Raw genomic sequence first — 115,343 nt, 5'->3', positions numbered from 1 at the left:
ACCGTGAGATATTTGGGAACATTATTTATAATCTTAACATTCTTTTGTTTATCAAATCCTTTAATCGTCGAGATTGTTTTTTCGATATAATCACATAATTTTAAAGGAACAACAGCAATATTAATATTACTTTGTGTTTTTACAATCTGAGTTAGATTTGTAATTGTATCGTTCAAATCGTTAGAAACAGTTCTTAAATGCTCTAACATTTCATCAACGGTTTGTTTATCAACATCAGCGTCTATAAAATCCAGAATCGACTTAATATTACCAGCCTGAGTATTTAGATTGTGCGAAACGATATGCGAAAAATTAACCAGTCGGCTATTTTGATCGCTGTATAATTTCATAGTTTTCAGAAGCTCCAACTCTTTTTCCTTCTGCAAAGAAACATCTGTATGCATACCGATTACACGTAATGGCTTACCATTTTCATCTCTCCTGATGACTTTTCCACGATCAAGAATCCACTTATAATTTCCGCTTGAAGTCATTACGCGATGGTAATTTTCGTAGTAAGGAATTTTGTTTTCAAAATGTTCCTGAATATCAGAATAGTATTTGGGCAGATCATCAGGATGAACAATCTTATCCCAGCGTTCCGGATCATCGACTACATCATTTGAATCTAATTCTAAAATTTTTAATGACAATGAAGAATAGAAAACCCTATTCGTGACCATATCCCAATCCCAAATTCCGGCAGTAGATGCATCCAGGGCAAATTGAAATCGTTCTTCGGATATACGAAGTTTTTCTTCTTTATCTTTTAGTTCTGTAATATCAGACACATGCCCGTAAAAACTAACACAACCATCTTCAGATAATTCGGTTTTCGAAGAAACCTTAAACCAGCGCAATCCCTTTTTAGGTAAAACAGCCCTAAATTCAACATGCCATGGTTTTACTTCTTTGCGGGCTTTTACTAAAGATTCAAAAAAGAAATCACGATCCTGAGCATAAATCCTCTCAAAAATTATGAGTTTAGGATCAGAGGAAAACATTTCAGCGCTAAGCTCGAAAATTTCATCAGCCGATTTACTGACAAGGGGAAAAGTATAATTATTATCGCAATCGATTACAAACTGAAAAAGTAAATCAGGCATTTCTGCAAACAACTTTTTATAAAAATTATTCACCTCTAAGCAATCCTCATTTCCATATAAATCAAAAACCATACATTACTTATTTTTATGCAGAATCAATTATTCAAAATAATATCTCAACAAAAAGAATAAAAAAAGACCAAATTCATATTTTTATATTTCCTGAATAATACAAAATATCACACAATATATTAAATATTCACTTAAAATGAGATATTTACATCAAAAATTATTTTCTTGGATGAAACGAATGCATTACTTCTTTTAAGAAACTTCTGTCTAAATGTACATAAATTTCAGTCGTAGTTATAGATTCATGACCCAACATTAATTGAATCGATCTTAGATCTGCACCATTTTCAAGTAAATGTGTTGCAAAAGAATGGCGCAGCGTATGCGGACTGATGTTTTTATGCAGATTTATTTTTACGGCAAGATCTTTTATAATCGTAAAAATCATTGCACGTGTAAGCTGATTACCTCTTCGGTTTAAAAACAAAGTATCTTCATGTCCTTTTTTAATATTGAGATGTACCCGAACTTCCTTTTGATAAATCTGTATGTATTTTTGGGTCAATTTCCCAATTGGAACAAAACGTTCTTTATTTCCTTTTCCGGTAATTTTTATAAAACCTTCATCAAAAAACAAATCAGAAATTTTGAGTGTAACCAACTCTGAAACCCGAAGTCCGCAACCGTATAAAGTCTCTAACATGGCCCGATTTCTTTCGCCTTCATTTGAGCTCAGATCAATAGCAGCAATCAGGGCATCAATTTCCTGAAGAGATAAAGTATCCGGTAATTTTCGTCCCGTTTTAGGAGTTTCGATTAATTCAAGAGGGCTGTCATTTCTATAATCCTCAAAAATCAGGTAATTAAAAAAGCTTTTTAAACCTGATATAATTCTCGCCTGCGAACGCGGATTTACCTCTTTCGCTACAGCATATATAAAATCCTGCACGGTTTCATCTGTAATTTTCAAAGGCGAAACTTCAATTTGATTTGTTTCTAAAAAAAGACACAATCTCTCAATATCAAAACTGTAATTTTCGATTGTGTTTTTAGACATTCCTCTTTCGATCCGCAAATACGATTGATAATCTTTTATATATCTGTCCCAATTCATACTTACAAAGTAAAACATTTTCAGGCATAAAAAAACCTTCCGGATTAGGGAAGGTTTTAAAATATCTAAAAAATATAGATTAGAATTTATATGCAGCAGTTAAAGCCAAAACATTGTTTGTATATCTATTGTCATAATAATAACCATCATAACGATCATGGTAATCATAAACATTAGATAAACCAATAGTATAACGAGCTCCTACAGAAAAATTATCTGTAAAATTATATCCTGCTCCTAAATTAAAGGCAACATCAACTGATTTTTCATCTTCAATATTTTTACTTGAAACTAAAAATCCAAGTTGTGGTCCAGCTTCAACACTAAATTGTTTTGTAATATAATATTTAGCAACTACAGGAACATTGATATAGTTTAAATTTACGGTATAGTCACGCTCAGCACCATACCCATCAAATTTAGCTCCTTGAGCAGAAAACAAAAGTTCTGGCTGAATATATAATTTTTTCCAAATATTGATTTCAGCAAAACCACCTAATTGAAAACCTACCAATGCATTAGCATCATCAACACCACCTATAGTCGCAATGTTAAGACCGCCTTTTACTCCAAATCTAGTTTTTTGAGCATTTGTAAACCCGAATGCCATTATTGCAATAGCACATAAAATAATCTTCTTCATTTTATTGTTTTATGGTTAAATTAATGGCCAAATATAAAACTATAGAAAGAAAAAAAGGACTTGTTTTTTAACAAATAATTTAATAGTTACATTAATTGTGTTAAAATAAAATTATTGTTAACTAATTATATTGAAAAAAGCCTCCCATATTTGGAAGGCTTTCAATTTTTATAAAACTATTTTTTTAGAATTTATAAGCTAAAGACAATGCAAGATTACTATTTTTAGCACTGTCATAATAATCATCTTCATTATCAATATCTTTATCAGAAATAGGAGATAAACCAATAGTATAACGAAGTCCAATTGAAAGATTATCAGTAAAATTATATCCTGCGCCTATGTTGAAACCAAAATCTACTGATCTTGTATAATCTTTAATATCTTCACCATCTGCTTTAGCTGATAATAAGATACCTAATTGCGGACCTGCCTCAACACTAAATTTTTCAACGATATAGTATTTTGCAAGAACCGGAATGTTCAAATAATTCAATTTAGTATCGAAATCTTCTCCAAAAGGACCATCAAATTTAGTTCCCTGAGCAGAGTATAAAAGCTCTGGTTGAATAAAGAATTTTTCAAAAACTTTGATTTCCGCAAAACCTCCAACGTGAAAACCTACCAAAGATTTAGTGTCTTCGACATCTCCTCCAACAACTGTTGAAAGGTTAAGACCTCCTTTTACTCCAAATCTTGTTGATTGTGCATTAGTAAATCCAAATGCCATAACTGCGATCGCAGATAAAATAATCTTTTTCATTTTATTTGTTTTGGTTAAATTTAATAAACAAATATAAAAATATACTTCATAAAAAATTATTTGCATTTTAACAAATAAAGTGGTAATTAGAAACTTAATCCTGTTAAAAATAAACTATAAAATTTTAATTTGTTATATATCAAACAAATACAAAAAACAAAAAAACTCTCCTAAATAGGAAAGGCTTCTTTTTTATAATGAATTCCAAAATTAGAATTTGTAATTAAAACCAAGGTTTACAGACGAAAATGTCACATCGTTAGAGATTGCTTTATAGGCAGCATACAATTCAATTTTTTGATTTTGATAACCAAATTTTGGCTGATATAAAAACCCTCCACCTTCATTGCCATTTGCCACATAAAGTGCATATCCTAAATCTATTCCCACAAACAAATCATTAGTTAGAGAATACTGAGCTGTACCGGCAACCGGAATAAAACCTGCGGGATCTCCTTTTAATTCAAAAGAGGTAAAACCATCATTATATCTGTAGGTTTTAGCTAAAAATGTAGTGTAACCTGTTGTTGCTCCTGCACTAAATTTATCAGTAACCTTCCAAAGATAGGCAACATCAACTCCAAGATTAACAGAAAATCCGTCTTTTGCATCACCTAATGGCACACCAACATGTGCTCCAACTTTAAAATTTCCTTCTTGCGCATTTGCAAATCCAAATGCCATAATTGCAACTAATGATAAAAAAATTCTTTTCATTTTTATATATTTTATTAAAATTATCATCAAATATAATATTTTACTTATAAAAAAATATTTTGCTTTACAGCGAATAAATTAGTAATAAACATTAAATGAAGTAAATTTTCAGGAAATAATTTGTAATAAAACTGAGTTATTTTATCAAATAATCCCAGATATAAAATAATCAAACATCAAAATATCCTTATTAAAAGAAAATATTTCTTTAACAAATTTGAAATAAAAATCTTATTAATTAAACTTATTTTAGAGTTATTTAAAGCTCTAACAATCTACTTAAATAGAGGGGATTAACCAATATAAACAAAAAAAGATGAGAAATTTAGTAATTATTTAAACCAAAATATAAAACAATAAAATCCTAATTCTGTAGTTTTGACTATAAATAACATTTAAAAAATACCAAATTTTAAAAAACACTTTTATGAAAAAGATAATTTTAGCAGCTGTTCTGTTCATCGCAACTTCAGCTACGATACAAGCACAATTAGTACAATTTGGAGTTAAAGCAGGGGTTAACTTTGCTAGCCAGCCTGGAGATGCATCATTAGAAGGTGTAGCATTTGATAAAGAGGGAATTACCAGCTATCACGTAGGTGTTCTTGCAGAAATAAAATTACTAGAAAAATTCGCTATTCAACCAGAGCTTTTATATTCTACTCAGGGAGCAACTTACAAATTTGCTGATGCACAGGAAGATTTCAAAAATGAATTAGCATATTTATCTATTCCTGTAATGGCTAAAATCTATATGACAAAATCATTAAGCTTAGAAGTTGGACCACAAGCTTCATTTTTATTAAGCCAGAAAAACAAAGTAGATTTCGAAGATGCTAATACTTTTGATTTTGCTATTAACGCAGGTTTAGGATTAAAAATTACAAAAAGCATATTTGTACAAGGTCGCTATAGTTTAGGATTAACAGATGTTTCTTCTAATGCCGATATTAGAAATTCAGTAGTTCAACTTTCTGCAGGATTCTTGTTCTAAAAAATATATCACATACTTTTATAAAAACCGTTCTATTAATTAGAACGGTTTTTTTATTTTTACACACATCCCAATACTTTGGTTAAATCTAAAAATGAAACCAATTACATTTAAATAAATCAAAATTATCATATGAAAATCTGCATTATCAACGGACCCAATTTGAATCTTTTAGGCAAAAGGGAACCTGAAGTTTACGGAAGTCAAACTTTTGAAGATTACTTTGAAACGTTGCAAACAAAATTCCCGGATATTGAACTTTCTTATTACCAAAGTAATATTGAAGGCGAATTGATTGGGAAAATTCAGGAATGCGGTTTTACTTATGACGGAATTATTTTGAATGCCGGAGCTTATACTCATACTTCAATAGGTTTAGGCGATGCTATAAAAGCGGTTACAACTCCAGTTATCGAGGTTCATATTTCGAATACTTACGCGCGTGAAAGCTTCAGACATCAATCCTATCTGTCCGGAAATGCAAAAGGTGTTATATTAGGTTTTGGATTAAAAAGCTATGAATTAGCGATTCAATCGTTCTTGTAAGTCTTTTTTTAACAATTTTTTAATAAGCTCATTTTTAACTTATTCTATTTTTGTTAGAGAAACTACTTTCATGAAAAACTATACTTTACTCGCCTTTTTATTTTTTTCGATTTCAAATTTTGCCCAAATAAAGGGAACTATAACCGATGAAAAAGGCAATCCATTGCCCTTTGTTTCTGTATTTGAGGAAAATACTTATAGCGGAACGACTTCTAACGAGCAGGGAAAATACCAACTTAACGTAAAAGAAATTGGTAAAAACAAAATCACTTTTCAGTATTTAGGATTCAAAACTCAAAAAATAGCAGTTTCTAATAATTCAAAAATAGTTACGCTCGATGTAAAAATGCTTGAAGAAAGCTTTGCATTAAATGAAGTTGTTATTGATCCTAAAAATAATCCTGCTGACGCGATTATTAAAAGCGCAATTGCAGAAAAAAAAGACAACTCAGATAAAACTGCCCGATTTACTGCCGATTTTTATTCGAAAGGAATGTTTAAAGTCAAGGATTTACCCAAAAAAATCCTTGGCAAAAAAGTCGATCTTGGCGAAGACATGGCATCAAATCTGGATTCTACAGGAACAGGAATTTTATATTTATCTGAAACTATTTCGAAAATTACTTTTGAAAAGCCCAATAAATTAAAAGAGAAAATTATTGCTTCTAAAATCTCCGGAAACAATAAAGGCTACAGTTATAATACAGCTTCTTTGTCGACTTATGATTTTTATGATAACACGCTGGACTTTGACGTTAAACTCATCTCTCCTATTGCTGATAATGCTTTTAGTTACTATAAATATAAACTTGAAGGCACTTTTTATGATGATAACAATCAACAGGTTTATAAAATAAAAGTGTTGCCAAAACGCGATAAAGAGCCCGTTTTCGAAGGTTATATTTATATTGTCGACGATAGTTTTGCAATTTATGCCCTTGATTTAGACATAAAAGGGTATAGAATGAAAAATGAATTTACTGAAGTAATGACTCTAAAACAAAGCTTTAGCTATAATGCACAAAATAAAATATGGACAAAAAATGCCCAAACACTTGACTTTACTGCAGGAATCTTTGGTGTAAAATTCTCAGGAAAATTCAACTATGTCTATTCAAATTATGAATTTCCTGCCTCTTTTGAAAAGAAAACCTTTGGAAATGAAATTGTGGCTTTTGAAGTTAATGCCAATAAAAAAGATGATGCTTTCTGGAATCAAATTCGCCCAATTCCTTTAACAATTGAAGAAAGTACGGATTATACTAAAAAAGACAGTCTGCAAACTATTAGAAAATCTCAAAAATATACGGATTCGATAGATGCAAAAAATAATAAGTTCAAAATTACAGACATTTTAATGGGCTATGATTATAAGAATACGTTCAAAAAATATTCTTTTGATTATAAAGGTTTATTAAATATCTCTTCTTTAAGCTTCAATACCGTGCAGGGATTTAATTTAGATTCCGGTTTCTCGTTTAAAAAATGGAATGAAGAAAAAGGAAAAAGCACTTCTGTAAGTACAACTTTTAATTATGGTTTTTCAGACGAACGTTTTCGGGTTGTTGGTGAATTCAGTCATAAATTCAACAATATAAATTATGCCACTATTGGGGTTTTAGGAGGAACAAAGGTTGCGCAGTTTAACAGCTTTGAACCTATAAGCAAACTAATAAATTCTATAAGTTCTTTATTTTTTAAAGACAATTATATGAAATTGTATAACCTGGAATTTGCGCAGGTAAATTATTCACAAGACATTCTAAATGGTGTAAAACTGATTGGAAAACTAGCTTATGAACAAAGAAAACCTCTTTTTAATACTACTGATTATTCTTTTTTTAAAAGAGATGATGTGTATTCATCTAATAATCCTGTAGCACCAAATGATTTTACTACTCCTGCATTTGATCCTCATCATTTATTTAAAGCGGCTATAAGTACACAAATTAACTTTGGCAACAAATACATTTCAAGACCTGACGGAAGATATAATTTTAAGGATGATAAATATCCAACTGTATTTTTAGCTTTTGAAAAAGCATTTGCTGCCAGTGAGAAAAAATATGAATTTGAACGCATTGGAGCTTCTGTAGTTTATGATTTATCAATAGGAAACAAAGGAATTTTGGGAATGAACTTAAGAGCAGGAAAGTTCTTTAATGCCGAGAATATTTCGTTTATTGATTACAGGCATTTTAACGGAAATCAAACACGTATAGGAACAAGTGATCGCTATCTGAATGTTTTCAATTTGATGCCATACTACGCCAATAGTACAAATGACAGTTATTTTGAAATGCATTTAGAACATAATGATACCGGATTTATAATGAATAAAATTCCGTTATTGAACCTCTTAAAATCAACTATGAATATTGGCTTTCATTCGCTGACGATTCCGGATAGAAAACCTTATACGGAGTTTACCGTAGGTTTAGACAATCTGGGCTTTGGTAAATTTAAATTATTCAGATTAGATTATGTTCATTCTTATCAAGGCGGAATTCAGCAAAATGGTGTTGTTTTGGGGTTGAAGATTTTAAATGTTCTAGATTAGGTTCAAAGACTTAAAAGGTTCAAAGGAACAAAGGTTCATGTTTTGAGACGTTCTTAGCTTAACTTCACTTGAACTGACATGATCAATAAAAAAAATCCGTTTACTCTTTTAAAAGAATAAACGGATTTAAATTTTAAAGATTCGCAATATATATAAAACCTTTACTACTTTGAACCTTTGCACCTATTTTTAGTGATAATCATCTGGTTCAATATGAATTAAAACGTTGCCTAATTGAGGTATTTTTTCTTTTAAAGTATCTTGTAATCTGTGTGACAAATCATGTCCTTCTTTTACTGAAATTTTAGCCGAAACAATAGCATGAAGATCCACATGATATTTCATACCGGCTTTACGGATGAAACATTTTTCGGTTCCTAAAATACCTTCTACGGTTAGTGATTTAATTCGAATTTCTTCGACTAAATCATCATTTAGGTTTTCATCCATTATTTCACCAAGTGCAGGTCTGAAAATTTTATAGCTGTTGTATAAGATAAAAAAAGCAGCAAAAAGCGCCGCCCAATCATCTGCTGATTCATATCCTTTTCCCATAATCAGCGCAATCGAAATCCCAATAAATGCTGCTACAGATGTAATTGCATCACTTCTATGGTGCCAGGCATCTGCCGCAAGCGAAGAACTATTTGTTTCTTTGCTGCGTTTCATCACCAAACGAAACGAGTATTCTTTCCAGACAATAATTGCCCCTAAAACATATAATGTCCAGGATTTTGGCAATCCGTGTGGGGTTTGAATATTTGCAATACTCTCGTACCCGATAATTGTTGCAGAAGTAATTAAAAAACCTACGACCAAAAAGGTAATTAAAGGTTCTGCGCGACCATGACCATAAGGATGGTTTTCATCTGGCGGTTTATTAGAATATTTGATCCCGAATAAAACCAAACAAGACGAAAATATATCCGCTGTTGATTCTATCGCATCTGCAATTAAGGCGTAAGAATTGCCAAAAAAACCTGCCAGACCTTTTATCAGGGCCAGGCAGGTATTTCCAACTATACTAAAGATAGTAGCTTTTACAGCTTTTTGTTCATCTGTCATTATAGACTATTTTTTTTACGCTCTCACGATTTTTGCTCCAATAGCTCTCAAACGCTCGTCGATACGCTCGTATCCACGGTCGATTTGTTCGATATTTTGAATTGTGCTTGTTCCTTTTGCTGAAAGCGCAGCAATCAATAATGAAATTCCGGCACGAATATCAGGAGATGACATTGTTGTTGCTTTTAGTTGAGATTCAAAATTATGTCCCATAACAACCGCTCTGTGCGGATCGCATAACATAATTTTTGCTCCCATATCGATTAATTTATCCACGAAAAACAAACGGCTTTCGAACATTTTCTGGTGAATTAAAACATCGCCTTTTGCTTGTGTTGCCACAACCAAAACAATACTTAATAAGTCAGGTGTAAAACCTGGCCATGGAGCATCTGCAATTGTCAAAATAGAGCCATCGATATCTGTTTTTACTTCATATCCATCTGTGTGAGCAGGAATATAAATATCATCACCTTGTTTTTCTATTGTGATTCCTAATTTTCTAAAAGTATTTGGGATCAAACCTAAGTTTTCCCAGCTTACATTTTTGATCGTGATTTCGCTTTTTGTCATAGCCGCAAGACCAATCCAGGAACCAATTTCGATCATATCCGGTAAAATTGTGTGCTCACAACCACCAAGGCTTTCAACACCTTCAATAGTCAATAAGTTAGATCCAACTCCTGTGATTTTTGCTCCCATAGAGTTCAACATTTTACACAATTGTTGCAAGTAAGGCTCGCAAGCTGCGTTGTAAACTGTTGTTTGTCCTTTTGCCAAAACAGCAGCCATAACAATATTTGCTGTTCCGGTTACAGATGCTTCATCAAGCAGCATATCTGTTCCTTTCAGTCCTTCGGCAGGAGTTTCTACTCCGTAAAAGTGATCTTCTCTGTTGTATCTGAATTTTGCTCCAAGGTTAATAAAACCTTCAAAGTGTGTGTCTAATCTACGACGGCCAATTTTATCTCCTCCCGGTTTAGGAATATATCCTTTTCCGAAACGTGCCAAAAGCGGCCCAACAATCATAATAGAACCACGAAGTGCTCCGCCTTCTTTTTTGAAAGCTTCGGTTTCTAAATATCCAACATTAACTTCATCAGCCTGAAACGTAATCGAACCCGGTTCATTTCGTTGAATTTTAACGCCTAAATTACCCAACAATGTGATTAATTTGTTGATGTCAATAATATCGGGAATATTATTAATTTTTACTTTATCCCCCGTTAGAAGCACGGCACATAAAATTTGTAATGCCTCATTTTTTGCTCCTTGCGGAGTGATTTCTCCTTTTAAAGGAATTCCTCCTTCGATTTTAAAAATTCCCATAGATCTCTTTTAGGTTCTGAGGTTCTGAGATTCTGAGGTTCTAAGCTAATATCTTAGTTCCTTAGCATCTTAGCTCCTTTCTTTATTTACTTTTGATTATTTTTCTGAAAAGGTTTTGGTTTCCCCGGACCTTTGTTGTTTTTGTTGCTTTGGATTTTTGGTTGTCCCGGTGGCGTAATTTTATTCGACATACGTTTGTTGGTACGCAATAAATCAGTTGTATTCAAAAGCTCTTCTGTGCTTTGTAATAAATTGATTTTTCCTCCTGATAATTCAAATAAATGTTCAAAAATCACATCATCTTTTACGGTGTCTTTGTTCCAGCTCAAGTATGACTTTTTCATGTGATTGGCAATTACCAATACCAATGCATTTTTCATTTCGCCTTCTTCCCATTTATTGGCAACATCAATCATGTATTTGATGTTGTTACCATAAAATCTGTATTTTGGGAAGTTTTGCGGATATTGCAAAACATCCGGTTTTAACTGCAATACATCTCTTGACGGAATTGGATATGGTGATTCTACATTTAATTTAAAATCAGACATAATAAAAAGCTGATCCCATAATTTATGTTGAAAATCCGGCACATCACGCAAATGCGGATTCAGACTTCCCATAACCTGAATGATATATTTCGCCGCTTTATTGCGCGTTTCATCATCTTCAATAATAGTTGCCTGATCGATCAGTTTTTGCAAATGACGACCATATTCCGGAATAAGTAAACGCTGTCTTTCAGAATTGTATTCTAAGTTAAAGACAACATCATTCGCGACTTCTTTTTTATATTTTTCGACCATAATTTATAATGAAACTATACCTTCTATAGTAGAAACTTCTTTGTATTTGCTAATAACCTGGTCAGCACTATGCATTGTAACATCTACAGAAACGCTGGTAAATTTACCCGTTTTAGATTTTGTTGTTTTAATAACCGCGCCCATACTGTCAAAAGCTTTTTCAACTCGCTCGACATTATCGTCGACCGTTGGCACAATAAATTTATACAAATATTCTGCAGGCCAAGTATTTGAGTTATCTAACTCTACCTTTAATCTTTCGTAAAATTCGGCGGTGTTTTTTTCTTTATCGTTCTCCATTTGCACATTAAAATAGAAGGCAAATATACGTTTTTGATTTCAGATTTCAGATTTTAGATTTTAGATTTTTTACATTGTAGAAAGAGTTGATTCTTTGCCACGAATTTCACTTATTTACAGTAATCATATTGACTCCTTAAAAGCATGTATTTTATTTATCTTACGTTACTTTTTAAATTAAAAACTCATAAAAATTCGTGTAATTCGTAGCGAACTTTTATATTTGAGAAACTTTGTTCCCAATATCTATCGGGATTGCAAGATCAAACAACACTATAATGAAAAAAATTATCATCTTACTTTTAACCTTTCTCACTTTTCACAATATTCAGGCTCAGGAAATCAAAACGATGACTTATTTCCAGAATGATACACTAAAACTGGATCTGGATTTGTATTTACCAAAAAAGAAAACTAACGAAAAAGTTCCGCTGATTATTTTTGCTTTTGGAGGAGGTTTTTCCGGTGGAGATCGTGCAAGCGAAAAAAGTTTTGGATTATTTATGGCACAAAACGGTTATGCAGTAGCCAGCATTTCATATAGTTTATATATGAAAGGAAAAGATTTTGGATGTAAAGGAACTTTAACAGAGAAAATAAAAGCCATACAAATTGGTGTAAGCGATATGTGGCAGGCAACTTCTTATTTAATCGAAAATGCCAATACATACAATCTCGATACTTCAAAAATATTTATTTCAGGAATTAGTGCCGGTGCCGAAATTGGTTTTCATGCTTCTTTTTGGGATTATAAACTCATGAATCTTTATAAAAACAATTTACCAAAAGACTTTAAATATGCCGGTTTTATTGGAGGATCTGGTGCAATTCAGGATATAAACCTAATTACAAAAGAAAAAGCAATTCCAATGTTATTGTCACACGGAAACAATGACGATACCGTTCCGTATAGTGCGGGTTCACATCGTTCCTGCCCAACAAATGCTTCGGGTTGGCTGATTCTTTTTGGATCCTATGCCGTTTACAATCATATGAATGATTTACATAAAGATATTGAACTGATCACATTTTGTGGCGGCGGACATGAATTCTCTGGTTACCTTTTTCATCAGGGACAGCAATATGTTCTGGATTTTGTAAATGATGTTTTGAAAGGAAAAAGATTTGAATCGCATATTATTATTCCTTCGGAAAAGAAAAGTGCGGGTAATGGAAAATATTTATTTTGCGAGTAAACAAAATCCTAAGTAAAAAATGAAAAGTATATCTTTTATAATCACTCTTATAATTCATTATCTAATTATCGTAAAACTAAAACTTTTTGATAATTTTAGTCCTGCTTGTATTATTTGCTTTGTGGGAATAATAATTGGATTGGGAATTAAATTTTTCTCCAAAAACATAAATATCAACCTAAGTCATGCAGGTTGGGGGATTTTATACGGATCTCTGACTTTCTTCATTTCAATGATCTTATTTACATGTTATATGCTCTATAATTATCCTAAATAAAAAATCATATCCTAACGTTAAACCGGACTAAAGTCCAGCCCTACAATATTTATCGAGTCTTCGACTCTTTTAGTTCTGGCGCAACGATTGATTTTATAAGCTTTGTTTTTTTTACAACTTTCTTAGTTCTGGAGGAACAATCTATTTTGTAGAGCTGGACTTTAGTCCAGTTACAGCAGTATAGCCCCAAAGTTTTAGCGAAAAACAGAAACGATATTACCCAAAATTGCGAAATCATTCGCTCAACGCAAAATAATCTTTTTAAATACAATAAGTTTAGGTAAATTTGCGCTTTATTTTAAGAAAGTGCAAAAACAAATCATAGTTCTCATTGGTGGCCCGGGAACGGGAAAATCTACTCTTATCAACGAATTAGTCGCTCGTGGCTACTGTTGTTATCCTGAAATTTCAAGACAAGTTACTCTCGAAGCACAGCAACGAGGTATTGATCAATTGTTTCTGGAACAGCCTTTATTGTTTAGCGAAATGCTGCTTGAAGGACGCATTAAACAATACGAAGACGCTCTTGAAGAACCGGATGATGTAGTTTTTATAGATCGCGGAATTCCAGATGTTGTAGCTTATATGGATTATATTGGCGATGATTATCCTGCACATTTCACAAAAGCGTGTGAAGATTTTAAATACACTAAAACTTTTATTTTACCGCCTTGGGAAGAAATTTATGAATGCGACACAGAGCGCTACGAAAATTTTGAACAGGCACTGACAATCCAGAAACACCTTGTTGATACCTATAAAAAATATGGCTACGACTTAATTGAAGTACCAAAAGATACGGTTGACAACAGAATTCTTTATATCTTAGATAAAATTTAGGCCTGTTTTAAAGTTGCAAAACTAGAAACTGATTTCTAAATTTTTTAACTTTAAAACAAGACCAATGCCAGAAGCTCAGGAAATTCTTTTAAAATACTGGAAACACAGTAGTTTCAGACCGTTGCAAATGGAGATTATTGACTCGGTTTTAGACGGCAAAGATACTTTTGCTTTGCTTCCAACCGGTGGCGGAAAATCGATTTGTTTTCAGGTTCCGGCAATGATGCAGGAAGGTATTTGTTTAGTGGTTTCGCCTTTGGTTGCTTTGATGAAGGATCAGGTGGCGAATTTACAAAAGCGAGATATTAAAGCAATTGCGCTTACGGGCGGAATTCATACTGAAGAAATTATCGATTTGCTGGATAATTGTCAATACGGAAATTACAAATTTTTATATCTTTCTCCGGAACGACTTCAGTCAGACTGGATTTTGGAACGCATTAAAAATCTTCCTATAAATTTAATTGCAATTGATGAAGCGCATTGTGTTTCGCAATGGGGACATGATTTTCGTCCGGCATATCTAAAGATTTCAGAACTTAAAAAATACTTTGTCAAGATTCCGTTTTTAGCCCTGACAGCAACGGCAACTCCAAGAGTTATTGAAGATATCAAAACAGAATTAGGACTGAAAGATCCTGTACTTTTTCAGCAATCTTTTGAAAGAAAAAATATTGCTTACATGGTTTTTGAAGTCGAAGACAAGTTCTACCGCACAGAACAAATTTTAAAAAAAAATCCACAGCCTTCTATTATATATGTACGAAATAGAAAATCGTGCCTGAATATGTCGACTCAATTACAATCTTTAGGATTCAAAGCGACCTATTATCATGGAGGACTTTCGGCTAAAGAAAAAGACAAAAACATGCAATTATGGATGTCTGAACAAGCGCAGGTTATTGTAGCCACAAATGCGTTTGGAATGGGAATCGATAAAGACAATGTAAAAACAGTTATTCATACCCAGCTTCCTGAAAACATAGAAAACTATTATCAGGAATCCGGAAGAGCAGGTCGAAATGGTGAGAAAGCATTTTCTGTTGTATTGACCAATTCATCAGACAGCATGCAGTCTGAGCAACAATTTTTAAGTATTTTACCGGATAAAAAGTTTCTGAATACCATGTATGTAAAACTTTGCAATTATTTTCAGATTGCTTACGGAGAAGGTTTAGATGATTCTTTTTCGTTTAAACTAAATCATTTTTGCCAGAAGTACGACTTCCCTACCCTAAAAACTTATAACGCTTTACAGTTTTTGAATCAGCAGGGAATCATTACAATGTCTCAGGAATTTTCAGAAAAAATTACCATGCAGTTTTTAATAGAATCAAAAGAAGTAATCAGATATATGAGCCTGAACTCTAATGACGAAGAAGTTATTCTGGCGATTCTAAGAACCTATCCCGGAATTTACGAAATGAAAACTCCTTTTAATATTTCGCTAATTGCAAAAAAATCCAATCATACCGAAGAACAGGTTTCTGCTGTTTTAGAAAAACTAAAAGAAAAAGAAATCATCGATTATAAATCAAAAAATAATGATGCCACTATATTATTTAATGAAGTTCGCGAAGATGATCTTACTATAAACCGGGTTGCAAAATATCTCGAAAAGCAGAATCAGCTTAAAAAAGAGCAGCTTTCATCTGTACTATATTATATAAAGGACAGAAAAACGTGCAAAAACAGATTGATTTTAGATTATTTTGGAGAAGAGACAACCCAAAATTGTGGCGTTTGCTCGTATTGTATTACACAAAAAGGCAAAATAACCGAAGCAGATTCAATTGCAGATAAAATTTTGCAGGTATTAAAAACAGCTGCTTTGACTTCGAGAGAAATTCAGACCCAAATAAAACTAGACACGAATGATGTAATTTTGGCACTTCAGGAATTACTTGAAAACAATTATATCACCATTCAGGCAAATAATAAATACACTTTAAAACTATAATGGAAAAATTGAGAATTATATTTATGGGAACCCCGGAATTTGCCGTTGGCATTCTGGACACCATTATTAAAAACAATTATGATGTTGTTGGCGTTATTACAGCTGCAGATAAACCGGCTGGACGCGGGCAAAAAATAAAATATTCGGCAGTAAAAGAATATGCGCTGGCAAACAATCTTACTTTATTACAACCAACAAATTTAAAAGATGAAGGTTTTCTTGCCGAACTAAAAGCCCTAAATGCCAATTTACAAATAGTTGTTGCCTTTAGAATGTTACCTAAATTAGTTTGGGAAATGCCAAGCTTAGGAACTTTTAATCTTCACGCTTCACTTTTACCAAATTATCGTGGCGCTGCACCTATTAACTGGGCTATTATTAATGGAGAAATAAAAACCGGAGTAACTACATTTTTTATTGATGACAAAATAGATACCGGGGCGATGATCTTAAATTCGGAAATTGCTATAGAACCGGAAGAAAACGCGGGACAATTGCACGACCGATTAATGCTATTAGGAAGCGAGACTGTAATTGAAACTTTGAAAGTTATTGAAACCGGAAATGTAACAACAACTATTCAGGAAGATGATGCCGAAATTAAGACGGCTTATAAACTAAACAAAGAAAATTGTAAGATCGACTGGACAAAATCAGGAAACGAAATAAATAATTTAATTAGAGGTTTAAGTCCTTATCCTGCCTCGTGGTGTTTTCTAAAAGACAAGAATGAAGAATTAAGCATCAAAATATACGAAGCAAAATTAATCACAGAAACACATTCTTATGAGGCTGGAAGTTTGATTAGCAGCAAAAAAGAAATTAAAATTGCGGTCAAAAATGGCTTCATCCAGCTAATAAGTTTACAGTTACCCGGAAAAAAGAGAATGCAGGTAGCAGAATTACTAAATGGGATAACTTTTTCTGATAGCGCAAAGGTCTATTAAGCTCAGTAAAACAGGGGTTTGTACTTCTTTTTGACTGATTATGCTCTTGCGTTATGAACAAAAAAAGCAAGTTATTAACAATTTTTGCTAAAAATAAAGAAAACACTTGCAAGGAACGGATTTCCTACTAAATTTGTGTATTAACAATTTTTTTTAACCAACAATTAATAACTAATTATTATGAACAAATCAGAATTAATCGATGCTATCGCTGCTGATGCAGGAATTACAAAAGCTGCGGCAAAATTAGCTTTAGAGTCATTTTTAGGAAACGTAGGAGCTACTTTGAAAAAAGGTGGTAGAGTTTCATTAGTAGGTTTTGGATCTTGGTCAGTATCTGCTAGAGCTGCTAGAGACGGTAGAAACCCACAAACTGGTAAAACTATCCAAATCGCTGCTAAAAATGTAGTGAAATTCAAAGCTGGAGCTGAATTAGAAGGTGCAGTGAACTAAGTAAGAAAGTTCTCTAAACTTATAATATAATTAAAACCCTCCTCATGGAGGGTTTTTTTGTGCGGTTTATCGATTTTATTTGGGTTTTTAAAAATTTTATGATTAAATTTAATAAAAATTGTAGCCGTATGATTTCAGAAAAATTAAAAAAAGGACACCTGCTTATTGCCGAGCCTTCTATAATTGGAGATTTATCTTTTAATAGATCGGTAATTTTATTAGCAGACCATAACAAAGAAGGATCAATAGGTTTCATCATTAATAAGCCTTTAAAGTATACTATTAATGACCTGATACCTGAAATTGAAGCCAGTTTCAAAATATATAACGGAGGCCCTGTTGAACAGGACAACCTTTATTTTATTCACAATATACCAGAGTTGATACCAAATAGTGTTGAGATTTCGAACGGGATTTATTGGGGAGGGGATTTTGAATCGACTAAAGACTTAATAAACGACGGATCTATTGGTAAAAACAATATTCGTTTTTTCTTAGGTTATACCGGTTGGGACGAAAATCAGCTTGAGAATGAAATGCAGGGAAACTCCTGGATCATTACTGATAATAGTTATAAGAACAAAATTATCGGAAAATCGACCACCCATTTTTGGAAAGAGCAAATTATTGAGCTCGGCGGAGATTATGTTATATGGTCGAATGCACCTGAAAATCCATATCTGAATTAATTTTCAGAAATGGATTCATTTAGTTTTTGCACTAATAAATGAGCCAGATCGCTTTTAAACTCCTTTTTTCGATACTTAGTTATCGGTTGTATCCCCGTGATTACATTTGTCAGAAATAATTCGTCAGCTTTTTGTAAATCAAATGGCGAAATTATTTCTTCAAGTACTTCTATGCCTTCAACTTTTTTAGCTAAAGCTAATATTTGTTTACGCATAATACCATTCAGGCAACCTTCAGAAATTGGTGGAGTAATCATTTTTTTACCCACAACCATAAATAAATTACCCTGTAATGCTTCTACAACATTTTTAGTATCATTTACTAAAATACAATTGGCAAGACCATTTTCGTGAGCAAAAATACTACCGGTAACATTTATCATTTTATTAGTCGTTTTAATCGACGATAATAACTGTTTGGTTACATAGAAGTCTTTATACAAATCGACTTCATATTCATTTGTATTTATAGCATAAGCTGTACTCTCAAGTGCGGTTGCATGAATTAAATAAGATACTTCATTGGTTTTTGGCAAATACAAACCTCCGTCGTTTCTAAAAACAGTGATTCGGGCTCTTGCTGATCCTGAAATACCTTTTTGATCCACTAGTTTTAAAACCTGCTCTTCAAAGAATTCCATTGTAAAGTTCATGGGAATTTCCATTCTAACGACGCGCATCGAAGCCATTAACCTAAAATAATGATCCTCAAGAAACAAGATTTTATTATTGACTATTTTTAGCGTTTCAAAAACTCCGTCTCCGTACAAAAAAGCACGATTATGAGTTAATACATTATCGTCTTGCGCTGCTATGTTTCCGTTAAAATTGATCATAAAAAAACCCTGAATTTTGTTCAGGGCAAATATAAGGTATAAAATAGAATTTTACTAAACAGATCCTATAAGATGTTTCAGGTCTGAGATCTGATTCTCCCACAATTGTTTAGCCTCTCCTACTTCTTCTTTTTCTGCGAAGTCAACTACCATTAACGACACATCTTTTGTCAATTCATCGACTAAGATATGCAGTTCGAAAAAATATTCTGTATCCTTACTACTTTCATCAACCCATTTAAACTTTACCTTTTCTCCGGTTTTTTTAGAAGCTAAACGTGCTTTTTCCTGAGAGTCATTCCAGATAAAAGTAAAAAATTCACCTCTTGAATTTACATTGTCTGCAAACCATTCTGACAAACCTGATGGTGTCGATATATATTGATATAATAATTGCGGCGAAGAATTTATGGGAAACTCGATTTCGTAACGTATTTTTGAATCCATGTGCTACTTTTAATTTTTTTGGAAATATAAGAATATATGTCCAAAAACAATGCATTTTTAAAAATATTTTTTTTTCTTCATTTTATTCTTGGAAGCTTTGATAATATTTCTATCTTTGCACCCGCAATGAGGAACACGGTTCACTTGCAATCTTGGCGAGGTAGCTCAGTTGGTTAGAGCGCAGGATTCATAACCCTGAGGTCACGGGTTCAACTCCCGTCCTCGCTACAAAAAACAAACCCCTAATCATCAATTGATTAGGGGTTTTTTATTGAGAATAATTACTCATTGTCTAAAAAATTACAGTTAAGAACTTTAAATAATTAAGTTGTAACTCTAAATAATTAAATATCTTTAATACTTATTAAAGCATCTAATAAGTATCATATTCAAAAAAGCAAAAAAGTTAACACCTTATAAATATGGATATAGTCAAATTTAAAATCACATCAAAAACGATAAAAGTAGAAGTACGAAATTCGAATAACTATGTTTTTAATTTTAATACTGCTTTAGATATCCAAAAAGAAGACAGAGATGTTTTATTAAAACTGTATAATGCATTAGATATTCTTTTTAAGAAGGAAACTCCAAGCGAAGTAAAAAACTATATTTCGCCTAATCAAACCAATATACTAGATCAGATTTCTGCTGTTGATGGTTTAGAAGAGGAGAAACTTTAAAATTTAAATTAGTTTATTGTAAACACTTTCCCTTTTATACAATACTATCCTGATAATTTTAGTTTTTGAAATAATTTCATGTCCGAAAAATTGTACTTTTGTTTAGCACACAATAAATATAAACATTTATAAAAATGTATTTTACAGATACAGAATGTGTTTTACCAAACCAGAAAATTTTAAAGAATTTTGAATATCTTTGAACTATGAGCACAGTAACAAAACAAAATCATATAGGGCGAAAAATTAGCCGTATTCGTGAACTGAAAGACATGAAGCAAGAAGCTTTGGCACAAGCTTTAGGAACATCTCAACAAGCTGTATCTGCCATAGAAAACAGTGAAACCATAGAAGAAGAAAGACTTGAAGAAGTAGCAAAAGCACTTGGCGTAACTGTAGAAGCAATTAAAAATTTCTCTGAAGAAAGTATGATTAGCTATTTTAATACTTTTAATGATAATAGCACTGCCAATGGTTTAGTTAACAATGCAAATCATTGTACTTTTAATCCATTAGATAAATTAATGGAATCTGTTGAAGAAAATAAAAAACTTTACGAACGTTTGTTGCAAGCTGAAAAAGATAAAATTGAATATTTAGAAAAATTATTGCAACAAAAATAAAACTTCAAAAATATTTATCGAAAGACAGATTCAATTCTGGTCTAATCATAAACCAAAAACACCACCTTTAAGTGGTGTTTTTTCGTTTTTATTCCTTTTTAATTTCATAATATACTTCTGAATAATCCATAATATCGGCACTAAATAAAAACTTCTTAGATAAAGACGATTTTTTAATTCTTTAATAGTATTCTAATTTATAAGTATTTAGCTATAAATATAGATTTACTTTCAAAAATAAAGAAAGAATAATCTTATATAATAAATATATTATGCTTTAATTTGCGACAAATATTATCGTAATTATCTATAAAGAAAATGAAAAAACTATTGATTATTGGAGGCGGTTTCGCCGGTTTCTGGAGTGCCTTAAGTGCTATTCGCCAAAGCCGTGAACTAAAAAAAGAAGATGAACTTGAAGTAACGCTGGTAAATATGGATGAATACTTAACCATTCGACCAAGATTGTATGAGGTTTCGCTTGAAGGTTTAAGAGTTGAATTAAACAAATATTTTAAACAACTGAACATTAAACTTATTATTGGCAAAGCAGAAATCATTGATCCAGACCAAAAAATGGTAACGGTAGCAACCGAAAGCGGTTCAAGAATTTTAAGTTATGATTATCTTATTCTGTCTTCGGGAAGCGTTTTGAAGGCTATAAATATTCCGGGAATCGAAAACACGTTTAATGTAGATACTTTTTACGGCGCTCAAAAATTAGAAAATCACCTTATACAATTAGCACATAAAAACTTTGAAGGCGAAGGTGCTACCACTTTTGTAATTGCCGGAAGTGGATTAACAGGGCTTGAAGTTGCTACGGTAATTAAAGAAAAAGCGAATAAAATATTAGCTGATTACGCAAAGAAAGCAATTGATTTTAAAGTAGTACTTATAGAAAAGTCAGGCAAAGTAGGAAATTATTATGCTCCTGAAGCGCAGGATTATGTTATAGAAACTTTAAACTCTAAGGATATAACTGTAGTTAGCGGAGTTTCTCTGGCGGCAGTAAAAAATAACGGAGCCACATTAAGCGATGGTCATTTTATAGCTGCGCAAACCGTTATCTCAACTATTGGATTGGTTGCAAGCTCTCTTTGTAGTTTTTTTAAGGGAGAGAAAGACAAACTGGGGCGTTTACATGTAAATGAATATTTGCAATTAAAAGAATATACAAACGTAATTGCAGCCGGTGATGTTGCTAATATTCCGGTAGATGATCAAGGCAACAGTTCGCTTATGGCTTGTCAGTTTTCGATGTTTCTTGGCAAATGGGCGGGTCATAATGCTGTTAACAGTTTATTTGGTCAGCCTCTAAAACCTTACCGTTATACTGATTATGTAACTTGTGTAGATTTAGGTCAGCAAGACGGCATGTTAACTTCAGGCTGGGAACGTAAACTGGTTTCGAGCGGCATTGAAGGTAAAAATATAAAGATGGAAGTTACTACAAAACTTATTTATCCTGCAGATGATGTTCTAACGGCACTTGAAGATTCTTATCCTGAGGTTCCTAATGTGGCTCAAAATGCTGTTTAATATTTAAATGATAATTTTTATAAAACCTGTTATATGCCAACTTTAGGAAAAAATGTCGAATATGCGATACATTCTCTGGTTTATTTGATCGATATCCCGGAAGACAGTACGATTACGGTACGCGATTTGGCAAATTTTCAAAATATCTCAGAAACTTATCTTGCCAAGGCTTTTACAAAATTAAAGAAAGCCGGAATAGTTCGCTCGAATATAGGTGTAAAAGGCGGTTATAAACTCGCCAGATCTGCGGTCGGGATTTCTTTTCTGGATATTGTTCTTGCTGTAGAAGGAGAAATCTCCTTTTTTGAATGCAATGACATCAGAGATAATTGTGTATTATTAGACAAAAAAAATCTTCCGTGGCAAAAAGGCAACTATTGTGCTATACACCTGGCAATGATAGAGACCGAAAATAAGATGAAGGAATCTTTGCAAGAAAAAAAACTGCAATGGGTTTATGATACTATTCGCAAACAATACGGACAGGAAATGATTGATAAAACACAAAACTGGTTTGGGTTTGATTCAAAATAATTTTTGTCGTAAAACTGAAAAAGCCCTTAAAAAATTTAAGGGCCTTTTTATTGCTTTTAGCTAATGTCGCAGCGCATTGTAGTAAATAGTTTTTTGAAACCTGCTTTTTCATATGCTTTTACTGCTGCTTCATTTTCATCATATACCTGAAGCCTTACCTCTGTAATTCCGTGAGATAAAATCCATTTTTGGAGAGCGTTAAGTAATAAACCGTTAATTCCTTTTCCTCTAAATTCCGGACTTACGAACATAAAACCCAGATATCCAAATGATTCATGCTTTTCAAACGGTTTTCCAGGTCGAATTTGCGCGTAGCCGCTTCCAATAATTTCATTATCATATTCAACAACCATAATTTCTGTTGCAGGATCTGTTATAAGTTCTTTTATATCATAATAAAATATTTCGCCCTCTTTTAATGTTGGATCAAACGGACGCTCAGCTTCAACAAGAATCTGCAAAAATTTTTCCAGAACAGGCAAATCAGCATTCGTCGCTGTTCTGATATTACTATTTTTAAGGTCTATATTCATATTTCAAATTTATTAAAAATACTTTTATTGAATAAAAAAGTATTTAAGAAAATTCGGTTTGAGTTTTTGCAAAGGCTCTTTAAATAAATTGTTTAATGAATTAGTTTTATATTAGCGAAACAAAAAGATCCTTCAATTAAATCTCTTTAAAAAGACTTATAATGACAAATCAATTCGAAGATACTATCAAGAAAGCTTACAATGCTTTTAACGAAAGAAATATTGACAATGCATTATCGACAATGCAAAAAGACGTGCAATGGTCGAAAGCCTGGGAAGGCGGTTACATAAGCGGTCATAATGAAATTAAGGAATACTGGACAAGGCAATGGACAGAAATAAATCCAAAAGTTGAACCTGTTGGTTTTACCGAAAGAGAAAATGGAAGCCTGGAAGTCAAGGTGCATCAAAACGTAAAAGATCTGCAAGGTAATTTGATGTTTGACGGAATTGTAAAACATATTTACACTTTTGACGACGGATTAATTAAAACTATGGATATTGAACTGGTAGAAAATAATTAATTTTGCATTTAATAATTCATTTGCAGCTTTATAAAGTAGAAAAGCAAATACCTCATCAGAAAAAAATAAAATCATGTCGATAAAACAAGAGTCAGAATTAATAGGAATGAAAAAAGCAAGTGAAGCTGTTGCTTACACGCTCAAAGAAATGAGAAATTTTGCCAAACCTGGTATGACGACAAAGGAATTAGATGATTATGGCGGAAAAATCCTGAATGATTTAGGCGCAAAATCAGCTCCATATCTTACTTACGGTTTTCCGGGATGGACATGCATTAGCGTAAACAATGAGTTTTGTCACGGTATTCCGTCTGATAAGAGAATACTTGAAGAAGGTGATTTAATAAACATTGATGTTTCGGCAGAACTGGATGGTTTTTGGTCTGATAACGGAGGTTCATTTGTTATTGGCGAGGATAAAAACGGACATCAGAAACTCGTAAATGCATCAAAAGATATTTTACAAAAAGCAATAGAGAATATAAAAGGTGGTGTAAAAATTTCTGAGATAGGATATCTTATAGAAACAGAAGCTGAAAAAAGAGGTTACAAAGTGATAAAAAATTTAGGTGGACATGGTATTGGCAGAAGCTTGCATGAACAACCTGATGAATTATTAAACTATAAAAACCGATTTGATCAAAGACGTTTTAAAAAAGACTCTGTTGTAGCGATTGAAACTTTTATCTCGACCTCATCATCTCTTGCTGTAGAACTTAAGGATGGCTGGACTATGGTGGGCAATAAAGGCGGACATATGGCACAACATGAACATACAATTGTGGTTACAAATGGCAAACCTATCATTTTGACGGAAATGAACGGAATCTGGAATTAAGTTAAGATCAGAAATTAAACATATTATAAAGAGGCTGTATAGCTTCTTTTTTTTTACTCCTGACATACTGCTGTCATTAGCCCATTTTACATTTGTACTATAGAATGACAAGTGTCATCTTAAAAACCTTAAAAACAAAAGTATTATGATTGGTCAATTAGCAAATTTAAACTGGATTAGTATTATCGTCGCATTTTTTGCTTATTTCTTTGTAGGCGCACTATGGTTTACATTATTATTTAAAAAACAATATGCCATATCTTTGGGGAAAGAAAATGATTTGCCATCAAAACCGGCACCCATTTTCATCATTGGCCCAGCCATTTGTTCATTGATAATTACCATTGCCAGCGCTATCTTAATTTATACTTTAGGAATTGATACTTATCAAGGAGCTATAGAATTTGCGTTAGTTATTGGGATAGGATATTTAGTTGCAAATACACTTAATATTGCCATTAATCCCAATATGCCAAACCCACTTCATTATGCTGCCATAAGCGGTTTATATCATTTAACAGGCATTTGTATTGTTTGTATCATTTTGGTTGCAATGAAATAATGACAACAAACTAAATGAACTTGTTTTGTTTATAAAAACTATTATAGATTACCAAAACAGATAAACAAAAAAAGAGACTTAAAAATAAGTCTCTTTTTTAATTTATAGTAGGATGATCGAATTCTTTTTATTGTTTAATGTGTTTTCTAAATATTCCAGTTTGTTTTTAGCTTGCAACAAATGAACCTTAGATTTGTAACCCTGACAAAAATACAACTTTTCATACAATTAATGAAATGTAATGTGAAAAATTAATACATCTAAACGCAAAATAATTATTTTCTGTTTTTTAAATCCGGAATTTTCTCTGTCAAATTCTTCCAATATCGTTTTGGCATATGCTGCATATGAAGTTTCATATTTTTTCTGGATTCAATATTTACACTTTTAAAGAAACAACGCCAAAGATTCTGATAAAACTCTTCTTGTTCATCGCATATTTCGGCTAAAAATTTAGAAGAATTAGATTCAGCATTAAATTGCAGTTCTATTGTTGAAACCTTTTGAAGATCATAATAAATACCATATTTACGTTTTGAATCATAAATTAACCAACGCTGGTCAGCATAGCGTTTTTTAAAATGGTTTTCTATAATGGGCAAAACATTACAATCCGGCTCAACAATCGCATAATACAATTTATCTTTTGTGAGTTTAAATCGCACAAAAGCTTCCATTCGATGTGCTTCTCTTCTGGTCATTCTTGTTGCTTTTCTAAGATCCCAAACTGCGCTGTTGCTAAAATCTTCTTCAATGTTTTTTGAACTTGCCAAAGCATATTTAGCAAATTGAAACATGATTTGTTCGATGTCATCCATATCAGAAAAAAATGCTTTATAGAAATCTGAGAATCCTCCTGCCGAAAGACGTTTTTTTAATCCCATTAAAACCCTATTTGCTTTTTCTACATCTGTCATTACATTATGATGTGTTGAAAAAAGCAAAGCTGCAGAGGCTTCATTTTTGGCAAAAACAACATCTTCAAATTTATATTCATAAATTTCAAATACAGCTGTAAGCCAGCCTTCATAAGTTCCGTCGTAGATTAACTGTATCATCTCAATTAAAATAAAGCAAGCTGATTAGAGAAATCATTTTTATACTTACTGTTTTGGAGATTTAAAATTTGGTCTTTGATTTGAATCGAAGTTAAATCCCGCTGCATTTGAAACGGGGTTGGAAATGCCAGAAAATATTTGGCGCGTGTGTAAGCAATTCCTAATTTTTTTAAATCGTCAGGAAAGAGTTTTTTAAATTGTCTGGCTGCAACAATCTTTTTAGCACTTAAATATCCTATTCCGGGAATGCGTTTTATAAGCTCTAAATCTGCGGTATTAATATCAACCGGAAATTGATTAAGGTTACGCAACGCCCAACCTAATTTTGGGTCGATGTCAAGATCAAGATTGGGCTGGTTGAAACCAACAATTTCATTTACATTAAATCCGTAAAACCGAACTAACCAATCTGCCTGATACAAACGGTTTTCACGTATTATAGGAACCGGAGTGCCAATAACCGGAAGTCTGCTGTCATAACTAATAGGCACATATCCGGAATAGTAAACCCGTTTCATATTCATCTTTTGATAAAAATAATCAGCCATGCCCAGAATTTCAAGATCGCTTTCTTTTGTTGCGCCAATAACCATTTGCGTACTTTGACCGGCAGGAGCAAAAACAGGAACTTTGTAATTTAACTTTTTTTCTTCCTTATGACCAACGATTTCATTTTTTAGATATTCCATTGGTTTAATCACATCAATATGATTTTTATCGGGCGCCAGCAATTTAAGACTTTGCTCTGTTGGCATTTCGACATTTACGCTTAAACGATCCGCGTACATTCCGGCTTGCTGAAGCAATTCGTCACTTGCACCCGGAATCGCTTTTAGATGGATATAACCATTAAAATTTTCTTCTAATCGCAGTTTCTTTGCAATCCTAACCAAACGCTCCATCGTATAATCCGGATTATCAAAAATACCTGAACTCAGAAATAAGCCTTCGATATAATTTCTTCTGTAAAAGCCAATGGTTAAATCTACGACTTCCTGCACTGTAAAAGCGGCGCGCTTTACATCATTACTTTTCCGGCTTACGCAATATGCGCAGTCAAAAATGCAATGATTGGTTAATAAAATTTTTAGTAATGACACACAACGTCCGTCCTCTGTATAAGCATGACAAATGCCGTATCCTTTTGCATCTCCAAGTCCTTTATCTTTATTTTCTCTCTTGCTTCCGCTTGACGAACACGAGACATCATATTTTGCAGCATCAGCCAAAATAGCCAGCTTCTCCATCACTCTTTCATGTACCATTTTGAGCTTTTTTAGTGGTTAAAAAACTAAATTTGTTTAACCCCAAAACTACTCTTTTAAGAAGCAAAAATTCTGAAATTGATTGTTCTAAATTGTATCAAATTTAAACAATGCGATTTTAACTCTTTGATTCTGTGCTTTACAATCCTATTTTTCCTTCAGCCCAATATGCCTGTGTATAGATTTTTTTGTTGGGAACTCCTTTTTCCTTTAAGGCTTTTCTAAAAGCCTGAATTGATTTTGCATTTCCCATAAGATAAAAATATCCGTGTTGCCATAAATCCCAAATTTTACTATCTAATTTATTCAGGATATCTATTGCAAATTCGGCTTTATTAGCTGACTTGGGTACTACATCAATAGAGAATCCTAATTTATCCGGAACCTGCATGGCAACCGGATCTAATTCTAAAATGCCCAGATAATTATTTTCATTCGAATCAATTTCATCTTTCAGGCTTTTAAAAACACTAATACAGGTTTCATCACCATAAAAAAACTGATATTTTTCTTCTTTTTTAAAAACCTCAAAACCTCTTGGCATTCCAACAGTTATTTGATCCTTTATTTTTAGATTTTCTACAAACTGACTTCCCGGGCCATTTTTATGAATATGAAAAATAACTTCAAATGTTCCGTCTTCACTATTCCATTTACTGGGTGTGTAATTGCGATAATTCGTATCGTCGATCCTGATAATTATGGCTTGACCAATCTTAAAATTTATATGCGGAAAATGACCTTTGAACTGTATCATTTTTACAGTTTCGCCCAGCATTTTAATATCAGTAACTTTTACTTTGCAAATTTTACTGCTAAAGGCAAGTTCCATAAAATCTCCAATAATTTTAGGCATTGAATTCATAATGTTGTATTTTAATTTTCAATACAAAATTGATATTAAAACACTCAGAAAAGGTTGCAGAAGAAATAGGGATGATTGGACTATTCGCGGAATTTTAATCGAAACGATAATGGGGTTTCGCCAGTTATTTTTTTGAATAATCTTGAAAAATAAGTATGATCTTCAAATCCTAACATAAATGCAATTTGCTTTACATCATCTTCTGTATAATACAAAAATCGTTGTGCCTCTATAATCATTGCATTTTGAAGCCAATAAGTAACTGATTTTCCTGTAGCAATATTGACACAATAATTTAAATGTGAGGTTGTGATATTTATTTTTTTAGCAAAAAACGAAGGACTTTCTAAAAAAGTAGTATCCAGAATTAATTTCCTGAAATTAGCATATATCAAAGCCGATTGATTTTTAAGCTCTGATATCGAATTATCTGATTCTGAATATATGTTTATAAAACGGTAAACCAAAGCATTAAAAAGACCATTAACAATTGCTGTTTTATTCGAAAGATCGTTTTCAAAAGAGCGATGCAGTAATAAAACGGTCTCTAAGAGATCTTTTTTTTGAAGTTTATTAATTTTGCTTACCTGATCAGAAATTTTAAGGTTCTCAAAAAAAGCAGCACAATTATTAGGAACTAAAAATGGAGCCACACTAATATAATATCCGGCAGCATCCGGCGATGCAAACTGTGGCGAATGAATCTGGAATGGCTTTATAATTACAATACTCTGAGCATTTATTTTTACGTCGATCATATCGCATTTCATAATTACTTTTCCTTTTGTCAGTACAAAAAAAATGTAAAAATCATCGCGATGTGTCCCCAATTTATCCAGGTTTTCAGGATCTTTTCCTAAAACAGATAATTCGGCAATAAAAATACCTCCAACTGCTTCTGATCTCTGGTTGTAAATGGGGATTTTCAAAATTTATTTTTTTGAGTTAGACGCAACACGTAAATTTTATAAACGATGAGGTTTTACAAACTTAGAAAATTAATCTTAAATGATTCTCAATATCAAAAATCTGTTTTTAATGCAAAAATCCCTTTAATCATAAACAGATCAAAGGGATTTTTATTTTTTTATAAAGAATTAGAGAAGCTTAAAAAGTGACAAATTTCACTCCCAGACTAAACCATCTTGAAGGCAGAGGCACTGCTCCTACTTCATAATAAGTGGTGTTAAAAATGTTTTGAGCATCAACATATACGGTTATTTTTTTAATAGACTGACTTACTCTGAAATCATTTACCCAGTAAGATGGTCCGGTAACTCTTTGACTGAATCGAGTAGCAAATAAAGCCGTGAAATTTTTATGCTGAAAATCTATTGTATTCGTAATTTGATGTTCTAAAGACGAAACTAAATACTTTGCATAAACAACCGGCATTACATCCTGAAATTTAAAATCCAGATACGAATACGCCAGATTAACATTTAACTTAGAATCGTTTGAGAAACTCACTCTATAATTGGTACGCAGATTAAAACCGTTTGTATTCAGGTTTCCGTAATTGTTACTTTGCCAGGGTTCAGTGGTTACATTTCGTGTCCAATCGATAAAATTGCTGATTTTTCTGAAAAAATAATTAGCATTGAAACTAAAATCTCTTTTGATGTATTTAAAACCTAATTCGCTCTGAAAAGCGTTTTCGGTATCAAGATTAGGATTCCCAATATTTCCCGGACGCTGGTTAAGATACAAATCAGTAAACGAAGGAATACGCTGACTTGTGCCTATGTTACCTATAATCTTAAAAGCATCTGTTATGGCATAACTGGCATCAAGTCCCGGATAAGCCTGCCATTTATAATCTGAGTTATAATTAAGGTAAGTTCCAAAATTTACATCAAGCTTTTCTATAAACGTAGTTCTGTATTGCAGATAAACCCCAAAATTTTCACGATCATGGTCTCCAATGTTAGACGAAGTAATATCCTCGCTTCGTACTTCGGCACCAAAACCTAATTCTCCGTTTTCCATTTTGTACGTCGTATTCACTTCTGCTGCAAGAGAATTGGTATAATGCTGGCTTCTCCCCGCTTTTAGATTCGAAATTCCGTAATAACGGTAATCATCATAATTATATCTGTAGCTCAATCGTGGCATTAATGTCCATTTTTCAGAAAGTTGGTGTTTCGATTGTACAGCTGCAAAAGTCGTTTGTACTACTTCGCTTGAGTTTTTATCTCCTGGAGCGGCATAAAATCCGTTAGCACCAAAACCATTCTTGATATAACCAAATGAACTTAAAATTTCATTGGCACTATTAAGCTGATAATTACCCTGATAAAATATTTTATTATTTTCGAAAGCGGTATTATATCTATATCCGTTGCTTTTATCGTGTGAAGCAAAAAGCGAATGTTGTTGTTTTTCTTTGCTTAAAACTCCTCCCGCCTGAATTCCGGTACCATAAAATGTATCTCCGGTGTTTTGCGTGTCTTTTTCGAAGTTTGAACCTGCATACGAATTGATCAAAATTCCGGATTGATCCGGTTTTTTGGTAATAATATTAATCGCTCCAGTTAAGCTATTAATCCCGTAAGTAAGCGCTGCCGGTCCGCGAATTATTTCGATTCTCTCGATTACCTCAACCGGAATAGGCAAATTAAGCATATTATGTGCCGTTTGCGAGTCAATTATTTTGGTTCCGTTCAAGAGTACAACTGTTTGTTCGAAACTTCCTCCATCTATACTTACATCAGCCTGACTCCCAAAAGGGCCTCTTTGCCTTAGATCTACACCATTTGCATATTGCAAAATTTCCTGAATAGAACGTCCGGGTAATTTTGCAATTGCCGCTTTGTCAATTACATATACATTTCTGTTTTTCTTAGCTATAGGTGTACTAAACCTATTTTCATGAATAATTACTTCATCAATATTAATCGTGTCTTTTTGCACCTGAGCTTGTAAACCAAGACTTAATAAAGTCAGTATCGCAAAATAAAGTTTTGTCATTGTTTTATTTTTTTGCAAAAGTAGTATCTTGCCGTACTACTAATGTATACCAGTTTTGTAAAAATGGATAGTCCGGTTCAAATTCCTTTTAAAAGTTTTATTCAGCTAAAACCTGAAGATACAACGGCTATTTACCTGCAAATCGTTTTTGAGTTTATCAAAGCGATACAAATAGGGTTACTTCCGGAAGGCACAAAACTTCCTGGTACCCGCATATTATGCAAATTATTAGAGGTTAATCGCAATACGCTTATCAAAGCATTTCAGGATCTGGAATTACAAGGCTGGATCGAGATTTTACCCAATAGGGGAACTTTTATCCTATCTGAAAAACAACAAAAAAACAAAGCCGAATTTTCGTCTGATGATACTATATTTCTCTCAAAAGCAAATACGGGTTTTACTTTTAAGCATTCTGCAATTCTTGAAGATCCAAAAGAAGTCAGTATTTTACCACATCAATTTAATGATGGTTTGCCTGATTTGCGACTCGTTCAGACAGATGTTCTGGCACGTTTGTATGTTTCGAAACTAAAAAACCAGAAAAGCACCAAAACCTGGGAACAAATTCAGGCTCAATCGCATTTAAATTTTAAAACCCAGTTTTCTAATTTTCTAAATGTAACAAGAGGAATTCGTATTTCAACATCAAATTTACTCACTACAAGCAGTCATGAAATTAGTTTGTACCTGGTTACAAAATTATTGATTTCACCAGGCGATAAAGTTGTTGTGGCTTCTCCGGGATATTATATTTCTAATATGACATTATCTGATAGCGGAGCACAAATAATTACAATTCCTGTTGATAAAAACGGAATAGATACAGAACATTTAAAACAAATTTGCGAACAGCATACCATCAGAATCTTATATCTTACCTCAAATTATCATTATCCCACAACAACTTCTCTAAGTGCAAAAAGACGAATGGAAGTTCTGGAACTGGCTAATCGGTATGGTTTCGTTATTATAGAAGATGATTATGATTTTGATTTTCACTACGACAATAATCCGGTATTGCCTCTTGCAGCTTTAGACTCGAACGAAAGAGTCGTATATATTGGATCGTTTGGAAGGTCCTTGCCGGCGGGTTTTGGTTATGGTTTTATCGCCGCAACAGCAGATTTCATAAAAGAACTCGAAAAACATCAAAACATTCTTGAACCCGGAATCGATGTCATCAAAGAACAAGTTTTAACAGATTGGATTAAGGAAGGCGAAGTGCATCGGCTTTCGAAAAAAAATAAAAAAATCTACAAAGAGCGCAGGGATTATTTTGTTACGCTGCTAAAAGAAAATTTAAAAGGAAAAATTAAATTTAATGTTCCGGTACGCGGTTTGGCAATTTGGGTAGAATGGCTGGATAACTTCAATTTGATAAAACTGCAAAAACAATGTGCATCAAATGGATTATTTTTACCAAAAACTATTTTATACCAAACTAAAAATCTTACGGCAACACGCTTAGGTTTTGGACATCTGGACCCAAAAGAAATGGAAAATGCAATAACAATTTTGCGCCAGTCTCTTGAGGCTATTTTATAAATCTAGGTGTTAGATATTTTTCAGGCAGAGCTGGCAGATTTTTTTATAATCTATATAATTCTTTTTTAAGTTCTATTATTATAACTTAAATTGTTAGTAAAAAACTTTGCGTCTCTGCGTCTTTGCGAGATTAAACCATAAAGCTTTCTCTCAACATCGAGAATTTGCACGCAAAGACGCAGAGACGCAAAGTTTTTTAAGTAGATTCTTTTTAAGTTAGCAACTCTTTGTGTAAGTCGCAAAAACACTTTCTTGAATCGAGACTGAAATTCGAACAAACGAAGTAAATCTGCGACTTGATTTAAAACATTTTAAAATAAAAACATAACATGGAAATAGAGCAAATTCTTGACCTGATATATCCTCTTCCGGAACTTTCAAAACTAAAACTTCAAAATTGTGCAAAAGAAGTACATTTCTCTAAAGGCCATATTTTATTACGGGCTGATAAAATTGAAACTACAATTTATTTTATTCGAAAAGGAATTGCAAGGGCGTATGCCAATCGCGATGATAATGAAGTTACTTTTTGGTTTGGAAAAGAAGGAGACACGGTTTTATCGATGAAAAGTTATGTTGCGCATCAGAAAGGTTATGAAGATATTGAACTTCTCGAAGATTGTGATTTATATGAACTAAAAGCTGAAAAGCTACAAAAACTCTTTGAAGAAGATATACACATTGCCAATTGGGGACGAAAGTTTGCCGAAAAAGAATTGGTAAAAACCGAAGAGCGCTTAATTTCAAGACAATTTCGTACTGCTACAGAACGCTATAAAGAACTTCTTACGCATTATCCGCATTTAATTCGGCGTGTTCAACTGGGACATATCGCCTCCTATTTAGGTATTTCGCAAGTAAGTCTGAGCAGAATTAGGGCTGAAATAAAATAACTTTCATTTTTTAACAAATGTAAAATTCCCTGACAATTCCTTTTCTAACCTTTGCAAAAAAAAGATATGAATTGGATTATTTTAATTATTGCCGGCTTATTTGAAGTTGGTTTTACTTTATGTTTAGGCAAAGCCAAAGAAACAACCGGAAACGAAATGTATATGTGGTATACCGGTTTTTTAATTTCACTAGTTGTTAGTATGGGACTTTTAATGAAGGCAACACAAGCTTTACCAATTGGTACAGCTTATGCGGTCTGGACAGGTATTGGCGCTGTAGGAACGGTGCTTATTGGAATTTTAATTTTTAAAGATCCGGCTAATTTTTGGCGTATCTTTTTTATCACAACTCTTATAGGATCTATTATTGGGCTTAAAGCGGTATCTCATTAATAAAGTTTTATTCTATTATTTATGAACTGATTTTTTTCAAGGTAGCTTATATCGCTTTTCAGGTTATTAAATATACATTGTTTTCAAAATCAGGTATTTCTACGTAGTGTTATAAATGTTAAAAAAGCGATTTTTGTAGGTAAATGTGAAAAACCGTAAATTATTCTCATAAAATGATTTTAAATTAGCAAGAGATTTAATCGTATTTCACAAAAACTAACTATTATACCTAATTAAACCTGAAAAGCAAAAACCATGAAAAATCTTTGGTGTTGGCGTTGTAAAATGGAAGTTCCTATGCTTGATGAAGAGGAATATAAAATAGCATCTAAACTTTATCGAAGGGGTTTTGAAACAGGAAAGTGTAATATGACAAGAAAGATACGCTTTAAAGAGCTTCTTGATTATTATAAGGAATTAACCGGTTTTGAAGTAACGAATCCAAATGCAATCATGCATCACCGAATCGACTTATATGGTTCTGCTTGTGAGAATTGCTCTAAACCTTATCGAACTTCTAAAGCTTCTTTCTGTGCCGCATGCGGACATAAAAGAGAATCGACAATGATTGATTATGGCGAAACACTACAAGAAGCAGCACCAAAATGGTGGCAAAAATTCTGGGTTTTAGACAGTGTAGACTAATATCTACAAAGGAAGTTATTGCTTATTCAAGTTACTTATATTCCCAACGAATCAAAATTAAACAGATCATACTTTATTTTAAAAATCCATTTTTAGTTTTACTAAAGGTGGATTTTTTATTTTTAGTTTTTTCAATGTCAAAAATGCGTTAAAAAACTTTTTGAATAGCAGTTTTTCGACAATAAAAAATACTTTTGTGAGAAAGGAAAAATAAAGACTTATCAGCAACCACAAAACATAATGGTATGGATTACGAAAAATTCATCTTCTGCCTCGAAGGTGTTCCGGACGTAGACGACGACAGAACAACTCTAGTGGTTAAAAACTTAGAAGAAATCGCTATTGATCAAGGTATTGCCAGTATTTATAAAACCTGTGATACAATCGAAGGCCTGGAAGAAAGTTTGAATGTGTTGCTTTATGAAGATCATAATTTTAAGGATTATGAGATCATTTATCTCGTTATGCCTGGTGAAGCCAATACTATTTGTCTTCACGATTATTATTACAGTCTTGAAGAAATAGCAGAACTTTTTGAAGGAAAAATGAAAGGAAAAATTATTCATTTTGCCAATCTCAAAGTGCTGGATTTAAATAATGAAGAAGCACAGTATTTTCTGGATATAACCGGAGCACGTGCCATTTCAGGATATGGATCTACTTATAATAAAATTGCAAGCTGCAGTACAATCGATAAAGCTTTTTTTAGCCTTTATCAGGATAATGACGACATTACAGAAGTGGTTGAAGAATTATATCAAAAACATTACGCCTTGTGCAAATTGCTCGATTTTAGATTGTATTATTAATTCATGAAAAGTAAAACAATCGAAAAAGTAAAAACGTACGAAGCAAAAGGATTCAGGGATAAATTTCTGGGGGAAGATAATCCGATGCAGTTGCTTTTTAAGTCCAATTCTGATCATTTTTTTTGTTTGAAAATGCAGGAAATGATGCGATTGCAATATCCTGTTCCGCCTTCTAAGCACAGCTGTCATACTTTGATTTTTATTGCCTCTGGCAGTCATGTTATGAAAGTAGGATATGAAGAATATCAAACTGTTGCTAATGAAATTATCATGGTTCCGGCAGGTCAGGTTTTTTCAATAAAAGATATTAATAGTGCACATACGGGTTATATTTGCCAGTTTCATCCTGATATTTTAATTGGAAAATATGGTAATCGCGAAATGCTTAATGATTTTGATTTTTTAAAGATATCCGGAAATCCTAAAATTAGTCTCGCGGCAAATGATGTAGAATCTATTATATTAATTTTAAATCGTTTACAAAAAGAATATACAGAAACTGACCTTGCTAACTTAAATATTGTACAAGCATACTTAATTGCTTTGTTTCATGAAATAAATAAAAATACGGCAAAAACCCCTAAAAGTCTTTCTGCTGCAGAAATCCTGACGAGTAAGTTTAAAGAATTGATTCATCAAAATATCAAGTCACATCATCAGGTTAATCATTATGCCTCTTTATTAAATGTAACCCCTAATCATTTAAATAAATCCATAAAAGCTGTAACCAATAAAACTGCAGCCACATGGATTGATGAAACCATTTTATTAGAAGCTAAATATTTACTGTTTCAAACCTCTCTTTCTGTAAGCCAAATTGCCATGCAGGTTGGTCATGAGGATCATTCTTACTTTAGTCGGTTTTTTAAAAAATACGAAGGAATTACTCCGGTTCAATATCGAAAATTGATTGATAAGTCCTAATTATTGCCTATACAATCCTATCAAATCGAAAAGCATTTATTGAAATTTGCAACGTAAAAAAAAGCAAATTTATGATTTATGTTTTTAAAACTTCCGTTGATACAAATTCGAAATTAGAGTTCGCAAATACACTCCTTCAGGAATTATTACCAAATGCTTTATGGAATTTTGATCTTGAAGATTGTGATAATATTTTAAGAATTGACAGCGAAGACGAAATAAGCGAAACGGCATTAAAAAATGAAGTTTTTGATTGTATCGAATTAGAATAAACTGCCTTTTTAAACATTTCTTCAAACCTCAACTTACTCTTTATGGATACTGCATTACACCAGAACAAAACCTTTGACACTATTGATTACTCGGATCAAAAATTATCTGACAACGAATTTGTAAACTGTGAATTTATCAATTGTAACTTCTCTAAAAGCGATTTTAGTTATATTGATTTTTTAGATTGCACTTTTAAAAATTGTAACCTCTCTCTTTCTATTCTTAAAAATACCGGATTAAAAAACATCAAATTTATCGGCTGTAAATTAATGGGACTTGATTTCAGTGCCAGCAATAGTTTTTTATTTTCGATGTCTTTTCAGGATTGCCTTCTGGATTATTCGACTTTTATTTATAAAAAACTAAAGAAAACAAACTTTATTGATTGTTCCTTAAAAGATGTCGATTTCTCTAATACTGATTTGTCTCATTCTGTTTTTAAAAATTGTGACCTTGCTAATGCTACTTTTCAGGATTGTATTCTGGAGAAAACAGATTTTCGCTCTTCCAGAAATTATGCTTTTGATCCATCCGAAAATAAAATTAAGAGAACCAAAGTATCGCATGCTGCACTTGCCGGTCTGTTAGAAAAATTTGATTTGGATATTGAATAGACTTTAAAAGTTTTCAGTCTCAGTTTTCAGTCTCTCTTTAAGCTGAAATAATCAATTTTATAAAGCAAAAAAAGGGATGCAAAAACTGCATCCCTTTTTCAACTAAAAACTTAAAAATGAACTATTGTCTCCATCGTGGATCTCCCACTTTGTTATCGATTAAGGTTTGATTTTTGATTGTAAAATCACCCGTTGCTGCACCCACAAATTGAGGATCTAATGCAGTTCCGGTCGTATCAGGCCTATTATTGGCAAGCGCATTAGGATTACCATTTAAATTTGGCGAACTGAAGTAGTTATTATTCAAAAATGTTGGATTTGCAGTAACGGCTTCTCTTGTATATGGTGCAGGTGTATTAGCGAATAATGTGTTACGAACGCTTATTGTATTGGTAACAAAACGTGTGTATAAAATTGCATTTGCAGCGGTATTTAACATATTTGGGTTCGAAATAGTACAAGCATCAACTAGTATATTAGTCGTTAAACCAGTAAGACCAGCATCCATACGAATAAAATATCTTGCTGTTGCACAATTATTGAAAGTACTATTTTTAAGAGTAAGCTGTGCTACTTGAGAACCTCTTACATCTATAAATTCTCCACCAGTCGTTAATACATTTGTAACAACACTATTTTCTACTATTACAGACGGAATTTTAGCAGCAGCTAAACTTGCACTGATTAAGGATATACCATAGTCGTGTATGTTACAACCACTTATTAATAGTGAACCGTAAGTAATACTGTTATCATTGTATTTAACAACTGAAACCGCTGCTCCGGCCGCTCCTTTATCTCCTTTTAAGTCCAGGTCTATCAAACTAATGTTTGCAGATCCATTTGTCAGTACGAAGTTCACATGAAGTTTTGGAGTGTTATAACTGCGTAAACCTCTTAATGTAATTGCTTTATTCAAAGTTATTGCACCTATTTGATTAGCAGCGGTATAATCTCCAGGCTCTAAAACCAGTACAGCACCAGATGCTGCATCAGCAATTTTTTGCATCAAATCATCTGTGTTTTTAACTAAAATACCGGTTCCAATATCTATTCCGGTTGTAAAAGTAACAACACCTCTCTTTTTCGCACTATTAAGCAAAGTAGCTGTGTAAGCCGTTTCTGCTGTTAATCCGGTTATTACTGCAACTCCTGCTGTTTTTTCTGCTGGAGTTATTGCATGTGTAACACCGCCCGGAGCTACTGTAATTTGTGTTACATTACTATTAGGAGTCCATCTTAAAGTAACTTGTTTGGCTTCAATATCTATTGGTTGAACAGGCAGAAAAATTTGTTCAGATAAAGTTGTAGCTGTCGTTACAGACCATTTAGAATCTTCCAGTCCTGCAGCACTAACAGATTTTACTCTTATAGAATATGTTGTTTCTCCTTCTAATTCTACAGTTACCGGTAATTCCTTTGCCGTAACCTTAATTGTTTTATAGATTGTTTTAAATTCTATATCATCTGCGCTAAACTCTACAACATAATGATCAGCATCTTCTTTTGCTGTCCAGTTTAATTCGACTTTGGTTTGAGTTCTAATTTTTGCTGTAAGTCCTATTGGAGAAAATTCTCTTGTGTTTCCAATATCTGCTAATACGGCTTCATTATAACTTTCACAACCAGCACTAAGTACTGCTAATAAAAACATAGTCAGCAATCCTTTATATATATATTTTGCTCTCATAATTATAAAACTATAATTTATTTGTTATTGTTATTAGTTCCCAAAAACCCAGTCATTTACCAATTGACCATTACTTGCATCAATAAATGTTTGCCAAATTGGCCAAAATTGTCTTTTGTCAGGATTTACTCCGGCTTTATAAAGTGTGGTTATCTTATTATCTTCCAGTTTATCCCAGCTTTTTGATGTGTAGTCTGCACCCGGAGAAACAATTTCACCTTTGTTTAAGCCGTAAATATCCAATGAAATTCCATCTGCTTTATATTTATAATATAATGTTGATGGTACATTCTGATATTCATCGGTACGTGCTTTTAGATGGGCCATTTTAACCTTAGCTTCGTCTAATTTAGTTTTTAATAAATTCCAGCGTATTAGAGAATACTTACGCTCCATTTCTCCCGTAAATTCATATTTATTTTCTTCAACAATAGCATTCATCATAGCTTGTTTGCTGGTCAGGGCATCTACATAAGCATCTACTTTTACAGCCTGGTTACCTGAAGCGAAAGCCCTGCGACGAATTTCTTTTAAATAAATTGCAGCTGCTCCGGGTCCTTCTAATTCATTGGCAGCTTCAGCAGCGATTAATAACACTTCGGCATAACGCATATAAATTTTATTCACACCGTCATCATTTGGAGCAGTAACCAAACGATTCATCCATTCAAAACGGTATTTACCAAAATACCAAGTTTGTAAATCTGTAAGTTCTTGTTTTGCTTTACCACTTACTGCCGCTCCCCATTTATAAGGAACACAAGTAACATCTCTACGGGTATCAACCTGATCGTAATCATAAAAAACGAATGGTAATGGTCCGTTTACACCGCCTTTATTAGTTCCCATTGCCTGAAACTGATCAACAGCATCGTGTCTAACAGCAAGAGTAAACAGCATTCTTCCTCTTGAAGCAGCAAAAGGAATTTCCCAAAGCGATTCTCCGCCGGCCAATACACTTTCCTGATTGTATTTTTTCCATAATCCTTCAAAAGTTGGCTCTAAATGTGCAGAACCACTCGCAATAACAGAACGGCATTCATCTAATGCCAGCTTATACATATTAGCAACTGAAAGTTGAGGATCTGTACTTCTTCTCACTCCATCAGGATATTGTTGATATCCGCTTGCCATCATGGCTAAACGAGCTCTTAAAGCTTTTACAAAAGCCTTATTTACTCTTTCTGTACTTGTTGTTGCAGAAGTTTCATTAGGCCATGCTACTAAATTTGAAGCTTCACCTAAATCTGCAATCAATTGTTTATAGATTTCGTCACGATTCGTTTTAGGAATATAGATCGTTGCAGCAACAACAGGCTCAAAACGAGCCGGAACATCTCCCCAGTTTCTTAATAAATCAGCATAATAAACGGCGCGTAATGTCAATGCCTCTCCTAACAGCTGCCCCAATTGCTTATTAGATGTCACGTTGCCATAAGTACGTAAACCTCTAACACACAAATTCGCACGCTCAATTCCTTCATACATCATTGCCCATGCATTTTTTGGCGAATTCATCTCTGTATTATCTGCCTTTGAGTCATAAACTACCAAATCAGATTTTGCATTATCGCTCGAAGATGCTAAAAGCCATTCTGTATCTGTATTTAATCCCTGATAAGCCAAAAGTCTTCCTCTGTAAGATTGCTCTTCTCCAAATGACACTTTTATTCCATCAACAGCACCTTGTGCTAATTCAGCATTAGAAAAGATAATCTCGTCACCTAATGTTGATTGTGCAGGAGTATCAAAGAATTCTTCACCAAAATCCTGACAAGAAGTCAATAAACCTGAGATAATCAACCCTGCTATTATTATTTTATATTTCATTTTGATAAGTTTTAAATTAGAAATTAAGGTTTAAACCAAAAACCAATTGTCTGCTGCGTGGATACGCTGAATAATCAACTCCAGGCGTTAATGGTGTTTTTCTTTTTGTTGACACCTCAGGATCCGGACCAGAATAATTTGTAATTATAAAAACATTAGTAGCAGTCAAATAGAATCTTAACTTACTCACTCCCAACTTGGAAGTAAACGATTCTGGTGTGCTGTATCCTAAAGTTAAAGTATTCAGTCTAAAGAAAGAACCGTCTTCTACTGCCCAGTCTGTAAACATAAATTTCTGCATGTAAGGCGACCACATTGTTGTGTTTGCATTTAGAGATTCTAATTGAGCAGGATCAGTTACCAATTGTCCTGTAGCAGGATCTAAATTTGTCCATCTTTTACCATCTGCCATTTCTGTGCTCAAATTTTTGTATTGTCCATTTCTGTTAGACGTTGAAAACTCGGCTTTATTAGCATTATAAATATCATTTCCTATTGTCCAGTTGAAAGCAGCAGTAAGATCAAAACCATAAGCATTAGCATTAATAACTAACCCTCCTGTACTTTTAGGATTTGCATTACCAATAATTGTCTGATCTGATGCCGTAACTTTATTATCAGCAGAACCATCTGCATTTTTTAATTTCATCATACCGGGCTGTACAGCACTACCAATAACGCTGGTAGCATCAACTACGCCTGATTTCAAAATATATTTTCCTCCAACAAAATCAAAATCGGAAACTTCGTATCGTCCATCACTTTTATAACCATACATTAAGCCCATTGGTGATCCTGCATTTACAGCATAATCGTTACCAATATCTGTCGATGCCCAGTTTGTATTTACTCCAAAATTATCCATTACTCCCAGAGAGTTAATTTTATTTTTGTTAATACCAATATTTACAGAAAAATTTAAACCGAAATTTTTCTTTTCAATTGCTACAAAATTCACAGTTGCTTCAAAACCGGTATTTTGTGTTTCACCCATATTTCTATATTGAGTTTTGTATCCTGTACCTCCTACCGGAAATTCTATTAATAAATCGTGAGTAACATTTTTATAAGCATCAAAAGTTCCGTTTAAGCGGTTTTTAAAAAACCCAAAATCAAGACCAACGTTTTGTGTAACGGTAGTTTCCCATTTTAATTCCGGGTTTGCCAATACGCTGGATGGAGACCAATAGCTATCAAAACCATTTATGTAGGCATTTGTGTTAGAAAGATAACTCTGAACTGTCTGACCTACCGGAATATTATTATTACCGGCTTCACCGTAGCTTAATCTTAATTTAAGAAGATTTAACCACGAAGTATTTTTTAAAAAACTCTCTTCAGAAATTTTCCATGCTGCTGCTGCTGCCGGAAAATATCCCCAACGATTGTCTCCTAAGAACCTGCTTGAACCATCTGCACGAAAAGAAGCAGTTAATAAATAACGATCTTTATAATCATAATTTAAACGTCCAAAAAATGACAATAATTTATCATCCGGGCTATAAAAATTATCCACTGAAAACGGAGTCCCCTGAGTTGTCAGTTTTTTTGCCTGATCCAGATTAAAAAACTCCGGATATTTTAAGATTGTAGTTGTTGTAGTATTAGAAGTTGTAGTAATCATCTCTTCTCCTAAAAGTGCCGTTAAATGATGGTTTGCTCCTAAAATATTTTTAAAATCATAATTCAATGTATTCGCATTTCTAAAACGTACATCTTTACGATCACTCATAACCATACCCGGCATTCCTGCTCCAATCTTGGCAGTACTTGAAAAGTAAGTAGATGAACCATAGAAACGATAATCAGAATAATTAGAATTATCTAAACCTAAATCACTTTGGAATTTTAAATTTTGAGCAAGCTTCCATCCAAAGCTTCCTAATAAGTTGTAATTTTTTCTGGATTGTTGACGATCATTGTCAGATATAGCTAAAAAAGGATTCACTAAATAGCTGTTAACAGTTTGGTCATCATTATCAGTAGTCAATCCTGGCATTGGAACCGGAGAGTAACCCACACTATGACGCAAACGACTATCAAGTGATGAAACTTCGTTTTGCTCATTAGCACCACTTCCATTTATTTTTGTATCAGAATAACGCACTGTAAAACCAAGATCAATTTTATCACTTGCCTTATTTTTTAATGCTAATGATAAGTTATTTCTTTTATAATCTGAGCCAACCATAATTGCTTTCTCATCATAATGTGCATAATTAAAATTATAACTAAGCTTATCATTTCCTCCACGAATTCCTAAATCACGGCTGCTTACTTCGCCACGGCGTCCATAGATTTGTTTTTGCCAGTCAGTACCTTTTACTCCGTTATATAAATCGCGATCTTGCCAGTTCCCAAAATATTTAGTGTATGAACTTGGATTACTTAAAATAGTTTTATCGGTTTGGCTAAGCAAAGCATATTCATATTGCCATTTTATAAAATCATCAACAGGAAGAACGTCGATATCATTAGCCATTGTTTTCATACCATAAAACATATTATAGCTAATAGCCATTTTTCCGTCTTTACCAGTTTTAGTTGTAATAATGATAACTCCATTTGCTCCTCTTGATCCATATATAGCAGTAGAAGAAGCATCTTTTAATACTGTCATCGACTCAACATTCGACGCAGCGATATCACTCATACTATTTACAGGAAACCCATCTACTATAATCAAAGGCGAAGCATCTTGAGTTAATGAACCACCGCCACGCACTCTGATCTTAATATCCGCATCCGGAGATCCTTCAGTCGAAGTAACCTGAACTCCGGCTATTCTTCCTGTAAGTGCTTCTGCAATGTTAGAAACAGGAACTTTCTTCAAATCATTTCCTGAAATTGAGGAAACAGCTCCGGTTAAATCAGATTTTTTTACCGTTCCATATCCTACAACAACAACTTCATTTAATGCATTTGAATCTTCAGATAAGGCAACATCAATTTTGGTTTTTCCTGCAGCTGCTACTTCTTTCGTTTTAAATCCTATAAAAGAATACGTTACAACAGCTTTTGGATTTGAAAGTTTTAATTTATAGCGCCCGTCAAAATCAGTCGAGGTACCATTTTTTGTTCCTTTTTCTAATATATTAACGCCCGGTAGAGTTAGTCCTGCAGCATCTTTAACTGTTCCTTCAAGCGTTACTGTCTGAGCACTCACTTGAGTACTCGTCAGTAAAAACAATAAGAAAACAACTGCAAAGTAACCATTTGCTCCTTTGTTAAATAAATCTTTAAAATTCATGGTTGATTGTTTAAGTTATTAATTAGTTTTTGTTTTAAGTGGTTTTTTGTGGTTATTTAATTTACTCTTTATACTTTTTATTTATTTTTAAAGATTTACTTCTTTAAAAAAATTGGCGTGGTATTAAGAATTTTAAATAGTACCTCAGAAAGGTTCTTTTTCTTGCACAAATAAAAAGTTGTAATCGATTACACAAACATAAATATTTTTTTGATATAAAAAATTTAAATTCATAAAAATTTCCTAAAAAAAATAAAATATCAAAAATAAAAGTGCTTTTTTATATGACATATGTAATTTAACTTCAATATAAATATGAAATATATTTTTATAATTGAAAGATTCATTGCGTTTTTCTAAAAAAAACAATCGATTACACTAAAACTAATTACAATATTATTAAGTGTTTTTTCTACATTTATACAATGTTAAAAAAGAAGTTTAAATGCTTTTTAATTTTCTTATTTTGATAATGTACCGCTTGAGAAGCTCAATTTAATATGGAAACACAATAATATTCCTACTAATAAAAAAACATGATGTAGTCATAAACCTTAAATAGAGAAGAAGATAAATTTTAGACATAAAAAAACCCTTAAACAAACTTGTTTAAGGGTCAACTGTATTTTTAAACTATTTCTATGGTTTATGCACGCTGCAATTGTAAATTGCTTTTATGTTTTTGCATTAAAATAAAAGTAATAATCATACCAATCATCGCCATTACAACACCTATAAGATTTGGCGAAGCATAGCTAAATCCTGCTACGAGAGGCAAACCTCCTAAAAATGCACCTAAGGCATTCCCGATATTAAAACTTCCCTGAAGCGCTGCCGAGGCAATCATCTCCGCATCTTTAGCAGTTCTGATCATTAACATTTGAATTGGGGCAATAACTGAAAAAGAAATAGCTCCCGTTAAAAAAGTCAGGAATAAAGAAATATATTGATTAGAAGAGAATAAATAAACTAAAATTAAATCAACAGACATCACAAATAATAATGCCAATACTGTTGGTGCAGGCGAATATTTGTCTGCAAGTTTCCCTCCTAGGAAGTTTCCAACGACCATTCCTAATCCTGCAAGGATCAATATATATGAAACATCTTCTGCAGAAAATTTAGAGACATTTATTAATAAAGGTGCGATATAGCTAATCCAGGCAAACAATCCTCCAAAGCCAACTGCAGTAATTCCGATGATTAACCAGGCTTCAGTTTTCTTAAAAAATTGCAATTGTGTTTTCATATTCACATTTCCGCTTTTCTCCAGATTTGGCATCCATAAAGAAATAAACAAAAAGGTAAGCAATCCAACAACCGCAATTAACACAAAAGTATAACGCCATATAAAATTATGTCCAATATAAGTTCCAATTGGAACACCAATTAAATTAGCCAGCGTTAAACCTGAAAACATAATGGCGATTGCCTGAGCTTCTTTGCCTTTGTCTGCCAAACGGCTTGCGACTACAGCTCCAACCCCAAAGAAGGCTCCGTGCGGTAATCCGGAAAGAAATCTGGATGCGAATAAAAAATTATACGATGGCGCAATAATAGAAAGCGCATTAAAAACAGTTAACATTAAAGCTAATATTAAAAGCATTTTCTTTGGAGCTAAATTTCTTCCTAAGATTACTAATAAAGGTGCCCCAATAACAACACCAAGGGCATAAGCAGAAATTAAATATCCGGCAACCGGAATCGAAACTTTCATATCTGAGGCAATATCCGGTAACAAGCCCATCATAACAAATTCGGTAATACCAATTGTTAATCCTCCTAATGAGAGTGCAATAAGACTTTTTTTCATTTGTTTTTACAAGAAAGGAATAGAATTTCTATGACGCAAAGTTAACGATGTTAAACACAAAAAAAGTTGTACATTTGCGATATAAACTTGTAAATTTAAGTTATGCCTATTTTAAATCAATTCAAAACTCTTGTTATTGATGAGTTCGAAGATGAGAAATTTCATCTTCCGCCGCACACGCATACTTATTATGAAATTATTTATATCAAAAAAGGAAGTGGAGTTCACCATCTGAATAACAACTTATTACCATATAAAACGGGAGATCTGTTTGTGATTTCGCCCGAAGACGAGCATTATTTTGATATTAAAAAAAGTACTCGCTTCTTTTATATTAAGTTTACGGACAATTATTTTAATTCGAAACAGAATCTTACTTGCGACGAATTCTTAATTCATACTCCGGAAAGTTTCATGCGTGATAAAACACTAAAAGAAACAGTTCTTAAACTCGACGATCCCTGCAAAACAATATTAAAGAATACGATCGAAAATATCGCCGCCTATAATTGTAAAACTGATGTTTCGACTTCACCAATTGTGTTTTATCAGATTCTTTCGATTTTTGGATTAATCAAAGAAACCATGCGCGGTCAAAATCTTGTTGTTAAAGGCAATTCTATCGACAACGAACAAATCACTTCTTATATTCATCAGAACATTTACAATCCAAAATTAGTTCAGATTAAAGTAATTGCGAATCATTTTAATATTGCAGAAACTTATTTTAGCGCTTATTTCAAAAGAACTTTCTCGATTAGTTATCGCGATTATATTCATAATTTAAGAACAACTTTGATCGAAAAGCGAATTCACAATAATCAATTACCAATTAAACAAATTGCCTATGAATTTGGTTTCACCGATGAAAGTCATTTATCAAACTATTTTAAAAAGCGAAAAAATATGAAGCCAACAGATTTTAAGAAAACTTAAAATTGGAAATCTTAAATAAATAGCAACGCTTAAAAAAAATATCTAAATTTGTACTTCTAAAATAATTTCATTGGCAAAAAAGCTCCACATATTATTTCTTTTCATAACTCTTGGCTTCCTTTTGATGTCCAATTCTGGTTATGCTTGTGGAAATGCTTCTGAAAAAACTTCTTGCGAGAAAAAGACAATTTCCAAAAAAGAAACAGACGGTTCTTGCGAAAAAGATTGTTGCAAAGATAATCATGGTTCTAAAAAAGATCAACATGGCTGCAGCGGAAAATGTGATCATTCCGGTTGTACAACTTCTGGTTCAGCTTTTATTTTGATTACAACAAATGAATTTGAATTTGATAATAATCTTTTCAATTTCTCTACTGAAAAAACAACTTTACATCACAAAACCGCCAGTATTTCTGATGGTTTTACTTCTATTTGGCTTCCGCCAAAAATATAACAATTGTATTTCTGACAGCCATAATTGGGTTTAGTTTAACCGCGAAGTTCGCAAAGATTTACGCTAAGCCCGCAAAAGAAAAATTAAAATTATTTAACTTAGAGGATAAATTCACATTCTCTATTAAAATCTTATAAAAATGAAAAATACAATATTAACTATAGCAGCAGTAATAATCGTTTTATTTTCTGCAAATACAATTCAGGCAACTACAATCAAAGCAGAAACAACCACAATTGAAGACGTAGATTCAAGTCAGTTACAAGCTGTTTATGATGCTTATTTTACTGTAAAAGATGCTTTGATTAAAAGTGATGCTAAATTAACTTCGGCGAAAGCCACAGATTTATTGACGGCAATTACCGCAGTAAAAATGGATAAACTAAAAAGCAACGAACATACTGTTTGGATGAAAGTGGTTAAAAAATTAACTGCTGACGCAAAAAGTATTTCTACAAGCTCAGACATTAAAAAACAACGTGAAACTTTTAAATCTTTAACTAAAAGTACTTATGACTTAGTTAAAGTTTCAAAATCTACTGAAGTTGTCTACAAACAATATTGCCCAATGGCAGATGCTGACTGGTTAAGCAAAGAAAAAGCAGTTAAGAATCCGTATTACGGTTCTTCGATGCTGACTTGCGGAAACGTGGTAGAAACCATCAAATAAATATGACGCTCTACATCAAAAACATGGTGTGTGGTCGCTGTAAAATGGTTGTGAAGTCTGAGTTTGAAAAACTTGGACTTCATACTATTTCTGTTGAATTAGGCGAAGCCGAACTTCAAAATGACATCACCGATTCTCAGAAAAATATTCTGCTAAAAAATCTTCAGGCTTTAGGCTTTGATTTTATTGATGACAAAAAAAGTAAAACGATCGAGAAAATAAAAAACCTCATCGTTGACTTAGTTCATCATAAAAACAACGAACTCAAAATCAATTTGTCTGATTATTTAGTCGAAAACCTAAATCAGGATTACAGCACTTTGAGTAATCTTTTCTCAGAAATTGAAAATACTACTATCGAAAAATATTTTATCAGTCAGAAAATCGAGAAAGTAAAAGAACTCCTTATATATAATGAACATTCGTTAAGCGAAATTGCCGATATGCTAAATTATAGTAATCTCGCGCATTTGAGCAATCAGTTCAAGAAAATTACGGGGTTCACTCCTACTTATTTCAAGCAATTGAAGGATAAAAAAAGGATTCAGATTGAGAATTTGTAAAAATTAATTTCTCGCAAAGTCGCAAAAGCGCAAAGTTTTTTTCATTTTATGTCATTTCGAGGAACGAGAAATCACACTCGTAAATCGACAAAGATTGACGCTTTTAGGAACGGAATTACTTGTGTGATTTCTCGTTCCTCGAAATGACAAACTGGACGTTCAATTATTAACTTAGAAAAAAACTTTGCGCTTTTGCGTCTTTGCGCGATTACTATAAAACGAGATCAAAAAATCTTTGCGCGCTTTGCGGTAAAATCTCTTTTCATAAATATTACAAATCATTCTCAAAATTATACAAACCAAAGTAAACGTTACTTCAGAAATTTGCATTGTAATACTTAAAAAGATAAAACAATGACGCATCAATATATAATTTCAGGAATGTCGTGCGATGGATGTCGTAAAAAAGTCGAGAAAACTTTGAATACGATTGAAGGAATTCAAGCCGAAGTAACTTTAAATCCTCCATTGGCAACTATTACAATGGATAAACATGTTGCAACTGAAAAATTTCAGGAAGCTTTAACCGAAGCCGGAAAATATACTATTGAGATGACTTCATCTAAAAATACCACAGAAGCTCCCGTTAAATCATGTTGTTCCAGTAACAAAAAAGAAAACCACGAAGGACATCATCACAAAAAAGAAACACCTGTAATTCACAATCATAATACAACAGGAGTTTTTTATTGCCCGATGCATTGCGAAGGCGATAAAACCTATAACAAAGCCGGAGATTGTCCCGTTTGCGGAATGGATTTAGTTCCCGAAGTTGCGATAAACGCAACTCAATTTACTTGTCCGATGCATCCGGAAGTTGTTTCGAATGAACCAGGCGATTGTCCAATTTGTGGAATGGATTTGGTGCCAATGCAAGCTTCTGAATCTGAAGAAAACAAAACTTATACGGACTTATTAAAGAAAATGAAGATTGCGATTTTGTTCACGCTTCCTATCTTTATTATATCAATGTCAGAAATGATTCCTGATAATCCTCTTTATAAAATAATATCTATCGAAAGTTGGAATTGGGTTCAATTCTTCTTTTCAATTCCGGTGCTTTTTTATGCAGGTTGGATGTTTTTTGTTCGCGCCTACAAATCGATTATTACCTGGAATCTGAATATGTTTACTCTTATTGGGATTGGAACCGGAGTTGCTTTCTTGTTTAGTATTGCCGGAATGTTCTTCCCAGATATTTTTCCATCTGAATTTAAATCACATCATGGAACGATCCATCTTTATTTTGAAGCTGCAACAGTTATTATAACTTTAGTTTTATTAGGACAATTATTAGAAGCCAAAGCGCACGGACAAACAAACGGAGCGATAAAAGCTTTATTGAAATTAGCTCCAACCGAAGCAACTTTGGTCGAAAACGGAACTGATAAAGTAATATCTATTCATAATATTAAAAAAGGAGATTTGCTTAGAGTAAAACCGGGAGAGAAAATTCCGGTTGACGGAAAAATTACCATCGGCGAAAGCAATATTGATGAAGCTATGATTACCGGAGAACCAATTCCGGTGGATAAAAAAGTGGGCGATGCTGTAATTGCAGGAACGATAAACGGAACTAAATCATTTGTTATGATTGCCGAAAAAGTAGGTTCAGAAACTTTGCTTTCTCAAATTATACAAATGGTAAATGACGCAAGTCGTTCGAGAGCGCCAATCCAGAAATTAGCGGATCGTGTGGCTAAATATTTTGTTCCAACGGTTGTTATTATTTCGATTATAACCTTTTTTGTTTGGGCAAAATTTGGTCCTGAACCAGCTTACATTTATGGATTAATTAATGCGATTGCCGTTTTGATTATTGCTTGTCCTTGTGCTTTAGGATTAGCAACTCCAATGTCTGTAATGGTTGGAGTTGGTAAAGGAGCGCAATTCGGGATTCTGATAAAGAATGCTGAAGCTCTGGAAAACATGAGCAAAATTGATATTTTGATCACAGATAAAACCGGAACTATTACGGAAGGAAAACCTTCTGTAGAAAAAATCTATGCTGTTAATAATAACGAAGATGTTCTACTTCAAAATATTGCTTCATTAAATCAACATAGCGAGCATCCTTTGGCGCAAGCCGTAGTAAATTTTGCTAGAGCTAAAAACCAGACCATTCTAGAGGTTCCGGATTTTGAAGCCGTTGCCGGAAAAGGAGTTATAGGAACTGTGAATAATTCAAAAGTTGCTTTAGGAAATAAAAAACTAATGCTTCAGGTTGGCGCTTCGATTTCTGAAGATATTGATAACAAAATTGTTACCGAACAAAATCTGGGTAAAACGGTTTCTTATATCGCTGTTGATAAAGTTGTTTTGGGTTATGTAACTATTACAGATGCTATTAAAGAAAATAGTGTAAAAGCAATCAAAGATTTAATCGATCAAGGTGTCGAAGTGATTATGATGACGGGAGATAATGGCAATACTGCCAAAGCGGTTGCAAATCAATTGCACTTAAGTTCATTTAAAGCCGATTGTCTTCCGGAAGATAAACTAAAAGAAATTCAACGTTTGCAAGCCGAAGGTAAAATTGTTGCCATGGCGGGCGACGGAATCAATGATGCTCCGGCTTTGGCTCAAGCCAATATTGGAATCGCAATGGGAACCGGAACTGATGTTGCCATCGAAAGTGCTAAAATTACGCTGGTAAAAGGTGACTTAAACGGAATTGTAAAAGCAAAAAAACTAAGTTATTCGGTGATGAAAAATATCAAACAAAATTTATTTTTCGCCTTTATTTATAATGTATTAGGCGTTCCTATTGCAGCGGGAATTTTATATCCGGTATTTGGGATTTTGCTTTCGCCGATGTTAGCAGCGCTGGCAATGAGTTTAAGTTCAGTTTCAGTAATTGTAAACGCATTAAGATTACGAAATCTAAAACTTTAATAAATCAATATGAAACTACATACTATTCTAATTGCCTTTTTGATTGCCTTTAGCGCAAATGCTCAAAAAGTAGTTCGTTACGATTTATACGTTCGCGATACGATTGTCAATTTTTCGGGGAAAGAAAAACGTGCACTTACCGTGAATGGACAAATTCCAATGCCAACTTTGACTTTTACTGAAGGTGATATTGCGGAAATTTATGTTCATAACGAATTAAAAAACGAAGATACGGCGTTGCATTGGCACGGATTATTTCTTCCCAATAAAGAAGATGGAGTTCCGTATTTAACGCAAATGCCAATTAAACCAGGAACAACACATAAATATAGTTTCCCAATTATTCAAAACGGAACTTATTGGTATCACAGCCATTCCGGATTGCAGGAACAAATAGGTTTGTACGGACTTTTTATTATTAATAAGAAGAAAGACGATACTACTTTTAGAAAAGGAATTGACGATTTACCAACAATTCCGGTTATTCTAAGCGAATGGACGGATCTAAAACCAGAGAATGTTCAGCGAATGTTGCACAATGCCAACGATTGGTTTGCTATAAAAAAAGGAACTACCCAAAGTTATGCCGAAGCAATCAAGAAAGGACAATTCTCGACAAAAGTCACTAACGAATGGAAACGCATGAATGCGATGGATGTGAGTGATGTTTATTATGAGAAGTTTTTAATTAACGGAAAAAATGAAGATCAGCTTTCGCAATTTAAAGCGGGCGATAAAGTCAGATTGCGAATTGCAAACGGAGGCGCTTCAAGTTATTTCTGGCTAACTTATGGCGGCGGAAAAATAACGGTTGTTGCCAGCGACGGAAACGATGTTGAACCTGTAGAAGTTGACCGATTGATTATTGCGGTTTCTGAAACGTATGATATTATCGTGACAATTCCTGAAGATCATAAATCCTTTGCTTTTTTGGCTACAGCCGAAGACAGAACCGGATCTGCTTCATTATTTTTAGGCGAAGGAACTAAACAGCCAGTCAAACATCTTCCGAAATTGAAATATTTTGAAGGTATGAAAATGATGAACGATATGATGAAGATGAACGGCGAAATGAACGATATGGGTATGAAAATGTCTCTGAACAAGATGGACATGAATGCTGTGATGTATCCTGAAATTTCGGGTGAAGACGAATCTGCAAAAACCGAAGATCATTCTATGCATAATATGGAAGGCATGAAAATGGACGATATGAAAATGTCAAGTGATTCTACAGAAACTGCCGAAATTACGACTTTGAATTACGGAATGCTGAAATCTCCAACCGTGACAACTTTACCAAAAGATGCTCCGGTAAAAGAATTACGTTTTGAATTGTCCGGAAATATGAACCGTTATGTTTGGAGTTTAGACAATAAAGTAGTTTCTGAAACGGATAAAATTTTAATCAAAAAAGGCGAAAACGTTCGTATTACATTATATAATGGTTCGATGATGCGTCATCCAATGCATTTACACGGACACGATTTCAGGATTATTAACGAACATGGCGAATATTCTCCGCTTAAAAATGTGATTGATATTATGCCAATGGAAACCGATACAATCGAATTTCAGGCTAATGCCGATGGCGATTGGTTTTTTCACTGTCATATCTTATATCATATGATGGCGGGAATGGGACGTATTTTTACTTATGAAAATTCAGCTCCAAATCCGTTGATTCATCAGCCTGAAATGGCGTACAAAATGCTAAAAATGGACGATCGAATGTTTCATTTTATGGCCGAAAATGATTTTGCCTCAAACGGAAATGACGGTGAAGCAATGTTCAGCAACACGCGTTGGAGCATTGGAACGGAATGGAGATTGGGTTATAACAATGAACATGGTTATGAAACCGAAACGCATATTGGTAGATATATTGGCAAAATGCAATGGTTTATGCCTTTTATAGGTTTTGATTGGCGTTACAGAAGAATGGGAATGGACGAACAGGAACAAAATATGTTCGGGCAAAAGAATACTAAAGACAATCGTTCGGTTTTTAGTGCCGGTATGGAATATACTTTGCCAATGCTTGTAAAAGCGCAAGTTGAGGTTTACACCGATGGAAATGTAAGGGTTCAATTTGAGCGAAAAGATATTCCTCTTGCCAGACGTTTGCGAATGAACTTAATGTGGAATACGGATAAGGAATATATGGCGGGTTTAAAATATATTGTTGCCCGAAACTTCGGAATCACGACACATTATGACAGCGATATGGGAGTTGGCTTTGGATTAAATCTTAATTATTAATTATCATATTCTCGTCTGAGTTAAAAATGACTTTATTATATTTGAGATTCATATTAAGATTTTAAAAACGATATCAAATAAACCATCCAATTATGAATTTAGAAGATTTTAAACAGAATTTTAATGACACGATTACAAACGAACTGGCTTTATTTTATGAAATAAATGAAGAGCTTGGATTCGAAAATTATTCTCAGGGTTTTGGATTATACAGAGATGATAAATCCGGAATTGCAACCTGGTCTGAAGATCCTGATTTTTTAGACAAATTAATGCCTTTTGCACAAGCAAACGGTTCCGGTTCTATGTATGTATTATGGAACAACGATCAAAGTAAATCTCTAAATGAGTTGCCTGTAGTTGTTTTTGGAGATGAAGGCGGTTATCACATTGTCGCAAAAAATATCTTCGAATTTATGCAATTACTGACTTTTGATACTGAAATCTCTGTAGTTCACGAACAAGCTTATTTTTATAAAGATGAAGATGATTATGAAGAAAGTGAAGGTTTGCCGGAATACAAGGAATGGCTTAAAGAAAATTTTAATCTGGATCCTGTAGATGATACCGAATCTATTTTAGAAAATGCACAGGAAACATACAAGGCTGATTTTGACAAATGGGTCTCTAAATTTTTTAATGAAGATTAAATCTAAAAGAAAAATACATAACAATTAAATTATACTAAAAATGAAAAAAATATTTGCCGTATTAGCTATCGCATTATTTACAATTGGTGCACAAGCACAAGACACAAAACCAGCACCAAAAAAAGAAACTAAAAAAGAATCTTGCTGCAAAAAAACAGATGACAAAAAAGACAAGAAATGTTGCGCTAAAAAATAAGCAGAACACGTTTAAAAGTAAAATGCCTCAAATATTTGAGGCATTTTTTTATGTTTTTCTTTGCCACAGATTAAAAGGATTAAAAAGATTTCTTTTAAACGATCTCAATTTACCTGGACAAAGTTTAAATTCATCAAAGTCTTCGTCATTTTGTTCCTGCGGAACTCCTAAGGAAAAATCATTTTAATCCTTTTAATCTGTGGCAAAAACTTTAAAACTATTTCAATCTTACACTCCATTCAAAATCCATTTCAGAAACCTGAACACCTTCTTCATTTGTTCCTATGGATTTCATCCAGAAAGTTTGCCCCTCACCTGTTGCTATTGTTCTTTGAATTGCTTCGGCGATTAAATGTCCGTCGTTGCAAACAAAATTTATTCTTCCGGTTGCTTTTTTGGTAAAATTTCCTTTATTATTGGCTACCAGCATTGAGATTTTTTTTCCGCTTTGTTTAATTTGCGAGATTACCAATGCTCCTGTTGTTAATTCTGCCGCCATTGCCTGAACTGCAAAATACATTGAGTTAAAAGGATTCTGATTAATCCATCTGTGCTTTACACTTACCACACATCTATCTTCATCGATTGCCTTTACACGCACACCACAAAAGTAAGCTGATGGTAATTTGAATAACACAAATTTGTTGAGTTTAGAAACTGATATTGCCATGTGATTTATTTTTTCATGTAAAAATACAAAAAAACTATGCACGCACAATAAATTGCTTTTACTCTCATAAATGATCAACAAAATCAATACTTCCCGATGATTTTCAATACATTATAGGCCAATTTTAAATTTCAACTTTGTTAAAATTATGTTAATATTTGGTACTATGCAAAACAAGATACTGTCTTTTAGACATATATTTGCATAAGAAAATACTATATACTTTTAATCATGCAAATAACAACACCACTCATCATGGAAACAACATCAGAAAAGAACATTGCAACGTTCACACACTTAAGCACTTTAAGCCAATACATCATTCCGTTTGGGAATTATATTTTCCCAATATTAATCTGGACGAGTTACAAAGACAAATCAGAATTTGTAAATTATAGCGGAAAACAAACGTTAAACTTTCAATTAAGCCTTTTGCTTTACACCTTAATTCTGGCCTTAATTGCAATTCCAATCTTTGCGTTTGTACTTTTAAAAAACCTGCCAATCAACACGGTTTTTAACGATGAAGATTTAATCATCAGAAATCTTAATATTGATGGAAATATTGGAATTTTAAGTATTGGAGCAACGGCAGTTTTACTTTTTGGATTATTAAAATTTGTAGAATTCTTTTTAGTGATTTACGCTTCAATAAAAACTTCAAACGGTGAATTTTATAAATATCCGTTAACGATTCCTTTTATAAAGTAATCTACTAAAAATTAAAAGTTATAGTCGAAACTTTACAGGCAATCAACAAGGATCGTTTCGCAATCAATCATCAATCATCATCATCAATCAAAAAACGAATTGTTCAATCAAAAAAAAACAAAATGAAATTATGAACATTGAAAACACAAAAGCACAGATGCGCAAAGGTGTTCTTGAGTTTTGCATCTTATCTGTATTAAAAGAAAAAGACGCATACACATCAGAAATATTAGACACTTTAAAAAACGCAAAATTACTAGTTGTTGAGGGAACAGTTTATCCACTTTTGACTAGGCTGAAAAACGACGGCTTGCTTAATTATCGTTGGGAAGAATCGACTTCAGGACCACCACGAAAATATTATGGATTAACCGAAATAGGACAAACATTTTTAAACGAACTTAGCGGAACCTGGACAGAATTGTCTGACGCCGTAAATCTAATCACCAATCAAAATCAATAAGTCATGAACAAAACAGTAAATATTAACTTAGGCGGTATGGTTTTTCACATAGATGAAGATGCATATTTAAAATTGACACGCTATTTTGACGCAATAAAACGATCCCTAAATAACTCATCCGGTCAGGACGAAATCATTAAGGATATCGAAATGCGTGTATCTGAATTATTAATTGAGAAACAAAAAAGCGACAAACATGTTGTAGGACTGAAAGATGTTGATGAAGTGATTGTAGTAATGGGACAACCGGAAGATTACATTCTGGAAGACGAAGAAAGATCTAATCAGTCTTTTAACGAATACGGATCAAGAAAACATAAAAAATTATACCGTGATAAAGAAAAAGGTATGATTGGTGGTGTTGCAACTGGTTTAGGTCATTATTTTGGAATCGATGCTGTATGGATAAAAATTCTATTCTTAGTATTTGTTTTTGCAGGTTTTGGAACTGGTATTTTAGCTTATTTCGTTCTTTGGATTGTAACTCCGGAAGCGGTTACAACATCAGAAAAACTTGAAATGACTGGTGAACCGGTTACAATTTCGAACATTGAGAAAAAAGTTCGTGAAGAAATTGAATCTTTATCTAATAAATTCAAAAATGCAGATTATGATGCAATGGGAAACCAGGTAAAGTCAGGAGCTGAGAGAATAAGTAGTTCATTTGGAGACTTTGTTATGACGGTTTTTAAAATCTTTGCTAAGTTTTTAGGCGTAATCTTAATCATGTCCGGAATTAGTGTTTTGATCATGTTATTGATTGGAGTATTTACTTTAGGAACCAATGTATTTGTTGATTTTCCTTGGCAAAATTTTGTAGAAGCAGGAAACTTTACTGATTATCCTATCTGGTCATTTGGTTTATTAATGTTCTTTGCCGTTGGGATTCCGTTTTTCTTTTTGACACTTTTAGGTTTCAAATTGTTATCTCCAAACCTAAAATCTATAGGGAACATTGTAAAATATACGTTGTTAGCAATCTGGATTATTGCAGTTGCAATCGCAATTAGTATTGGGATTAAACAAGCTACAGAAATATCATACGACAATAAAACAGTAGAGAAAAAAGCACTTAACATTACAACGAAAGATACATTGTTTGTAAAATTCAGATACAATGATTATTACGCAAAAGACCTGAACCATTACAGAGAATTTGAATTCGTACAAGATTCAGCTAACAATCAATTATTATATTCAAACGATGTTCGTTTGCATGTTTTGCGCACTGATGAAGCTTCTCCTTATATACAAATAGAAAAAAGTGCAAGAGGAAATTCGTTTATATCTGCAAAACAAAGAGCAGAAAAAATTAATTATAAGTTTGAGATTAAAGGAAATCATTTAATTTTGGATAATTATTTTCTTACAGACGTAAAAAACAAATTTAGAGGTCAGGAAGTTGATGTTTATTTATACCTGCCTGAAGGACAATTGTTCAAACCAGATGCATCTGTTCAGGATTATGATGACTCAGAAAATGATTTTTTCAACTTACACTTTAGTGGTAATTACAACTATAAAGTTGAAGGTTCGAAAATTAAATGTCTGAATTGTCCCTCTGAAGAAAATGATTATGAAGACACAACCGAAGAAACCCATATTGAAAATGATACCGTAAACGAAGTTTCGATTAAAATAAACGGAAAAGAAGTTTTGAACGGAAAAAAAACCAACGGAAGACTAACCACTGATAAAAACGGAGTTATAATCAAAATTAACTAAGCCATGATAAAAATAATCATTCATATTACGAAATTCATTATTGCGACTGTTACCGCATTATTGTTTGCCTCTTGTAACTTTAACGTGAACTCGATTGAAGGAAGCGGAAATGTTACTAAAGAAAAAAGAATCGTACAGGGAGATTTTCAAAAAATCTCTGTAAGCAATGCAATTGATCTGGTAATTATTCAATCTGATTCAACCGAAATTGTTGTTGAAGCTGATGATAATGTACAAAAAGAAATCTCTACAAAAGTTGAAAACGGAACGCTGATTATTAAATGCAAGCGCGGTTCTTTTAGAGATGTTACAAAAAAAGTGACGGTAAAAATGCCAAATATTGACAAACTTGAAGCATCAAGTGCTGCAAACGTAATGAGTCAGGGACTTTTGCAAGGTGAGCATATTGATCTTGAAACTTCAAGCGCTGCAACACTGGATATTAATATAGAATACGACAACGTTTCTGTTGATTCAGGCAGCGGAAGTACTATTAGCTTAAAAGGAAAAGCATTAACAGTTAAAACTTCAGCATCAAGCGGATCAAGTATAAATGCAAACAAATTACTGGCCAACGAAGTTGATGCAGATGTTTCAAGCGGAGCAAGTACAAATGTTCATGCAATAGTACGTTTAAAAGCAGAAGCCAGCAGCGGAGGAAGCATCAATTATGATGTTGCACCAAAAACAATCGAGAAAACTTCGAATTCAGGAGGAAGTATCAGCCAGGGGTAAACGATATTTATCTGTTAAATATAAAAAAATCATTCATCGAAAGTGGATGATTTTTTTATATTTGTGAAAATCAAATCTAGAATTAATGAAAAAAAATACAGCCTTACTCCTATTACTATTGGTTACAACATTAACTTTTGGTCAGAGAAGAGAAAAAATAAAAGGATCTAAAATCGTAACTACTTCAATAAAAGAAGTAGGAGAATTTGATGGAATCGAAGCCGATGATAATTTAGAAGTATACCTTGAAAGAGGAGAAAAAAATGAAATAAAAATTGAAGCCGATGATAACTTGCATGATATCGTTGCGATGGATTTGAGAGAAAAAGTGCTTCGTTTATATACCTCAAAAGAAAGTACTATTTTCAAAAAACTAGTCGTTCGCGTTACGTATACAAAATCATTAAAAACTGTAATTGCAAAAAATGAATCTGTAGTATATGCCATTCAGGAACTTCAGTTAGATGATATTACGTTTAATACTTTTGATTATGCCAAATTATTCCTGAATGTAAACTCAAAAAAATTCAGCTTATTTGCAGATGATAAATCAAGAATCGAATTAAATTTAAAATCAGAAGATGCAAACCTGCAATTGAGCAAAAACTCAGCTATAAAAACATTAGTATCTGCTATAAAATTCAAATGTGATTTATATCAAAAAGGCGCTGCTGCTATTGAAGGTATTGCAGAAAAAGCTACTATCAGGTTAGATAACAATTCAGTTTTTACAGGAACAAAATTCACCTTAAAAGAAGCCAATCTTACTACAGAAGGTTCTTCTGTGGCAACTGTTTTGGCCGAAAATTCAATCTCAATCGCTGCCGGAGACAAATCTGAAGTTTCTTTATTTGGAAACGCAAAAATTGATATTACACGTTTTACCGAAGAAGCAAAACTTATTAAGAAGCCTGGCGCAATCAAACTAAAAGAAAAAGCACCTTTACTAGAATAATTTTCCGGTAAATAATCTTAAAAACTTATATAAAAAAAGTCCCATTCGATTAAGAATGGGACTTTTTTATATTATATAATTTCAATTTCAACAATCCTCAAACTGAAAACTGAGACTGAAAACTGAGACTTTTTAAAATACTTACTCCTGCGCTGCCAAATATCTTTCAGCATCTAATGCAGCCATACATCCTGTTCCTGCAGCAGTAATTGCCTGACGGTAAACATGATCTGCAGCATCTCCAGCTACAAAAACACCTGGTACATTTGTATTAGATGTTCCCGGAGTATTAATGATATAACCCGTTTCATCAAGATTAATGTAATTTGCAAAAATATCAGTATTTGGTTTGTGACCAATTGCTACGAAAAATCCTGTTGCAGGAATTTCGATAACTTCACCAGTAGTTTTGTTAAGCGCTTTAATAGCGTGAACAACTTGGTTATCACCCAAAACTTCTACAGTATCGTGGTTCATTAAAATTTCGATATTCTCGGTTTTACGAACGCGTTCTTCCATAATTTTAGAAGCTCTGAATTTTTCGCTTCTTACCAACATCGTCACTTTTTTACAAAGTTTAGACAAGTAATGTGCTTCTTCACAAGCAGAATCTCCTGCTCCTACGATTACAACTTCCTGATTACGGTAGAAAAATCCGTCGCAAACAGCACAAGCCGAAACTCCGCCACCCATTTGCAAATAATGTTGTTCTGATGGTAATCCTAAATATTTAGCAGATGCTCCTGTAGAAATAATAACAGTTTCACAGTGCAGCTCAATAGCATCGTTAATCCAAACTTTATGAATATCTCCTGAAAAATCAACTTTTGTAGCCCATCCGTCACGAATATCAGCTCCAAAACGTTTTGCTTGATCTTGTAACTGAACCATCATTTCCGGTCCTGTAACTCCATCAACATAACCCGGAAAATTTTCTACTTCGTTTGTTGTAGTTAATTGTCCGCCTGGTTGCATTCCCTGATATAAAACTGGATTCATATTAGCTCTGGCTGCATAAATAGCCGCAGTATAACCTGCCGGACCAGAACCTATAATTAGACATTTAATTTTTTCGATTGTATCTGACATAGTATGTATAGTTTTAAGTGATGCAAATGTAAACTTTATTATAAAAAATTACCACCAAATCAAATCCTAAATAACTATCTTAAAATAAGTTTTATTTATTTTGAGATTTTTCTTTTCTAAAACAAATTTATTACTATATTTGCATCCGCTTACGGGCAGTACAACAAATACATCTTCGGGGTGTAGCGTAGCCCGGTTATCGCGCCTGCTTTGGGAGCAGGAGGCCGCAGGTTCGAATCCTGCCACCCCGACAAAAAAGTCTTTTCATTTCTGGAAAGACTTTTTTTTTTGCTTTAAACTTAACTAATGACAAATACTAAACGGTGATAGCGTCCCGATTGAAAATCGGGAAGGCCGCAGGTTCGAATCCTGCCACCCCGACAAAAGTCTTTTCATTTATTTGAAAAGACTTTTTTTTTTTTGCTTTAAACTCAATTAATGACAAATACTAAACGGTGATAGCGTCCCGATTGAAAATCGGGAAGGCCGCAGGTTCGAATCCTGCCACCCCGACAAAAGTCTTTTCATTTATTTGAAAGACTTTTTTTTTTTTGCTTTATAATTAATCTTCAGCAGATTAAAATCTCCCGCTACAAAATAAATCATTCCTCCGGAATTTTAAATACTAACAATCAAGGAAAGGTTATCGCGTCCCGATTGAAAATCGGGAAGATCGCAGGTTCTCCCGAAAGGTTTCGGGACTGCCACCCCGACAAAAGTCTTTTCATTTATTTGAAAAGACTTTTTTTTTGCTTTATAATTAATCTTCAGCAGATTAAAATCTGCGGCTACAAAATAAAACATTCCTCCAGAATTTTATAAAGAGTGTCGCATTCTTAAATGAAAAACTCACAAATCAAAATCAACAACATTATCAATTACTTTCAACATTAAAAGTGTATGAAAAATTGTATTTTTGTTTCATACACATGAGTAATGCAGTTTATTATTGCATTTCTTTTATTGGTATCGTAAAGTAATGAGTATGTATTTTACCATTTCCTTAATTTATTATTTCTAATTATTATCTTTGAGCTATGAGCACATTAACAAAACCAAGTCATATAGGACGCAAGATTAGCCGTATTCGTGAACTTAAAGACATGAAGCAGGAAGCTTTGGCACAAGCTCTCGGGATAAGTCAGCAAATGATATCTGCCATTGAAAACAGCGAAACAATAGACGACGAAAAACTCGCTGATGTTGCTAAAGCACTTGGTGTGACTGTAGAAGCAATTAAAAATTTCTCAGAAGAAAACATGATTAACTATTTTAATACTTTTACTGATAATGATTTCAGTAATAGTCAGGGCGCTAATTTTGGAAACCTGAATGCATGTACCTTTAATCCGCTTGATAAATTGGTAGAAGCTCATGAAGAAATCAAAACACTTTATGAACGTTTATTGCAAGCCGAAAAAGATAAAAACGAATATCTGGAAAATTTATTAAAGACGAAATAAGCTTTATAAAACATATTATTAAGACAAAGAGGTTCGAAAGAGTCTCTTTTTTTGTTTAAATATTTAAAAATCACTTATTCATTTTAGAACTTGAATAAAATAAAAAATGTCTTTTTATACTATAAATATACCTTTCTATGATCTGTCAGTTTTGTTGTGAATAGCTCTCTTTGCGCAAAACTCAGAAAATTTATAGAAATGAAAATCTTATTATTGCACCTATTTTTTACTATCTCATTGACAACCATTGCACAAGAAAATTTACCATTACCAAATCAGGACATTAAAATTGAGAAGTTAAAATTATACAAGGAAAAAGCACACGCATCTTATTATCACGATAAATTTAACGGAAGAAAAACAGCAAGCGGTACAAGATTCGACAACAATAAACTGACTGCAGCCCACAAAAAATTTCCTTTTGGGACACAGCTAAAAATCACAAACGAAATAAACAAGAAATCCGTTATTGTAAAAGTTACCGACAGAGGTCCTTTTATAAACGGACGAGAAATTGATTTATCTAAAAAAGCTTTTATGGATATTACTTCAAATAAAAAAAGTGGAGGAATTATTGTAAAAATTGAGATAATAGAAAAATAAAAAAATTCATCAATGAATCATAAATACCGTTAATTCTTTTTAGGCAAAAAAACTCACCGTGTTAAAATGTTGTTATATTTACAAATCATAATATTACACTTATCACTTTATGGAAAGTTTTCTTATTGTTGCCTTATTTTGTTTTCTTATCTATATCCTTAATACCATAAAAGGTCGTTTTGATCATCTTGAAAACGACATTCAGAAACTTAGTAAAAAACTGGACCTTCTAAAAGCAACAGAAAAAGCCCCAGAAACTATTTCAGTTTCTCCAATTCCTGTTGTTAAAAAAGAAGAATTTAGGATTGATCCTGAACAAGCAAATCAAAATACTTTTGAAGTTGTCAAGCCAGAAATCACAGAACAAAAAATTGCTGATGAACAATTAGAAAAAATTGCTTTATCCTCCAGCATCGATAATTTGCCTAAACCAATTGAATCTAAAGCTTTTGAACCAAAACCAATTCCTAAACCAATTATTCCTGCTGAACCTGAAAAATCATTCTGGGAAAATTTCAAAGAGAAAAATCCTGATTTAGAAAAATTCATTGGCGAAAACCTGATCAATAAAATTGGTGTACTAATTCTGGTTTTAGGAATTAGCTATTTTGTAAAATATGCCATTGACAAAGACTGGATCAACGAACCTGCCCGAGTTGGTATTGGTGTTTTATGTGGCGTTCTGGTTATGGCAATTGCGCATAAATTGCGTAAAAATTATGCCGCTTTCAGTTCTGTAATTGTCGCCGGAGCAATTGCCATTTTTTATTTTACGATTGGTATTGCTTTTCATGATTATCATTTATTCAATCAAACAGTAGCTTTTAGTATAATGGTAATTATTACAGCATTTAGTGCTTTAATCTCTTTATCATACGATCGCGTCGAGTTAGCGGTTTTATCACTTATTGGCGGATTTGCAGTACCGTTTATGGTTAGTACCGGCGAAGGAAATTATGTGGTGCTTTTTACTTATATCATTATTTTAAATATTGGAATTTTAGCAATCGCTTATTACAAAAAATGGAATCTGGTTAATATTCTATCCTATATATTCACCATATTATTATATGCCGCATGGTTATCCAGAGACTTAAGTTCAGACAAACCTCATTATCTGGGAGCGTTGATATTTGGTTTTATTTTCTATTTCATTTTTATATTAATGAACATTGTAAATAACATCAGGTCAAAAGGAGATTTTTCTAAAACACAGCTTACTATTTTGGCCAGCAACACCTTTTTATTTTATGGTGCCGGAATGGCGATCCTGACTAATTATCATCCGGAACTAAAAGGTTTGTTTACCACAATTCTTGCCTTTTTAAATTTAATTTACGCCTGGTTTTTATACAAAAAATTCGAACTCGACGAGAAAGCCGCTTATTTACTTATTGGGCTTACGCTGACATTTATAACATTAGCAATTCCTATTCAGTTTGAGGGCAATTATATTACCTTGTTCTGGGCAGCCGAAGCCGTTTTATTATTATGGCTTTCTCAAAAATCTAAAATTACCAGTTATAAATTTGGCTCTGTAATTGTTCATATTTTAATGCTTTTTAGCCTGATTATGGACTGGAATAAATACTACAATGGCAATGAATATTTGAATATTATCATTAATCCTATATTTATAACAGGAATTTTTGCCGTAAGTTCTTTGCTTGCAATTTGGTATTTATTAAAAGACGAAACCGAAAATTCTACAATTTTCGATATTATTTTTAATCCCGAAAAACACAAACGAATTGTCTTAGAAACAGGAATTGTCCTTACCTATTTTACCGGATTATTCGAGGTTATTTATCAGTCAAATCATTATATCGAAAATCTATACAGTTCTATAGCGTTACCTATTTTGTATCATTTACTATTCTCGGCTTTACTTTCTTCTTATTTGATAAAAAGAAAAACAGAAACCGGATATCAGGGTGCTTTATTACTGGCAATTGCTAACATTGTATTGTTTACATTTTGGTTCTCCAATTATCCGTTTCTGGAACATAAAGACATTATAAATTCCGGAACCGGCAAATCAATTGCTTTTTATCTTCATTATATCTCACTGATTATTACGATTTATTTTGGTTTTCAATTGTTTCAGATCTATAAAAAAGTAGATTTCTCCTTTTTCAAAAGTCGTTATTTTATGTGGGTTGCTGCATTTTTTGTAATCTACATCGCCAGTTCAGAGGTTATGCTTCATGGTCTTGTATTTATGAATTCGCCAGTCACAAGTCAGGACATACAAACGAGTTCAATGTATGCCAGTTATAAATCTGACTTACCTTATTTGCGCGATTTTATTGCAAATGATTTCATTGGTTTGGCAAGAACCAAAATCATCAAAACAGGATTTCCAATTCTATGGGGAATATTAGCTTTTGTATTTTTGATAATCGGAATAAAAAAACAACTCAAATCTCTGCGAATAATCGCTTTATCCCTACTTGGTTTAACGATTTTGAAATTGTTTTTATACGACATCAGCAACATTTCTGAAACCGGAAAAATCATATCCTTTATCCTTTTAGGAATTTTAATTTTGATTATCTCTTTTGTATATCAAAAAATCAAAGTATTAGTTATTGACGAAAACAAGCCTGAAGAAACAAATGAAACTAAATAAATTTATAGTATTACTTTTTATTACAAACCTGTCGTTTGGACAATATCAAACGACAGGAAAAATAAAATCAGTTTCTGAAAATGGCCTGCATGAAATTGTTTTATCGCCAGAAATCAGATCGTTTTCAAAACAAGACTTAAGCGATATCAGAATATTTGATTCTAAAGGAAATGAGATTCCGTATTTTATTCAAAGTAACAATACCGTTTCTACAAATGCTTTTGAAGAATATGCAATTATTTCAAAAACGGTTTACCCTAAAAAGAGTACTTCGATTATCATTGCAGTTCCGGCCAACAAACACAACAATCAACTTTCGCTTTTTATAGCAAATGCTGATGTGGCAAAAAAATATTCTGTTTCAGGAAGTGACAACCAAAAAGAGTGGTTTGGAATATCTGACGCACAAACACTTGATGATTTAAACAGCACATCGCAAACAAGTGTTGTCAAAACTATTTCATATCCTTTGAGTACGTATCATTATCTAAAAATAGATTTTGATGATCGAAAAACACTTCCTGTTAATATTTTGAAAGTTGGAAATTTTAATACCCAATTTCAAAAAAACGCATTACAGGAAATTAGTCCTAAAAAATCTGTAAAAACAGAAATTCCTTCAGAAAAAGAAACTCAGATTCATGTTCTTTTCAATGCGCCGCAGGTAATTAATGAGATTTCATTCGAAATTTCAAAACCTACTTATTATAAGCGTACAGCTATTCTTTATAAAAAAACAAAACGCGAAACAAGAAAGAAATCTCAAATTTTCGATGAAGAAATTATTTCTTTTGAATTAAATTCCAACACAAAAAACACCTTTAATTTTCCTGAAATATTCGAAAAGGAGTTTTTTATAAAAATTGAAAATCACGACAATCAGCCCTTACAAATTTCAAAAATAAAATATGCCCAAAAACCAATTTCTATTGTTGCTGATTTAAATACTAATGAAAATTATATTTTAAAAACCGGAAACAAGAATTTGACAGAGCCGGAATATGATCTTTCAAATTTTAAGAACAACATTGCTGCCCATTTGCCTCAAACAGCTGTATATGATATTGAGCAAAAAACTACCGTAAAAAGCCAAACAGCAAAACAATCTTTCTGGCAGCAACCCTGGTTTATGTGGCTTTGTATTGTGTTAGGCGGAATAACAATTTTATTTTTTACTGTCAGTTTAGTAAAAGATTTAAAAAGAAAGAATTAAAATTAAAAATCTATTTTAACAATATTTTCATTTTTACATTTTAAACAGGAAGTTTACACTTTTTAGTCTGAAAATTAAGAAATAATAGAGCGAAATTTCTCTATTATTTTTCTTTCCGGGAGATATTAAATTCGGCAAAACACACACTATACAACGATTAACCGATGTTTATCAAATGTTAACAAAATAGATTTTCAGAAACCATAAATAATTGTATTTTTACGGTTCAAAATTCAGAAAATAAATGGGCAAAATCATTGCGATTGCTAATCAAAAAGGAGGCGTTGGAAAGACTACTACATCTGTAAATCTTGCGGCCTCATTGGGTGTTTTAGAAAAAAAAGTATTATTGATTGATGCTGATCCTCAAGCAAATGCCACATCTGGCCTTGGGATTGATGTAGAATCTGTTGAGATTGGTACCTACCAAATACTTGAACACAGCCACACCCCTAAAGAAACCATTATTAAATGTTCAGCTGTAAATGTTGATGTAATTCCTGCTCACATTGATCTTGTTGCCATCGAAATCGAATTGGTTGATAAAGAAAACAGAGAATACATGCTTAAAAAAGCATTAGAAAGTGTAAAAGAGGAATATGATTATATCATTATCGACTGCGCACCTTCATTGGGTTTACTAACCCTGAACGCTTTAACAGCAGCTGATTCAGTAGTTATTCCTATTCAATGTGAATATTTTGCACTTGAAGGATTAGGAAAATTATTGAATACCATAAAAAGTATTCAAAAAATACACAACCCGGATCTTGATATCGAAGGATTGTTACTAACCATGTACGATTCGAGATTACGTTTATCTAATCAGGTTGTCGAAGAAGTTCAGAAACACTTTAACGATATGGTTTTTGATACCGTTATTCAGCGAAATGTAAAATTAAGCGAAGCGCCAAGTTTTGGTGAAAGCATCATTAATTATGACGCAACCAGCAAAGGAGCCGTTAATTATATTCATTTAGCTCAAGAAATTATAAAGAAAAACAGCAAATAGTTTTTATGACAAAAGCAATTAAAAAACAAGCCTTAGGAAGAGGATTATCAGCATTATTAAAAGATCCGGAAAACGACATTGTATCAGTAGAAGACAAAAATGCTGACAAAGTTGTTGGAAACATCATAGAGCTTGAAATAAGTGCTATCGAAATAAATCCTTTTCAGCCCAGAAGTAATTTTAATGAAGAATCGTTACGCGAATTAGCCACTTCTATTAAAGAACTTGGTGTGATTCAACCTATTACTGTTCGAAAATTAGACTTCAATAAATACCAGCTAATTTCTGGAGAGCGTCGTTTACGCGCTTCCACTTTAGTTGGTCTTACACATGTTCCTGCATATATTCGTATTGCCAATGACAACGAATCATTGGTTATGGCTTTGGTAGAGAACATTCAGCGTCATGACTTAGACCCAATTGAGATCGCACTTTCGTACCAGCGTTTAATTGATGAAATTCAATTGACTCAGGAACAAATGAGTGAGCGCGTTGGTAAAAAACGTTCTACAATTGCCAATTATTTACGTCTTTTAAAACTGGACCCAATCATTCAAACCGGTATTCGTGATGGTTTTATCAGCATGGGACATGGTAGAGCAATTATTAATATCGAAGATCTGGATATTCAGACAGATATTTATCAAAAAATAGTGAGCCAGAATTTATCTGTTCGTGAAACAGAAACTTTGGTTAAAAATTATCACGAAAGTTTAAAACCAAAAGTAGAAGGAAAACCAAAAACGGATTCCGGATTTGTAATCAGAGAGACACAAAAAAACACTTTCAACGATTACTTTGGTGCAAAAGTTGATGTAAAAGTCGCTGGTAACGGAAAAGGAAAAATCACAATTCCTTTTAATTCTGAGGCCGACTTTAATCGAATTATAAAATTAATAAACGATAGTGAATAAGATTGTCCCCATAAGTCTATTGTTCTTTCTTACAGGAACCGTTTCTATTTTTGCCCAGGCAAAAAAAGACACGGTTTTGGTTGTTAAAGACACTAGCAAGTTACAGGAAATTGACCCGCTTACTCCTGCAAAAGCAGCGTTTTACTCGGCAATTTTACCTGGTTTAGGTCAGGCATACAATAAAAAATACTGGAAAATACCTTTGGTTTACGGAGCAATTGGTACAAGTTTATATTTCTATATTGACAATAATAACAAATACCGAGATTACCGCAGGGCTTATAAACGAAGACTCGAAGGTTATAATGATGATGCTTATCAGTTTCTTGACGAAAGCAGACTTGTTGCCGGACAGAAATTCTATCAGCGAAACAGGGATTTATCTGCGCTGTTTGTCGTAGGTTTCTATGTTTTAAATATTATCGATGCCAATGTTGATGCCGCATTAATTCAGTTTAACGTAAACGAAAGATTATCAATGCGTCCGGAAATTTATCCTAACGATGTAACTTTTAGACCAAACGTAGGACTAACTTTTAATTACCAATTTTAAATGGCTTCGGTTATTTAAATACAAAAATAAATACAAAATGAAAATTGCGCTTTTAGGATACGGAAAAATGGGTAAAGTAATTGAACGAATTGCTTTAGAAAGAGGTCATGAAATTGTTTTAAAGAAAGACGAATCTAATACATACGACGGACTTTCGACTGCTGATGTCGCAATTGACTTTAGCGTTCCAACTGCAGCAGTAAGCAACATTTCGACTTGTTTTAACAACAACGTACCAGTAGTTTCAGGAACAACTGGCTGGTTAGAGCATTTTGATGAAATGGTAGCGCTTTGCAACGAAAAACAAGGTGGTTTTATATCCAGTTCAAACTTTAGTCTGGGAGTTAATATCTTTTTTGAACTAAACGAATATCTGGCAAAAATCATGTCACAGTTTGATTCTTATAAAGTTACGATGGAAGAAATTCATCATACTCAAAAATTAGATGCTCCAAGCGGAACTGCTATTTCTTTGGCCAAAGGTGTTATCGAAAATAGCAATTATGCAAATTGGACTTTAGAAGAAGCAAAAAATAATACTGAAATTCATATCGAAGCAAAAAGAATTGGCGATGTTCCGGGAACTCATACCGTAACTTACGATTCAATTGTAGACAGCATCGAATTAAAACATACTGCTCACAATCGCGAAGGTTTTGCTCTTGGAGCTGTAATTGCTGCTGAATGGCTTGCTGGTAAAACAGGAATTTACAGCATGAAAGATGTATTAAACCTAAAATAACAGATTGAAATTTTCAGGGTACAATGAAAAAAAACCTGAAATTTGAAACTTTAAACAAAACATTATGACACTATATCTTTGGTTCGTATTTTTCTTAGCCGTACAAGTAATTCACTTTTTGGGAACCTGGAAATTATATCAGGCTGCCGGAAGAAAAACGTGGGAAGCTGCAATTCCAGTTTACAATTCGATAGTTTTAATGAAAATAATCAGCCGCCCAACTTGGTGGACTATATTACTTTTCATTCCAATTATTAACCTAATTATGTTTCCTGTTGTTTGGGTAGAAACTTTACGAACATTTGGTAAAAAATCTACATTAGACACTTTACTAGGAATTTTTACTTTTGGATTTTATATCTATTATGTAAATTATACTCAGAAATTAGAATATAATGCGAATAGAGAATTAAGACCGCAAAATAAAACTGCTGACACTATAAGCTCATTGCTTTTTGCTATTATCGTGGCAACATTAGTACACACTTATGTAGTACAACCTTATACAATTCCTACTTCATCACTAGAAAAATCATTATTAATTGGTGACTTTTTGTTTGTAAGTAAAGTAAATTACGGTCCTCGTGTACCTATGACAACTATAGCTTTGCCAATGGTTCACGACACAATACCATTTTTAAAAAGAAAATCATATTTAAGCTGGCCACAACTGCCTTATTTTAGATTACCAGCCATAGAAAAAATAAAAAGATCAGATATCGTTGTTTTCAACTGGCCCGTTGATACCGTTCACTATTTCTATGAGCCAAAAGGAAGACCCGGAGTTATAAAACCTATCGATAAAAAATCGAATTACGTAAAAAGATGCGTTGGTATTCCTGGTGACAGCTTATCAATTGTAGACGGGTTTGTTTTCATTAACGGAAAAAAATTAATTTTACCGGAACGTGCAAAACCGCAATATTCTTACTCTGTAGCTTTAGACGGAAAAACCTCTATTGATTTCGAATCTTTAATGAAGGAACTTGACATTACTGATGGCGCTTATATTAAAGATCAGCAAAAAAGAGATACTATCTATTTCAGAGCATTGACAGAAGCCAGTGCAGAACGTTTGAAAAACACTCCCGGAATTACTGCTGTAAAAAGAGAAATTGACAGAGGAAATGATAATGCTATCTTCCCTCATATCAACAAATGGAGTCAGGATAATTTTGGACCAATCTATATTCCGGAAGCTGGAAAAACAGTTGCCTTAACAAATGAGTCATTGCCATTTTACAAAGAAATCATTACAAAATACGAAGGAAACACGTTGCAATTAGACGGTTCGCATTTCTTAATAAACGGAAAACAAGCTACTACTTATACCTTTAAGCAAAACTATTACTGGATGATGGGAGACAACCGTCATAACTCAGAAGATAGTCGTTATTGGGGTTATGTTCCTGCGGATCACATTGTAGGAAAACCAGTTTTTATCTGGATGAGCTGGGATACTAACGGTAAAGGAATCAACAAAGTTCGCTGGAATAGAGTTTTTACCACTGTTGATGGCGAAGGACAACCACAATCTTACTTTAAGTATTTCTTATTTATTCTTGCAGCGTATTTTGTTGGAGAATATTTCTGGAAAAAAAGAAAAGAAAACAAAGCATAAAAAACGTTAATTCGTTGAACTGGAAAATCGTTTAATCGTGTCTCAAAAAGTACGATTAAACGATTTACCGATTAAACAAAAAATCACAAATGAAATCTATCCTGCTTCCTACTTATTTTCCTTCGATTAGTCACTTTGCAGTTATGGCTCAATCTGAAAATATTACTTTTGAAATGGAAGATAATTTTCAGAAACAAACCAATAGAAATCGTGCTTATATCTATAGTCCAAACGGGATCCAGTTATTGAATATCCCGGTTAAACATTCTAAAACATTCCATCAAAAAACGAAAGATGTTTTAATTGAAAATGAATTTGACTGGCAAAAACAACATTTTAAGTCACTGGAAGCCGGATACAGAAGTTCTCCTTTCTTTGAATTTTTTGAAGACGATATTCGCCCAATTTTCGAAAAGCAGCATACTTTTTTAATGGATCTGAACATTGAAGTGTTAGACATCCTGACAAAGTGCTTGCGAATGAAATTAGATTTTTCCAGAACCACAGAATATTTCCATAAGACTGAAAACATCAATGATTACAGAATTCTGGCAAATGGAAAAAAAGATCCAAACGTATTCGAAAAATATACTCAGGTTTTTGATGACAAACACGGATTCATCAACAATTTAAGCGTTTTAGATTTACTTTTTAATGAAGGAAAATTTGCAATGGATTATTTAAAAACACAAAAACTGGTATAATAAATTTTATTCCATCGAGAGCCTTGTCATGATTGGATAATGATCTGAATTTTCGAAATCAGGAAAACTTTCAAATTGTTTTACTTTCATTTTACTGTCTGTAAAAATATAATCAATTCTCGCGGGATAGTATTTAAATTTATAAGTTGCCCCAAAACCTTCTCCCGCTTCTTCAAAAGCATCTTTTTGTTTTCCCTTTATGCTTCGGTATACATACGAAAATGGGCTGTTATTCATGTCTCCGCAAATAATAAACGGAGTTTTGCATTTTTTGATATTCTCTTTAAAGATCTCGGCTTGTTCTTGCTGTTGCCTGAATCCTTTGCTTATCCTGGTATAAATAAGCTGTGATTTTTCCTGATTTACATTATCTATATTATTAGAAATATCACTTACGTCAGGCGAAATCTTGATTGACTGCAAGTGCATGTTATAAACCCTGATTACATCTTTACCACGCTTTATATCAGCATAAACGACATTATTATCTGACTTAGGAAAAATAATATTTCCTTCATTTATAATTGGAAATTTAGAAAAAATAGCTTGTCCGGTTTTAATCTGGTTCCCATCAATAAAAATATATCGATGAGGATATACTTTTAAGTCGATATGAGCGGAGTTTGAGTATTCCTGAATACAGAGAATATCAGGATCTTTTTCGTCGATAAAAGCTTTTATATTAGACGGGATATCATCACGGTCCAGCCATTTAAAGACATTAAAAAGACGTACATTATAACTCATTATCGAAAAGTCTTTTTCGTCTTTTATATATTCTTTGGCAGAAAATTTATAAAACTTACTGATAAATGTAATTCCGGTGAGCAAAACCAGACCGGATAATATAAGACGCTTTTTAAACTGAATTGCCCAATAAACAAAGAACAATCCGTTCAGCACAAAAAAGATGGGCATAAACAGCGTAAGCACCGATAAAAGCGGAAAACTTTTAGGTGCTAAAAATGGCAAAATATAAATACTAAAAGTTACTACAGTCAGCACTATATTCAAAAAGAACATTATTTTATTAAACCACGAAAGGTTTTTCATATTTTTATGCTAAAAGGATTATTTTCCAGCTTTAAATAAAAACTCTTTTTCTTCTTTTGTCAAACAATCATAGCCTGACTGGCTAATCTTGTCTAAAATTTCATCAATTTGCTGTTGCGTTTTATCTTTCGTAACAATTCTTGACGGAACTCTTTCTGTAGGTTTTTTGTAATTATGAACTTTTGTGAATGGGGTCGTAGGGGATTTTCTAAAAAGATTTGTAAAAAAATCTAATGTTCTTGAAATGATTTTACTTAAATCTGTACCGTTTTGAAGCAGTTTTATAAAAATAAAACCAAAAAGTGCTCCGGCCAAATGCGAAATGTGACCGCCGGTATTATCCAGACGAAACTGCATTAAATCCAGAACCAAAATTACCGCCGTAATATGCCACAGTTTAACATTGCCAATAAGCAGCAAACGCACATTCATTAAAGGCTGATACGTAGTTACTGCAACCAGAATTGCCATAATAGCAGCAGATGCGCCAACAATAGATCCTGCAATATTTGAGAAGTAAAAACTCAACGCAAAGGTAATACCTGAGAAAATTGCTCCCAAAATGTACAATCCTAAATATTGTTTTTGAGTAAAAAAGGTCAGGAACAAATTACTTGCAAAGTTCAAAACCATCATATTAAATAACAAATGCAGGAATGACGCATGAAAAAAGGCATACGTAAGGAATGTCCAGGGCTTAAATAAAAACACATTAGGATCTGATGATAAAGCAACCCAATTAGGATATACAAAACCGCCACCTGAATATTGATAGAAGAATACTAAAGAAATTAGGAAACATGCGATATTCCAATAAATAACACGCATTGCAACACCGCCCAATCTATATTGTAGTTTTAAATCGTCAAGAATATTCATAAAATCTCTTTTTGGTTTTTATTTGCGATATTAAAGTTAAAAATTAATTCCAACGATTATTATTAAACTGATTCTTTTTCCAGTACCACATGATTAAAAATCCAAATAAAGCACCGCCAATGTGGGCATAATGCGCAATTCCAGATTCAATTCCCATAAACGAACTTCCAAAAATACCAAAGAAACCATCAAACAGAAGCATATAAACAGGTACAAAATATTTTGCTTTGATAGGAATTGGTATAAACATAATTCCTAATTCAGCATTTGGAAACATAAAAGTAAAGGCAATAAGCAATCCATAAACAGCACCGGATGCACCAATTACAGTTCCTAAATAAGCTTCGGTAAAATGTTTAAATTCAGAAACAGTTAATATTTGCTGCCATCTTGTATCAATTTTACCTTCATTTAATAAACTAAGAATATCCGTTTTATTAAAACCATTTGCCAGTAAAATATTTAAACTATCCTGGTAAAAATAATAATTAACCGCAAAGTTAACCAGGGCTGCACCTAAACCACATGAAATATAGAAAAACAAAAATTTCTTTCCGCCCCAAAAATGCTCCAGTGTAGACCCAAACGAATAGAGCGCAAACATATTAAACGCAATATGAGCAAATCCTCCATGCATAAACATATGAGTAATAGGCTGCCAAAATTTAAACCCCGGATTTTCAGGAAAAAAAAGTGCCAGATATTCATACGAAACCGGTACTAATTGAGAACCGATAAAGAAAATGATATTGATTATCAATAATTGTTTTACTACGGGAGTTATTTTCATCATAAGGCAAACTTTTTATCTATATCTTCAACACGCATGGTGATGAAAGTAGGTTTTTGAAAAGGTGAAATATTAGGGTCTTTGCAAGCAAACAAACCGTTTACTAAATTATCTTGTTCTTTTTCGGTTAAATAAGATCCGGTTTTAACCGCTAAACTTTTAGCCATAGATTTGGCAATTGTATCATTCTGACTGTAACTGCTTGCCGGGATTCCGTCTTGCAAATCACTTAATAATTGCTCTATTACCATCGAAACTTCACTTTCGGTAATATTTACCGGAATTCCGGAAATTACGATATGATCTGTCTGAGCCTGTTCAAAAACAAAACCTGTAGTTTCTAACGAAGGTTTTAATTCTTCGATTAATGTCATTTCATCCGAAGAATAAAACAAATTCAAAGGAAACAACAGTTGCTGACTTGAAGCCTGATTTACAGTCATATTCAACAAAAATTGTTCGTATAAAATACGCTGATGTGCTCGTTGCTGATCAACGATTACCATTCCGGATTTTATTGGCGAAACAATATATTTTTTATGAATTTGATACGTTCCCTGACTTGCTTGCTCTACCTCATTATCATTAAATAGTGACGAAGTAACTTCTTCGTTTTCGAATGTGAAAGGCGAACTTTCTATAGTATCGGTTTCTAAACCAACATATAAACTTTCCCAACTTGCCGTTGGTTCTACTCTTTTATTATATCCGGAATATGAATTTGAACCAGAACCAGATCCTGAACTAAAACCTGAACCGGAACCAGATCCCGAACCTGCTTTAGAATAATGCTGATTCGTCTTATCATCTGTAAACGGATTAAAAGTTCCGTCAACCTGAATAGTAGGCGTTTCAGCCTCTAAATCTTTATAATGGTATGGCGTATCTAAATTAGCATCGCGATCAAAATCAAGAACCGGAGCCACATTAAATTGTCCTAAACTATGCTTGATAGAAGCTCTTAAAATAGCATATAATGCTTGCTCATCGTCAAACTTAATTTCTGTTTTAGTAGGATGAATGTTGATATCGATGGTATTGGGCGGAACTTGCAGATATAAGAAATAACTGGGTTGCGAACCATCTTTCAAAAGTCCGTCATAAGCCGCCATTACTGCATGATGCAGATAACCGCTTTTTATAAAACGATCATTTACAAAAAAGAATTGTTCTCCCCTGCTCTTCTTGGCGAATTCAGGTTTGCAAACAAAACCCTGAACATTGATAATCTCTGTATCTTCATTAACCGGTACTAATTTTTCATTGGTTTTACCGGACATAATGCCAACAATACGCTGGCGATATCCTGCGGCAGGCAAATTATACATTTCGCTTCCGTTATGATAAAATGTAAAATGAATATTTGGGTGTGCCAAAGCTACACGCTGAAACTCATCCATAACATGGCGAAATTCGACTGTATCAGATTTCAGAAAATTACGACGTGCCGGAATATTAAAAAATAAATTTTTTACGGCAAATGACGTTCCTTTTGGTAAAACCGCCACTTCCTGCGATACAAATTTACTTCCTTCAATTATAATGTGCGTTCCTAGTTCATCCTGATCCTGCTTTGTTTTCATTTCCATATGGGCAATTGCCGCGATAGAAGCCAGTGCTTCACCACGAAATCCTTTTGTACATAATGAAAATAAATCTTCGGCCTGACGAATCTTAGAAGTCGCATGACGCTCAAAACACAAGCGTGCATCTGTAACACTCATTCCTAAACCATTATCGATAACCTGAACCAAAGATTTCCCGGCATCTTTAATAATCAACTTAATGTCAGTTGCTTTGGCATCAACAGCATTTTCTAACAGCTCTTTTACAACTGAAGCAGGTCTTTGAACTACCTCTCCAGCGGCAATTTGGTTAGCAACATGATCAGGAAGTAATTGAATAATACTGGACATTAAGAAATTATTATTTAAGAGTTTATTGTTTAATTGTGTTTAACGTGTTGTAAAAATCTCAGATTGATACTGTTAATTTTTTTCTGGTATTTTCAACCAATGTCTACAAATTTAATGAATTTCCATGTGGTTTTAGATCTTCATTAGTCATAAAAAAAACAAAAAACCTATACTATTTTTACACAGTATAGGTTTTAGTATTTTTAAAACAATTGTGTTTTATTCTTTTTCTATTTTTATAGGAGTTTCTTCTATTTGGATTGCTCCAGAAGACAACAAAGGCTGATTAAATGGGTGCGACATCGAAGCTTGCTGGCGGATATAAGCCATTTTTATTGCTGCGATTGCTGCTTCGGTCCCTTTGTTTCCGTGAATTCCTCCACTTCTGTCAATTGACTGTTGTATGTTATTATCTGTCAGCACGCAAAAAATAACCGGAATATCAGTTTGAACATTCAAATCTTTAATTCCTTGTGTTACGCCTTCGCAAACAAAATCAAAATGCTTGGTTTGTCCCTGAATTACACATCCAATAACAATTACTGCATCTACATTTTGAGTTTGCAGCATTTTTTTTGCGCCATAGATCAGCTCAAAACTTCCCGGAACATTCCAGCGAATAATTTGTTGAGCAGGAACATCACAATCCGTCAAAGCATCAAAAGCTCCATTGTAAAGTCCTTCAGTTATAGTTTCATTCCACTCAGAAACAACAATCCCAAATCGAAAGTCTTTCGCATTTGGGATCGTGTTTTTATCGTATTCTGATAAGTTTTTATTTTCGGTAGCCATCTTTATATTTTAGATTTTAATTTCTCAAATACAAATCTACAATCTTAAATCTAAAATCTAAAATTATTATTGCGCTAATCCAATTAATACATCAACAGAAGCAGCTTCAGGAGTTGTATCGTAGTTTTCTTTAATATCTGTTAAATATTTCAACGCGTCTTCTTTTTGACCTAAAGCCAACGCAGTTTTACCCGCTTTTAATAAGAAACGAGGAGTTGTAAAATCGTTTTTGTTAGATTCAGCAGCTTTTACATAATAGTCTAAAGCTTCTTTTTGTTGGTTTTTTTGAGAATAAGCATCTCCAATTCCACCAATTGCCAAAGCATTAACGATAGCTTCTTTAGATTTAAAATTACCTAAATATTTAATTGCCTCATCAAATTTACCTGTATTCAAATATGCCATACCAGCATAATAGTTCGCTAAATTTCCTGCATCAGTTCCAGAATATTCATCAGCAATTTTTATGAATCCAAATTTACCTTCAGAACCATTCAATGCTAATTTATATAATGAATCGCTAGCTACACCGTTTGTTGCTTTGTCAAAATTTTGTTGTGCAACAAACATTTCACTTGCAGCTTCGTCTTGTTTAGGAGCTTCGATGAATTTTTGGTAAGCCAAATATCCAATAGTAGCAACTGCAATACCAGCAACTAAACCAATAATGATTTTTTGATTTTTAGCAACCCAATCCTCAGTTTTTGAAGCAGTTTCATCTAATTTAGAAAAAACGTCAGCTGTTGTGCTGTTTTTTCCATCAAGAATTACTTGTTGTTCTTCATTGACAACTTCTTCTTTAACTTCCTTTTCTTTTGGTGCTTTATATCCTCTTTTATTGTAAGTAGCCATTTAAAATTAATTTAGTGAACGGCAAAAATAAAATTTTTATTGAAACTAAAGCAAAAAAAAGTAAATTTATATCCATTTTAAAAAAATAATTCACTAAACGGCTCCTTCTTTCTGTTTCACAGCAAAATAAATCCCACTGAAATCAGCCGAAAGCCTAATTATTTGGATATTTTTGGTAATTTTGCAGGCTCAATTTTTTGCAATTCAAAACACCATTTTTCTGTCGTTATTATTATAATTTCAGCTTTGGATTTTACAAATTCAGTTTTGATACGATTTCAATTACGGTAAAAATCATTTAAATCTTTAATCTGCAGAAGAAAACTTAATCAACAAGAGGAACTTTTATATTCTAAAGCACTAAATTTGTTCTTACCAGTCCCTAAAAAATGTATTTAAACAAAATTTCTTTATTCAATTATAAAAATTTCTCCGAAGTCAGTTTTGATTTTGACCACAAGATCAATTGTTTTGTGGGTAAAAACGGAATTGGCAAAACCAATGTGCTTGATGCCATTTATCATCTCGCTTACGGAAAAAGTTATTTTAACCCATTAGCCGTACAAAATATCAAACACGGAGAAGAGTTTTTTGTAATTGATGCTGAACTGGAAAAAAATGACCGAACAGAGCAAATTGTTTGCAGTTTAAAAAAAGGACAAAAGAAAATATTAAAGAGGAACGGAAAAGCTTACGATAAGTTTTCTGATCATATTGGGTTTATTCCGTTAGTTATTATTTCGCCTGCTGATCGCGATTTAATTGTAGAAGGAAGCGAAACACGCCGTAAATTTATGGATAGTGTGATCTCGCAATTAGACTCAACTTATTTGCATCAGCTTATTCAATACCAGAAAGTCATTGTGCAGCGAAATGCATTACTGAAATATTTTGCTTTAAATCACACTTTCGACAACGACACATTATCTATATATAATGAGCAACTAAATAGTTTTGGAAAATCGATTTTTGAAAAACGAAAAGATTTCCTGGAACAATTCATACCTATATTTAATGTACATCATCACGCCATAACCGGATCTGAAGAAACGGTGCAACTGGTTTATGAAAGTCATTTGTTCGAAAAAGACCTGTTGACACTTTTACAGGAAAACATTAATAAAGATCGTGCGCTGCATTATACCAGTGTGGGTATTCATAAAGATGATCTATCTTTTGAGATTGATTCACATCCCATAAAAAAATTCGGATCGCAAGGTCAGCAAAAATCATTTTTGATTGCCTTGAAATTAGCTCAGTTTGAATTTCTAAAAAAACAAAGCGGCGTAAAACCTCTTTTATTATTTGATGATATTTTTGACAAACTTGACGAAAGCCGTGTTGCTAAAATCATCGAAATGGTCAATAGCGAAACTTTTGGCCAACTTTTTATTTCAGATACACATCCGGAACGTACCGAAGCGATTGTAAAATCGACACATCAGAGTTATAAGATATTTAATTTATAAGGAGTTTTTTTTGCCACAGATTAAAAAGATTTAACTGGATTTCAAAACTTTGACAAAGTAACCACAATATTGTCATCCTGACGCAGGAAGGATCACACTAGAAACTCCGCAAAGAAAATCAACAATCTTTGTCGAGTTTCGTGTGTGATCTCTCGTTCCTCGAGATGACAAACCATACGAAAATATTCTTATAAAAATGATTGCCCTAGCCCCGATAGAAGTGAAAATCCTTTTGTGGCGGTGTTCGCCACAAAAGATTGAAACGGATAGCGGGATAAGCTCCTGAAAAAAATATTTGCTTTTATTATGGAAATCGCGATAACAAAAATGCGAATACTAGTTTTAAACGAAAAACTTTGTCAAAGCTAAGCGCCTAAAAGATTATTTAATAATTCGCACTAATTCATGAAATTCGTGATCAACGTTTTTATTTCACTTTCTATTAAGAGTTCAAAATTGAAAAATCACTACTTTAGCGATACCATTTTAAAAATCGAGTATTATGAAATTCCCCAAAATTTTATTCCTGCTAGTTTCAATTGCATTCTTTTCCTGCAACGAAAAAAAGCCTGATTCTGTTGAATCCATTGCTCCAAAAGAATTTGCAGAAAAAATTAAAACAACTGATCATCCACAAATTTTAGACGTTCGAACTCCGGATGAATTCGAATCTGATCATATAGAAAACGCCAAAAATGTAAACTGGAATAGTGACGATTTCGAAACAAAAGCAGCAGCTTTCGACAAATCGAAACCTGTTTTTGTGTATTGCCTTAGCGGAGGAAGAAGTAAAAAAGCAGCAGCAAAACTAAGCGAATTAGGCTTTACGAATGTTTACGAATTAGATGGTGGTTTCCTGAACTGGAACGAAGAAGGATTTGGAATTCCTGCAGAAGTTGAAGCCGGAATGTCTATGAATGATTTTAATGATTTATTAAATTCCGACAAAAAGGTTCTGGTAGATTTTTATGCGGTGTGGTGCGGACCATGCAAACAAATGGAACCATTTCTTTTAACAATGCAAAAAGATATGGCAGACAAAGTAACCATTATTAGAATTGATGTTGATAAAAACAAAACATTGGCAAATCAGCTAAAAATTGACCAATTACCAACAATTGTATTATACGAAAACAAAGCCGTACAATGGAAAACAACGGGCTTTATCAGCGAAAAAGACTTAAAAAAACAACTGCAATAAAATAAAGAATATGCTAACGAAAGAATCATTGCAATTTTTAGACGATTTAAAAAAGAACAACAACAGAGATTGGTTTCAGGACAATAAAAAACGATATGAGATTTTCAAAAAAGATTATCACCAATTGGTAAGTGATTTTCTGGATGCAATGAAGCCACTTGATCCTTCATTAGAATTACTAGAGGTCAAGCATTGCACATTCCGTATCAATCGCGACATACGTTTCTCAAAAGACAAATCTCCTTATAAAGCACATTTAGGCGTTTGGCTTTCATCAGGCGCAAAAGGACAAAATCGTTCCGGGTATTATGTACATATCGAAAAAGGCGCCAGTTTTATTGCCGGAGGATTTTATTCACCAGAACCGGATCAGTTAAAAAAAGTCCGTAAGGAAATTGCTTTTTTCTACGATGATTTAGAAGCTATTTTAAACAATAAAGATTTCAAAAAAGAATTTGGAAGTTTAGATATCGATGAAAACAACTCACTTAAAAATCCGCCAAGAGGTTATGAAAAAGACCATCCTGCAATTGAATTTTTAAAATTGAAAAGTTTCACGGCAACTCAAAAATATGATATATCCGAAGTCACTCAAAAAGATTTCGTTGCCAAAATGAGCAAAAAGCTAATCGCTTTAAAACCCTTAAACGAGTTTATTAATCGTGCATTGGAAACAGAAGACGAGTTCTAGATAAAAGTTTCGCCACAGATTAACACAGATTAAAAATCCTTTAAAATCTTTTAATCTGTGGCAAAAAAAATTAAGTTTGCCGAATGAAAAGAAAGATACTTTTTCTGGGAGAATCCTACCGAGCTGATGCTATAACCTGGATGAAAGGTTTGAAAGAATTTGGTGATTTTGAAATTTGCACCTGGGAACTTCAAACACCAAACAACTCAAAAATCAACAGGTTCAAGCGTATTTTAGAATACCTGTTCGCCCCTATTTCTATTCGCAAAACAATAAAACGAGAAAAACCGGATATGATTATTGCCGAAAGAACAACCAGTTATGGTTTTCTGGCTGCAATTTCAGGCATGCATCCTATTGCAATTGCGCAACAAGGCCGAACTGATTTATGGCCGGAAGGTTCTGTTTTACTACCCTTTAAAAAAATCATTCAGAAACACGCTTTCAAAAAAGCCGATTTAATTCACGCCTGGGGACCGGTTATGACTATTTCGATGAAAGCAATTGGCGTTGATATGAATAAAGTTTTGGTCATCCCGAAAGGAATAGATTTATCCCTTTTTTCTCCTTCAATAAATAATTCAAACAAAATTGAAGCTATTGTAACGCGTTCTTTACAACCGGAATATCGTCATGATTCTATTTTGAAAGCGTTTGCAATTTTACATCAAAAAGGAATCGATTTTTCGTTGACGATTGTTGGCGATGGAACAAGATTACAATCTTTAAAAGATTTAGCCACAACATTGCAAATCGAAAACAAAGTCAATTTTAAAGGAAGAATAGCAAATACTGAACTTCCTAAACTATTGCAACAATCAAACTTATATATCAGCATGCCAATTACCGAAGGTGTTTCAGCATCTTTATTCGAAGCCATGGCGTGTAATTGTTATCCTCTAGTTTCAGATATTCCGGGAAATCAAAGCTGGATCAATCATCGCGAAAACGGACAATTGATAGAAATTGATAATGTCGAAATGCTGGCTAATGAATTGATATGGAGTTTTGAAAATGCAGAATCCCGAAATAATGCTATTCTAGAAAATAGAAAATTTGTTGAAGAAAATGCGAATTATGATATTAATATGAAGATTATTTCAGATAAGTATCATGAGTTGCTGGACTTACATAAAAATTAAGCGTAAAGCTCGCAAGGGTTTCAAAACACAAAGCTCACAAAGCTTTTATAATAATCTAAGCTTTGCGAACTTTGTATTTTTCATCAGATCACATACTATAAACTTTGTGCACTTTGCGGTAAAAAACTCATCTGCTAGTAACTTTCCTTCAATTCCAACGACTTACTATTAAATCGTTTAATTTAATCCAAAAAAGATATGAATAATAGAAGAAATTGGTTAAAAAAGGTAAGTTTAGGCGCAGTAGGATTAAGTATAATCCCATTTGAAGGTTTTGCAAATTCTCCGGCAGAAAATTACATTCCTTCAAATTTAGATAAATCTCCTATTTTATTACGCTCAAACGAAAATCCTTACGGTCCATCTCCGTTGGCCCGAATTGCGATGACCAAAAGTGTAAATAGCAGCAATCGTTATGGCTGGAATCTTTATCCTGAATTAATTGCGGCTATTGCTAAAAAGAACAATGTTTCAGATAATAATATTCTGCTTGGTGCCGGTTCTACAGAAATTTTAGATTTGGTTCTTCAATACTCAGCTTTAAGTAAAGGCAATTTTATAATGGCTGAAACTACTTATAACTATTGGACGGATCCATTTGAAAAATTAGGACTAAAAAAAATCACCATTCCGTTAACCAAAGATAAAAAACACGATTTAACAGGAATACTAAAGGCAATTGACTCAGATACAAAAATGATTTATATCTGCAATCCTAACAACCCAACCGGAACAATATGCGAGAGAGAAAATTTAATTTCGTTTATAAAAGAAGCAACTAAAAAGGCATTTGTTTTTGTAGATGAAGCTTATATCGATTTCACCACAGAAAAATCATTAAGTGATCTCACAATTGAAAATAAAAATTTAATTATAACCAAAACTTTCTCAAAAATGTACGGTTTAGCCGGTGCCCGTATTGGTTATGCTGTTGCAGCTTCATCGACAATCGAAGAACTAAGTATTTTAAAATCATCTCCAAATTTATCAATCAGCGTTGTTTCGACAGTTGCAGCAATTGCATCATTAGGCGATGAAAAATTCGTTCAACAGGTTTGCACTTTAAATGACGAAGTAAAAAAATACACGATTCACCAGCTTACATTACTCAACTTAACCTGCATTCCATCGTACTCCAACTTTCTTTATTTTTCATTAGACAATTATAAAAAAGATTATTTCAAACAATTAGAAGACCATAATATAATGGGAACTAAAATTTATGAAGAAAACGGAAAATGGACGAGAATTACAATTGGTACCATGAAAGAAATGCAGCAATTTATTGAAGCTATAAAATAAAAGTCCCTAAAACGATTTATCTCTTTTTTCACATATTTCTATTATTTTATTATTTGTTATTTTATAGAAAATCTATTCAGATAAATTATAATCGTTACTTTTGAACTCAGAATTATCCCGATGTTTCGGGACTCAAAAAGCCTTTTATTTATGGAAATCCAATCCAATTTTTCTTTAAAAAACTACAATACTTTTGGTATCGAAGCCAAAGCGAAACAATTTGTTGCCGTTCATTCAGTCGATGAATTAAAAGCAATTTTAACAGCAACCAAAAACGAGAAAAAATTTATTTTGGGCGGAGGAAGCAATATGCTTTTAACCAAAGATATTGACGCTTTGGTAATTCATATAGATTTAAAAGGCAAAAAAATCATTAAAGAAGATGAAGATTTCGTTTGGGTTGAAAGCCAAGCCGGAGAAACGTGGCATGATTTCGTACTTTACACCATCGATAATAATTTTGGCGGTTTAGAAAATATGTCTCTGATTCCCGGGAATGTAGGAACGACTCCTGTTCAAAATATTGGCGCTTACGGAACTGAAATAAAAGACACTTTTGTTTCGTGTGAAGCCATTAACATTGAAACCCAAGAAATAAAAACTTTTACGAATCCTGAATGTAATTTTGGATACAGGGAAAGCATCTTTAAAAATGAAGTAAAAGATCAATACATTATAACATCTGTAATTTATAAACTTACCAAACGCAATCATAAAATTAACACTTCATACGGAGATATTACTGCCGAATTGGCTAAAAATAACATTACAACTCCAACTTTAAAAGATGTGAGTAATGCTGTAATTGCGATTAGACAAAGCAAATTACCGGATCCGAAGGAATTGGGAAATAGCGGAAGCTTTTTTAAAAATCCGATTTTACTGAAATCTGATTTCGAAGAAATCCACCAAAAGTTTCCTGAAATGAAATATTACGAAGTTTCAGAAACCCAAGTAAAAGTTCCGGCAGGCTGGTTAATTGAACAAGCAGGTTTTAAAGGAAAACGTTTTGGTGATGCAGGTGTTCATAAAAACCAGGCCTTGGTTCTGGTAAATTACGGAAACGCAACGGGACAGGAAATTTTAGCCGTTTCGAGAGATGTTCAAAAAACGGTTTTCGAAAAATTCGGAATTCATATTGAAGCAGAAGTGAATGTGATTTAGATTTTTTTCAAATTTCACGAATTTACACTGATTAATTTATTCTTAGACTGAGCAAAGTCGAAGTATTTTAAGTAAAATGAAAGAATCTATTTTCATAGAAATCACAAATCCTGACAACGAAAAAGCTTTGGCAATTACAGAAGAATTATCGGAAAATCTTTATCTTCGTTTTGGAAGTGACGGAAAGAATTCTTTTAAGGATTGGGAAAATGAAAATTCTAAGTTTGTTTTTGTTATAGCCAAAATAGATAATGAAATTGTAGGTTGTGGTGCGATCAGACCAATTGAGGAGAATATTGGCGAAGTAAAACGAATGTATTCTAAAGTTCCGGGAAAGAAAATTGGACAAACGATATTAGCCTTTTTAGAAAATAAAGCTCTAATGCTTGATTATTGTGATTTGGTTTTAGAAACACGGGTAAAAAATGAGAGTGCTATTCAGTTTTACCAAAAACAAGGTTATAAAATAATTTCAAATTACGGAAAATATACAGATCGACCGGAAGCTATTTGTCTGGGAAAATCTTTAAAATAAAAAATCATAAAATGTATACTCCAAATTTATACAAAGACGAAGATCCGGAATCAATCAGGACTTTTTTAAAAGAAAATAGTTTTGGTATTTTAATCAATCAAACTCACGGAAAATTATGTGCTACACATATTCCGATAGAGCTTGAAGTTAATGCTGACGGAAAGGAAATTTTGCAAGGACATATTTCAAAACTGAATCCACAGGCAGAAGGTTTTGCAGAAAACGATCAGGTATTAGCTGTGTTTTCCGGTCCGCACAGTTATATATCATCATCATGGTACGATCATGAAAATGTACCAACCTGGAATTATATAGCCGTACATGTTTATGGCCGCATTAAAATTGTCGACGAAGAAACGTCAATAGAACAACTGAAAAAATTGGTTGATAAATACGAAGCCACATCTGAAAATCCAGTCCGCGTTGAAAATTTATCAACAAAGACAATGCGTGAAGCGAGAGGGGTTTTTGGTTTTGAAATCGAAATTGATGAGATTCAGGCAACCAAAAAACTATCTCAAAATCGTGATGATCATAATTATAAAAACATAATTTCTGAATTAGAAAAAACCGAAAACCCTCAGGCTATTGCTGTTGCAAAAGAAATGTCGAAATGCCGAAAGTAAATTGGCTTTAGCCATTGAAATCTAGGAATTCATAAGTACATTTGCACTCGCAAGATTCAGAAATTAAAAGACATTAAAACAGATGCTTATAACTTTATTTTACTTCTTTATTGCTATTGTTTTTATCCAGGTTTTCTACTACTTAGGAATTTTTGGAAAATTTGCTTTTGGCAAACCACAAGAGATTACATCAAAAAAACTTCCTGTTTCAGTAATTGTGTGTGCCAAGAATGAAGAAGAAAACGTTAAAAAGTTCATTCCGCTTTTAGCAGAACAAGACTATCCTGATTTTGAAATTGTCTTAATCGACGATGCTTCAAGCGACGAGACCTTAGAAGTTTTTGAGCAATTTGAGCAACAATATCCTAATATCCGACTGGTAAAAGTACAGAACAACGAAGCCTTTTGGGGTAATAAAAAATATGCTTTAACCTTAGGAATTAAAGCTTCAAAAAAAGAATATTTACTTTTTACAGATGCTGATTGTTATCCTACATCAAAAGAATGGATCACTGCGATGACTTCACAATTTACCATGAATAAAACAATTGTTTTAGGATATGGCGGTTATGAAAAAATTGAGCGTTCTCTATTGAATAAAATTATTCGTTTTGAAACTGTTTTAACGGCTGTGCAATATTTTTCATGGGCAAAATTAGGACTTCCGTATATGGGAGTTGGCCGAAATTTAGCCTATAAAAAAGAAGAATTTTTTAATGTTAATGGATTTATTGAACACATTCAGATTCGTTCCGGCGATGATGATTTATTCATAAACCAGGCAGCAAACAAAGGCAATACAACCATATCATACGCACCAGAAAGTTTTACTTATTCTAAACCTAAGGAAACATACGGAGAATGGTTTACCCAAAAAAGAAGGCATATTTCTACTGCAGAATATTATAAATTTTTTGACAAAATGCAGTTGGGTCTTTTTTTCGTTTCACAATTATTTTTCTTTATCTTAGTTATCCTATTATTAGCTTTCCAATTTCAATGGATTGCGGTACTGGCTATTTTAGCAACACGCTATACTGTAGCATGGACTGTAATTGGATTTTCGGCTGGAAAATTAAAAGAAAATGACCTTAAAGTATGGTTTCCTATTGTAGAAATCATGCTTATATTCACGCAAATTAATATCTTTATAACTAATATCTTTTCAAAACCTGTATATTGGAAATAAATTCTAAAATAGAAAAAGCAAAAAAGGGCGATCAAATCGCCTTTACTTTTTTATTAGATTATTTCTGGAATGAAGTGTACGGCTTTATGCTAAAGCGTACTGAAAATGAAACTACTGCCGAAGATATCACTATTGAAACCTTCTCAAAAGCTTTTGACAAAATAGCCTCTTATAACCCTGAATTTCAATTCAATACATGGTTAATTGCTATTGCAAAAAATGTATATATTGATTTGCTTCGTAAAAAGAAAACCAATCTTTTTATTGAAATCACTGATACTGAAGACCAACAGGCATACAATATTGCCGATACTACTCCATCTGCCGAAGATGCTTTGATTAAAGAGCAAAACCTTTCGCGATTACTTCTCTGCATTAAAGAATTAAAACCACATTATCAGGAAGTAATTCAACTTCGTTATTTTCAGGAAATGACTTATCAGGAAATTGCCGTTAAAATTAACGAGCCTTTAAGCAATGTAAAAGTAAAATTACTTCGAGCTAAAAAATTATTAGCAGAAATCATCGAACGTAATAGATAATTTATTATCTTTAGATAAAGAATAACATTTTATTCGATTTATTCTTAAAAAAGTAAATTATTCACACATTAAAACTGCAATGTTTCTGTTTGCAGCTAAACCCAAAAAAACCTTATTGCTTATGATTTAACGTTACTTAACCTTAAAATCCATAAATCATGTCTAAATCAAGTATCTACGAAGCAAGCTGGACCAATCTTGTTTTCGAAAACAAAAACAAAGAGTATGGCGCGTATCAATTACGCCAGGAAAATTCAAAAACCACTATTACGGCTCTATTTATGGGTTTGCTATTGTTAGCAGCTTTGGGAAGTGTATCAGTATTAATTAACAAATTCAGGAGTTCTCAGGTGGAAACAATACCAACAGATCCTGGCCCAATGATCGTAACACCTTATGAGGTACATCCGATTATTCCAAAAACAGAAGAAAAAGTTCTTCCTCAGCAACAAAGTGCAGCCGCAGCACCAACTACCAGTACACAATTGACAAATCCAATTATTACTGCACCAGAACAAGCGACTCCCGAAATTGCAACTAACGCAAACAATGTTACCGGTGTAGAAAATCCTACAGGAACTGGGACTGCTTTAAATGCAACACCAACAACTGGAGGCGGAGGCGGAGAAGCCGTTGTACCTGTTATAACTAATGATCCTGTAAATCCGGCAATTTTAGACAAACTGCCAGAATTTCCCGGAGGAATGGCTAAGTTTTACACTTTTGTAGGCAACAACTTCAACAGACCTGAACTTGATGCTGAGAGAACCTTAAAAGTTTATGTTTCGTTTGTAGTCGAAAGAGATGGTTCTCTTACTGATATCATGGTAAAAAACGATCCGGGTTACGGAATTGGGAAAGAAGCTATAAGAGTTCTAAAATCACTAAAAACAAAATGGATTCCCGGAGTTTTAAACGGGCAAGCAGTTCGAACTGCGTATAACCTTCCAATTACAATAAAAACGGAAGTAGAATAATAAAAATAGAAAAGCAGAATTTAGGTTCTGCTTTTTTTATGCTTTAAATTGAACCATTAAGAGATTAAGAAAGATTATTTCAGGCTAATTTTTCTTAATCTCTTAATGCTAGAAAATCAATATTATTTTTAATTTTAATTACTTTTACCATACCTAAGAGGTAAATTCAAATCTATTAAAATTAAACACTAAAAAATGGGAATATTTTCAGCTATTCTTGGCAATGCGGGTTCAGTAAGTCAGGAAGATTTAATTAAAAAATACGGTCAGCTCTTAACTGATAATGAAGAAATCGAAATGGGTTTCAAACTGATTCGTGATACTTTTATCTTTACAAACAAAAGATTAATTCTGGTTGACGTTCAAGGAATAACAGGAAGCAAAACAGAATATAAATCTATTGCTTACAAAAGTATTACTCGTTTTAGCGTAGAAACAGCAGGAACTTTTGATCTTGATGCCGAATTAAAAATTTGGGTTTCAAGCGAATTACAACCAAGTATTGTAAAACAATTTAACAAATCTGTAAATGTGTATGATGTACAAAAAGTACTCGCTTTTCACGTTTTAGGTTAATCTTTAAATAAAAAACCCGACAAATTCATTAGAGAAAATTGTCGGGTTTTATTTCTGTATCAGAAACTACTATTTCTTTTTAGTTGTTGTTTTTTTCGTAGTAGTTTTCTTGGTTGTAGTTTTAGTTGCTACTGGCGCCGTATTTACAATTTTTTGCTGCACATAAGGCTTATACAAACCATCTTTTTCAGCTCTTTTTTTAGCATCTTCAGCTCTTTGTTTTGAATCCGGATGTGAACTCATCATCTGATCGATAAATGAAGCTTCTGCTCCTTCGCTCATTTTAGCTAAAATTCTAAAAGCAGATTCTTCGGCGTTTACATTATAACCGTTCTTTTTCAGGAAATCATACGAAAACAAATCCGCTTCGGCTTCTTGTTTACGGCTAAATTTACTATCGATTATGGCACTTCCTATTTTTCCTAACTGACTATCCGTAACGCTGGCAATAGTAGCTGATTGTGAAGCTGCTCCCTCTAATAAGGCTTCTTTTCTATAAGCCGCTTTAATTGCATCCTGAGAATCATGATTCGCAACGTGACCAATTTCGTGACCAATTACTGCAAGCAATTCATTATCATCCATAATATCCATTAAACCTGAATATACACGAACACTTCCGTCCGCAGTGGCAAAAGCATTCACTTCTTTTAATTTATAAACTTTATAATTTAAAGTATATCCATCTCCGGCAGTATATTTCCCGAATACTCTGTTAAGTCTTAAAGTATAAGGATCTGTTGCAGCTGCAACTTCATGTTCTGCATCCATTTTATCTACTGCAGCTTTAGACAAAGCCGCTGCATCAGCGTTACTAAAGGTAAAACCAGATACTCCTTTTTGAACAGCTCCAATGGCTTTTTCGCCAAAATTAATCTGTGCATTCATTTTAGTAAAACCAAAAGCGGCAAACAAAACTCCCAGTATTATAAATTTCTTTTTCATGTTTTATATTTATTACAATTTAATAGCAAATGTATTACAATGTTTAGGTATTTCTATTTTAATTAAATTCATTTTCTAACAAATAAAGATATAAATATTAAACGAGTAAAAATCAGAGTTCTGCTATAATTATTCCTCTTACTCAAAATAACAAACAAAAACCTCGCATTTTTACTCTCATAATAATTTAAAAACAATAATTTAACATGACAATAAAATTATCATCAAAACCCGTTTTATAAACTATCACAGATCAATACCAAATTAAATGGTAAACGAATCAACAAATAAACTACATTCCTTATCTTTGTGCTTTGAATATTGATATATGGAAACAGTCATTGAAAATGTCCCTCTTGGAAAACCTAAATGGTTAAAAGTCAAACTTCCAATTGGGCAAAAATATACTGAACTTCGCGGTTTAGTCGATAAATATAGCTTAAACACCATTTGTACCTCAGGAAGTTGTCCTAATATGGGCGAATGTTGGGGCGAAGGAACAGCAACTTTCATGATTTTAGGAAACGTTTGTACGCGTTCTTGCGGATTTTGCGGTGTAAAAACCGGAAGACCTGAAACGGTAGATTGGGACGAACCTGAAAAAGTAGCCCGTTCTATAAAAATCATGAACATTAAACACGCTGTAATTACTAGTGTAGACAGAGATGATTTAAAAGATGGTGGTTCTATTATCTGGATTGAAACTGTAAAAGCAATTCGAAGAATGAACCCAAACACTACTCTGGAAACTTTAATTCCTGATTTTCAAGGAATAGAAAGAAACTTAGACCGAATTGTAGAAGCAAATCCTGAAGTAGTATCGCACAATGTTGAAACCGTACGTCGTTTGACGCGTGAAGTACGAATTCAGGCAAAATACGATCGTAGTTTAGAAGTTTTGCGTTACCTGAAAGAAAAAGGAATCAACAGAACTAAATCAGGTATTATGTTGGGTCTTGGAGAAACTGAAGAAGAAGTTTTTCAGACTATGACAGATTTACGTAATGCAAATGTCGATGTTGTAACTATTGGTCAATATTTACAGCCAAGTAAAAAACACTTACCTGTAAAAGAATTTATTACCCCGGATCAATTTGCACGATACGAGAAATTTGGTCTTGAATTAGGTTTCCGTCATGTCGAAAGCGGACCTTTAGTTCGTTCTTCATACAAAGCACAAAAACATATTTTATAAAAAAGGTTATTTGTTTAACTGCTTAATCGTTTAATCGTCCAGACAATTAAACGATTAAGCAGCTGAACGATTAAACAAATAAACAAAACATTGAAAACAAGAATTGCTATTAATGGTTTTGGAAGAATTGGTAGAAATTTATTCCGTTTACTTTTAAACCATCCTGAAATTGAAGTCGTTGCCATCAACGATATCGCCGATAATAAAACCATGGCTCATTTGATAAAATACGACAGTATTCATGGTGTTTTACCTTTTATCGTTAGTCATGACGAAAAAGGTATAATTGTCAATGAGAAACATTATCTGTTTTTTCACGAAAAAAAGATTTCAAGTCTGGACTGGAAAAGCCATAATATTGATTTTGTAGTAGAATCTACAGGAAAGTACAAAACCCACGAAGAATTAAATGCTCATCTTGAAGCGGGAGCAAAAAAAGTAATTCTTTCTGCCCCATCAGAAGTTGACACAATAAAAACTGTAGTTTTAGGTGTTAATGAAAATATTCTGGACGGAACTGAAAACATCATTTCTAATGCAAGCTGCACGACGAATAATGCAGCCCCGATGATAAAAATCATCGATGAATTATGTGGAATCGAGCAAGCTTACATTACAACAATACATTCTTACACAACAGACCAAAGTCTTCACGACCAGCCACATAAGGATTTACGCCGTGCAAGAGGTGCAAGTCAGTCAATTGTTCCAACAACTACAGGTGCAGCTAAGGCATTAACAAAAATTTTTCCTAAATTGCATGAAAAAATCGGTGGTTGTGGAATTCGTGTTCCCGTTCCCGATGGTTCATTGACAGATATTACGTTTAATGTAAAACGTGCTGTTACAATTGAAGAAATAAATAAAGCATTTCAAGAAGCCTCAAAAACAAATTTAAAAGGAATATTAGATTACACAGAAGATCCAATTGTTTCTGTTGATGTAATTGGCAATACACATTCGTGTTTGTTTGACGCGCAACTAACATCCGTTATTGATAAAATGGTAAAAGTTGTGGGTTGGTATGATAATGAAATTGGCTATTCATCAAGATTAATAGATTTGATTTTGCTTACAGGAAAAAAATAAGATTCATTGTAAAAGCATTCCAAATACATGAAACAACTCTTTTTTATTGTTTTTTGTTTTTTTTATTCGTTTTTGTATTCTCAAACCAAAAAGAATACGGATAGTGTTTTCTATTATAATAAGTTGGTAAACAACAATCTGAATAATAAAAAATATAAGGAAGCTGTTTTTTACACTAAAAAATCCATAGATTTTTGCGAGACCAATCACAAACCGGAGAGTTTGGCCAATCAAACTTTTAAGCTTGGAAAAATTTACTACAAACAGCATAAATATGATGAAGCACTAAAAAACTTTCACAAAAGTGTTGCTTCATTTGATAGTGTAAAACCAACTTGTACCAAAGTTTTAGCACTGCATTACATCGGTATTGTTAATACCACAAAAGGCGATTATGAAACTGCTGAACTATATTATAAAAAAGCAGATGATCTTTTAAACCAATTAAAAATTGCTGATCATGCCCAAGTTTTAAACTATCAGAAAGCGATGGCTTTAAAAGCAAACAAAAATTTACCTCTTGCTGCAAAAGCTCTTCAGCAAATTACCAGAAAGCCTGATAATCCTCCTATTTTTAAAACAAAAACAGATTCATATTACCAGCTTGGCTTAATCGAAACTCAGCTTAAAAGAAATGATTCGGCTATAATTTATCTGGACAATGCTTTAGACTACAACTCAAAAAGCAATGATTTGATTAAAAAATCAAAAATTATTTTAGCGATAAGCCAATATTACAAACAGAATAAAAATTTTGATCTCGCCTATTCTTATTTAGATGAACACTATCAGTTAGAAAATTATATCCTGAAATTAAAGGATGCTAAATTTGATCTTAATGAATTCGAAAAATTCAAAAAAAATCAATCCTTAAACAATACCATTAAACGGGAAAGTGAAGAAAAAATTCAGCTAAAAACGTATCGTTACTCTAAGTTGGTTAGCATTTTAGCCATCGCACTTATCTCTATTTTATCACTTTTGAGTTTGGCGCTATATAAAAACAATATTATTAGAAATCAGAATAATTTGCTTTTAAGAGAAAAAAACAAAGAACTTATCCTTGCCAAAAATAAAGCTGAAAAAGCCTCTAAGGCCAGATCAGAATTTTTATCAACGGTAAGTCATGAACTCAGGACGCCATTAAACGCTATTAACGGAATTACTCATTTACTTCTTGAGGATAATCCTAAAAAAACACAATTAAAGTATTTAGAATCTTTAAAATTTTCAGGAAACTATCTCACGACGTTTATCAATGAAATTCTCGAAATAAACAAAATTGATTCGACTAAGGTTGAAATCGAAAACATTTGTTTCAACTTGAAAGAGTTATTATTTAACATTCAAACTTCTTTGAAAGAATTAGCAACTGCCAATAAAAATTATTTTAATCTTGAAATAGATGACGCAATTCCGGATAATTTAATTGGTGATCCTACTAAAATATCTCAAATTATTTTAAACCTTATTAACAACGCATTAAAATTTACTCAAAACGGAAATGTTGATGTAATTGCAAAACTGTATACCAAACAAGAAGAAAATGTAACTGTATATTTCGAAATTGTTGACACCGGAATTGGAATTCCTGAAGATAAACTGCAAACTGTCTTTGAAAGCTTCTCGCAAGGTTCTATAGAAGTTAACAGAAAATATGGCGGAACAGGTTTAGGGCTAACAATTGTAAAAAAACTGATTGAACTTTTAGGAGGTGAAATAAAATTAAAAAGCGAAGTTGGCAAAGGTTCTACTTTTACGTTTAAATTGAATTTTAAAATCAACAAAGAACCTTTAGTAATAGTCGAAGAGACAAAACCTTACAACGACAAGCAATTAAAACATAAATCTATTTTATTGATTGAGGACAACAAGATCAACCAAATGATTACCCGAAAAATGCTTGAAAACAAAGCTATTACATGCGAGATTATCGATAATGGAGAAGATGCTATTGATCTTTTGAAAATAAAACGTTTTGATATGATTTTAATGGATGTTCACTTACCGGGAATCAATGGAACAACCGCTACAAAATTAATCAGGGAATTTGATAAAACGACTCCAATTATAGCTTTAACAGCTATTTCGCTGGACGAAAACAGAGATATGCTTTTATCTTTTGGAATGAATGATGTAATCACAAAACCATTTGTACCAGATGAATTTTATAGCATAATTGCTAAGTTTTTTGATTAGTTTTTTTTAGACTCTATCCCGAAGCTTCGGAACTGAGCAGCTAAGATTCTAAGTTGTTTTTTACATATTCCAGAATCGTAGCATCAAAATTTTGCTGGTGATTTATGAATGTACTTTTTATGGGTAAATAGTACAATTGAAAAGCTAATTTAGAATCTTTTAGACGCACATAATCTTTTTCTGTAGTGATGATTCTTTTATTTTGAGCTTTATTTTGAATCGAATCTAAATCTGTTTCAGAGAAATCATGATGATCCGGAAAAGTCATGCACACATCATTTTCGTTCTTTAAATAATCAAAAAACGGAGTTGGTTTTGCAATTCCAGCCAGAAGCAATTTAGACTCTCCTTTTACTTCATTAACCTCTATTTTTTCACTTTCACCATAAATAAAATCATCATAATCTATAAAAGTAAAATAGATTTGCTGTGAACAGGTCAGTTTCAATTTCAAACGAATTTTTGCCTGGTCTTCATCAGATAAATCTTTTGGACATTTTGTTACAATTATGATATTAGCCCTGTTAGCTCCGCTCCTGCTTTCGCGAAGATTTCCGGTTGGCAACATAAAATCATCTGCATATAAATCATCATATGAACTTAACAAAATATAAAAACCTGCTTTTACCTTACGATGCTGATAAGCATCATCTAACAAAATAACTTGTGGTTTTTCATTCTGCGAAAGCAATTGTGTTATTCCATTTATCCTGTTTGCATCGACAGCAACTTGAATATTGGAGAATTTTTGGTAAAACTGAAAAGGTTCATCGCCTAGAATTTCTGCATTCGAACTTTCGCTGGCCAAAACAAATCCTTCAGATTTTCGTTTATAACCGCGACTTAAAGTTGCTACCTGATAACGATCAGATAACAAACGAATAAGATATTCTATTTGAGGAGTTTTTCCAGTTCCGCCTACGCTCAGATTTCCAACAGCAATAACCGGAATATTAAATGTAGCTGATTTTAGAATTCCTTTATCAAAAAGAAAATTCCTGACTGAAGTAATGAATCCGTATAAAATAGCAAACGGAAAAAGTATTTTTCGAAGTAAGTTCATAAAGTTATTTATCAGAATAATGTCCCATCGCAGAAATCACAAAAACGGTTACAATATCTTCCTGAACTTTATATACAATTCTGTCTTTAGAATTTATTTCTCTTGACCAAAATCCACTAAGTCCATATTTTAATGCTTCAGGTTTTCCAGCACCTTCATAAGGTGTTTCACTGAGTTCATCTAATATCTGACTGATTTTTTTTATACTAGATTGATTACCTGCTTTAAAATGTTTTTTTAAATGTGACTCCGCTAATTTTTCTATTTTAACCCTAAACTTCCCCATACATCTTTTGGATCAATCTCTTTATAATCACCTCTTTTATCTGATTCCAATACCATTTTTACAAATTTAGGATCGTATGGACTTTTTTCCTTTTTAAGTTTTTCCAAATCTGTTTCAATAATTTCTATTTCTTCAAAATCTTTAAAACTATCAAACATTGCGATAAAAGCTTTCCCTATCTTAGTACGTTCGTTTATTTTTACGGTTAGCGTTTTCATGATTCTTGATTTAAACACAAAGATACAAAATTGATACCATTAGTAATATAATGTATTATCACTAGTAACAATAAGTATTACCATTAGTAACAATAAGTATTACCAGATATAATATTTTTCGTTAATTTGTTTTATGAATTCCTTTCAGATTCTAAGTTTCAAGATTTTCTAAGCAACATGAAACTTGAAACAAATAAAACCTGAAACAAAAAGCAAAAAAATGAAAATCAAAAATATAATAGAAGTTCTTGAAGAAATGGCACCTTTGGCTTACGCCGAAGATTTTGATAATGTTGGTCTTTTAGTAGGCAATTTAGAGACAGAAAGCACAGGAGTTTTAGTTTGTCACGATGCTTTAGAAAATGTAATTGATGAAGCTATTGCTAAAAATTGCAATCTTGTCGTTTGTTTTCACCCGATTTTATTCTCTGGAATTAAAAAAATCACGGGTAAAAATTATGTAGAACGTGCCATCTTGAAAGCGATCAAAAACGACATTGCGATTTATGCTGTGCATACCGCTCTGGACAATCATTCGGCTGGAGTTAACAAGATATTTTGCGATGCTTTAGGTTTAACGAATACTAAGGTTTTAATTCCCAAGCAAAACTATATCAAAAAACTAGTGACTTATACCACTCCGGATAATTCTGAGAAAGTTCGAAATGCACTTTTTGAAGCTGGTGCCGGAACTATAGGCAATTATGACAATTGCAGTTTTAATACCGAAGGCTTTTTTACCTTTAAAGGAAATGAAAACAGTAATCCCGTAATTGGAGAAAAAGGAAAACTACATACGGGAACCGAAATAAAAATTGAAGTTGTTTTCGAAAAACACTTACAATCTAAAATCCTCAAAGCGCTTTTTGCTAATCATATCTACGAAGAGGTGGCTTATGAAATTTATGATTTACAAAACGCTCACCAGAATATTGGTTTAGGAATGATTGGTGAGTTTGAAACTGAAATGAATGAGAAGGATTTTCTGTTTTTTGTAAAAGATAAAATGATTGCGGATGGAATTCGCCATTCTGTCTTTACAGGAAAAAAAATCAAGAAAGTTGCCGTTTTGGGCGGATCAGGAAGTTTTGCCATAAAAAATGCAATCATGGCTGGAGCCGATGCTTTTTTGACCGCAGATTTAAAATACCATCAGTTTTATGAAGCAGAAAACCGACTACTTTTAGCCGATATTGGTCATTTTGAGAGCGAACGCTATACAAAAAACTATATTGTTGATTATCTTCGAAAAAAAATCCTTAATTTTGCCATCATTTTATCAGAAGAAAATACAAATCCAGTTAAGTACTTATAGAATATGGCGAATACGAAAGAATTAAGTGTTGAGGACAAGTTAAGAGCAATATACGATTTACAGCTTATTGACTCTAGAATTGACGAAATCAGAAACGTGAGAGGTGAACTTCCTTTAGAAGTGGAAGATTTAGAAGATGAAGTTGCAGGTTTAAGCACGCGTTCAGAGAAACTGAAAAGTGAACTTGAGGTTATTGAAGATCTTATCAAAACGAAGAAAAATGCGATTGATGAGCACAAAGAGGTTATCAAAAAATACACAAAACAACAAGAATCAGTTCGTAATAACAGAGAATTTAATTCGTTGACTAAAGAGGTTGAATTTCAGGAATTAGAAATTCAATTGGCTGAAAAGCAAATCAAAGAAATGAAAGCTTCTATCGAACATAAAAAAGAAGTTATTTCTAATTTAAAAGAAAAACTTGACGCTAAAAGTTCGCACTTAAAACATAAAAAATCTGAATTAGACGCTATTATGGCTGAAACTCAAAAAGAAGAAATCTTCTTGTCTGAGAAATCAGCTGAGTTTTCAGGTCAGATCGAAGAAAGATTATTAGCTGCTTATACTAGAATCAGAACTAGTGTTCGTAACGGTTTAGCTGTAGTATCTATCGAAAGAGGAGCTTCTGCAGGATCATTCTTTACTATTCCGCCACAAACTCAGGTAGAAATTGCTTCCAGAAAGAAAATCATTACTGATGAGCACTCTGGAAGAATCTTAGTCGACAGCGCATTAGCTGAAGAAGAAAAAGAAAAAATGGAACAATTGTTCTCTAAATTCTAATACGAGTCCCGATTTAATCGGGACTTTTTTTTTGTCATTATTTTTCTGTCACAGATTAAAAAAATTAAACTGATCTGTATTTTTTACTAATCTTGAAAATCATTTTAATCTGTGGCAAAACATTTTTTATCTTTAGAAAAAATTTAAGTTTTGGGAATTAAAAAAGGAATTCGTTTCATTACGTTAAAATCGGTTGGATCATATATTAACTTCCTGAGTTATGTTCGTCCGCAAAAAGCTGTTGCACTTTCTTACGCACTTTTTAGCCAGCCCAGAATTGGAAGGTTACAAAAAGAAAGCTTACCCAAAATACTAAAGAATACAGAAACAGAAACGTTTCATCATAACGAGCACCATTTTCAAACCTATATCTGGAAAGGGAACGAAACCAAAATTCTTTTAGTTCACGGTTGGGAAAGTAACGCATCTCGATGGAAAAAAACATTACCACATCTTCAAAAATCAGGAAGTACGATTATTGCTATTGATGCTCCGGCTCACGGACAAAGTAGCGGCAAAGAATTTAATATTCCGCTTTATGCTGAATTCATAAACAAAGCGGTAGAAAAATATCAGCCTACAATTATTATTGGTCATTCAATTGGTGGAGCGGCTTGTGTTTACCTTCAATATTTATTCCCGAATACGAGTATTAATAAAATGGTCATTCTGGGAGCTCCATCAGATTTAAAAACATTGATCGACAATTATATTTCGATGTTGAGTCTGAACACCAAAATGTTCTCACTTCTTGAAACTAAATTCATTAATCGTTTCAATTTTAAAATTAGCGATTTCTCCGGGCAAAAATTCGCTTCTCAATTTAATGTTGCTGGTTTTATTGCTCATGATACTTCAGACAAAATTGTTGCTTTTGAAGAAGGTAAAAAAATCGCCAGTAATTGGAAAAACAGTCAATTTATCGAAACCAAAGGTTTAGGCCACGGAATGCATGATGATGAATTGTATGAGAAAGTAATTGAGTTTTTGTTTACTGAAGGTTCTGAGCCACTAAGTCGCTAAGACTGTAAGTTTTTTATTCCAACGTTTTACTTTGTCATCCTGAGCGAAGTCGAAGGAATGCTAGAAACTCAGCAAAGAAATTAGTTAATCTTTGTCGAGCTACTCATGATCCTTCGACTTCGCTCAGGATGACAAGATTGAGATTAAAAAACTATGAAGAAAAAATCATGAAAAAATCCGTTTTAGTCTGCGTTTTTACAAAGCAAATCTGCGTCATCCGCGTATCAATTATTTACATTCGTTTCTTACCATGACACTTCATAACTCAGAATCACAAGATTGGAAAATTAAACAACAATCTTAAAATTCTTAAACAACTCTTTTTCTCCTTTTCCGGTTATTATTATTGCTCTTGAATTTGCCGTTCTTCTGATCCAGTCTTGCTCCAGCATTTTATTCAATAACAAAGTTCCTATTGAACCTGCGATATGATATCGTCTTTCGCTCCAGTCGAGACAAGGTTTTAAGAATATTCGTTTTTGTTTTTGGGCATCTTCCAGATTAATTCCGAAATCCGAAAACCATTTTTCTCCTTCCGTACTAATTTCGAAAGCACTTTCCTTTTCGATAATTATTTTTTGCTGCACTAAACTATCTGCTAAAGCAACACCTATTTTCCCTGCCAAATGATCATAACACGTTCTGCAATATTTTATGGGAGGATAATTTTCGACTTTCTTTTTTGAAAGGATATCAGGCTTCGGAATAAGATTTGCCATTGCTTCAACAACATACGCAACTTCTTTATTAGAAAATCTGTAATATTTATGTCGGCCTTGTTTTTCTACAGCAAGTAAATCTGCCTCAAGAAGTTTACTCAAATGCATACTCATATTTTGCGGAGATGTATTTACGGCAACCGAAAGTTCTGTGGCTGTAAAAGCTCTTCCGTCTAACAATGTCCACATGATTGCTGCCCTTGTAGCATCACCAATTAATGTTGCTGCTTTTATAAATTGATCTTCCATTTAAGTATCACAGTTAAATATAGAATGAAGTATTGATTTGTAAAGTTAGATAACTTTGCTAAAAAGATACTACTATGACTTCTACTTTATTCCTTCAATCTGATGTTCAAGATCCTTATTCACTCTATCAATCGATGTTGAATAAAAACCCGATATATTGGGACGAAGACAATAAAATATGGGCGATTTACTCTTATGAATATTGTGTTGAAATCCTAAAAAATCCTGAAGCCTTAATTCCGGTCATCAATTTGAATAACGAACAGAAACTAAACAAACATGCATTAGACATTTTGACTAACTTAACAAGATTATCAAATGGAATTCAGCATGAAATAAATCGCGAAATTGCCAATTTGTTGTTTCAGAACATGAAGTCTGTCGAGATTAATACAATTCTTTCGCAACTAATAAAAGATGATTTAATCGAAAATAAAATCGATTGGGTAAATTCGGTTTGTAAAAAATTACCGCTTCTGGTTGTTTTAAAAAGTTTTGGTTTTGCAGCAAATGATTGTGCTTTTGTATTAGATGAAATCGAAGTTTTGGTCAAAATAATGCTCCCGGACAAAACTGAAAAACAGATAAAATCCATAAATGAAATTTCTGAAACCTTATTTTTAATTACCGAAAAACAACTTTCAGAATTAGATTTCTACAATCATTTTTTCAATAAAATATCAAAAGCTAAAGTTCTTCCGCCTGACGAAATAAAAAAGATAACTATTAGTAATGTAATAGGATTGTTTATTCAGAGTTATGATGCGGGAAGAGGAATTTTGAGTAATTTATTATTACAAATTATAGATTATCAAACCTTTAATAATAAAACAGAAATACAAAAATCTATTATAGAAACTCTGCGATTTGATCCACCAATTCACAATACAAGGCGAATTGCAAATATTGATATTACTTTAGGAGAAACAACAATTAAAAAAGGTGAAAAAATAGTGGTAATTCTTGCAGCAGCAAATCGTGACCCTAAAAAATTCGAAAACGAATCAGATTTCGATATAGAACGCTTTAATAATAATGAGCACTTAACTTTTGGTGTTGGTGGACATAGGTGCGTAGCAAAACACTTTTCGACTCATCTCGCAACTGAAGCTTTATGGTTTTTATATGAACAATATAAAACGATTGCCCTTTTAGAAAATAATATAGAATATGAACCGATGATTAATGCCAGATTACCTAAAAACATATGGATTTCGGTACAATAATTAAACAACAAAATATGATAGCTGTAATTTTTGAAGTAGTTCCTAACGAAGGAAAAAAAGAAGAATATTTAGATATTGCAGCAAGTCTGCGACCTGAATTAGACCATATAGAAGGTTTTATTTCGATAGAACGTTTTCAGAGTTTTAGTAACCCTGATAAAGTTTTGTCTTTGTCTTTTTGGAAAAATGAAGAAAGTATCCAGCAATGGCGAAATCTTGAAATGCATCGTCATGCTCAGAAAAAAGGCAGAAATGAGGTTTTTAAAGATTATCATTTAAGAATTGCAACCGTTGTACGGGATTACGGAATGTTCGATAGAGAAGAAACTCCGGAGGACAGTTCCTCTTATCACGGATAAAGGTTTCTTTTTAGTTGCTAAGGTTCTGAGTCGCTAAGTTGTTAAGTTTTTATTTAAGAACTTGCTCGTTTCAAAATGGCCCAACAATCTAAAATCAGAAATCTAAACTCTAAAATCGAATTTTTGCCTACTTTTGCATCATGGAAGAGAATTTAAAACGTCTGAATAAATTTATTGGTGAAACAGGATATTGTTCCCGCCGTGAAGCTGATAAACTTATTGAAGAAGGACGCGTAACAATAAATGGTGTTGTGCCTGAAATGGGCACTAAAGTTTCGCAAAATGACGAAGTGCGTATTGACGGAAAATTGATTGTTGAGAAACATGACAAATTGGTTTACCTCGCTTTTAATAAACCGGTTGGAATTGAATGTACAACCAATCTTGAAGTTCGCAATAATATCGTGGATTATATTAATTATCCAAAACGTATTTTCCCAATTGGACGTTTGGATAAAGCGAGTGAAGGATTAATTTTCATGACGAATGATGGCGATATTGTAAACAAGATTTTACGCGCCAGAAACAATCACGAAAAAGAATATACAGTAACAGTAAATAAACCTATTACAGAACGTTTTATACAACGTATGGGAAATGGTATTCCGATTCTGGATACTGTGACTAAAAAATGTAAAGTAGAACAAATTAGTCAGTTTACGTTTAAAATCATTTTAACGCAGGGTTTAAACCGCCAGATTCGTAGAATGACCGAATACCTGGGTTATGACGTAACGGCGCTTAAACGTATCCGTATTATCAACATTTCGCTTGATGTTCCGGTGGGCCGTTATCGTGATTTGACAGATGATGAAATTAAAGAATTAAATCATTTAATTGAACCATCAAGCAAAACCGAAGAAGCAAGTTTACCAAAACCTGAACCTCAAAGTCCTAGACGAAGAACTGATTTTTTATCCAAAGATGATGTTCCAAAACGACGAACAGATTTTATATCAAAGGATGATCCTAGATTTAAGAAAAAAGGCGATTACTAAATTGATCCTATAAAAAAAGACCCTTTCGTTTCAGCGAAAGGGTCTTTTTTTTGTATAATGCTTTTATGAATTATTTTATCAGAACCATCTTCTTCTTTTAAATAGAAAAACACCAAAAATTGATAAGATAACGGATACTAAAAGAAGTATCCAAATGCCGTATTTGCTTTCTTCCAGACCATTTGGCACATTCATTCCATACAAACTGGCAATTAAAGTAGGAATCATTAAAATAATAGAAATCGAAGTCATTTGCTTCATAATATTATTCATGTTGTTCGAAATTACCGAAGCATACGCATCCATCATTCCAGTTAAAATATTGCTGTAAATATTTGCCGTGTCTTGTGCCTGACTAATTTCGATATCAACATCTTCTAATAAATCCTGATCAAAATGTTCTCTTTGGGCTTTTAGATTTTTAATCCTGTGAAACAAAACATCGTTTCCTTTTAAAGAAGTTATAAAGAATACAAGACATTTTTCTATTTGCAAAAGCGCTTGTAATTCTTCGTTCTTGATTGATTTCTCTAAATTATCTTCGGCCAGTTTTATCTTTTGATTGATTTGTTTCAGATATTTTAAATACCAAACACTTGAGGACAACAACAATCTTAAAACAAGATCGAAATTATCTTTTATGTGGATGTTTTTTCGGTTGGTATATTGTACAAAATCAGAAATTATTTCTGTTTCATAAAAACTAATGGTAACACAAACATCTTCTTTAAAAATTAATCCTAAAGGAATAGTTTGAAAAGGCAGTTTAACATCATTACTTTTCACCGGAATACGCATGATAAACAAAGTCCAGCCATCTTCAGCTTCCATACGAGGTCTTTCGTCGATATCTTCAATATCATTATAAAAAGCTTCGGGAATTTGAAGTTCTTCGAGTAAGTATTTTTTTTCTGTTTCTGAAGGAGATTCAATGTTAATCCAGCAGTTTGGAGTCCATTCGGGAGTCTCGATTAATCCGTTGTTGTTTTTGTAAAAGGCTTTCATTTCAAAATTGCAGGGTTTTATCATAGCATTTTGAAATAATTCAAAAGCTATTTTAATTTAATACTAACGAATAATAATCGTCCATTGGAGAAGTTTTTTTTAAGTGGTGCAAAAGTATCTTTTATTTTTAAGAACCAAAAGTTTATAATTATAATTAAATATTAAAAAACCACCTAAAGTTTTTACAAAAGGCGGTTTCAGTAATAAATTACTTTTTAGTATTCAAAAACTCATAATAGAGTGCTTTTGACAGAAATGTTTTGTTTTGATATTTATCAATTTGCTCTTCTTTTTTAATTTCAATTAATTGTCCATCTAAATGAAGTTTTGAAAAATAGTCTCTTCGGGCTTCATCATTAAAATTCAAATCACTCAAAAAAAGCGGCTCAACACATTTGTTGACTGATATATTATAATTGGTAATTAGATTTCCCCAATTTACAAAGCTGCACAATAAAACCGTTCCGTAAAAATACCAGACCATTTGATTTGCCAGATATGCATTTGTTTTTTGTTTGGTAATTTTTAGAAAAACAAAAACTAAACCTATAATCGCCAAAATGAGAAAAGCATAAACACCTAATCGTTTATAGGTTAAACCAAAAACCGAAATGTACTCTGAATTTTTAATAATGGTACTTAAAATTAAAAATCCATTTAAGACAATCCAGATTTTTGCTAATTTTTTAAGATTAGCGGCTTTCTTATCAAAATTGAATCCGCCTTTAAAATAAAATAATATTAAACCAACTGCCATAACAATCGAAAATATTACTGAATTTACTCTCTCGTGAGTATCTGCACTTAGGTTTGATTTTTCTATCACTTCAAAGAACTGCTCATAATTATAGGTTACAATAAAAATTAAAAGCATAAAATTTAAAAGCACTAAGGTGATTTCGCCACTTTTTCTTTCGAAGTCAAGATCAAGAAATGAAAATGTTTTTTGATTTTTGATTTCGGTTATGTCATCAAAATCATTATCCAATAATGAATTTTTATCATAACAAACATCCGGTACCCAATAATTCCAGAAACTAAATGATATGTAAAACCCTAAAACTCCTATTAGAATTACTTCTACGATATCAATATCTAAAGTATAATCTGTAAGCAAAGATGAGAAATGAGTGCTCCCAAAAGAGTATGCGGCAAAGAAGACGGTTAAAAAAATGGCTGGAATAACAAAATAAGCAATTAGTTTTTTAGCAAAATTATTATGGATTTTTCTTTCCGGAAGCCATTGGCTAAACATAAAAATACGTCCTATTGAAGTAAATCCGTTTAAAAATACAAGCGGAAAAACCTGTATTATTTTAAGCTTGTAATCCTGCGTTTTAAATTGCAAAAAAAGAACTGACATTGACAAAGCAAGGAAAGAGGCAAAGTCTCCGTACCAGGCAAAAGCCAGACAAGACAAAACCGAGGTAACCACCAGAATCAAATGTGATCTGTCTGTAAACCGATCCTGAAAGAAATAACAGATTGAACCAGTTAATAATAGTCCAAAAATAGCAAGGTTTACCCCTACTGACTCGTTGTAAAAAAGCAGTGTAAATATTAAACTGCTGGCTAGAATAATTTGGTGTTTTTTCATGATTTCAATTTTAAAAGTACTTTGTATTTCAAAGCGTTTAGATAAAAAAATATAGTTATTACGATTTCATTAATTTTTCGAGGTAAGAAAGGTGTTCTTTAAAGGCCGCACGTCCTCTGGGTGTCACCTGATAAGAGGTTTTAGGCTTTTTACCCACAAATTCTTTTTTAACTTCGATGTATTCTGATTTTTCGAGCGCTGAGGAATGACTGGCTAAATTACCATCGGTGATATTAAGAAGGTTTTTCATCTCAGTAAAATCAACCCATTCATTGACCATCAGAACGGACATAATTCCCAATCTGACACGGCTTTCAAAATCTTTATTTAGTTTATCAATAATTCCCATTGTATGGATTATTTATATTTTTTGAACATTATTAATCCGTACAAGATATGCAGAATACCAAATCCTACGATCCAAAAAACTAAACCATATCCAATATAAAAAAGGGAAACAAATCCTAAAAACAATTCACAAAATCCCAGATATTTGATATCTGAAAACGTATATTTCTCTGCGTTTATAAGTGCTAAACCATAAAAAATCAAAGTAGTTGGCGCAATTAAACCATAGATTTCGTGATGTAAAAGTGCCAGACAAAATATACCACCGGCCAAAAGAGGAATTGCCAGATTGAACAGCATTTTTTTTGTTGCCGATGTCCATATAGGCAAATCATATTTTCGACTTTTTCTAATCGTAAAAGTTAGCCCAAAAATAAAAGCAAAAGCTAAAATAATCACTCCTGTAGAAAACAATTGTGAGACTAAACTTGAAGAAATAACAATTTGTTCTTCACCAAAATATTCAATTCCGTTTGCTTTGAATAATTGATAAACGTACAATCCGCCAATCAATGCTGACAAACCTGCAAAAACTCCTGAGAGTCCGCTTAGGGATATAAATCTTGAAGAGCGCTCCATCATGGAACGAATGTGTGCTAAATCTTCTTGGTGCTTCTGATTCATAAATAAAGTACTTTGTAATGCAAAGTTATATTTTATTTTGAATTGACAAGTATTAAAATTGGATTTTTTTGTTGTGATTTTTTTCGACGCGTTTAAATAGATCTGTATTATCTAAAAATGTGTAATCCCTATGTGATATTTTGTGGGTTCGCAATCTATATTTTAGCTATTAACCTTTAACTCCTAGTGGAGTTATTTCTATAAATTAAATATTTTATGATTTTTATATGTCACCCCGATGGGGCTCTAATAAATTAAATTCAAACATTTCTATAAGTATATTGTCCCGCTGGGACTATCACATCACCCAAAGTTGCGTGAGGGATAGGAGCTGGCTACCGAAGTAGCGCGGATAGCCCGACCGTATCCCGACAAGAGGGCGAATAACCGTAAAGTAAGTTTGCCCTCTTGTCGGGATACGGTCACGCCCAAAGTATATAAAACAACAAAGCCTACTCGATTGAATAGGCTTTGTTTATATTTATTTGAAGTGAATTATTTTTTCGCGCTTCTCATTTTTCTTGCTAAAAGCGTATTTTTTAATAACATCGCAATTGTCATTGGTCCTACTCCACCAGGAACTGGAGTGATAAATGATGATTTTTTGCTTACACCATCAAAATCAACGTCACCTTTGATAACGTAACCTTTTGGGTTTGATGCATCTTCTACACGAGTAATTCCAACATCTACGATTACAACTCCGTCTTTAACCATATCTGCTTTTAAGAATTCAGGAACTCCTAAAGCTGTAATAATGATATCTGCATTTTTAGTGAACTCAGCTAAATTCTTAGTTCTACTGTGCGTTAAAGTTACCGTAGAATCTCCAGGATTTCCTTTACGGCTCATTAAGATACTCATTGGGCGACCTACAATGTGACTTCTACCAATAACAACGGTGTGTTTTCCGGCAGTTTCTACGTTGTAACGCTCTAATAACTGCATGATCCCGAATGGTGTTGCAGGAATGAAACTTTCCATTTCCAGAGCCATTCTACCAAAGTTTGTTGGGTGAAAACCGTCTACATCTTTATCAGGATCGATTGCCAATAAGATTTTTTGTTCGTCGATATGTTTTGGTAATGGTAACTGAACGATGAATCCGTCAAGATCGTCATCTTCATTTAGTTCTTTGATTTTTGCCAGTAAAGCTTCTTCGGTAATATCTTCCGGTAAACTTACTAAAGTTGAATCAAAGCCAATTTGCTGGCAAGATTTCACTTTACTTCCCACGTAAGTTAAACTTGCTCCGTTTGTTCCTACGATTACGGCTGCTAAATGAGGTACTTTTCCTCCGGCATCTTTTATCGATTGAACTTCGGCTGCGATTTCGTTTTTAATGTCTTCAGCTGTTTTTTTACCGTCTAGTAGTTGCATTGTTTTTTGTTTCAGGTTTAAAGTTTCAAGTTTAACGCTAAAAGCGAAACTTATTATATTTAGTATAATGAAAAAAGTTTCAAATTTCAGTCTCACAACTTGAAACCTGAAACTTGAAACTTTTTACTTTTTTTATTATCTCGGCATTCCGCCTGGCATTCCTTTCATGCCTCCCATCATTTTCATCAGGTTTTTTCCGCCCGGACCTTGCATCATCTTCATCATTTTGCTCATTTGGTCGAATTGCTTCATTAACTGATTTACTTGCTCGACTTTGGTTCCGGAACCTTTAGCGATTCTGGCTTTCCTTTTTACGTCGATTATGGCAGGTTTGCTTCTTTCGATTGGCGTCATCGAGTGAATGATTGCTTCTATATGTTTAAAAGCATCATCTTCTATTTCTACATCTTTCATGGCTTTTGAAGCTCCCGGTATCATTCCAACCAAGTCCTTCATATTACCCATTTTCTTTACTTGCTGAATTTGAGTTAAGAAATCATCAAAACCAAATTCGTTTTTAGCGATTTTCTTTTGAAGTTTTCTTGCTTCTTCTTCGTCAAATTGTTCTTGCGCTCTTTCTACAAGAGACACAACGTCTCCCATACCTAAGATACGCTCAGCCATACGATCCGGATAGAAAACATCAATTGCTTCCATCTTCTCGCCTGTACCCACAAATTTGATTGGTTTGTTTACAACCGATTTAATCGAAATTGCAGCTCCACCACGTGTATCTCCATCTAATTTCGTTAAGATAACTCCGTCAAAGTTTAAGATATCATTAAAAGCTTTTGCTGTATTTACAGCATCTTGTCCTGTCATTGCATCAACAACAAACAAAGTTTCTTGTGGCTGAATTGCTTTATGAACACGAGCAATTTCATCCATCATTTCCTGATCTACTGCAAGACGTCCGGCGGTATCGACAATAACAACGTTGAAACCGTTTGCTTTTGCATGTTTGATTGCATTTTGAGCAATCTCTACAGGATTTTTATTTTCTGGCTCTGAGTAAACCTCAACACCTATTTGATCTCCAACAACGTGCAACTGATTAATCGCCGCAGGACGGTAGATATCACACGCTACAAGAAGTGGCTTTTTGTTTTTCTTAGTTTTTAAAAAGTTGGCAAGTTTACCTGAGAATGTTGTTTTACCAGAACCCTGAAGTCCTGACATCAAAATAACACTAGGAGTTCCGGAAAGATTGATTCCTGCAACATCACCACCCATTAATTCTGTTAGTTCGTCTTTTACTAACTTCACCAATAATTGTCCTGGCTGAAGTGTTGTTAAAACGTCCTGACCAATTGCTTTTTCTTTTACTTTGGCAGTAAAATCTTTAGCAATTTTAAAGTTAACATCGGCATCAAGTAAGGCACGACGAACTTCTTTTAAGGTTTCGGCAACGTTTACTTCTGTAATTTTACCGTGCCCTTTTAATATATGGAAGGCTTTATCTAACTTATCACTTAAATTATCAAACATAATTTTTTCTTTATTTGAAGTGCAAAGATAATCTAATTAGATATTTCAGGCAATTTTTATTTAACTACAAAGTACGTTTTGATTTTACTTCAAAGTGTGCGAAGTTTTTTTGCTCGCAAAGACGCAAAGTTTAAATCTATAAGTAAGAAAAAAACTTTGCGACTTTGCGTCTTTGCGAGATTAATTAATCCTGCTTAAAATTGAAAATAAATAAAAGGCTGTGAACCTGCAACTGCTGTTGCGTAAACAATCCAATATACAAATCCCAGAATAATTGCTTTTCCTATTAAAGGAGTTCTATCGAAAACGAATTTCATTTTTGATGTGAAAACTTCCGGTAAAAAGTGCCAAACGTATCCAAAAAGCATTAATAAGAATACATTTTTATATCCTAAAATAATTGCTTGCCAATGCTCTGGCTCAAATGTTAATTGTCCAATATTGTTTATTACTTGTAATGCCGTTTCGAAGTCTCTGGCGCGGAAAAAGATCCAGCAGAAAACTACGAAATGAAATGTTATTATGATAGAAAATAATGTCCATAAGAAATTTGAACCTTTACCATCTTTTTTAGAAGGAAAAAATTCCATAAACATTTTATGAACCGCCAATGCTAATCCGTGTAGTGCTCCCCAAACAATAAATTGTGCTCCCGCTCCATGCCATAGTCCTCCTAAAAGCATTGTGGTAAATAAATTGAAGTTGGTTACAAGGGTTTGATTTTTCTTTTTTGATAGCAAAAATGTCAGACAAAACAATGCAATCGATCCTATTGCAATACTTAACGGAATAAAACTCTCATTTACATTTGAAATTCCCCAAAGTAATAATCCGAAGAAGAATAAACTCGGGAATAAAAATCCTGCAAATGTTCCTTCACGATTTCCTCCAATCGAAATATACAAGAAATCTTTTAACCAGGTTGACAATGAAATGTGCCATCTTCTCCAGAAATCTGTGATAGATGTTGATTTATATGGCGTTCTAAAGTTGGCTGGTAATTTAAACCCAAGCAACAAGGCAATACCGATTGCCATATCTGAATATCCTGAAAAGTCGCAATAAATTTGAATGGCGTATCCATAAGATGCCATCAAATTTTCGAACGACGTATAATTCATTGGAGTGTCAAAAACACGGTCAACAAAATTTATTGAGATATAATTGGAGATTACTGTTTTCTTGATCAAACCTCCAATAATCAAAAACAAAGCGTTGTTTACATCTTGCTTTGTCAGGTTTAATTTTTGGTAAATCTGAGGAAGAAAGTCTTTTGCTCTCACAATTGGTCCGGCAACTAATTGCGGGAAAAACGAAACGAAAAATAAATATTCGATGTAGTTTTTTGTTGGCTTAATTTCTTCACGATAAATTTCGATAATATAACTCATCGATTGAAAAGTGTAAAACGAAATCCCCACGGGAAGAAAAATATCATGAAGCTGGAAATTACCCTGAAACATATCGTTGTAAGTAACGATCATGAAGTTCATGTATTTGAAATAACCCAGTAACCCCAAATTCAGGATCACACTTATAACAAGATAAATTTTCTTTCTACTGATTTTTGCTTCTCTGTAAATGATCTGACTTAAGCCATAATCTACAACTGAGGAAAGCAACAGCAATAAAAAGTAAATTCCGCTTGACTTATAATAAAAGAAAAGCGAGAAGAGAATAACATATGTTAATCTCAAATAAAATGTTTTGCGAAGGAAAGCATACACAAAATAAAACACAAGAAATAATCCTAAGAATAAGCCTGTATTAAATAGTAATTTTTCTTCAGGATTGTATATAAACCAACTTTTAGCCTGTTCTAAAGTAACTGTACCAAAATTTTGAACAAACCAATTATTTATGCTATCTGTTGTAATCAACTTAATTTTTTAATTTAAAATTATCGTATGCTTTTAAAAACGCCTCTGTAAACAAATTTCCTTGTTTCTCGTATCCCTTTTTAGAATAATGAACCCAATCAGGACCTATTAATCCTGCAGATTTTAAATTTCGTATCCCATCCATTCCTCCTAATTCATCGTATAGATCCCAAACTGCAAAACCATCTGTTTTTGCGATTTCAAGAATGCTTTTTGCATAATCGCGAATATATACATTAGGCTTTCTTGCTTTAAGTAAAGAAGGAGGCGGAGTCATAACCACTATCGAAACATTGCTGTTTTGATCTTTTATATTTTTTATAAACTCCCTTAATTCCTTTATGTAGGCAGAAGCTTCCATGTGATCATAACTTTCATTTGTTCCTAAAGAAAATACTAACAAATCCGGATGCAAGGCTTTTAATTGCTGAAAAAATAATGGATACTTATTATAGTCTGAAAATTTAGCTCCGTTAACCCCAATTCCGCTATACATTATTCCGGGTGCATCTTTTTCTAAAACCAGTCCGTTAAGCTCATATTTATCTGCATTTTTATTCGGGATCAGGTAAATTTTATCTAACAGCCTATCTGAATGGTACGAATGAGTAAAAGAATCTGATTCAAGATCTAAGGTAACAAACTCTGAACTTGTAATATTCTTTGGTTTTGTTTCATTAGTTAAAATTTTCAACGTTCTGCCCGCACGAATATTATTTGACTTAAGGTGATTTTCTCTTTTAATTTCGGCTATTGAAATATTATATTTATCAGCAATTGTCGAAATGGCTTCTCCTTTTTTTATTTTATGTGTTATTATTTTTCGTTCTGTAGACTGAATTGTTTTTGTTTGGGATGATGTTGCCAAATCAAACATATTCTGATTTTGAGGGGTAACTATATGTATTGAATTAAATTTATAAGCTGCATCTTTTATATTTAATTCTACCGCAAAACCTCCATTATCTCTCCAGAGCGCTATACCGCTTAAACCAACAGGACGACTTTTGAATGGGTGAATATTTCGATAATTTTCCCAAACTCTATTCGAATAAAAACGTTCATTATAAGAGCCATTTGTTTTAGCCAGCTGATACGGAAAAACAAATCCTCTACCGGCATTTCCAAATTTTTGCTGCAGGTTCTTTCTAATATCATTTGTCATCAAATCACCCTGAATATGAGAATCTCCAATATGCACAATACTTATTCTCTGATTTTTGTAGTTTTCAGTCTCCTCTAGTTTTTTGAAAATACTTTCTAAGACTTCCGCATTATAGATTCTATCCTCAGAAAAAGAATCAACCGCTGCTGTATCGACTTTATGAATCATATTTTTTTTTATTGGAGGTGAATCTGTCTTTTGCGTTTTGTCATTTGTGGAGAAAAAAAGACAACAAAAGAAAATAATAAGTCTATTCATTTACACTATCTTTTTTTACAGAAACGGAATCTGTATTTGTTTTTCTGACTGCTTTCCGTTTATTAACATCAGTCTCTCTATTTTCTCGTAATACTTTATATTGCTCGTAACCTTTATTTAATTGATCGTATAATAATTTACCAATAGCTTTTGCACCTCGTTGATTAAAGTGCGTATAGTCTTTATTGGCTTTTGCAGGAGATTCGTCTACCCATTTAACCATAGATCCGTCACCACCCATTAAGGTATATAAATTTACAAATCCGGATTCTGTATCCAGTGCATATCTTTTTTGTGCTTTCATCAAAGGAACTACGGCAGAATCGGTTTTCATTTCCAGATCATATTTTGTTGATTTATCTGCTGTCGAAATAATCAAAATAGAAACCCCCGGAAATGATTCCTTAATTTTATTTACTGCTTTTGTCATACCTCTTTGATACCACGAATAATTCTTGGTTCCGTAGTTTAAAACGTTTGTTCCGTAATGTAAAATAACCAAGTCATATTTTAAACTATTGTTGAATCCCTGCATTACATTGGCATTAAACATAGAGATTGGCAATCCTGAATTTCCTCTTTGAGAGAAATTATCAACATGAACTCCAATACCATTATCAAAGTTAAAGCCATAAATAGGAATTGAATCTGAATGTATAAAATTTGCTTTGAATGCTTTGATACTTCCCGAAGTAACTTTTAAGGTATTGATCAAATTATTTGGGATAAGGCTTTTTCGCAAAGTATCTTTTCCAATAATAAAATTAACATTCCCTTTTTTAGAGGATCTTCCGTAAAACAATGTTGGATTATCCAGCGTTGTTGCATATTTATTTAGTCCCGCTTCATATTGAACCCAGGTTGTATTTGCTTTATCATTTGCAAAAAATACATGTCCGTTTACTCCAAATGGACTAATTGGGTTTTTTACATTTAAATAAGACAGCGTTTTCCAGTTTTTAGAATAGGTAGATTTTACAGAACCTCTTGATGCTGCAGACTCTGAAGTTATGGATACAAAACCAACTCCGTTACCACCAAAACGTTCCTGATAATTAGATCGAACATCCTGCACGATTAAATCTCCATCTGTCATGGAATCTCCATAATAGGCGATCCTTACTTTAGATTGTGGATTTTTTTCAAGCTGATATAATTTTTCATAAAAGGAAATAAGGTATTGATAGCCTTTATAGTTATCGAAAGTTTCAGATGGAAATTCTATTCCTTCTGAAGCATCAAAAACTATTTTTTCCTTAGCCTCTTTTTTCTCATCTTCAGAAAGGCTATCTCCCAGCTGAGCTAAAGAATCATTTGCGACAGATTCCAGAAGCAGACTATCTATAAGTACATTTTTAGAATCGACTTTGCTGTCCGGGAAAATTTTATCCGGTAAGATTTGTTTAAATCCAATGAAAGCTATGAATGCCAATGCTACAATTGCAAAAGACTGAAAAAAATAAGATTTTGTATTCACTAGTAATTATAAGTTTTGAAGAAAGGATTCGTTAAAATTTCTATCAAA

111 protein-coding genes and 2 tRNA genes (1 of these 113 cut by a window edge) are annotated in these 115,343 nt (G+C 33.0%); 70 read left to right on the top strand and 43 right to left on the bottom strand.

The features are described from left to right. From BXU01_RS16805 to BXU01_RS16785, 5 genes are all read right to left on the bottom strand, one after another. Positions 1-1,178, bottom strand: partial view of a PAS domain-containing protein gene (locus BXU01_RS16805; RefSeq protein WP_083694245.1) — the 5' portion only. The gene continues 343 nt to the left of window position 1, outside the view; only the first 1,178 of its 1,521 coding nucleotides appear in the window; its start codon is at positions 1,176-1,178; its stop codon lies beyond the left edge, outside the window. Positions 1,179-1,335: 157 nt separating this feature from the next. Further along, positions 1,336-2,232, bottom strand: a complete 897-nt coding sequence (xerD, locus tag BXU01_RS16800) for a site-specific tyrosine recombinase XerD (RefSeq protein WP_083694244.1) — start codon at positions 2,230-2,232, stop codon at positions 1,336-1,338. Between the two features lie 79 nt (positions 2,233-2,311). Then, on the bottom strand, positions 2,312-2,875 hold the full coding sequence (locus BXU01_RS16795) for a porin family protein (RefSeq protein WP_083694243.1): 564 nt from the start codon (positions 2,873-2,875) through the stop codon (positions 2,312-2,314). Positions 2,876-3,059: 184 nt separating this feature from the next. Next, complete coding sequence (locus BXU01_RS16790) at positions 3,060-3,638, bottom strand: porin family protein (protein WP_083694341.1); 579 nt, start codon at positions 3,636-3,638, stop codon at positions 3,060-3,062. Between the two features lie 210 nt (positions 3,639-3,848). Next, complete coding sequence (locus tag BXU01_RS16785; RefSeq protein ID WP_083694242.1) at positions 3,849-4,355, bottom strand: hypothetical protein; 507 nt, start codon at positions 4,353-4,355, stop codon at positions 3,849-3,851. A 427-nt stretch (positions 4,356-4,782) separates the two neighbouring features. Between BXU01_RS16785 and BXU01_RS16780 the strand changes: the two genes are divergently transcribed. From BXU01_RS16780 to BXU01_RS16770, 3 genes are all read left to right on the top strand, one after another. After that, positions 4,783-5,349 carry a porin family protein gene (locus tag BXU01_RS16780; RefSeq protein ID WP_083694241.1) on the top strand — a complete coding sequence of 189 codons (567 nt, stop codon included), beginning with the start codon at positions 4,783-4,785 and terminating at the stop codon, positions 5,347-5,349. Between the two features lie 132 nt (positions 5,350-5,481). Continuing rightward, a complete protein-coding gene (aroQ, locus tag BXU01_RS16775) occupies positions 5,482-5,895 on the top strand; it encodes a type II 3-dehydroquinate dehydratase (RefSeq protein ID WP_083694240.1) in 414 nt (137 codons plus the stop codon). A gap of 70 nt (positions 5,896-5,965) precedes the next feature. After that, positions 5,966-8,455, top strand: coding sequence for a DUF5686 and carboxypeptidase regulatory-like domain-containing protein (locus BXU01_RS16770; RefSeq protein WP_083694239.1), 2,490 nt, complete (start codon positions 5,966-5,968; stop codon positions 8,453-8,455). 189 nt (positions 8,456-8,644) lie between these two features. Here BXU01_RS16770 and BXU01_RS16765 read toward each other — a convergent pair whose 3' ends face one another. The 4 genes from BXU01_RS16765 to BXU01_RS16750 form a co-directional block, all read right to left on the bottom strand. Next, positions 8,645-9,520, bottom strand: coding sequence for a cation diffusion facilitator family transporter (locus BXU01_RS16765; protein ID WP_083694238.1), 876 nt, complete (start codon positions 9,518-9,520; stop codon positions 8,645-8,647). Positions 9,521-9,535: 15 nt separating this feature from the next. Beyond that, complete coding sequence (gene murA / locus BXU01_RS16760; protein WP_083694237.1) at positions 9,536-10,849, bottom strand: UDP-N-acetylglucosamine 1-carboxyvinyltransferase; 1,314 nt, start codon at positions 10,847-10,849, stop codon at positions 9,536-9,538. An 86-nt stretch (positions 10,850-10,935) separates the two neighbouring features. Then, complete coding sequence (locus BXU01_RS16755; protein WP_083694236.1) at positions 10,936-11,655, bottom strand: DUF4290 domain-containing protein; 720 nt, start codon at positions 11,653-11,655, stop codon at positions 10,936-10,938. 3 nt (positions 11,656-11,658) lie between these two features. Continuing rightward, complete coding sequence (locus BXU01_RS16750; RefSeq protein ID WP_055091902.1) at positions 11,659-11,955, bottom strand: DUF493 family protein; 297 nt, start codon at positions 11,953-11,955, stop codon at positions 11,659-11,661. 278 nt (positions 11,956-12,233) lie between these two features. Between BXU01_RS16750 and BXU01_RS16745 the strand changes: the two genes are divergently transcribed. From BXU01_RS16745 to BXU01_RS16720, 6 genes are all read left to right on the top strand, one after another. Beyond that, a complete protein-coding gene (locus BXU01_RS16745; protein ID WP_083694235.1) occupies positions 12,234-13,151 on the top strand; it encodes a S9 family peptidase in 918 nt (305 codons plus the stop codon). A 583-nt stretch (positions 13,152-13,734) separates the two neighbouring features. After that, positions 13,735-14,268: an AAA family ATPase gene (locus BXU01_RS16740; protein WP_083694234.1), complete on the top strand. Its 534-nt coding sequence runs from the start codon at positions 13,735-13,737 to the stop codon at positions 14,266-14,268. Positions 14,269-14,332: 64 nt separating this feature from the next. Continuing rightward, the gene (locus BXU01_RS16735; protein WP_083694233.1) at positions 14,333-16,228 is read left to right on the top strand and encodes an ATP-dependent DNA helicase RecQ; all 1,896 of its coding nucleotides are present in this window, start codon (positions 14,333-14,335) and stop codon (positions 16,226-16,228) included. Beyond that, positions 16,228-17,175 (top strand): methionyl-tRNA formyltransferase, encoded by a 948-nt coding sequence (fmt, locus tag BXU01_RS16730; protein WP_083694232.1) that lies wholly within the window; start codon positions 16,228-16,230, stop codon positions 17,173-17,175. The genes BXU01_RS16735 and fmt overlap by 1 nt, the downstream gene beginning before the upstream one ends. A 180-nt stretch (positions 17,176-17,355) precedes the next feature. Beyond that, positions 17,356-17,628: an HU family DNA-binding protein gene (locus BXU01_RS16725; protein ID WP_017498096.1), complete on the top strand. Its 273-nt coding sequence runs from the start codon at positions 17,356-17,358 to the stop codon at positions 17,626-17,628. A gap of 128 nt (positions 17,629-17,756) precedes the next feature. Next, positions 17,757-18,317 (top strand): YqgE/AlgH family protein, encoded by a 561-nt coding sequence (locus BXU01_RS16720; protein WP_055091943.1) that lies wholly within the window; start codon positions 17,757-17,759, stop codon positions 18,315-18,317. On the opposite strand, the gene BXU01_RS16715 is transcribed toward BXU01_RS16720, so the two are convergent. Further along, a complete protein-coding gene (locus tag BXU01_RS16715; RefSeq protein ID WP_083694231.1) occupies positions 18,314-19,153 on the bottom strand; it encodes an aminotransferase class IV in 840 nt (279 codons plus the stop codon). The genes BXU01_RS16720 and BXU01_RS16715 overlap by 4 nt on opposite strands. Positions 19,154-19,207: 54 nt before the next feature. Continuing rightward, positions 19,208-19,600 (bottom strand): START-like domain-containing protein, encoded by a 393-nt coding sequence (locus BXU01_RS16710; protein ID WP_026727620.1) that lies wholly within the window; start codon positions 19,598-19,600, stop codon positions 19,208-19,210. Between the two features lie 154 nt (positions 19,601-19,754). Here BXU01_RS16710 and BXU01_RS16705 point away from each other — a divergent pair. The 5 genes from BXU01_RS16705 to BXU01_RS16685 all read left to right on the top strand — a co-directional run bounded on the left by BXU01_RS16705 (position 19,755) and on the right by BXU01_RS16685 (position 22,982). Then, positions 19,755-19,828, top strand: a tRNA-Met gene (locus BXU01_RS16705). A gap of 194 nt (positions 19,829-20,022) precedes the next feature. Further along, positions 20,023-20,283, top strand: coding sequence for a hypothetical protein (locus BXU01_RS16700; protein ID WP_055091915.1), 261 nt, complete (start codon positions 20,023-20,025; stop codon positions 20,281-20,283). Positions 20,284-20,489: 206 nt separating this feature from the next. Then, positions 20,490-20,906, top strand: coding sequence for a helix-turn-helix domain-containing protein (locus tag BXU01_RS16695; RefSeq protein WP_083694230.1), 417 nt, complete (start codon positions 20,490-20,492; stop codon positions 20,904-20,906). Positions 20,907-21,224: 318 nt separating this feature from the next. Then, a complete protein-coding gene (locus BXU01_RS16690; protein WP_083694229.1) occupies positions 21,225-22,448 on the top strand; it encodes an NAD(P)/FAD-dependent oxidoreductase in 1,224 nt (407 codons plus the stop codon). Positions 22,449-22,481: 33 nt separating this feature from the next. Continuing rightward, positions 22,482-22,982, top strand: a complete 501-nt coding sequence (locus BXU01_RS16685) for an Rrf2 family transcriptional regulator (protein WP_083694228.1) — start codon at positions 22,482-22,484, stop codon at positions 22,980-22,982. 56 nt (positions 22,983-23,038) lie between these two features. On the opposite strand, the gene BXU01_RS16680 is transcribed toward BXU01_RS16685, so the two are convergent. Beyond that, positions 23,039-23,515, bottom strand: coding sequence for a GNAT family N-acetyltransferase (locus BXU01_RS16680; RefSeq protein WP_083694227.1), 477 nt, complete (start codon positions 23,513-23,515; stop codon positions 23,039-23,041). A gap of 161 nt (positions 23,516-23,676) precedes the next feature. On the opposite strand from BXU01_RS16680, the gene BXU01_RS16675 reads away from it, so the two are divergent. From BXU01_RS16675 to BXU01_RS16665, 3 genes are all read left to right on the top strand, one after another. Next, positions 23,677-24,039: a nuclear transport factor 2 family protein gene (locus BXU01_RS16675; protein WP_083694226.1), complete on the top strand. Its 363-nt coding sequence runs from the start codon at positions 23,677-23,679 to the stop codon at positions 24,037-24,039. A gap of 73 nt (positions 24,040-24,112) precedes the next feature. Next, the gene (gene map, locus BXU01_RS16670; RefSeq protein ID WP_083694225.1) at positions 24,113-24,877 is read left to right on the top strand and encodes a type I methionyl aminopeptidase; all 765 of its coding nucleotides are present in this window, start codon (positions 24,113-24,115) and stop codon (positions 24,875-24,877) included. Positions 24,878-25,022: 145 nt separating this feature from the next. Next, complete coding sequence (locus BXU01_RS16665; RefSeq protein ID WP_083694224.1) at positions 25,023-25,439, top strand: DUF1761 domain-containing protein; 417 nt, start codon at positions 25,023-25,025, stop codon at positions 25,437-25,439. Positions 25,440-25,714: 275 nt separating this feature from the next. Here BXU01_RS16665 and BXU01_RS16660 read toward each other — a convergent pair whose 3' ends face one another. The 5 genes from BXU01_RS16660 to BXU01_RS16640 form a co-directional block, all read right to left on the bottom strand. Further along, complete coding sequence (locus BXU01_RS16660; RefSeq protein WP_083694223.1) at positions 25,715-26,497, bottom strand: TIGR03915 family putative DNA repair protein; 783 nt, start codon at positions 26,495-26,497, stop codon at positions 25,715-25,717. Between the two features lie 5 nt (positions 26,498-26,502). Further along, positions 26,503-27,762 carry a putative DNA modification/repair radical SAM protein gene (locus BXU01_RS16655; RefSeq protein WP_083694222.1) on the bottom strand — a complete coding sequence of 420 codons (1,260 nt, stop codon included), beginning with the start codon at positions 27,760-27,762 and terminating at the stop codon, positions 26,503-26,505. A 139-nt stretch (positions 27,763-27,901) separates the two neighbouring features. Next, entirely contained in the window at positions 27,902-28,627 is a 726-nt protein-coding gene (locus BXU01_RS16650) for a siderophore-interacting protein (protein WP_083694221.1), read from the bottom strand. An 80-nt stretch (positions 28,628-28,707) separates the two neighbouring features. Continuing rightward, entirely contained in the window at positions 28,708-29,556 is an 849-nt protein-coding gene (locus BXU01_RS16645) for an AraC family transcriptional regulator (protein ID WP_083694220.1), read from the bottom strand. Positions 29,557-29,734: 178 nt separating this feature from the next. After that, positions 29,735-31,597, bottom strand: a complete 1,863-nt coding sequence (locus BXU01_RS16640; RefSeq protein ID WP_083694219.1) for a TonB-dependent siderophore receptor — start codon at positions 31,595-31,597, stop codon at positions 29,735-29,737. A 42-nt stretch (positions 31,598-31,639) separates the two neighbouring features. On the opposite strand from BXU01_RS16640, the gene BXU01_RS16635 reads away from it, so the two are divergent. The 8 genes from BXU01_RS16635 to BXU01_RS16600 all read left to right on the top strand — a co-directional run bounded on the left by BXU01_RS16635 (position 31,640) and on the right by BXU01_RS16600 (position 37,696). After that, the gene (locus BXU01_RS16635) at positions 31,640-33,145 is read left to right on the top strand and encodes a PLP-dependent aminotransferase family protein (RefSeq protein ID WP_255373787.1); all 1,506 of its coding nucleotides are present in this window, start codon (positions 31,640-31,642) and stop codon (positions 33,143-33,145) included. A 329-nt stretch (positions 33,146-33,474) separates the two neighbouring features. Next, the gene (locus tag BXU01_RS16630) at positions 33,475-34,038 is read left to right on the top strand and encodes a Crp/Fnr family transcriptional regulator (protein WP_083694218.1); all 564 of its coding nucleotides are present in this window, start codon (positions 33,475-33,477) and stop codon (positions 34,036-34,038) included. 66 nt (positions 34,039-34,104) lie between these two features. Next, positions 34,105-34,431 (top strand): multidrug efflux SMR transporter, encoded by a 327-nt coding sequence (locus tag BXU01_RS16625; protein WP_083694217.1) that lies wholly within the window; start codon positions 34,105-34,107, stop codon positions 34,429-34,431. Between the two features lie 369 nt (positions 34,432-34,800). Further along, the gene (locus BXU01_RS23770; protein WP_206196625.1) at positions 34,801-35,076 is read left to right on the top strand and encodes a hypothetical protein; all 276 of its coding nucleotides are present in this window, start codon (positions 34,801-34,803) and stop codon (positions 35,074-35,076) included. A 245-nt stretch (positions 35,077-35,321) separates the two neighbouring features. Next, positions 35,322-35,885 carry a DUF6642 family protein gene (locus BXU01_RS16615; protein ID WP_083694216.1) on the top strand — a complete coding sequence of 188 codons (564 nt, stop codon included), beginning with the start codon at positions 35,322-35,324 and terminating at the stop codon, positions 35,883-35,885. 3 nt (positions 35,886-35,888) lie between these two features. Next, positions 35,889-36,809, top strand: a complete 921-nt coding sequence (locus BXU01_RS16610) for a helix-turn-helix domain-containing protein (protein ID WP_083694215.1) — start codon at positions 35,889-35,891, stop codon at positions 36,807-36,809. Between the two features lie 71 nt (positions 36,810-36,880). Next, a complete protein-coding gene (locus BXU01_RS16605) occupies positions 36,881-37,081 on the top strand; it encodes a hypothetical protein (RefSeq protein WP_083694214.1) in 201 nt (66 codons plus the stop codon). Between the two features lie 42 nt (positions 37,082-37,123). After that, positions 37,124-37,696 (top strand): pentapeptide repeat-containing protein, encoded by a 573-nt coding sequence (locus BXU01_RS16600; protein ID WP_083694213.1) that lies wholly within the window; start codon positions 37,124-37,126, stop codon positions 37,694-37,696. Between the two features lie 121 nt (positions 37,697-37,817). On the opposite strand, the gene BXU01_RS16595 is transcribed toward BXU01_RS16600, so the two are convergent. The 4 genes from BXU01_RS16595 to BXU01_RS16580 all read right to left on the bottom strand — a co-directional run bounded on the left by BXU01_RS16595 (position 37,818) and on the right by BXU01_RS16580 (position 46,279). Further along, positions 37,818-39,386 (bottom strand): DUF4957 domain-containing protein, encoded by a 1,569-nt coding sequence (locus BXU01_RS16595; RefSeq protein WP_083694212.1) that lies wholly within the window; start codon positions 39,384-39,386, stop codon positions 37,818-37,820. A gap of 33 nt (positions 39,387-39,419) precedes the next feature. Continuing rightward, a complete protein-coding gene (locus tag BXU01_RS16590; protein WP_083694211.1) occupies positions 39,420-41,216 on the bottom strand; it encodes a RagB/SusD family nutrient uptake outer membrane protein in 1,797 nt (598 codons plus the stop codon). Positions 41,217-41,232: 16 nt separating this feature from the next. Then, on the bottom strand, positions 41,233-44,466 hold the full coding sequence (locus tag BXU01_RS16585) for a TonB-dependent receptor (RefSeq protein WP_083694210.1): 3,234 nt from the start codon (positions 44,464-44,466) through the stop codon (positions 41,233-41,235). A gap of 646 nt (positions 44,467-45,112) precedes the next feature. Further along, entirely contained in the window at positions 45,113-46,279 is a 1,167-nt protein-coding gene (locus tag BXU01_RS16580) for an MFS transporter (RefSeq protein WP_083694209.1), read from the bottom strand. Positions 46,280-46,381: 102 nt separating this feature from the next. Here BXU01_RS16580 and BXU01_RS16575 point away from each other — a divergent pair, with 102 nt between their 5' ends. The 8 genes from BXU01_RS16575 to BXU01_RS23685 all read left to right on the top strand — a co-directional run bounded on the left by BXU01_RS16575 (position 46,382) and on the right by BXU01_RS23685 (position 54,905). Beyond that, positions 46,382-47,215 (top strand): AraC family transcriptional regulator, encoded by an 834-nt coding sequence (locus tag BXU01_RS16575; RefSeq protein WP_083694208.1) that lies wholly within the window; start codon positions 46,382-46,384, stop codon positions 47,213-47,215. Positions 47,216-47,285: 70 nt separating this feature from the next. Then, complete coding sequence (locus BXU01_RS16570) at positions 47,286-47,669, top strand: hypothetical protein (protein ID WP_255373786.1); 384 nt, start codon at positions 47,286-47,288, stop codon at positions 47,667-47,669. 139 nt (positions 47,670-47,808) lie between these two features. Continuing rightward, complete coding sequence (locus tag BXU01_RS16565; protein WP_083694207.1) at positions 47,809-48,339, top strand: DUF3347 domain-containing protein; 531 nt, start codon at positions 47,809-47,811, stop codon at positions 48,337-48,339. A gap of 2 nt (positions 48,340-48,341) precedes the next feature. After that, positions 48,342-48,902, top strand: coding sequence for an AraC family transcriptional regulator (locus tag BXU01_RS16560; RefSeq protein WP_083694206.1), 561 nt, complete (start codon positions 48,342-48,344; stop codon positions 48,900-48,902). 354 nt (positions 48,903-49,256) lie between these two features. After that, positions 49,257-51,797, top strand: a complete 2,541-nt coding sequence (locus tag BXU01_RS16555) for a heavy metal translocating P-type ATPase (protein WP_083694205.1) — start codon at positions 49,257-49,259, stop codon at positions 51,795-51,797. A 9-nt stretch (positions 51,798-51,806) separates the two neighbouring features. Further along, the gene (locus BXU01_RS16550) at positions 51,807-54,059 is read left to right on the top strand and encodes a multicopper oxidase family protein (RefSeq protein WP_083694204.1); all 2,253 of its coding nucleotides are present in this window, start codon (positions 51,807-51,809) and stop codon (positions 54,057-54,059) included. Positions 54,060-54,151: 92 nt separating this feature from the next. Beyond that, positions 54,152-54,709: a hypothetical protein gene (locus BXU01_RS16545; protein ID WP_083694203.1), complete on the top strand. Its 558-nt coding sequence runs from the start codon at positions 54,152-54,154 to the stop codon at positions 54,707-54,709. A gap of 40 nt (positions 54,710-54,749) precedes the next feature. After that, positions 54,750-54,905 carry a hypothetical protein gene (locus BXU01_RS23685; protein ID WP_165689802.1) on the top strand — a complete coding sequence of 52 codons (156 nt, stop codon included), beginning with the start codon at positions 54,750-54,752 and terminating at the stop codon, positions 54,903-54,905. A gap of 217 nt (positions 54,906-55,122) precedes the next feature. Here BXU01_RS23685 and BXU01_RS16540 read toward each other — a convergent pair whose 3' ends face one another. After that, positions 55,123-55,575, bottom strand: coding sequence for a DUF4442 domain-containing protein (locus BXU01_RS16540; RefSeq protein ID WP_083694202.1), 453 nt, complete (start codon positions 55,573-55,575; stop codon positions 55,123-55,125). A gap of 255 nt (positions 55,576-55,830) precedes the next feature. Between BXU01_RS16540 and BXU01_RS16535 the strand changes: the two genes are divergently transcribed. From BXU01_RS16535 to BXU01_RS16515, 5 genes are all read left to right on the top strand, one after another. Next, positions 55,831-56,286, top strand: a complete 456-nt coding sequence (locus tag BXU01_RS16535) for a DUF4870 domain-containing protein (RefSeq protein ID WP_055093423.1) — start codon at positions 55,831-55,833, stop codon at positions 56,284-56,286. A 130-nt stretch (positions 56,287-56,416) separates the two neighbouring features. Then, the gene (locus BXU01_RS16530; RefSeq protein WP_008464689.1) at positions 56,417-56,749 is read left to right on the top strand and encodes a PadR family transcriptional regulator; all 333 of its coding nucleotides are present in this window, start codon (positions 56,417-56,419) and stop codon (positions 56,747-56,749) included. A gap of 3 nt (positions 56,750-56,752) precedes the next feature. Further along, entirely contained in the window at positions 56,753-58,474 is a 1,722-nt protein-coding gene (locus BXU01_RS16525; protein WP_083694201.1) for a PspC domain-containing protein, read from the top strand. Positions 58,475-58,477: 3 nt separating this feature from the next. Further along, entirely contained in the window at positions 58,478-59,209 is a 732-nt protein-coding gene (locus BXU01_RS16520; RefSeq protein ID WP_083694200.1) for a head GIN domain-containing protein, read from the top strand. A gap of 85 nt (positions 59,210-59,294) precedes the next feature. Beyond that, the gene (locus BXU01_RS16515; protein WP_083694199.1) at positions 59,295-60,164 is read left to right on the top strand and encodes a GIN domain-containing protein; all 870 of its coding nucleotides are present in this window, start codon (positions 59,295-59,297) and stop codon (positions 60,162-60,164) included. A gap of 141 nt (positions 60,165-60,305) precedes the next feature. Here the strand turns inward: BXU01_RS16515 and trxB are convergent, their stop codons facing one another. Further along, the gene (gene trxB / locus BXU01_RS16510) at positions 60,306-61,253 is read right to left on the bottom strand and encodes a thioredoxin-disulfide reductase (RefSeq protein ID WP_056254915.1); all 948 of its coding nucleotides are present in this window, start codon (positions 61,251-61,253) and stop codon (positions 60,306-60,308) included. Between the two features lie 176 nt (positions 61,254-61,429). Here trxB and BXU01_RS16505 point away from each other — a divergent pair. The 11 genes from BXU01_RS16505 (at position 61,430) to BXU01_RS16450 (ending at position 72,710) form a co-directional block, all read left to right on the top strand. Next, positions 61,430-61,504 (top strand) — tRNA-Pro (locus BXU01_RS16505). Between the two features lie 786 nt (positions 61,505-62,290). After that, on the top strand, positions 62,291-62,716 hold the full coding sequence (locus tag BXU01_RS16495; protein WP_083694197.1) for a helix-turn-helix domain-containing protein: 426 nt from the start codon (positions 62,291-62,293) through the stop codon (positions 62,714-62,716). A 198-nt stretch (positions 62,717-62,914) separates the two neighbouring features. After that, positions 62,915-63,319 (top strand): septal ring lytic transglycosylase RlpA family protein, encoded by a 405-nt coding sequence (locus BXU01_RS16490; protein ID WP_083694196.1) that lies wholly within the window; start codon positions 62,915-62,917, stop codon positions 63,317-63,319. Positions 63,320-63,428: 109 nt separating this feature from the next. Beyond that, positions 63,429-65,951: a DUF2339 domain-containing protein gene (locus BXU01_RS16485; protein WP_083694195.1), complete on the top strand. Its 2,523-nt coding sequence runs from the start codon at positions 63,429-63,431 to the stop codon at positions 65,949-65,951. Then, complete coding sequence (locus tag BXU01_RS16480) at positions 65,938-67,164, top strand: hypothetical protein (protein WP_083694194.1); 1,227 nt, start codon at positions 65,938-65,940, stop codon at positions 67,162-67,164. Before BXU01_RS16485 ends, BXU01_RS16480 begins: the two co-directional genes overlap by 14 nt. A gap of 244 nt (positions 67,165-67,408) precedes the next feature. Next, positions 67,409-68,176 (top strand): ParA family protein, encoded by a 768-nt coding sequence (locus BXU01_RS16475; protein WP_083694193.1) that lies wholly within the window; start codon positions 67,409-67,411, stop codon positions 68,174-68,176. A gap of 5 nt (positions 68,177-68,181) precedes the next feature. Next, positions 68,182-69,090, top strand: coding sequence for a ParB/RepB/Spo0J family partition protein (locus BXU01_RS16470; protein WP_083694192.1), 909 nt, complete (start codon positions 68,182-68,184; stop codon positions 69,088-69,090). Beyond that, positions 69,083-69,643, top strand: a complete 561-nt coding sequence (locus BXU01_RS16465; RefSeq protein ID WP_083694191.1) for a DUF5683 domain-containing protein — start codon at positions 69,083-69,085, stop codon at positions 69,641-69,643. The genes BXU01_RS16470 and BXU01_RS16465 overlap by 8 nt, the downstream gene beginning before the upstream one ends. 37 nt (positions 69,644-69,680) lie before the next feature. Next, the gene (dapB, locus tag BXU01_RS16460; protein WP_083694190.1) at positions 69,681-70,385 is read left to right on the top strand and encodes a 4-hydroxy-tetrahydrodipicolinate reductase; all 705 of its coding nucleotides are present in this window, start codon (positions 69,681-69,683) and stop codon (positions 70,383-70,385) included. A 64-nt stretch (positions 70,386-70,449) separates the two neighbouring features. Next, positions 70,450-72,006, top strand: a complete 1,557-nt coding sequence (lepB, locus tag BXU01_RS16455) for a signal peptidase I (protein WP_083694189.1) — start codon at positions 70,450-70,452, stop codon at positions 72,004-72,006. Positions 72,007-72,095: 89 nt separating this feature from the next. Then, positions 72,096-72,710: a WbqC family protein gene (locus BXU01_RS16450; RefSeq protein ID WP_083694188.1), complete on the top strand. Its 615-nt coding sequence runs from the start codon at positions 72,096-72,098 to the stop codon at positions 72,708-72,710. 6 nt (positions 72,711-72,716) lie between these two features. On the opposite strand, the gene BXU01_RS16445 is transcribed toward BXU01_RS16450, so the two are convergent. The 6 genes from BXU01_RS16445 to BXU01_RS16420 all read right to left on the bottom strand — a co-directional run bounded on the left by BXU01_RS16445 (position 72,717) and on the right by BXU01_RS16420 (position 78,992). After that, complete coding sequence (locus BXU01_RS16445; RefSeq protein ID WP_165689801.1) at positions 72,717-73,763, bottom strand: endonuclease/exonuclease/phosphatase family protein; 1,047 nt, start codon at positions 73,761-73,763, stop codon at positions 72,717-72,719. An 18-nt stretch (positions 73,764-73,781) separates the two neighbouring features. Further along, positions 73,782-74,642 carry a rhomboid family intramembrane serine protease gene (locus BXU01_RS16440; protein ID WP_083694187.1) on the bottom strand — a complete coding sequence of 287 codons (861 nt, stop codon included), beginning with the start codon at positions 74,640-74,642 and terminating at the stop codon, positions 73,782-73,784. A 43-nt stretch (positions 74,643-74,685) separates the two neighbouring features. After that, entirely contained in the window at positions 74,686-75,435 is a 750-nt protein-coding gene (locus BXU01_RS16435; protein WP_055093341.1) for a rhomboid family intramembrane serine protease, read from the bottom strand. Beyond that, a complete protein-coding gene (gene mutL, locus BXU01_RS16430; RefSeq protein WP_083694186.1) occupies positions 75,432-77,348 on the bottom strand; it encodes a DNA mismatch repair endonuclease MutL in 1,917 nt (638 codons plus the stop codon). Before mutL ends, BXU01_RS16435 begins: the two co-directional genes overlap by 4 nt. A gap of 219 nt (positions 77,349-77,567) precedes the next feature. Next, a complete protein-coding gene (gene ribH / locus BXU01_RS16425) occupies positions 77,568-78,140 on the bottom strand; it encodes a 6,7-dimethyl-8-ribityllumazine synthase (protein WP_055093337.1) in 573 nt (190 codons plus the stop codon). A gap of 66 nt (positions 78,141-78,206) precedes the next feature. Beyond that, complete coding sequence (locus BXU01_RS16420) at positions 78,207-78,992, bottom strand: tetratricopeptide repeat protein (protein ID WP_055093335.1); 786 nt, start codon at positions 78,990-78,992, stop codon at positions 78,207-78,209. A 389-nt stretch (positions 78,993-79,381) separates the two neighbouring features. On the opposite strand from BXU01_RS16420, the gene BXU01_RS16415 reads away from it, so the two are divergent. The 12 genes from BXU01_RS16415 (at position 79,382) to BXU01_RS16360 (ending at position 90,406) form a co-directional block, all read left to right on the top strand. Continuing rightward, positions 79,382-80,461, top strand: a complete 1,080-nt coding sequence (locus BXU01_RS16415) for a DNA replication/repair protein RecF (RefSeq protein ID WP_083694185.1) — start codon at positions 79,382-79,384, stop codon at positions 80,459-80,461. 502 nt (positions 80,462-80,963) lie between these two features. Further along, on the top strand, positions 80,964-81,662 hold the full coding sequence (locus BXU01_RS16410; RefSeq protein ID WP_083694184.1) for a thioredoxin domain-containing protein: 699 nt from the start codon (positions 80,964-80,966) through the stop codon (positions 81,660-81,662). Between the two features lie 10 nt (positions 81,663-81,672). Beyond that, positions 81,673-82,353 carry a DUF2461 domain-containing protein gene (locus tag BXU01_RS16405; protein ID WP_083694183.1) on the top strand — a complete coding sequence of 227 codons (681 nt, stop codon included), beginning with the start codon at positions 81,673-81,675 and terminating at the stop codon, positions 82,351-82,353. 83 nt (positions 82,354-82,436) lie between these two features. Beyond that, entirely contained in the window at positions 82,437-83,495 is a 1,059-nt protein-coding gene (locus BXU01_RS16400; RefSeq protein ID WP_083694182.1) for a glycosyltransferase, read from the top strand. Between the two features lie 198 nt (positions 83,496-83,693). Continuing rightward, the gene (locus BXU01_RS16395) at positions 83,694-84,797 is read left to right on the top strand and encodes a histidinol-phosphate transaminase (RefSeq protein ID WP_083694181.1); all 1,104 of its coding nucleotides are present in this window, start codon (positions 83,694-83,696) and stop codon (positions 84,795-84,797) included. Positions 84,798-84,947: 150 nt separating this feature from the next. Further along, positions 84,948-85,961 carry a UDP-N-acetylmuramate dehydrogenase gene (gene murB, locus BXU01_RS16390; protein WP_083694337.1) on the top strand — a complete coding sequence of 338 codons (1,014 nt, stop codon included), beginning with the start codon at positions 84,948-84,950 and terminating at the stop codon, positions 85,959-85,961. A 76-nt stretch (positions 85,962-86,037) separates the two neighbouring features. Further along, positions 86,038-86,496: a GNAT family N-acetyltransferase gene (locus BXU01_RS16385; protein WP_083694180.1), complete on the top strand. Its 459-nt coding sequence runs from the start codon at positions 86,038-86,040 to the stop codon at positions 86,494-86,496. 11 nt (positions 86,497-86,507) lie between these two features. Beyond that, a complete protein-coding gene (locus tag BXU01_RS16380) occupies positions 86,508-87,122 on the top strand; it encodes an FMN-binding negative transcriptional regulator (protein ID WP_083694179.1) in 615 nt (204 codons plus the stop codon). Between the two features lie 82 nt (positions 87,123-87,204). After that, entirely contained in the window at positions 87,205-88,311 is a 1,107-nt protein-coding gene (locus BXU01_RS16375) for a glycosyltransferase (protein ID WP_083694178.1), read from the top strand. Next, a complete protein-coding gene (locus tag BXU01_RS16370) occupies positions 88,302-88,853 on the top strand; it encodes an RNA polymerase sigma factor (RefSeq protein WP_083694177.1) in 552 nt (183 codons plus the stop codon). The genes BXU01_RS16375 and BXU01_RS16370 overlap by 10 nt, the downstream gene beginning before the upstream one ends. A gap of 158 nt (positions 88,854-89,011) precedes the next feature. Then, positions 89,012-89,830 carry an energy transducer TonB gene (locus tag BXU01_RS16365; RefSeq protein ID WP_083694176.1) on the top strand — a complete coding sequence of 273 codons (819 nt, stop codon included), beginning with the start codon at positions 89,012-89,014 and terminating at the stop codon, positions 89,828-89,830. Between the two features lie 195 nt (positions 89,831-90,025). Next, the gene (locus tag BXU01_RS16360) at positions 90,026-90,406 is read left to right on the top strand and encodes a PH domain-containing protein (protein ID WP_055093313.1); all 381 of its coding nucleotides are present in this window, start codon (positions 90,026-90,028) and stop codon (positions 90,404-90,406) included. Positions 90,407-90,475: 69 nt separating this feature from the next. Here the strand turns inward: BXU01_RS16360 and BXU01_RS16355 are convergent, their stop codons facing one another. Next, on the bottom strand, positions 90,476-91,351 hold the full coding sequence (locus tag BXU01_RS16355; protein ID WP_083694175.1) for a M48 family metalloprotease: 876 nt from the start codon (positions 91,349-91,351) through the stop codon (positions 90,476-90,478). A gap of 328 nt (positions 91,352-91,679) precedes the next feature. On the opposite strand from BXU01_RS16355, the gene lipA reads away from it, so the two are divergent. The 3 genes from lipA (at position 91,680) to BXU01_RS16340 (ending at position 95,834) form a co-directional block, all read left to right on the top strand. Further along, a complete protein-coding gene (lipA, locus tag BXU01_RS16350) occupies positions 91,680-92,546 on the top strand; it encodes a lipoyl synthase (RefSeq protein WP_055093309.1) in 867 nt (288 codons plus the stop codon). A gap of 90 nt (positions 92,547-92,636) precedes the next feature. Next, positions 92,637-93,635, top strand: coding sequence for a type I glyceraldehyde-3-phosphate dehydrogenase (gap, locus tag BXU01_RS16345; RefSeq protein WP_083694174.1), 999 nt, complete (start codon positions 92,637-92,639; stop codon positions 93,633-93,635). Positions 93,636-93,662: 27 nt separating this feature from the next. Continuing rightward, a complete protein-coding gene (locus BXU01_RS16340; protein ID WP_083694173.1) occupies positions 93,663-95,834 on the top strand; it encodes an ATP-binding protein in 2,172 nt (723 codons plus the stop codon). Between the two features lie 40 nt (positions 95,835-95,874). Here the strand turns inward: BXU01_RS16340 and lpxK are convergent, their stop codons facing one another. Genes lpxK through BXU01_RS16325 form a run of 3 tightly spaced genes read right to left on the bottom strand, consistent with a single transcriptional unit; the run spans position 95,875 to position 97,401 of the window. After that, a complete protein-coding gene (gene lpxK, locus BXU01_RS16335; RefSeq protein WP_083694172.1) occupies positions 95,875-96,897 on the bottom strand; it encodes a tetraacyldisaccharide 4'-kinase in 1,023 nt (340 codons plus the stop codon). 4 nt (positions 96,898-96,901) lie between these two features. Beyond that, complete coding sequence (locus BXU01_RS16330; RefSeq protein WP_083694171.1) at positions 96,902-97,183, bottom strand: Txe/YoeB family addiction module toxin; 282 nt, start codon at positions 97,181-97,183, stop codon at positions 96,902-96,904. After that, positions 97,159-97,401, bottom strand: a complete 243-nt coding sequence (locus BXU01_RS16325) for a DUF2683 family protein (RefSeq protein WP_083694170.1) — start codon at positions 97,399-97,401, stop codon at positions 97,159-97,161. The genes BXU01_RS16330 and BXU01_RS16325 overlap by 25 nt, the downstream gene beginning before the upstream one ends. A gap of 220 nt (positions 97,402-97,621) precedes the next feature. On the opposite strand from BXU01_RS16325, the gene BXU01_RS16320 reads away from it, so the two are divergent. From BXU01_RS16320 to BXU01_RS16310, 3 genes are all read left to right on the top strand, one after another. After that, positions 97,622-98,716, top strand: a complete 1,095-nt coding sequence (locus tag BXU01_RS16320; RefSeq protein ID WP_083694336.1) for a Nif3-like dinuclear metal center hexameric protein — start codon at positions 97,622-97,624, stop codon at positions 98,714-98,716. Between the two features lie 3 nt (positions 98,717-98,719). Continuing rightward, positions 98,720-99,499, top strand: coding sequence for a zinc ribbon domain-containing protein (locus BXU01_RS16315; protein WP_083694169.1), 780 nt, complete (start codon positions 98,720-98,722; stop codon positions 99,497-99,499). Positions 99,500-99,649: 150 nt separating this feature from the next. Beyond that, the gene (locus tag BXU01_RS16310) at positions 99,650-100,522 is read left to right on the top strand and encodes an alpha/beta fold hydrolase (protein ID WP_083694168.1); all 873 of its coding nucleotides are present in this window, start codon (positions 99,650-99,652) and stop codon (positions 100,520-100,522) included. A gap of 287 nt (positions 100,523-100,809) precedes the next feature. Here BXU01_RS16310 and BXU01_RS16305 read toward each other — a convergent pair whose 3' ends face one another. Next, a complete protein-coding gene (locus tag BXU01_RS16305) occupies positions 100,810-101,490 on the bottom strand; it encodes a helix-turn-helix transcriptional regulator (RefSeq protein WP_083694167.1) in 681 nt (226 codons plus the stop codon). Between the two features lie 74 nt (positions 101,491-101,564). Here BXU01_RS16305 and BXU01_RS16300 point away from each other — a divergent pair, with 74 nt between their 5' ends. The 3 genes from BXU01_RS16300 (at position 101,565) to rluF (ending at position 104,073) form a co-directional block, all read left to right on the top strand. Next, a complete protein-coding gene (locus BXU01_RS16300) occupies positions 101,565-102,716 on the top strand; it encodes a cytochrome P450 (RefSeq protein ID WP_083694166.1) in 1,152 nt (383 codons plus the stop codon). 14 nt (positions 102,717-102,730) lie between these two features. Beyond that, positions 102,731-103,075, top strand: a complete 345-nt coding sequence (locus BXU01_RS16295; protein WP_083694335.1) for an antibiotic biosynthesis monooxygenase — start codon at positions 102,731-102,733, stop codon at positions 103,073-103,075. A 140-nt stretch (positions 103,076-103,215) separates the two neighbouring features. Then, positions 103,216-104,073, top strand: coding sequence for a 23S rRNA pseudouridine(2604) synthase RluF (gene rluF, locus BXU01_RS16290; protein ID WP_083694165.1), 858 nt, complete (start codon positions 103,216-103,218; stop codon positions 104,071-104,073). 78 nt (positions 104,074-104,151) lie between these two features. On the opposite strand, the gene BXU01_RS16285 is transcribed toward rluF, so the two are convergent. The 9 genes from BXU01_RS16285 to BXU01_RS16245 form a co-directional block, all read right to left on the bottom strand. After that, a complete protein-coding gene (locus BXU01_RS16285) occupies positions 104,152-105,078 on the bottom strand; it encodes a magnesium transporter CorA family protein (protein ID WP_083694334.1) in 927 nt (308 codons plus the stop codon). A gap of 208 nt (positions 105,079-105,286) precedes the next feature. Then, on the bottom strand, positions 105,287-106,675 hold the full coding sequence (locus BXU01_RS16280; protein WP_083694164.1) for a DUF4173 domain-containing protein: 1,389 nt from the start codon (positions 106,673-106,675) through the stop codon (positions 105,287-105,289). A gap of 58 nt (positions 106,676-106,733) precedes the next feature. Beyond that, a complete protein-coding gene (locus BXU01_RS16275) occupies positions 106,734-107,024 on the bottom strand; it encodes a transcriptional regulator (protein WP_055093284.1) in 291 nt (96 codons plus the stop codon). Between the two features lie 8 nt (positions 107,025-107,032). Further along, positions 107,033-107,647: a hypothetical protein gene (locus BXU01_RS16270; protein ID WP_083694163.1), complete on the bottom strand. Its 615-nt coding sequence runs from the start codon at positions 107,645-107,647 to the stop codon at positions 107,033-107,035. A gap of 495 nt (positions 107,648-108,142) precedes the next feature. Beyond that, positions 108,143-109,027, bottom strand: coding sequence for a bifunctional 5,10-methylenetetrahydrofolate dehydrogenase/5,10-methenyltetrahydrofolate cyclohydrolase (locus tag BXU01_RS16265; protein WP_056255237.1), 885 nt, complete (start codon positions 109,025-109,027; stop codon positions 108,143-108,145). 135 nt (positions 109,028-109,162) lie between these two features. Beyond that, the gene (gene ffh, locus BXU01_RS16260; RefSeq protein WP_083694162.1) at positions 109,163-110,515 is read right to left on the bottom strand and encodes a signal recognition particle protein; all 1,353 of its coding nucleotides are present in this window, start codon (positions 110,513-110,515) and stop codon (positions 109,163-109,165) included. A gap of 194 nt (positions 110,516-110,709) precedes the next feature. Then, a complete protein-coding gene (locus BXU01_RS16255; RefSeq protein WP_083694161.1) occupies positions 110,710-112,395 on the bottom strand; it encodes an MBOAT family protein in 1,686 nt (561 codons plus the stop codon). 1 nt (position 112,396) lies between these two features. Continuing rightward, positions 112,397-113,728: a GDSL-type esterase/lipase family protein gene (locus BXU01_RS16250; RefSeq protein WP_255373784.1), complete on the bottom strand. Its 1,332-nt coding sequence runs from the start codon at positions 113,726-113,728 to the stop codon at positions 112,397-112,399. Positions 113,729-113,810: 82 nt separating this feature from the next. Then, positions 113,811-115,295 carry an SGNH/GDSL hydrolase family protein gene (locus tag BXU01_RS16245; protein ID WP_083694159.1) on the bottom strand — a complete coding sequence of 495 codons (1,485 nt, stop codon included), beginning with the start codon at positions 115,293-115,295 and terminating at the stop codon, positions 113,811-113,813. Positions 115,296-115,343: the final 48 nt, after the last annotated feature.

The organism is [Flexibacter] sp. ATCC 35103 (assembly GCF_001975985.1).
Lineage (GTDB): Bacteria > Bacteroidota > Bacteroidia > Flavobacteriales > Flavobacteriaceae > Flavobacterium.
The sequence above is the reverse complement of the archived record's forward strand: the minus strand, read 5'-3'. Positions and strand labels throughout refer to the sequence as shown.

Excerpts from the sequence above, each read along its gene's own strand:
- xerD (WP_083694244.1), bottom strand. The coding sequence starts at position 2,232 with ATGAATTGGGACAGATATATAAAAGATTATCAATCGTATTTGCGGATC.
- BXU01_RS16795 (WP_083694243.1), bottom strand. The coding sequence starts at position 2,875 with ATGAAGAAGATTATTTTATGTGCTATTGCAATAATGGCATTCGGGTTT.
- BXU01_RS16790 (WP_083694341.1), bottom strand. The coding sequence starts at position 3,638 with ATGAAAAAGATTATTTTATCTGCGATCGCAGTTATGGCATTTGGATTT.
- BXU01_RS16785 (WP_083694242.1), bottom strand. The coding sequence starts at position 4,355 with ATGAAAAGAATTTTTTTATCATTAGTTGCAATTATGGCATTTGGATTT.
- BXU01_RS16780 (WP_083694241.1), top strand. The coding sequence starts at position 4,783 with ATGAAAAAGATAATTTTAGCAGCTGTTCTGTTCATCGCAACTTCAGCT.
- aroQ (WP_083694240.1), top strand. The coding sequence starts at position 5,482 with ATGAAAATCTGCATTATCAACGGACCCAATTTGAATCTTTTAGGCAAA.
- BXU01_RS16770 (WP_083694239.1), top strand. The coding sequence starts at position 5,966 with ATGAAAAACTATACTTTACTCGCCTTTTTATTTTTTTCGATTTCAAAT.
- BXU01_RS16765 (WP_083694238.1), bottom strand. The coding sequence starts at position 9,520 with ATGACAGATGAACAAAAAGCTGTAAAAGCTACTATCTTTAGTATAGTT.
- murA (WP_083694237.1), bottom strand. The coding sequence starts at position 10,849 with ATGGGAATTTTTAAAATCGAAGGAGGAATTCCTTTAAAAGGAGAAATC.
- BXU01_RS16755 (WP_083694236.1), bottom strand. The coding sequence starts at position 11,655 with ATGGTCGAAAAATATAAAAAAGAAGTCGCGAATGATGTTGTCTTTAAC.
- BXU01_RS16750 (WP_055091902.1), bottom strand. The coding sequence starts at position 11,955 with ATGGAGAACGATAAAGAAAAAAACACCGCCGAATTTTACGAAAGATTA.
- BXU01_RS16745 (WP_083694235.1), top strand. The coding sequence starts at position 12,234 with ATGAAAAAAATTATCATCTTACTTTTAACCTTTCTCACTTTTCACAAT.
- BXU01_RS16735 (WP_083694233.1), top strand. The coding sequence starts at position 14,333 with ATGCCAGAAGCTCAGGAAATTCTTTTAAAATACTGGAAACACAGTAGT.
- fmt (WP_083694232.1), top strand. The coding sequence starts at position 16,228 with ATGGAAAAATTGAGAATTATATTTATGGGAACCCCGGAATTTGCCGTT.
- BXU01_RS16725 (WP_017498096.1), top strand. The coding sequence starts at position 17,356 with ATGAACAAATCAGAATTAATCGATGCTATCGCTGCTGATGCAGGAATT.
- BXU01_RS16720 (WP_055091943.1), top strand. The coding sequence starts at position 17,757 with ATGATTTCAGAAAAATTAAAAAAAGGACACCTGCTTATTGCCGAGCCT.
- BXU01_RS16715 (WP_083694231.1), bottom strand. The coding sequence starts at position 19,153 with ATGATCAATTTTAACGGAAACATAGCAGCGCAAGACGATAATGTATTA.
- BXU01_RS16710 (WP_026727620.1), bottom strand. The coding sequence starts at position 19,600 with ATGGATTCAAAAATACGTTACGAAATCGAGTTTCCCATAAATTCTTCG.
- BXU01_RS16700 (WP_055091915.1), top strand. The coding sequence starts at position 20,023 with ATGGATATAGTCAAATTTAAAATCACATCAAAAACGATAAAAGTAGAA.
- BXU01_RS16695 (WP_083694230.1), top strand. The coding sequence starts at position 20,490 with ATGAGCACAGTAACAAAACAAAATCATATAGGGCGAAAAATTAGCCGT.
- BXU01_RS16690 (WP_083694229.1), top strand. The coding sequence starts at position 21,225 with ATGAAAAAACTATTGATTATTGGAGGCGGTTTCGCCGGTTTCTGGAGT.
- BXU01_RS16685 (WP_083694228.1), top strand. The coding sequence starts at position 22,482 with ATGCCAACTTTAGGAAAAAATGTCGAATATGCGATACATTCTCTGGTT.
- BXU01_RS16680 (WP_083694227.1), bottom strand. The coding sequence starts at position 23,515 with ATGAATATAGACCTTAAAAATAGTAATATCAGAACAGCGACGAATGCT.
- BXU01_RS16675 (WP_083694226.1), top strand. The coding sequence starts at position 23,677 with ATGACAAATCAATTCGAAGATACTATCAAGAAAGCTTACAATGCTTTT.
- map (WP_083694225.1), top strand. The coding sequence starts at position 24,113 with ATGTCGATAAAACAAGAGTCAGAATTAATAGGAATGAAAAAAGCAAGT.
- BXU01_RS16665 (WP_083694224.1), top strand. The coding sequence starts at position 25,023 with ATGATTGGTCAATTAGCAAATTTAAACTGGATTAGTATTATCGTCGCA.
- BXU01_RS16660 (WP_083694223.1), bottom strand. The coding sequence starts at position 26,497 with ATGATACAGTTAATCTACGACGGAACTTATGAAGGCTGGCTTACAGCT.
- BXU01_RS16655 (WP_083694222.1), bottom strand. The coding sequence starts at position 27,762 with ATGGTACATGAAAGAGTGATGGAGAAGCTGGCTATTTTGGCTGATGCT.
- BXU01_RS16650 (WP_083694221.1), bottom strand. The coding sequence starts at position 28,627 with ATGAATTCAATGCCTAAAATTATTGGAGATTTTATGGAACTTGCCTTT.
- BXU01_RS16640 (WP_083694219.1), bottom strand. The coding sequence starts at position 31,597 with ATGACAAAACTTTATTTTGCGATACTGACTTTATTAAGTCTTGGTTTA.
- BXU01_RS16635 (WP_255373787.1), top strand. The coding sequence starts at position 31,640 with ATGTATACCAGTTTTGTAAAAATGGATAGTCCGGTTCAAATTCCTTTT.
- BXU01_RS16630 (WP_083694218.1), top strand. The coding sequence starts at position 33,475 with ATGGAAATAGAGCAAATTCTTGACCTGATATATCCTCTTCCGGAACTT.
- BXU01_RS16625 (WP_083694217.1), top strand. The coding sequence starts at position 34,105 with ATGAATTGGATTATTTTAATTATTGCCGGCTTATTTGAAGTTGGTTTT.
- BXU01_RS23770 (WP_206196625.1), top strand. The coding sequence starts at position 34,801 with ATGACAAGAAAGATACGCTTTAAAGAGCTTCTTGATTATTATAAGGAA.
- BXU01_RS16615 (WP_083694216.1), top strand. The coding sequence starts at position 35,322 with ATGGATTACGAAAAATTCATCTTCTGCCTCGAAGGTGTTCCGGACGTA.
- BXU01_RS16610 (WP_083694215.1), top strand. The coding sequence starts at position 35,889 with ATGAAAAGTAAAACAATCGAAAAAGTAAAAACGTACGAAGCAAAAGGA.
- BXU01_RS16605 (WP_083694214.1), top strand. The coding sequence starts at position 36,881 with ATGATTTATGTTTTTAAAACTTCCGTTGATACAAATTCGAAATTAGAG.
- BXU01_RS16600 (WP_083694213.1), top strand. The coding sequence starts at position 37,124 with ATGGATACTGCATTACACCAGAACAAAACCTTTGACACTATTGATTAC.
- BXU01_RS16595 (WP_083694212.1), bottom strand. The coding sequence starts at position 39,386 with ATGAGAGCAAAATATATATATAAAGGATTGCTGACTATGTTTTTATTA.
- BXU01_RS16590 (WP_083694211.1), bottom strand. The coding sequence starts at position 41,216 with ATGAAATATAAAATAATAATAGCAGGGTTGATTATCTCAGGTTTATTG.
- BXU01_RS16585 (WP_083694210.1), bottom strand. The coding sequence starts at position 44,466 with ATGAATTTTAAAGATTTATTTAACAAAGGAGCAAATGGTTACTTTGCA.
- BXU01_RS16580 (WP_083694209.1), bottom strand. The coding sequence starts at position 46,279 with ATGAAAAAAAGTCTTATTGCACTCTCATTAGGAGGATTAACAATTGGT.
- BXU01_RS16575 (WP_083694208.1), top strand. The coding sequence starts at position 46,382 with ATGCCTATTTTAAATCAATTCAAAACTCTTGTTATTGATGAGTTCGAA.
- BXU01_RS16565 (WP_083694207.1), top strand. The coding sequence starts at position 47,809 with ATGAAAAATACAATATTAACTATAGCAGCAGTAATAATCGTTTTATTT.
- BXU01_RS16560 (WP_083694206.1), top strand. The coding sequence starts at position 48,342 with ATGACGCTCTACATCAAAAACATGGTGTGTGGTCGCTGTAAAATGGTT.
- BXU01_RS16555 (WP_083694205.1), top strand. The coding sequence starts at position 49,257 with ATGACGCATCAATATATAATTTCAGGAATGTCGTGCGATGGATGTCGT.
- BXU01_RS16550 (WP_083694204.1), top strand. The coding sequence starts at position 51,807 with ATGAAACTACATACTATTCTAATTGCCTTTTTGATTGCCTTTAGCGCA.
- BXU01_RS16545 (WP_083694203.1), top strand. The coding sequence starts at position 54,152 with ATGAATTTAGAAGATTTTAAACAGAATTTTAATGACACGATTACAAAC.
- BXU01_RS23685 (WP_165689802.1), top strand. The coding sequence starts at position 54,750 with ATGAAAAAAATATTTGCCGTATTAGCTATCGCATTATTTACAATTGGT.
- BXU01_RS16540 (WP_083694202.1), bottom strand. The coding sequence starts at position 55,575 with ATGGCAATATCAGTTTCTAAACTCAACAAATTTGTGTTATTCAAATTA.
- BXU01_RS16535 (WP_055093423.1), top strand. The coding sequence starts at position 55,831 with ATGGAAACAACATCAGAAAAGAACATTGCAACGTTCACACACTTAAGC.
- BXU01_RS16530 (WP_008464689.1), top strand. The coding sequence starts at position 56,417 with ATGAACATTGAAAACACAAAAGCACAGATGCGCAAAGGTGTTCTTGAG.
- BXU01_RS16525 (WP_083694201.1), top strand. The coding sequence starts at position 56,753 with ATGAACAAAACAGTAAATATTAACTTAGGCGGTATGGTTTTTCACATA.
- BXU01_RS16520 (WP_083694200.1), top strand. The coding sequence starts at position 58,478 with ATGATAAAAATAATCATTCATATTACGAAATTCATTATTGCGACTGTT.
- BXU01_RS16515 (WP_083694199.1), top strand. The coding sequence starts at position 59,295 with ATGAAAAAAAATACAGCCTTACTCCTATTACTATTGGTTACAACATTA.
- trxB (WP_056254915.1), bottom strand. The coding sequence starts at position 61,253 with ATGTCAGATACAATCGAAAAAATTAAATGTCTAATTATAGGTTCTGGT.
- BXU01_RS16495 (WP_083694197.1), top strand. The coding sequence starts at position 62,291 with ATGAGCACATTAACAAAACCAAGTCATATAGGACGCAAGATTAGCCGT.
- BXU01_RS16490 (WP_083694196.1), top strand. The coding sequence starts at position 62,915 with ATGAAAATCTTATTATTGCACCTATTTTTTACTATCTCATTGACAACC.
- BXU01_RS16485 (WP_083694195.1), top strand. The coding sequence starts at position 63,429 with ATGGAAAGTTTTCTTATTGTTGCCTTATTTTGTTTTCTTATCTATATC.
- BXU01_RS16480 (WP_083694194.1), top strand. The coding sequence starts at position 65,938 with ATGAAACTAAATAAATTTATAGTATTACTTTTTATTACAAACCTGTCG.
- BXU01_RS16475 (WP_083694193.1), top strand. The coding sequence starts at position 67,409 with ATGGGCAAAATCATTGCGATTGCTAATCAAAAAGGAGGCGTTGGAAAG.
- BXU01_RS16470 (WP_083694192.1), top strand. The coding sequence starts at position 68,182 with ATGACAAAAGCAATTAAAAAACAAGCCTTAGGAAGAGGATTATCAGCA.
- dapB (WP_083694190.1), top strand. The coding sequence starts at position 69,681 with ATGAAAATTGCGCTTTTAGGATACGGAAAAATGGGTAAAGTAATTGAA.
- lepB (WP_083694189.1), top strand. The coding sequence starts at position 70,450 with ATGACACTATATCTTTGGTTCGTATTTTTCTTAGCCGTACAAGTAATT.
- BXU01_RS16450 (WP_083694188.1), top strand. The coding sequence starts at position 72,096 with ATGAAATCTATCCTGCTTCCTACTTATTTTCCTTCGATTAGTCACTTT.
- BXU01_RS16445 (WP_165689801.1), bottom strand. The coding sequence starts at position 73,763 with ATGAAAAACCTTTCGTGGTTTAATAAAATAATGTTCTTTTTGAATATA.
- BXU01_RS16440 (WP_083694187.1), bottom strand. The coding sequence starts at position 74,642 with ATGAATATTCTTGACGATTTAAAACTACAATATAGATTGGGCGGTGTT.
- BXU01_RS16435 (WP_055093341.1), bottom strand. The coding sequence starts at position 75,435 with ATGATGAAAATAACTCCCGTAGTAAAACAATTATTGATAATCAATATC.
- mutL (WP_083694186.1), bottom strand. The coding sequence starts at position 77,348 with ATGTCCAGTATTATTCAATTACTTCCTGATCATGTTGCTAACCAAATT.
- ribH (WP_055093337.1), bottom strand. The coding sequence starts at position 78,140 with ATGGCTACCGAAAATAAAAACTTATCAGAATACGATAAAAACACGATC.
- BXU01_RS16420 (WP_055093335.1), bottom strand. The coding sequence starts at position 78,992 with ATGGCTACTTACAATAAAAGAGGATATAAAGCACCAAAAGAAAAGGAA.
- BXU01_RS16415 (WP_083694185.1), top strand. The coding sequence starts at position 79,382 with ATGTATTTAAACAAAATTTCTTTATTCAATTATAAAAATTTCTCCGAA.
- BXU01_RS16410 (WP_083694184.1), top strand. The coding sequence starts at position 80,964 with ATGAAATTCCCCAAAATTTTATTCCTGCTAGTTTCAATTGCATTCTTT.
- BXU01_RS16405 (WP_083694183.1), top strand. The coding sequence starts at position 81,673 with ATGCTAACGAAAGAATCATTGCAATTTTTAGACGATTTAAAAAAGAAC.
- BXU01_RS16400 (WP_083694182.1), top strand. The coding sequence starts at position 82,437 with ATGAAAAGAAAGATACTTTTTCTGGGAGAATCCTACCGAGCTGATGCT.
- BXU01_RS16395 (WP_083694181.1), top strand. The coding sequence starts at position 83,694 with ATGAATAATAGAAGAAATTGGTTAAAAAAGGTAAGTTTAGGCGCAGTA.
- murB (WP_083694337.1), top strand. The coding sequence starts at position 84,948 with ATGGAAATCCAATCCAATTTTTCTTTAAAAAACTACAATACTTTTGGT.
- BXU01_RS16385 (WP_083694180.1), top strand. The coding sequence starts at position 86,038 with ATGAAAGAATCTATTTTCATAGAAATCACAAATCCTGACAACGAAAAA.
- BXU01_RS16380 (WP_083694179.1), top strand. The coding sequence starts at position 86,508 with ATGTATACTCCAAATTTATACAAAGACGAAGATCCGGAATCAATCAGG.
- BXU01_RS16375 (WP_083694178.1), top strand. The coding sequence starts at position 87,205 with ATGCTTATAACTTTATTTTACTTCTTTATTGCTATTGTTTTTATCCAG.
- BXU01_RS16365 (WP_083694176.1), top strand. The coding sequence starts at position 89,012 with ATGTCTAAATCAAGTATCTACGAAGCAAGCTGGACCAATCTTGTTTTC.
- BXU01_RS16360 (WP_055093313.1), top strand. The coding sequence starts at position 90,026 with ATGGGAATATTTTCAGCTATTCTTGGCAATGCGGGTTCAGTAAGTCAG.
- BXU01_RS16355 (WP_083694175.1), bottom strand. The coding sequence starts at position 91,351 with ATGAAAAAGAAATTTATAATACTGGGAGTTTTGTTTGCCGCTTTTGGT.
- lipA (WP_055093309.1), top strand. The coding sequence starts at position 91,680 with ATGGAAACAGTCATTGAAAATGTCCCTCTTGGAAAACCTAAATGGTTA.
- BXU01_RS16340 (WP_083694173.1), top strand. The coding sequence starts at position 93,663 with ATGAAACAACTCTTTTTTATTGTTTTTTGTTTTTTTTATTCGTTTTTG.
- lpxK (WP_083694172.1), bottom strand. The coding sequence starts at position 96,897 with ATGAACTTACTTCGAAAAATACTTTTTCCGTTTGCTATTTTATACGGA.
- BXU01_RS16330 (WP_083694171.1), bottom strand. The coding sequence starts at position 97,183 with ATGGGGAAGTTTAGGGTTAAAATAGAAAAATTAGCGGAGTCACATTTA.
- BXU01_RS16325 (WP_083694170.1), bottom strand. The coding sequence starts at position 97,401 with ATGAAAACGCTAACCGTAAAAATAAACGAACGTACTAAGATAGGGAAA.
- BXU01_RS16320 (WP_083694336.1), top strand. The coding sequence starts at position 97,622 with ATGAAAATCAAAAATATAATAGAAGTTCTTGAAGAAATGGCACCTTTG.
- BXU01_RS16315 (WP_083694169.1), top strand. The coding sequence starts at position 98,720 with ATGGCGAATACGAAAGAATTAAGTGTTGAGGACAAGTTAAGAGCAATA.
- BXU01_RS16305 (WP_083694167.1), bottom strand. The coding sequence starts at position 101,490 with ATGGAAGATCAATTTATAAAAGCAGCAACATTAATTGGTGATGCTACA.
- BXU01_RS16300 (WP_083694166.1), top strand. The coding sequence starts at position 101,565 with ATGACTTCTACTTTATTCCTTCAATCTGATGTTCAAGATCCTTATTCA.
- BXU01_RS16295 (WP_083694335.1), top strand. The coding sequence starts at position 102,731 with ATGATAGCTGTAATTTTTGAAGTAGTTCCTAACGAAGGAAAAAAAGAA.
- rluF (WP_083694165.1), top strand. The coding sequence starts at position 103,216 with ATGGAAGAGAATTTAAAACGTCTGAATAAATTTATTGGTGAAACAGGA.
- BXU01_RS16285 (WP_083694334.1), bottom strand. The coding sequence starts at position 105,078 with ATGAAAGCCTTTTACAAAAACAACAACGGATTAATCGAGACTCCCGAA.
- BXU01_RS16280 (WP_083694164.1), bottom strand. The coding sequence starts at position 106,675 with ATGAAAAAACACCAAATTATTCTAGCCAGCAGTTTAATATTTACACTG.
- BXU01_RS16275 (WP_055093284.1), bottom strand. The coding sequence starts at position 107,024 with ATGGGAATTATTGATAAACTAAATAAAGATTTTGAAAGCCGTGTCAGA.
- BXU01_RS16270 (WP_083694163.1), bottom strand. The coding sequence starts at position 107,647 with ATGAATCAGAAGCACCAAGAAGATTTAGCACACATTCGTTCCATGATG.
- BXU01_RS16265 (WP_056255237.1), bottom strand. The coding sequence starts at position 109,027 with ATGCAACTACTAGACGGTAAAAAAACAGCTGAAGACATTAAAAACGAA.
- ffh (WP_083694162.1), bottom strand. The coding sequence starts at position 110,515 with ATGTTTGATAATTTAAGTGATAAGTTAGATAAAGCCTTCCATATATTA.
- BXU01_RS16250 (WP_255373784.1), bottom strand. The coding sequence starts at position 113,728 with ATGATTCATAAAGTCGATACAGCAGCGGTTGATTCTTTTTCTGAGGAT.